General features: G+C 72.3%; 99 protein-coding genes, 7 tRNA genes and 1 pseudogene (2 of these 107 cut by a window edge). 65 read left to right on the top strand and 42 right to left on the bottom strand.

Features of this window, described 5'->3' with window-relative positions:
• From ACFO3J_RS12035 to ACFO3J_RS12010, 6 genes are all read left to right on the top strand, one after another.
• A protein-coding gene (locus ACFO3J_RS12035; RefSeq protein WP_386428948.1) for a hypothetical protein crosses the window boundary here: on the top strand, window positions 1-215 show its 3' portion. It extends 43 nt beyond the left edge of the window; the window shows 215 of its 258 coding nt (coding positions 44-258); the start codon falls outside the window, past its left edge; its stop codon occupies window positions 213-215.
• Window positions 216-280: 65 nt separating this feature from the next.
• Complete coding sequence (locus tag ACFO3J_RS12030; protein WP_386428946.1) at window positions 281-490, top strand: hypothetical protein; 210 nt, start codon at window positions 281-283, stop codon at window positions 488-490.
• A gap of 208 nt (window positions 491-698) precedes the next feature.
• Window positions 699-983: a Sec-independent protein translocase subunit TatA gene (tatA, locus tag ACFO3J_RS12025; RefSeq protein WP_386428944.1), complete on the top strand. Its 285-nt coding sequence runs from the start codon at window positions 699-701 to the stop codon at window positions 981-983.
• 106 nt (window positions 984-1,089) lie between these two features.
• Window positions 1,090-2,022: a twin-arginine translocase subunit TatC gene (gene tatC, locus ACFO3J_RS12020; protein ID WP_386428943.1), complete on the top strand. Its 933-nt coding sequence runs from the start codon at window positions 1,090-1,092 to the stop codon at window positions 2,020-2,022.
• Window positions 2,023-2,133: 111 nt separating this feature from the next.
• Window positions 2,134-3,021, top strand: coding sequence for a diacylglycerol kinase (locus ACFO3J_RS12015; protein WP_386428942.1), 888 nt, complete (start codon window positions 2,134-2,136; stop codon window positions 3,019-3,021).
• A gap of 94 nt (window positions 3,022-3,115) precedes the next feature.
• On the top strand, window positions 3,116-5,938 hold the full coding sequence (locus tag ACFO3J_RS12010) for a DEAD/DEAH box helicase (protein WP_386429215.1): 2,823 nt from the start codon (window positions 3,116-3,118) through the stop codon (window positions 5,936-5,938).
• 53 nt (window positions 5,939-5,991) lie between these two features.
• Here ACFO3J_RS12010 and atzF read toward each other — a convergent pair whose 3' ends face one another.
• The 4 genes from atzF to ACFO3J_RS11990 are packed head-to-tail and all read right to left on the bottom strand — an operon-like array spanning window position 5,992 to window position 12,894.
• Entirely contained in the window at window positions 5,992-7,644 is a 1,653-nt protein-coding gene (atzF, locus tag ACFO3J_RS12005) for an allophanate hydrolase (RefSeq protein WP_386428940.1), read from the bottom strand.
• 38 nt (window positions 7,645-7,682) lie between these two features.
• Entirely contained in the window at window positions 7,683-11,402 is a 3,720-nt protein-coding gene (gene uca, locus ACFO3J_RS12000; protein ID WP_386428939.1) for an urea carboxylase, read from the bottom strand.
• Window positions 11,399-12,037: an urea amidolyase associated protein UAAP2 gene (locus tag ACFO3J_RS11995; protein WP_386428937.1), complete on the bottom strand. Its 639-nt coding sequence runs from the start codon at window positions 12,035-12,037 to the stop codon at window positions 11,399-11,401. Before ACFO3J_RS11995 ends, uca begins: the two co-directional genes overlap by 4 nt.
• Window positions 12,034-12,894, bottom strand: a complete 861-nt coding sequence (locus ACFO3J_RS11990; RefSeq protein ID WP_386428935.1) for an urea amidolyase associated protein UAAP1 — start codon at window positions 12,892-12,894, stop codon at window positions 12,034-12,036. The genes ACFO3J_RS11995 and ACFO3J_RS11990 overlap by 4 nt, the downstream gene beginning before the upstream one ends.
• Window positions 12,895-13,130: 236 nt before the next feature.
• Here ACFO3J_RS11990 and ACFO3J_RS11985 point away from each other — a divergent pair, with 236 nt between their 5' ends.
• The 3 genes and pseudogenes from ACFO3J_RS11985 to ACFO3J_RS11975 form a co-directional block, all read left to right on the top strand.
• On the top strand, window positions 13,131-13,727 hold the full coding sequence (locus ACFO3J_RS11985) for a TetR/AcrR family transcriptional regulator (RefSeq protein WP_386429214.1): 597 nt from the start codon (window positions 13,131-13,133) through the stop codon (window positions 13,725-13,727).
• Window positions 13,728-13,904: 177 nt separating this feature from the next.
• Window positions 13,905-15,083: an alpha/beta fold hydrolase gene (locus ACFO3J_RS11980; protein WP_386428933.1), complete on the top strand. Its 1,179-nt coding sequence runs from the start codon at window positions 13,905-13,907 to the stop codon at window positions 15,081-15,083.
• Window positions 14,977-15,276 (top strand): annotated as a pseudogene (locus ACFO3J_RS11975) (hypothetical protein); the annotation flags it as partial. The gene ACFO3J_RS11980 and the pseudogene ACFO3J_RS11975, both read left to right, overlap by 107 nt.
• A gap of 110 nt (window positions 15,277-15,386) precedes the next feature.
• On the opposite strand, the gene ACFO3J_RS11970 reads toward ACFO3J_RS11975, so the two are convergent.
• The 3 genes from ACFO3J_RS11970 to ACFO3J_RS11960 form a co-directional block, all read right to left on the bottom strand.
• The gene (locus ACFO3J_RS11970) at window positions 15,387-16,931 is read right to left on the bottom strand and encodes an amino acid permease (protein WP_386428931.1); all 1,545 of its coding nucleotides are present in this window, start codon (window positions 16,929-16,931) and stop codon (window positions 15,387-15,389) included.
• 677 nt (window positions 16,932-17,608) lie between these two features.
• Entirely contained in the window at window positions 17,609-18,160 is a 552-nt protein-coding gene (locus ACFO3J_RS11965) for a DUF6907 domain-containing protein (RefSeq protein WP_386428929.1), read from the bottom strand.
• A complete protein-coding gene (locus ACFO3J_RS11960) occupies window positions 18,144-18,476 on the bottom strand; it encodes a hypothetical protein (protein WP_386428927.1) in 333 nt (110 codons plus the stop codon). The genes ACFO3J_RS11965 and ACFO3J_RS11960 overlap by 17 nt, the downstream gene beginning before the upstream one ends.
• 292 nt (window positions 18,477-18,768) lie before the next feature.
• Here ACFO3J_RS11960 and ACFO3J_RS11955 point away from each other — a divergent pair, with 292 nt between their 5' ends.
• Entirely contained in the window at window positions 18,769-19,521 is a 753-nt protein-coding gene (locus ACFO3J_RS11955) for an XRE family transcriptional regulator (RefSeq protein ID WP_386428926.1), read from the top strand.
• Between the two features lie 380 nt (window positions 19,522-19,901).
• Here ACFO3J_RS11955 and ACFO3J_RS11950 read toward each other — a convergent pair whose 3' ends face one another.
• Window positions 19,902-20,738: a siderophore-interacting protein gene (locus tag ACFO3J_RS11950; protein ID WP_386428924.1), complete on the bottom strand. Its 837-nt coding sequence runs from the start codon at window positions 20,736-20,738 to the stop codon at window positions 19,902-19,904.
• A gap of 331 nt (window positions 20,739-21,069) precedes the next feature.
• Between ACFO3J_RS11950 and ACFO3J_RS11945 the strand changes: the two genes are divergently transcribed.
• The 4 genes from ACFO3J_RS11945 to ACFO3J_RS11930 all read left to right on the top strand — a co-directional run bounded on the left by ACFO3J_RS11945 (window position 21,070) and on the right by ACFO3J_RS11930 (window position 30,364).
• Complete coding sequence (locus ACFO3J_RS11945) at window positions 21,070-22,758, top strand: cellulase family glycosylhydrolase (protein ID WP_449343645.1); 1,689 nt, start codon at window positions 21,070-21,072, stop codon at window positions 22,756-22,758.
• A gap of 264 nt (window positions 22,759-23,022) precedes the next feature.
• On the top strand, window positions 23,023-24,732 hold the full coding sequence (locus tag ACFO3J_RS11940; protein WP_386428923.1) for an MFS transporter: 1,710 nt from the start codon (window positions 23,023-23,025) through the stop codon (window positions 24,730-24,732).
• 139 nt (window positions 24,733-24,871) lie between these two features.
• Complete coding sequence (locus ACFO3J_RS11935) at window positions 24,872-25,915, top strand: helix-turn-helix transcriptional regulator (protein ID WP_386428922.1); 1,044 nt, start codon at window positions 24,872-24,874, stop codon at window positions 25,913-25,915.
• Between the two features lie 357 nt (window positions 25,916-26,272).
• Complete coding sequence (locus tag ACFO3J_RS11930; protein ID WP_449343644.1) at window positions 26,273-30,364, top strand: carboxypeptidase regulatory-like domain-containing protein; 4,092 nt, start codon at window positions 26,273-26,275, stop codon at window positions 30,362-30,364.
• Between the two features lie 46 nt (window positions 30,365-30,410).
• Here the strand turns inward: ACFO3J_RS11930 and ACFO3J_RS11925 are convergent, their stop codons facing one another.
• Window positions 30,411-30,908: a winged helix-turn-helix transcriptional regulator gene (locus tag ACFO3J_RS11925; protein ID WP_386428919.1), complete on the bottom strand. Its 498-nt coding sequence runs from the start codon at window positions 30,906-30,908 to the stop codon at window positions 30,411-30,413.
• A gap of 104 nt (window positions 30,909-31,012) precedes the next feature.
• On the opposite strand from ACFO3J_RS11925, the gene ACFO3J_RS11920 reads away from it, so the two are divergent.
• Entirely contained in the window at window positions 31,013-32,494 is a 1,482-nt protein-coding gene (locus tag ACFO3J_RS11920) for an MFS transporter (RefSeq protein ID WP_386428918.1), read from the top strand.
• A gap of 382 nt (window positions 32,495-32,876) precedes the next feature.
• Here ACFO3J_RS11920 and ACFO3J_RS11915 read toward each other — a convergent pair whose 3' ends face one another.
• Window positions 32,877-33,809 (bottom strand): 5'-3' exonuclease, encoded by a 933-nt coding sequence (locus ACFO3J_RS11915; protein WP_386429211.1) that lies wholly within the window; start codon window positions 33,807-33,809, stop codon window positions 32,877-32,879.
• A gap of 75 nt (window positions 33,810-33,884) precedes the next feature.
• Between ACFO3J_RS11915 and ACFO3J_RS11910 the strand changes: the two genes are divergently transcribed.
• Together ACFO3J_RS11910 and ACFO3J_RS11905 are read left to right on the top strand one after the other, a co-directional pair.
• The gene (locus ACFO3J_RS11910; RefSeq protein WP_386428916.1) at window positions 33,885-34,709 is read left to right on the top strand and encodes a helical backbone metal receptor; all 825 of its coding nucleotides are present in this window, start codon (window positions 33,885-33,887) and stop codon (window positions 34,707-34,709) included.
• Between the two features lie 58 nt (window positions 34,710-34,767).
• Window positions 34,768-35,808 carry a DUF2510 domain-containing protein gene (locus tag ACFO3J_RS11905; RefSeq protein ID WP_386428915.1) on the top strand — a complete coding sequence of 347 codons (1,041 nt, stop codon included), beginning with the start codon at window positions 34,768-34,770 and terminating at the stop codon, window positions 35,806-35,808.
• Between the two features lie 107 nt (window positions 35,809-35,915).
• Here the strand turns inward: ACFO3J_RS11905 and ACFO3J_RS11900 are convergent, their stop codons facing one another.
• Window positions 35,916-37,121, bottom strand: a complete 1,206-nt coding sequence (locus ACFO3J_RS11900; protein ID WP_386428914.1) for an amino acid deaminase/aldolase — start codon at window positions 37,119-37,121, stop codon at window positions 35,916-35,918.
• A gap of 132 nt (window positions 37,122-37,253) precedes the next feature.
• On the opposite strand from ACFO3J_RS11900, the gene ACFO3J_RS11895 reads away from it, so the two are divergent.
• The 4 genes from ACFO3J_RS11895 (at window position 37,254) to ACFO3J_RS11880 (ending at window position 41,638) form a co-directional block, all read left to right on the top strand.
• Window positions 37,254-38,480: a hypothetical protein gene (locus ACFO3J_RS11895; RefSeq protein ID WP_386428912.1), complete on the top strand. Its 1,227-nt coding sequence runs from the start codon at window positions 37,254-37,256 to the stop codon at window positions 38,478-38,480.
• Entirely contained in the window at window positions 38,477-39,673 is a 1,197-nt protein-coding gene (mycP, locus tag ACFO3J_RS11890; RefSeq protein ID WP_386428910.1) for a type VII secretion-associated serine protease mycosin, read from the top strand. Before ACFO3J_RS11895 ends, mycP begins: the two co-directional genes overlap by 4 nt.
• Window positions 39,674-39,734: 61 nt before the next feature.
• Window positions 39,735-40,490, top strand: coding sequence for an SseB family protein (locus tag ACFO3J_RS11885; RefSeq protein WP_386428909.1), 756 nt, complete (start codon window positions 39,735-39,737; stop codon window positions 40,488-40,490).
• A gap of 194 nt (window positions 40,491-40,684) precedes the next feature.
• A complete protein-coding gene (locus tag ACFO3J_RS11880) occupies window positions 40,685-41,638 on the top strand; it encodes an MIP/aquaporin family protein (protein WP_386428907.1) in 954 nt (317 codons plus the stop codon).
• 49 nt (window positions 41,639-41,687) lie between these two features.
• On the opposite strand, the gene ACFO3J_RS11875 is transcribed toward ACFO3J_RS11880, so the two are convergent.
• Complete coding sequence (locus ACFO3J_RS11875; RefSeq protein ID WP_386428905.1) at window positions 41,688-42,068, bottom strand: DUF1844 domain-containing protein; 381 nt, start codon at window positions 42,066-42,068, stop codon at window positions 41,688-41,690.
• Window positions 42,069-42,424: 356 nt separating this feature from the next.
• Between ACFO3J_RS11875 and infC the strand changes: the two genes are divergently transcribed.
• The 9 genes from infC to ACFO3J_RS11830 all read left to right on the top strand — a co-directional run bounded on the left by infC (window position 42,425) and on the right by ACFO3J_RS11830 (window position 52,749).
• Window positions 42,425-43,114 (top strand): translation initiation factor IF-3, encoded by a 690-nt coding sequence (gene infC / locus ACFO3J_RS11870; protein WP_386429210.1) that lies wholly within the window; start codon window positions 42,425-42,427, stop codon window positions 43,112-43,114.
• A gap of 103 nt (window positions 43,115-43,217) precedes the next feature.
• Window positions 43,218-43,412: a 50S ribosomal protein L35 gene (rpmI, locus tag ACFO3J_RS11865; RefSeq protein WP_093739446.1), complete on the top strand. Its 195-nt coding sequence runs from the start codon at window positions 43,218-43,220 to the stop codon at window positions 43,410-43,412.
• 98 nt (window positions 43,413-43,510) lie between these two features.
• Window positions 43,511-43,894 carry a 50S ribosomal protein L20 gene (gene rplT / locus ACFO3J_RS11860; RefSeq protein ID WP_093739444.1) on the top strand — a complete coding sequence of 128 codons (384 nt, stop codon included), beginning with the start codon at window positions 43,511-43,513 and terminating at the stop codon, window positions 43,892-43,894.
• Between the two features lie 141 nt (window positions 43,895-44,035).
• Entirely contained in the window at window positions 44,036-44,893 is an 858-nt protein-coding gene (locus tag ACFO3J_RS11855) for a TrmH family RNA methyltransferase (protein WP_386428903.1), read from the top strand.
• Window positions 44,894-44,943: 50 nt separating this feature from the next.
• On the top strand, window positions 44,944-46,167 hold the full coding sequence (locus ACFO3J_RS11850) for a sensor histidine kinase (RefSeq protein WP_386429209.1): 1,224 nt from the start codon (window positions 44,944-44,946) through the stop codon (window positions 46,165-46,167).
• 184 nt (window positions 46,168-46,351) lie between these two features.
• The gene (gene pheS / locus ACFO3J_RS11845) at window positions 46,352-47,491 is read left to right on the top strand and encodes a phenylalanine--tRNA ligase subunit alpha (protein WP_386428901.1); all 1,140 of its coding nucleotides are present in this window, start codon (window positions 46,352-46,354) and stop codon (window positions 47,489-47,491) included.
• The gene (pheT, locus tag ACFO3J_RS11840) at window positions 47,491-50,031 is read left to right on the top strand and encodes a phenylalanine--tRNA ligase subunit beta (RefSeq protein ID WP_386428900.1); all 2,541 of its coding nucleotides are present in this window, start codon (window positions 47,491-47,493) and stop codon (window positions 50,029-50,031) included. The genes pheS and pheT overlap by 1 nt, the downstream gene beginning before the upstream one ends.
• 496 nt (window positions 50,032-50,527) lie before the next feature.
• Window positions 50,528-51,622: a PP2C family protein-serine/threonine phosphatase gene (locus ACFO3J_RS11835; RefSeq protein WP_386428898.1), complete on the top strand. Its 1,095-nt coding sequence runs from the start codon at window positions 50,528-50,530 to the stop codon at window positions 51,620-51,622.
• A gap of 386 nt (window positions 51,623-52,008) precedes the next feature.
• Window positions 52,009-52,749 (top strand): ABC transporter ATP-binding protein, encoded by a 741-nt coding sequence (locus tag ACFO3J_RS11830; protein WP_386429207.1) that lies wholly within the window; start codon window positions 52,009-52,011, stop codon window positions 52,747-52,749.
• 51 nt (window positions 52,750-52,800) lie between these two features.
• Here ACFO3J_RS11830 and ACFO3J_RS11825 read toward each other — a convergent pair whose 3' ends face one another.
• Window positions 52,801-53,658: a 3-hydroxybutyryl-CoA dehydrogenase gene (locus tag ACFO3J_RS11825; protein ID WP_386428896.1), complete on the bottom strand. Its 858-nt coding sequence runs from the start codon at window positions 53,656-53,658 to the stop codon at window positions 52,801-52,803.
• A 253-nt stretch (window positions 53,659-53,911) separates the two neighbouring features.
• Here ACFO3J_RS11825 and ACFO3J_RS11820 point away from each other — a divergent pair, with 253 nt between their 5' ends.
• The 10 genes from ACFO3J_RS11820 to argH all read left to right on the top strand — a co-directional run bounded on the left by ACFO3J_RS11820 (window position 53,912) and on the right by argH (window position 65,421).
• On the top strand, window positions 53,912-55,198 hold the full coding sequence (locus tag ACFO3J_RS11820; RefSeq protein ID WP_386428894.1) for a glycoside hydrolase family 10 protein: 1,287 nt from the start codon (window positions 53,912-53,914) through the stop codon (window positions 55,196-55,198).
• A gap of 70 nt (window positions 55,199-55,268) precedes the next feature.
• Window positions 55,269-56,003, top strand: a complete 735-nt coding sequence (locus ACFO3J_RS11815) for a DUF7873 family protein (protein ID WP_386428892.1) — start codon at window positions 55,269-55,271, stop codon at window positions 56,001-56,003.
• A 474-nt stretch (window positions 56,004-56,477) separates the two neighbouring features.
• Entirely contained in the window at window positions 56,478-57,620 is a 1,143-nt protein-coding gene (locus ACFO3J_RS11810; RefSeq protein ID WP_386428890.1) for a methyltransferase, read from the top strand.
• A gap of 99 nt (window positions 57,621-57,719) precedes the next feature.
• Complete coding sequence (gene argC / locus ACFO3J_RS11805; protein WP_386428888.1) at window positions 57,720-58,748, top strand: N-acetyl-gamma-glutamyl-phosphate reductase; 1,029 nt, start codon at window positions 57,720-57,722, stop codon at window positions 58,746-58,748.
• On the top strand, window positions 58,745-59,899 hold the full coding sequence (gene argJ / locus ACFO3J_RS11800; protein ID WP_386428886.1) for a bifunctional glutamate N-acetyltransferase/amino-acid acetyltransferase ArgJ: 1,155 nt from the start codon (window positions 58,745-58,747) through the stop codon (window positions 59,897-59,899). The genes argC and argJ overlap by 4 nt, the downstream gene beginning before the upstream one ends.
• The gene (argB, locus tag ACFO3J_RS11795; RefSeq protein WP_386428884.1) at window positions 59,896-60,897 is read left to right on the top strand and encodes an acetylglutamate kinase; all 1,002 of its coding nucleotides are present in this window, start codon (window positions 59,896-59,898) and stop codon (window positions 60,895-60,897) included. Before argJ ends, argB begins: the two co-directional genes overlap by 4 nt.
• Window positions 60,894-62,099 carry an acetylornithine transaminase gene (locus tag ACFO3J_RS11790; RefSeq protein WP_386428882.1) on the top strand — a complete coding sequence of 402 codons (1,206 nt, stop codon included), beginning with the start codon at window positions 60,894-60,896 and terminating at the stop codon, window positions 62,097-62,099. Before argB ends, ACFO3J_RS11790 begins: the two co-directional genes overlap by 4 nt.
• A gap of 7 nt (window positions 62,100-62,106) precedes the next feature.
• The gene (locus ACFO3J_RS11785) at window positions 62,107-62,640 is read left to right on the top strand and encodes an arginine repressor (protein WP_386428881.1); all 534 of its coding nucleotides are present in this window, start codon (window positions 62,107-62,109) and stop codon (window positions 62,638-62,640) included.
• Window positions 62,641-62,767: 127 nt separating this feature from the next.
• Window positions 62,768-63,964: an argininosuccinate synthase gene (locus tag ACFO3J_RS11780; RefSeq protein WP_386428879.1), complete on the top strand. Its 1,197-nt coding sequence runs from the start codon at window positions 62,768-62,770 to the stop codon at window positions 63,962-63,964.
• Window positions 63,961-65,421, top strand: coding sequence for an argininosuccinate lyase (gene argH, locus ACFO3J_RS11775; RefSeq protein ID WP_386428877.1), 1,461 nt, complete (start codon window positions 63,961-63,963; stop codon window positions 65,419-65,421). The genes ACFO3J_RS11780 and argH overlap by 4 nt, the downstream gene beginning before the upstream one ends.
• Window positions 65,422-65,571: 150 nt before the next feature.
• On the opposite strand, the gene ACFO3J_RS11770 is transcribed toward argH, so the two are convergent.
• Window positions 65,572-66,240 (bottom strand): lysophospholipid acyltransferase family protein, encoded by a 669-nt coding sequence (locus ACFO3J_RS11770; protein WP_386429205.1) that lies wholly within the window; start codon window positions 66,238-66,240, stop codon window positions 65,572-65,574.
• A 288-nt stretch (window positions 66,241-66,528) separates the two neighbouring features.
• On the opposite strand from ACFO3J_RS11770, the gene ACFO3J_RS11765 reads away from it, so the two are divergent.
• Both ACFO3J_RS11765 and ACFO3J_RS11760 read left to right on the top strand, forming a co-directional pair.
• On the top strand, window positions 66,529-67,131 hold the full coding sequence (locus ACFO3J_RS11765) for a sigma-70 family RNA polymerase sigma factor (protein ID WP_386428875.1): 603 nt from the start codon (window positions 66,529-66,531) through the stop codon (window positions 67,129-67,131).
• A 206-nt stretch (window positions 67,132-67,337) separates the two neighbouring features.
• A complete protein-coding gene (locus ACFO3J_RS11760; protein WP_386428874.1) occupies window positions 67,338-67,853 on the top strand; it encodes a GNAT family N-acetyltransferase in 516 nt (171 codons plus the stop codon).
• Between the two features lie 16 nt (window positions 67,854-67,869).
• On the opposite strand, the gene ACFO3J_RS11755 is transcribed toward ACFO3J_RS11760, so the two are convergent.
• From ACFO3J_RS11755 to ACFO3J_RS11745, 3 genes are read right to left on the bottom strand one after another with little or no spacing between them, the layout of a single operon-like run.
• Window positions 67,870-68,397 (bottom strand): hypothetical protein, encoded by a 528-nt coding sequence (locus tag ACFO3J_RS11755; protein ID WP_386428872.1) that lies wholly within the window; start codon window positions 68,395-68,397, stop codon window positions 67,870-67,872.
• 4 nt (window positions 68,398-68,401) lie between these two features.
• Window positions 68,402-68,770 carry a hypothetical protein gene (locus tag ACFO3J_RS11750; protein ID WP_386428871.1) on the bottom strand — a complete coding sequence of 123 codons (369 nt, stop codon included), beginning with the start codon at window positions 68,768-68,770 and terminating at the stop codon, window positions 68,402-68,404.
• 12 nt (window positions 68,771-68,782) lie between these two features.
• Window positions 68,783-69,637, bottom strand: coding sequence for a class I SAM-dependent methyltransferase (locus ACFO3J_RS11745; RefSeq protein WP_386428870.1), 855 nt, complete (start codon window positions 69,635-69,637; stop codon window positions 68,783-68,785).
• A 199-nt stretch (window positions 69,638-69,836) separates the two neighbouring features.
• Between ACFO3J_RS11745 and ACFO3J_RS11740 the strand changes: the two genes are divergently transcribed.
• The 5 genes from ACFO3J_RS11740 (at window position 69,837) to ACFO3J_RS11720 (ending at window position 78,249) form a co-directional block, all read left to right on the top strand.
• Window positions 69,837-70,499, top strand: coding sequence for a GNAT family N-acetyltransferase (locus ACFO3J_RS11740; RefSeq protein WP_386428868.1), 663 nt, complete (start codon window positions 69,837-69,839; stop codon window positions 70,497-70,499).
• A gap of 231 nt (window positions 70,500-70,730) precedes the next feature.
• The gene (gene cbiE, locus ACFO3J_RS11735) at window positions 70,731-71,954 is read left to right on the top strand and encodes a precorrin-6y C5,15-methyltransferase (decarboxylating) subunit CbiE (protein WP_386429203.1); all 1,224 of its coding nucleotides are present in this window, start codon (window positions 70,731-70,733) and stop codon (window positions 71,952-71,954) included.
• 316 nt (window positions 71,955-72,270) lie between these two features.
• Complete coding sequence (gene cobT, locus ACFO3J_RS11730; protein WP_386428867.1) at window positions 72,271-75,774, top strand: nicotinate-nucleotide--dimethylbenzimidazole phosphoribosyltransferase; 3,504 nt, start codon at window positions 72,271-72,273, stop codon at window positions 75,772-75,774.
• Between the two features lie 437 nt (window positions 75,775-76,211).
• Window positions 76,212-77,444 carry a uroporphyrinogen-III C-methyltransferase gene (gene cobA / locus ACFO3J_RS11725; RefSeq protein ID WP_386428866.1) on the top strand — a complete coding sequence of 411 codons (1,233 nt, stop codon included), beginning with the start codon at window positions 76,212-76,214 and terminating at the stop codon, window positions 77,442-77,444.
• A complete protein-coding gene (locus tag ACFO3J_RS11720) occupies window positions 77,437-78,249 on the top strand; it encodes a TrmH family RNA methyltransferase (protein ID WP_386428864.1) in 813 nt (270 codons plus the stop codon). The genes cobA and ACFO3J_RS11720 overlap by 8 nt, the downstream gene beginning before the upstream one ends.
• Before the next feature lie 16 nt (window positions 78,250-78,265).
• Here the strand turns inward: ACFO3J_RS11720 and ACFO3J_RS11715 are convergent, their stop codons facing one another.
• The 5 genes from ACFO3J_RS11715 to ACFO3J_RS11695 form a co-directional block, all read right to left on the bottom strand.
• Complete coding sequence (locus ACFO3J_RS11715) at window positions 78,266-78,937, bottom strand: hypothetical protein (protein ID WP_386428862.1); 672 nt, start codon at window positions 78,935-78,937, stop codon at window positions 78,266-78,268.
• A 226-nt stretch (window positions 78,938-79,163) separates the two neighbouring features.
• Window positions 79,164-81,485, bottom strand: coding sequence for a beta-xylosidase/alpha-l-arabinosidase (locus tag ACFO3J_RS11710; protein WP_449343643.1), 2,322 nt, complete (start codon window positions 81,483-81,485; stop codon window positions 79,164-79,166).
• A gap of 98 nt (window positions 81,486-81,583) precedes the next feature.
• Window positions 81,584-82,459, bottom strand: a complete 876-nt coding sequence (locus tag ACFO3J_RS11705; protein ID WP_386428860.1) for a carbohydrate ABC transporter permease — start codon at window positions 82,457-82,459, stop codon at window positions 81,584-81,586.
• The gene (locus ACFO3J_RS11700) at window positions 82,459-83,409 is read right to left on the bottom strand and encodes a carbohydrate ABC transporter permease (protein WP_386428858.1); all 951 of its coding nucleotides are present in this window, start codon (window positions 83,407-83,409) and stop codon (window positions 82,459-82,461) included. The genes ACFO3J_RS11705 and ACFO3J_RS11700 overlap by 1 nt, the downstream gene beginning before the upstream one ends.
• A gap of 13 nt (window positions 83,410-83,422) precedes the next feature.
• Complete coding sequence (locus ACFO3J_RS11695; RefSeq protein WP_386428856.1) at window positions 83,423-84,724, bottom strand: ABC transporter substrate-binding protein; 1,302 nt, start codon at window positions 84,722-84,724, stop codon at window positions 83,423-83,425.
• A gap of 181 nt (window positions 84,725-84,905) precedes the next feature.
• Here ACFO3J_RS11695 and ACFO3J_RS11690 point away from each other — a divergent pair, with 181 nt between their 5' ends.
• Window positions 84,906-85,922: a LacI family DNA-binding transcriptional regulator gene (locus tag ACFO3J_RS11690; RefSeq protein WP_386428854.1), complete on the top strand. Its 1,017-nt coding sequence runs from the start codon at window positions 84,906-84,908 to the stop codon at window positions 85,920-85,922.
• Between the two features lie 48 nt (window positions 85,923-85,970).
• Here ACFO3J_RS11690 and ACFO3J_RS11685 read toward each other — a convergent pair whose 3' ends face one another.
• From ACFO3J_RS11685 to ACFO3J_RS11675, 3 genes are all read right to left on the bottom strand, one after another.
• Window positions 85,971-87,089: an acyl-CoA dehydrogenase family protein gene (locus tag ACFO3J_RS11685; protein ID WP_386428852.1), complete on the bottom strand. Its 1,119-nt coding sequence runs from the start codon at window positions 87,087-87,089 to the stop codon at window positions 85,971-85,973.
• Entirely contained in the window at window positions 87,086-88,321 is a 1,236-nt protein-coding gene (locus ACFO3J_RS11680) for an acyl-CoA dehydrogenase family protein (protein ID WP_386428850.1), read from the bottom strand. Before ACFO3J_RS11680 ends, ACFO3J_RS11685 begins: the two co-directional genes overlap by 4 nt.
• Window positions 88,322-88,839: 518 nt before the next feature.
• Window positions 88,840-90,117 (bottom strand): serine/threonine-protein kinase, encoded by a 1,278-nt coding sequence (locus ACFO3J_RS11675; protein ID WP_386428848.1) that lies wholly within the window; start codon window positions 90,115-90,117, stop codon window positions 88,840-88,842.
• A 222-nt stretch (window positions 90,118-90,339) separates the two neighbouring features.
• Here ACFO3J_RS11675 and ACFO3J_RS11670 point away from each other — a divergent pair, with 222 nt between their 5' ends.
• From ACFO3J_RS11670 to ACFO3J_RS11660, 3 genes are all read left to right on the top strand, one after another.
• Window positions 90,340-90,573: a hypothetical protein gene (locus tag ACFO3J_RS11670; protein ID WP_386428846.1), complete on the top strand. Its 234-nt coding sequence runs from the start codon at window positions 90,340-90,342 to the stop codon at window positions 90,571-90,573.
• 877 nt (window positions 90,574-91,450) lie between these two features.
• On the top strand, window positions 91,451-92,347 hold the full coding sequence (locus ACFO3J_RS11665) for a phosphotransferase family protein (protein WP_386429200.1): 897 nt from the start codon (window positions 91,451-91,453) through the stop codon (window positions 92,345-92,347).
• Window positions 92,348-92,380: 33 nt separating this feature from the next.
• Window positions 92,381-92,683 (top strand): TFIIB-type zinc ribbon-containing protein, encoded by a 303-nt coding sequence (locus tag ACFO3J_RS11660; RefSeq protein WP_386428844.1) that lies wholly within the window; start codon window positions 92,381-92,383, stop codon window positions 92,681-92,683.
• A gap of 131 nt (window positions 92,684-92,814) precedes the next feature.
• Here the strand turns inward: ACFO3J_RS11660 and ACFO3J_RS11655 are convergent.
• From ACFO3J_RS11655 to ACFO3J_RS11635, 5 genes are all read right to left on the bottom strand, one after another.
• Window positions 92,815-92,886: transfer RNA gene (locus ACFO3J_RS11655), tRNA-Val, on the bottom strand.
• Between the two features lie 20 nt (window positions 92,887-92,906).
• Window positions 92,907-92,978: transfer RNA gene (locus ACFO3J_RS11650), tRNA-Val, on the bottom strand.
• Window positions 92,979-93,010: 32 nt separating this feature from the next.
• A tRNA-Val gene (locus ACFO3J_RS11645) sits at window positions 93,011-93,082 on the bottom strand.
• 1 nt (window position 93,083) lies between these two features.
• Window positions 93,084-93,157 (bottom strand) — tRNA-Cys (locus ACFO3J_RS11640).
• Between the two features lie 35 nt (window positions 93,158-93,192).
• A tRNA-Gly gene (locus ACFO3J_RS11635) sits at window positions 93,193-93,265 on the bottom strand.
• A gap of 340 nt (window positions 93,266-93,605) precedes the next feature.
• Between ACFO3J_RS11635 and ACFO3J_RS11630 the strand changes: the two genes are divergently transcribed.
• From ACFO3J_RS11630 to ACFO3J_RS11620, 3 genes are all read left to right on the top strand, one after another.
• A complete protein-coding gene (locus ACFO3J_RS11630; protein ID WP_386428842.1) occupies window positions 93,606-94,748 on the top strand; it encodes a chorismate-binding protein in 1,143 nt (380 codons plus the stop codon).
• Window positions 94,745-95,566 carry an aminotransferase class IV gene (locus ACFO3J_RS11625; RefSeq protein WP_386428840.1) on the top strand — a complete coding sequence of 274 codons (822 nt, stop codon included), beginning with the start codon at window positions 94,745-94,747 and terminating at the stop codon, window positions 95,564-95,566. The genes ACFO3J_RS11630 and ACFO3J_RS11625 overlap by 4 nt, the downstream gene beginning before the upstream one ends.
• Window positions 95,567-95,630: 64 nt before the next feature.
• Complete coding sequence (locus ACFO3J_RS11620) at window positions 95,631-96,452, top strand: GNAT family N-acetyltransferase (protein ID WP_386428838.1); 822 nt, start codon at window positions 95,631-95,633, stop codon at window positions 96,450-96,452.
• A gap of 67 nt (window positions 96,453-96,519) precedes the next feature.
• Here the strand turns inward: ACFO3J_RS11620 and ACFO3J_RS11615 are convergent, their stop codons facing one another.
• On the bottom strand, window positions 96,520-97,029 hold the full coding sequence (locus tag ACFO3J_RS11615; RefSeq protein ID WP_386428836.1) for a DsbA family protein: 510 nt from the start codon (window positions 97,027-97,029) through the stop codon (window positions 96,520-96,522).
• Window positions 97,030-97,259: 230 nt separating this feature from the next.
• On the opposite strand from ACFO3J_RS11615, the gene ACFO3J_RS11610 reads away from it, so the two are divergent.
• Together ACFO3J_RS11610 and ACFO3J_RS11605 are read left to right on the top strand one after the other, a co-directional pair.
• Window positions 97,260-97,721: a hypothetical protein gene (locus tag ACFO3J_RS11610; protein WP_386428834.1), complete on the top strand. Its 462-nt coding sequence runs from the start codon at window positions 97,260-97,262 to the stop codon at window positions 97,719-97,721.
• A gap of 304 nt (window positions 97,722-98,025) precedes the next feature.
• Window positions 98,026-98,286 (top strand): hypothetical protein, encoded by a 261-nt coding sequence (locus ACFO3J_RS11605; RefSeq protein WP_386428832.1) that lies wholly within the window; start codon window positions 98,026-98,028, stop codon window positions 98,284-98,286.
• A 2-nt stretch (window positions 98,287-98,288) separates the two neighbouring features.
• On the opposite strand, the gene ACFO3J_RS11600 is transcribed toward ACFO3J_RS11605, so the two are convergent.
• Together ACFO3J_RS11600 and ACFO3J_RS11595 are read right to left on the bottom strand one after the other, a co-directional pair.
• On the bottom strand, window positions 98,289-98,846 hold the full coding sequence (locus ACFO3J_RS11600) for a CGNR zinc finger domain-containing protein (RefSeq protein ID WP_386428830.1): 558 nt from the start codon (window positions 98,844-98,846) through the stop codon (window positions 98,289-98,291).
• Window positions 98,847-99,045: 199 nt separating this feature from the next.
• The gene (locus ACFO3J_RS11595) at window positions 99,046-99,459 is read right to left on the bottom strand and encodes an SsgA family sporulation/cell division regulator (RefSeq protein ID WP_003959770.1); all 414 of its coding nucleotides are present in this window, start codon (window positions 99,457-99,459) and stop codon (window positions 99,046-99,048) included.
• A gap of 365 nt (window positions 99,460-99,824) precedes the next feature.
• Between ACFO3J_RS11595 and ACFO3J_RS11590 the strand changes: the two genes are divergently transcribed.
• Window positions 99,825-99,896: transfer RNA gene (locus tag ACFO3J_RS11590), tRNA-Val, on the top strand.
• A 6-nt stretch (window positions 99,897-99,902) separates the two neighbouring features.
• On the opposite strand, the gene ACFO3J_RS11585 is transcribed toward ACFO3J_RS11590, so the two are convergent.
• Window positions 99,903-100,793 (bottom strand): methyltransferase domain-containing protein, encoded by an 891-nt coding sequence (locus tag ACFO3J_RS11585; RefSeq protein ID WP_386428828.1) that lies wholly within the window; start codon window positions 100,791-100,793, stop codon window positions 99,903-99,905.
• An 82-nt stretch (window positions 100,794-100,875) separates the two neighbouring features.
• On the opposite strand from ACFO3J_RS11585, the gene ACFO3J_RS11580 reads away from it, so the two are divergent.
• On the top strand, window positions 100,876-101,373 hold the full coding sequence (locus ACFO3J_RS11580; protein ID WP_386428826.1) for an SRPBCC family protein: 498 nt from the start codon (window positions 100,876-100,878) through the stop codon (window positions 101,371-101,373).
• A gap of 38 nt (window positions 101,374-101,411) precedes the next feature.
• A tRNA-Val gene (locus ACFO3J_RS11575) sits at window positions 101,412-101,486 on the top strand.
• Between the two features lie 288 nt (window positions 101,487-101,774).
• On the opposite strand, the gene ACFO3J_RS11570 is transcribed toward ACFO3J_RS11575, so the two are convergent.
• Genes ACFO3J_RS11570 through ACFO3J_RS11560 form a run of 3 tightly spaced genes read right to left on the bottom strand, consistent with a single transcriptional unit; the run spans window position 101,775 to window position 103,061 of the window.
• Window positions 101,775-102,197 (bottom strand): hypothetical protein, encoded by a 423-nt coding sequence (locus ACFO3J_RS11570; RefSeq protein WP_386428824.1) that lies wholly within the window; start codon window positions 102,195-102,197, stop codon window positions 101,775-101,777.
• A complete protein-coding gene (locus ACFO3J_RS11565; protein ID WP_386428822.1) occupies window positions 102,194-102,586 on the bottom strand; it encodes an ATP-binding protein in 393 nt (130 codons plus the stop codon). The genes ACFO3J_RS11570 and ACFO3J_RS11565 overlap by 4 nt, the downstream gene beginning before the upstream one ends.
• Before the next feature lie 43 nt (window positions 102,587-102,629).
• Window positions 102,630-103,061: a hypothetical protein gene (locus tag ACFO3J_RS11560; RefSeq protein ID WP_386428820.1), complete on the bottom strand. Its 432-nt coding sequence runs from the start codon at window positions 103,059-103,061 to the stop codon at window positions 102,630-102,632.
• A gap of 160 nt (window positions 103,062-103,221) precedes the next feature.
• Here ACFO3J_RS11560 and ACFO3J_RS11555 point away from each other — a divergent pair, with 160 nt between their 5' ends.
• The gene (locus ACFO3J_RS11555) at window positions 103,222-104,106 is read left to right on the top strand and encodes a helix-turn-helix domain-containing protein (RefSeq protein WP_386428818.1); all 885 of its coding nucleotides are present in this window, start codon (window positions 103,222-103,224) and stop codon (window positions 104,104-104,106) included.
• Window positions 104,103-104,309 (top strand): DUF397 domain-containing protein, encoded by a 207-nt coding sequence (locus ACFO3J_RS11550; RefSeq protein ID WP_386428816.1) that lies wholly within the window; start codon window positions 104,103-104,105, stop codon window positions 104,307-104,309. The genes ACFO3J_RS11555 and ACFO3J_RS11550 overlap by 4 nt, the downstream gene beginning before the upstream one ends.
• A gap of 326 nt (window positions 104,310-104,635) precedes the next feature.
• Here ACFO3J_RS11550 and ACFO3J_RS11545 read toward each other — a convergent pair whose 3' ends face one another.
• Entirely contained in the window at window positions 104,636-105,214 is a 579-nt protein-coding gene (locus ACFO3J_RS11545; protein WP_386428814.1) for a GrpB family protein, read from the bottom strand.
• A 300-nt stretch (window positions 105,215-105,514) separates the two neighbouring features.
• Here ACFO3J_RS11545 and ACFO3J_RS11540 point away from each other — a divergent pair, with 300 nt between their 5' ends.
• Together ACFO3J_RS11540 and ACFO3J_RS11535 are read left to right on the top strand one after the other, a co-directional pair.
• Window positions 105,515-106,078: a hypothetical protein gene (locus tag ACFO3J_RS11540; RefSeq protein ID WP_386428812.1), complete on the top strand. Its 564-nt coding sequence runs from the start codon at window positions 105,515-105,517 to the stop codon at window positions 106,076-106,078.
• Between the two features lie 52 nt (window positions 106,079-106,130).
• Window positions 106,131-106,562: a hypothetical protein gene (locus ACFO3J_RS11535; protein ID WP_386428810.1), complete on the top strand. Its 432-nt coding sequence runs from the start codon at window positions 106,131-106,133 to the stop codon at window positions 106,560-106,562.
• A gap of 263 nt (window positions 106,563-106,825) precedes the next feature.
• Here the strand turns inward: ACFO3J_RS11535 and ACFO3J_RS11530 are convergent, their stop codons facing one another.
• From ACFO3J_RS11530 to ACFO3J_RS11520, 3 genes are all read right to left on the bottom strand, one after another.
• Window positions 106,826-107,257, bottom strand: a complete 432-nt coding sequence (locus ACFO3J_RS11530) for a Scr1 family TA system antitoxin-like transcriptional regulator (RefSeq protein ID WP_386428808.1) — start codon at window positions 107,255-107,257, stop codon at window positions 106,826-106,828.
• A gap of 75 nt (window positions 107,258-107,332) precedes the next feature.
• The gene (locus tag ACFO3J_RS11525; RefSeq protein WP_386428806.1) at window positions 107,333-108,064 is read right to left on the bottom strand and encodes an HAD family hydrolase; all 732 of its coding nucleotides are present in this window, start codon (window positions 108,062-108,064) and stop codon (window positions 107,333-107,335) included.
• 62 nt (window positions 108,065-108,126) lie between these two features.
• A complete protein-coding gene (locus tag ACFO3J_RS11520) occupies window positions 108,127-108,720 on the bottom strand; it encodes a TetR/AcrR family transcriptional regulator (protein WP_386428804.1) in 594 nt (197 codons plus the stop codon).
• Between the two features lie 125 nt (window positions 108,721-108,845).
• On the opposite strand from ACFO3J_RS11520, the gene ACFO3J_RS11515 reads away from it, so the two are divergent.
• Entirely contained in the window at window positions 108,846-109,433 is a 588-nt protein-coding gene (locus ACFO3J_RS11515) for a DinB family protein (RefSeq protein ID WP_386428802.1), read from the top strand.
• Between the two features lie 22 nt (window positions 109,434-109,455).
• Here ACFO3J_RS11515 and ACFO3J_RS11510 read toward each other — a convergent pair whose 3' ends face one another.
• The gene (locus tag ACFO3J_RS11510; protein ID WP_386428800.1) at window positions 109,456-110,211 is read right to left on the bottom strand and encodes a nucleotidyltransferase; all 756 of its coding nucleotides are present in this window, start codon (window positions 110,209-110,211) and stop codon (window positions 109,456-109,458) included.
• A 340-nt stretch (window positions 110,212-110,551) separates the two neighbouring features.
• Here ACFO3J_RS11510 and ACFO3J_RS11505 point away from each other — a divergent pair, with 340 nt between their 5' ends.
• Window positions 110,552-113,847, top strand: partial view of an Ig-like domain-containing protein gene (locus tag ACFO3J_RS11505; protein ID WP_386428798.1) — the 5' portion only. 703 nt of this gene lie beyond the right edge of the window; only the first 3,296 of its 3,999 coding nucleotides appear in the window; it begins with the start codon at window positions 110,552-110,554; its stop codon lies beyond the right edge, outside the window.

The following is a 113,847-nucleotide window of genomic DNA, read 5'->3' as shown; positions in this document are numbered from 1 at the left end:
CCACACTGTTCCGGGCCGGCTGCCCGCACTGCCGGGAGAGCTTCGAACTCGACGCCGGCGCGCTGCGGCTGGCCATCGGCGGCTCGGCCCGCACCACCTTCTACTCCTTCGACTGCCCCGAGTGCGGCGAGGCGGTCCGCAAACCGGCTGGCGAGCGGATCGTCGAACTCCTCACGGCCGGCGGGGTCCGTACGATGCGGCTGCACGCCCACTGACCGGCCCGCCGGCCCGTCCCCGCCCGGTCGGTCGCCCTGCCCGCCGACCGGTAGGCTCGCGGGCCATGTGGCTGCTTTTTCTGTACGTCGGCCTGTCGACCGCGGGGCTCCTGGTGCTGGGGGTGCTGGCGGTGCGGGTCTTCCTCGCCGTCGGGGAACTGGCCCGTCAGGTGGCCATCGGCACCGAGGCGCTGACCCGCGCGGGCGAGCGGCTGAGCCGGGCCGCGGCGCCGATGGCCGAACGAGCTGGTGAGATCTCCCGCCGCCGGGCCTGACACGCGGGCGCGAGGGGAGGGTAGTCTGGCCGGGCGGCCCGACTACGGAGCGCGGCGGGGGCCGCAATCAGGTGGATTCCGGAGCATTGCCCGGTGTTCACCGGTGCACGCTACGATCACAGCCTGCGTGGCCATCGGACACCGGTCCGGTGCCGGGCAGCCGAAGACGCAAGGACCACGCCGCCCCAGGTGAGAAGGTAGACCCTTTATGCTCGGCAATCTCAAGCCCCTGGAGATCGTCCTCATCCTTCTCGTCATCGTCGTTCTCTTCGGTGCGAAGAAGCTCCCGGACATCGCCCGGTCGCTCGGCAAGTCGGCCCGCATCCTCAAGAGCGAGGCCAAGGCGATGAAGCACGACGGCGGCACCCCCGCCCCCGCGGAGCAGCCCGCGCCGGAGCAGGTCGCGGCCCGCACGATCAAGGCCGCGCCCGGCGACACCGCCAGCGCCCGCCCGGTCGCCGAGCCGGCCGACCGCACCTCCACGCAGGCCTGACCCCCTACCGAGAGCCGGAGCGGCCGCCACCCGAGAGGGCCGGCCCCCGGTGAAGGACGAAGCCGGCGCGTTTCGCTGACGGCCGCCGTACGAGACGAGGACGTGGGTGCTCAAGACTGCCCGCAAGCAGGAGAGGGACCCCGAAGGGCGGATGCCCCTCGCGGACCACCTGCGTGAGCTGCGCAACCGGCTGATGAAATCGGTCCTGGCCATCATCGTCGTGACGGTGGTGGCGGCGTTCTTCTACAAGGACATCATCCAGCTGCTCCAGCACCGGATCCCGGGCAATGTCCTGTGTGTCAACGGCGCCGGCCACCAGGCCGGCGACCCCGGCGCGTCCTGCGCGCAGATGACGGTCAGCGGTCTGCTGGGCGGTTTCTCCATCGCGCTCAAGGTGTCGCTGATGGCCGGTGTGGTGGGCTCCTCACCGGTCTGGCTCTACCAGCTGTGGGGCTTCCTCGCCCCCGGTCTGCACCGCAACGAGAAGCGCTACACCATGGGCTTCGTCGGCGCCGGGGTGCCGCTGTTCCTGGCCGGCGCCTGGCTGGCGTACGAGATCCTGCCGCAGACCGCCAGGATCATGATCGGCTTCGTGCCGGACGACACCACCAACCTGCTGCCGCTGGACGACTTCCTGGACCTGGTCGTCCGCATGATCGTCGTCTTCGGTCTCGCCTTCGAGCTGCCCCTGGTGCTGATACTGCTGAACTTCACCGGGATCGTCACCGGCCGCCGCATGCTCGGCTGGTGGCGCGGCATGGTGATCGGCATCACCGTCTTCGCCGCGGTCGCCACGCCCACCGGTGACCCGCTGACGATGTGCCTGCTGGCCGCGCCGATCGTCTTCCTGTACTTCCTGGCGATGGCTGTCTGCTTCTTCAACGACTCCCGCAAGCTGCGCCGCCGCGCCGCCGACCCCGACTTCGGGCTCGACCCCGACGAGGCGTCCCCGTTGAGCCACATCCCCGAGCAGATCTCCACCCAGCCCTTCGACGAGGCCGAGCGCCACGGCGACGACGGGTTCGACGACGCGACCTGAGCGGACCCCGCGCGTGACCGGCCCGGCCCCGGTGTCCTGATCCGAGGGCCCCGGGCGCCCCGATACGCGCGGACCTCACCCGATCGGGCGAATTCGGGGTAGGGTCCGCGCGTGCCCAGCGAGATCACCCTCTTCGTCAACCCCGGCGCCGGTCGCGGCCGGGGCGCTCGCGCCGCCGGACCGGCCGCCGGCGCGCTGCGGGAGGCCGGCTACCAGGTCCGCACGGTGGTCGGCACGGACGCGGCCGACGCGCTGGCCGGGGCCCGCCGGGCGGTCGACGCCGGCACCGGGGCGCTGATAGCGGTCGGCGGTGACGGCCAGGTCTCCCTCGCGCTGCAGGCGGTGGCCGGCACCGGCACCCCGCTCGGGGTGGTCGCGGCGGGCACCGGGAACGACTTCGCCCGGGTCGCCGGCCTGCCGCTGCGCGAGCCCGCCGCGGCCGGCCGCACGGCGGCCCTGGCCCTGCGGGAGGGGCGCGGCCGGGAACTCGACCTCGGCAGGATCGGCGACCGCTGGTTCGGCACCGTGCTGGCCTCCGGATTCGACTCGCGCGTCAACGATCGCGCGAACCGGGTGAAGTGGCCCACCGGCCGCCTGCGCTACGACCTGTCCCTGCTCGCCGAACTGGGCGCGCTGCGCCCGATCCGCTACCGGGTACGGCTCGACGACGCGCCCGAACGGGAGATCGAGGCCACCCTGATAGCGGTGGGCAACGGCTCCTCCTACGGCGGCGGCATGCGGATCTGCGCCGGCGCGGCGATGGACGACGGCCTGTTCGACGTCTGCGTGGTGGGCCCCTGCAGCCGTACGACGCTGCTGCGGGTCTTCCCCCGGGTCTACCGGGGCACCCACCTGGGCCACCCGGTGGTGACCGTGCACCGCGCGGCCCGGGTCCGGCTGGCCGCCGACGGGATCACCGGCTACGCCGACGGCGAGAGCGTCGGACCGCTGCCGCTGGTCGCCCAGACGGTGCCCAGGGCCGTACGGCTGCTGGTCTGAGCCGGACCCGGCCCCGCGCCGCCCCCCGGGCGGAGCTTCCGGGCCGATAAGATCACGCGCTCTGTCGGTGGTGGCAGGTAGGCTCGTGGACGAGATGACCGAAGAGATGTCCCCAGCCGAGCGCTTCGCCGCCAGCCGGCACCGCGCCGCCGAGAACGCGACCGCACTCGCCCAGTTCCGGGAGCTGTACGAGTTCGGTCTCGACCCGTTCCAGATAGACGCGTGCAAGGCCCTGGAGGCCGGCAGCGGCGTCCTGGTCGCCGCGCCCACCGGATCGGGCAAGACCATCGTCGGCGAGTTCGCCGTCCACCTCGCCCTCGCCGAGGGCCGCAAATGCTTCTACACCACGCCCATCAAGGCGCTGTCCAACCAGAAGTACAACGACCTCGCCAAGCGCTACGGCGCCGACAAGGTCGGCCTGCTCACCGGTGACAACAGTGTGAACGGCGACGCCCCGGTGATCGTCATGACCACCGAAGTGCTGCGCAACATGCTGTACGCGAACTCCGCCGTCCTGGACGGCCTCGGCTATGTGGTGATGGACGAGGTGCACTACCTCTCCGACCGCTTCCGGGGCGCGGTCTGGGAAGAGGTGATCATCCACCTGCCGCCCTCGGTCACCCTGGTCTCGCTCTCCGCGACCGTCTCCAACGCGGAGGAGTTCGGCGACTGGCTCGACACGGTGCGCGGCGACACCCGGGTGATCGTCTCCGAGCACCGCCCGGTGCCGCTGTGGCAGCACGTGATGGCCGGCCGCCGGATGCACGACCTGTTCGAGGAGCGGGCCGGCGCCACCGACAGCCGCGGCCGGCGCGAGGTCAACGCCGATCTGCTGCGGCTGGCCCGCGAGGAGAATCAGCGCAGCTTCCACCCGCGGGCCAAGCGCGGCCGGGAGGCCGACCGGGAGCGCGAGCGGCGGGCCCGCAGCCGGATGTGGACCCCCAGCCGGGCCGAGGTCATCGACCGCCTCGACTCCGAGGGGCTGCTGCCCGCGATCACCTTCATCTTCAGCCGGGCCGGCTGCGAGGCCGCCGTCCAGCAGTGCCTGGTTTCCGGCCTGCGGCTGAACAGCGACGAGAACCGGCTCAGGGTCCGCTCGATCGTCGAGGAGCGCACCCGCGCGATCCCCGACGAGGACCTGCACGTCCTCGGCTACTTCGAATGGCTGGAGGGCCTGGAGCGCGGCATCGCCGCCCACCACGCCGGCATGCTGCCGACCTTCAAGGAAGTGGTCGAGGAGCTCTTCGTCCAGGGCCTGGTCAAGGCGGTCTTCGCCACCGAGACGCTGGCGCTGGGCATCAACATGCCGGCCCGTTCCGTGGTGCTGGAAAAGCTCGTCAAGTGGAACGGCGAGACCCACGCCGACATCACTCCCGGCGAGTACACCCAGCTCACCGGCCGGGCCGGGCGGCGCGGCATCGACGTCGAGGGCCACGCGGTGGTGCTCTGGCAGCGCGGCTTCGACCCGGGCGCCGTCGCGGGCCTGGCCGGTACCCGTACGTATCCGCTGCGGTCGTCCTTCAAGCCGTCGTACAACATGGCGGTCAACCTCGTCGGCCAGTTCGGGCGGCACAAGTCCAGGGAACTGCTGGAGACCTCCTTCGCGCAGTTCCAGGCGGACCGCTCGGTCGTCGGCATCTCCAAGCAGGTGCAGCGCAACGAGGAGGGGCTCGACGGCTACAAGGGCTCGATGACCTGCCACCTCGGCGACTTCGACGAGTACATGCGGCTGCGCCGGGAGCTGAAGGAGCGCGAGGCCGCGCTGTCCAGGGAGGGCGCGGTACTGCGCCGGGCGGCGGCCTCGGAGGCGCTGGAGAAGCTCAAGGCGGGCGACATCATCCAGGTGCCCGCCGGAAAGTACGCCGGGCTCGCCCTGGTACTGGAGCCCGGCATCCCCGCCGGCCGCTCGACCGGCAACCGCTACGGCGAGGAGTTCCACGACGGCCCCCGGCCGCTCGTGCTCACCGCCGAACGGCAGGTCAAGCGGCTGGCGCAGATAGACTTCCCGGTGCCCGTCGAGCCGCTGGACCGGATGCGCATCCCCAAGACCTTCAACGCGCGCAGCCCCCAGTCCCGGCGCGATCTGGCCTCCGCGATGCGCAGCAAGGCCGGTACGGCCGGCTGGGCGACGCCCTCCCGGCACCGCAAGCAGCGCTCGGCGGCCGCCGACGACAACGAGATCTCCCGGCTGCGCACCGCGATCCGCGCCCACCCCTGCCACGGCTGCGACGAGCGCGAGGACCACGCCCGCTGGGCCGAGCGCTACCACCGGCTGCACCGCGACACCCAGCAGCTGGAACGCCGTATCGAGGGCCGGACCAACACCATCGCCCGCACCTTCGACCGGGTGTGCTCGGTACTGACCGAACTCGACTACCTGGAGGGCGACAAGGTCACCCCGGAGGGCCGGCGGCTGGCCCGGCTCTACGGCGAACTCGACCTGCTCGCCAGCGAATGCCTGCGCCACGGGGTGTGGGACGGTCTCGGCCCGGCCGAACTGGCCGCCTGCGCCTCGGCGCTGGTCTACGAGGCCCGCAACTCCGACGACGCGGTGGCGCCCAAACTGCCGACCGGCCACGCCAAGGAGGCGCTCGCCGAGATGGTCCGCATCTGGGGCCGGCTCGACGCCCTGGAGGAGGACCACCACATCAGCCAGACCGAGGGCGTCGGCCAGCGCGAACCCGACCTCGGCTTCGCCTGGCCCGCCTATCGGTGGGCGTCCGGCCACAGCCTGGACTCGGTGCTCTCCGACGCCGAGATGCCGGCCGGCGACTTCGTGCGGTGGTGCAAGCAACTGATCGACGTACTCGGCCAGATCGGCAACGCGGCGCCGGAGCAGAGCCCGGTGCGGCGCAACTCCCGCCGGGCGGTGGACGGTCTGCTGCGGGGCGTGGTGGCGTACTCCTCGGTGGGCTGAGGCGGGGCGGCGGCTGTCCCGCTCGCCGCCGCGGCAGCGGTCGGGGCGGCAGGTTACGCGTGGGCTTCGAGGCGGCTGACGGCTTCGAGGTACGCGCGCCAGCCGCCGTACGCGGTGATGTCCTCGGCGCCCTCCAGGGCCTGTGGCTCGCACAGGAAGCCCGTTACATGGGCGCCGTCGGCGAGTTCGACGCTGCCGAGGGCCATCGGCCGGGGGAGGGCGGCGGTGAAGCGCCCCAGCGCGGCGGCGGAGAGCTCCCACACCTCGGCCTCGATCGCGGCGCCGCCGTCCGCGACCCGGACCAGGCCCGGTTTGGCGGGCGCGGTGTCCAGGGCGAAGAGACGGTAGGCGGCAGCCGTCGTGGTGGCCTCGGCCAACCGGGCCCCCAGAGCGCGCAGTTGGTGATTCAGCGGCTGCCCGCTCAGATGCGCGCCCACCACGGCCACCCGCAGCGGTGGTTCGAGCAGGGCGGCGACCTCGGCGACCCGGTCGTCACTGTGCGCCGGGCCGAGCAGCGTCACCCCGAAGGGGCGGCCCGCCACCTCGCCGGACGGTACCGCGACCGCGCAGAGGTCCAGCAGATTGGCGAAGTTGGTGAATCTGCCGAGCCGGGTGTTGGTCCCCACCGGGTCGGCGGCCACCTCGGCGAGGGTGGGATGGCCGGGCGCGGTGGGCAGCAACAGCGCGTCCGCGTCGCCGAGTTCGGCCGCAGCCTCGGTACTCAGCTCGGCCAGCCGCGCTTGGTCGGCGAACAGGCGGTGCGCGGGCAGCTCGCGGGCCGCGGTGATGATACGGGCCACGGTCGGATCGAGATCGGCGGCCCCGGCGTGCTCGTCGATGAAGGCGCCCACGGCGGTGTAGCGCTCGGCGACGAACGCCCCCTCGTAGAGCAGCCGGGCGGCCCGCGTGAAGGGGGTCAGATCGATCGTACGGACCTCGGCCCCGGCCGCGGTGAGCCGGGCGACCGCCCCGTCGTAGGCCTGCGCCCAGCCCGGGTCCAGCTCGCCGAGGTCCGCCGGGCGCGCGACGGCCACCCGCCACGGCCCGGGGCGTCGCGGCGGCGTCACCGGGCCCGCCAGCAGGGCCAGCGCCCGGCGCGCCTCGGGCAGCGTGCGGGCGAAGACGCTGACGCAGTCCAGGCTCGCGCAGGCCGGGACGACGCCCTCGGTCGGGATCAGGCCGCGGGTCGGTTTCAGCCCGACGATGCCGTTGAAGGCGGCCGGGACGCGTCCGGACCCGGCCGTGTCCGTCCCCAGCGCGAGGTCGGCGATCCCCAGTGCCACGGCGACCGCCGAACCCGAGCTGGACCCTCCGCTGATCCGCTCCGGGTCCAGGGCGCCCCGCACCGCGCCGTAGGGGCTTCTGGTGCCGACCAGCCCGGTCGCGAACTGGTCCAGGTTGGTGGTGCCCAGCACGACCGCGCCCGCGGCGCGCAGCGCGGCCACAGCGGGGGCGTCCCGCTCCGGCCGGTAGGCGTAGGAGGGGCACCCGGCGGTGGTCGGCAGTCCGGCGACGTCGATGTTCCCCTTCACCGCCAGCGTCAGGCCGGCCAGCGGCAGCGGCTCACCGCGCCCGGCCCGGGCGTCCACCTCCTCGGCCTCCGCCGCCACCTCTGCCTGCGGGCGCAGGGTGATCCACACCTCGGGCCGGTCCACCCGGGCGATCCGTTCGTACGCTGCCCGGACCCGGGCCACTGCGGTGTCCATGCTGGCGGTTCCCTCGTGTCGACGGTGGTCGGTCGTGATCAGTACACCTGGAGCGGTGCCAGGGTCAGCAGCGCGGTGCCGGGAAGGACCTGGGTGCCGGGGGCGACCAGGATGTCCACCACCCGGCCGGGGGCGGGGGAGAGGACGGGGGACTCCATCTTCATCGCTTCGAGGATGAGGAGTTGCTGCCCGGCGGTGACGATGTCGCCCGGGCGGACGGCGAGTTGCCAGACGCTGGCGGCGAGGTCGGATTCGACCGCCCGGCCGCCCGCCGGGACGGCCACGGCGGTGGCGGAGGGCGGGGGAGGGACCGGAGCGTCCGGGCGGTCGAACTCGCCGGCCGCCTGCCAGGCGTCGCGTTCGGCGCCGAAGGCGGCGGCCTGGCGGGCGTGGAAGGCGCCGATGGAGTCGGCGTTGGCGGCGAGGAAGCGCCGGTGGTCGGCGAGGGCGAACTGCCCGTCCTCGATCCGCAGGTCCAGGCGCCCGGCGGCCATGTCGGCGCGCAGGTCGAGGAGTTCGTCGGCCTCCACGGGATACCACTTGATGCGGTCGAAGAAGCGCAGCAGCCAGGGCCGCGGCGAGCGATGGGTGGACCAGACCTGGACGGTGCGGCCGACGAACTGATACCCGCCGGGTCCTTCCATGCCGTACACGCACAGATAAGCGCCGCCGATGCCGACGGAGTTCTCGGCGGTCCAGGTGCGGGCCGGGTTGTACTTGGTGGTCACCAGCCGGTGGCGCGGGTCGAGCGGGGTGGCGACCGGTGCGCCCAAGTAGACGTCACCCAGGCCGAGGACGAGGTATTCGGCGTCGAAGACCGTGCGGTAGACGTCGTCGACGGAGTCCAGACCGTTGACCCGGCGGATGAACTCGATGTTCCAGGGGCACCAGGGGGCGTCGTCGCGCACCCCGGCCATGTAGCGGGCGATGGCCTCACGGGTGGCCGGGTCGTCCCAGGACAGCGGGAGATGCACGGTCCGGCTGGGCACCACCAGCTCGTCGGTGGGCGGGAGTTGCTCCTCCGCCTCGCGCACCAGGTCGAGCAGCTTCCCGGTGGGGAGCGCCGCCGGATCGACGTGGATCTGCAACGACCGTATGCCGGGCGTGAGATCGACCACGCCGGGCAGCCGCCTGGCGGCCAGGTGCTCCGCGAGCGCGTGCACCCGCATCCGCAGCGCGAGATCGAGCCGCATCGGTCCGTACTCGACCAGCAGATTGTCGTCGCCGCTGCGGCGGTAGGTCACCGCCGGGCGTGTCGGGGTCTCCTCGGCGCGCCCGAGGACACCGCCGTCGGCGATGACCGGGCGGGAGGCGACGGGCGCGGTGGCGGGCGAGCCGCGCAGCGCGGTCGCCGCGTCCTCGCTGACCGGCACGAAGCGTACGGTGTCGCCCGGCCGGAGCTGTCCCAGCTTCCAGCGCTGGCCGGTGACGACCGTGGCCGGGCAGACGAAACCGCCGAGCGAGGGGCCGTCCGGACCGAGCAGCACCGGCATGTCGCCGGTGTAGTCCACCGCGCCGACCGCGTACGGCGTGTCGTGGATGTTGGAGGGGTGCAGGCCCGCCTCGCCGCCGTCGCTCCGGGCCCAGCGCGGTCGCGGGCCGACCAGCCGGACACCGGTGCGGGCCGAGTTGAAGTGGACGCTCCAGGCGGCGGCGTAGAACTCCCTGATGTCGTCCTCGGTGAAGAACTCCGGTGCGGCGTGCGGTCCTTCGACGGCGCCGATCAGCCATTCGGTGCCGAAGGAGGGGCGTCGCCGGGGCGGGACGGGGCTCCCTCCGGCGGTCGTGCCGCCGGTCGCCGTGCCGCCGGTCGCCGTGCCGCTGATCGCCGCGCCGTTGATCGCCGTGCCGCCGTGCAGGACGTCGCCGGCCCGGAGCGTACGGCCGCCGTGCCCGCCGAACCGGCCCAGCGTGAAGGTGGCGGCGCTGCCCAGGAATCGGGGTACGTCGAGCCCGCCGGCGATCAGGACATACGTCCGCAGCCCGGCCGCCTCCGGTGCGGCGACATCGAGTTCGGCGCCGGCCGGCAGCGTCACCGGCTCCCACTGCGGCACCGCGCGGCCGTCCACGGTGACCATCGCCGGGGCGCCGGTGACGCACACCGTGGTCGGGTGGCTGAAGCGCAGCACCGGGCCCTGCAAGGTGCATTCGAGGCCGGGAGCGCCCTCGTCGTTGCCCAGCGCCTCGTTGCCGAGCCGGAAGGACAGGTCGTCCATCGGACCGCACGGCGGTACGCCGACGTGCCACAGGCCGGTGCGGCCGGGCCAGTCCTGGACGGTGGTGAGGGTGCCGGCCCGGAGCACCTCGATACGGCGGGAGGCGTCGCGGACGCCGTCGAGGGTCCCGGTGTGATGGGTGGCGGCGCGCAGCGCGGGATCGGCGACGGCCGCCCGCAGCAGGCCGAGGTTGGTCTCGATGCCGTCGATCCTGGTCGCGGCCAGGGCGTCGGCGAGCCCGGCCAGCGCCTCGGCGCGGTCGGCGCCGTGCGCGATCACCTTGGCGAGCATCGGGTCGTAGGACGTGGTGACCTCCGTACCGGTCTCCACCCAGGTGTCGACCCGCACACCGGCCGGGAAGGCGACCCGGGTGAGCCGTCCGGCGCTCGGCCGGTGGCCGCGGGCGGGATCTTCGGCGTAGATCCGGGCTTCCACGGCGTGTCCGACCCGCCTTGTCGACAAGGAGACCGGCGTGTCCCAGCTGTCGAGGTGGCTCCGGTCGCCCTGCGCCAGCCGCAGCATCCACTCCACCAGATCGACCCCGTGGGTCTCCTCGGTGACCGGATGCTCCACCTGGAGCCGGGTGTTGACCTCCAGGAAGTACGCTTCCCCGCGCGCCGCGTCGTACACGAACTCCACCGTGCCGGCCGAGCGGTAGTCGACCGAGGCGCACAACGCCGCCGCGCTGGCGGCGAGTCGCTCCCGTACCGCGTCGGGCAGACCGGGTGCCGGAGCCTCTTCGAGCACTTTCTGATGGCGGCGCTGGAGCGAGCAGTCGCGGTCCCCGAGGGTGAGCACCCGGCCGAGGCCGTCGCCGAAGACCTGGACCTCGATGTGGCGGGCGCGTTCCACCAGCCGTTCCAGGAACACTCCGGCCGAGGAGAAACTCGCCGCCGCCACCCGCTGCACCGACCCCCAGGCGTCGGCGAGTTCGGCGGGGGAACGGCAGGCGCGCATACCGATGCCGCCGCCACCACCGGTGGCCTTGAGCATCACCGGATAGCCCAGTCCGGCTGCCGCGGCCAGGGCCGCGTCGAGGTCCGGCAGCAGGCCGGTGCCGGGCAGCAGCGGCACCCCGGCCGCCTCGGCGGCGGCGCGGGCGGTGTGCTTGGCCCCGAACAGGTCCAGGTGCCGGGGGGCGGGGCCGACGAAGGCCAGACCGTCGGCCTCGCAGCGGCGGGCGAAGTCGGCGTTCTCGGACAGGAATCCGTAGCCCGGATGCACCGCGCCGGCGCCGGTTTCCCGGGCGGCGGCGAGCACTGCGTCCACATCGAGGTAGCTGGACCTGGCCGGCGCGGGCCCGAGCCGTATCGCGGTGTCGGCCAGGCGGACGTGCGGGGCGGCCCGGTCCGGGTCGGAGAAGACGGCGACGGTCCGCAGCCCGAGGCGGCGGGCGGTACGGATGATCCGGACCGCGATCTCGCCGCGGTTGGCGATCAGCAGCGTGTCGAAGGGGCGGGCTTCGCCGGGCGGGGTGGGGGGCTCGGTGTTCCGGGCAGGGCCGCCGGTGGGCGGCGGTGGCTGCGGAGTCGCCCCGCTCATGCCCGCGCCGCCGCTGCCAGGGCGGCTGCCGCCTCGTCCGGCGGCGTCACCGTCATGCCGACCGGCGTCGGGTCGAAACCGTTGCAGGGGTTGTTGATCTGGGGGCAGTTGGAGACCAGCACCAGCACATCGGTGTCCGCGCGCAGCACCACTTCCCGGCCCGGCGCCGAGATGCCGTCCACGATGCCCAGGGTGCCGTCGTCCTCGACCGGCACATTCATGTACCAGTTGACGTTGCTCACCAGATCGCGCTTGCCGAGACCGTAACGAGCCCCTTCGGCAAGGAAGTTGTCCACACAGGCGTGCTGGGACCAGGTGTGGTGGCCGTAGCGCAGCGTGTTGGACTCCTTGGAGCAGGCGCCGCCGATCGTGTCGTGCCGGCCGACACCGTCGGCGACCACCGTCATCAACGGCGTGTACTCGTTGGAGAGCAGCACCGAGCCGGCGGTGAGGAAGATGTTGCCCTGGGCCTGGATGGTGTCGGGCGCGCTGTAGCGGACCGCGGTGTCATGGGCGTCGTAGCAGAGGAAGTCCACCGCCTGGTTGCCGCGCAGGTCGGTGATGGTGAGCAGGCCGCCGGCCGGGATCACCGCGGACCACGGGGCGCGCGCCTCGACGGTCGTCGTACTGCTCACGCGATCCCCCTGGCGGTCAGGTGCTCGGCGGTGTTGAGGAAGGCGCGGCGGCCTTCCGGGGTGGTGTCCCACAGCGGATCACCGGGGCCGGTCGCGGCGCCGGCCCGGGCCCGCACCTCCAACGGGCCGCAGGTGTAGGCCGGTCGGGGGTCGAGCGGATGCGGCACGTTCGCCAGCAGTACGGTCAGCGGCTGCTCGGCGCGCAGCGTCACCGCGGTGCCGGGGCCGGCCGAGCCGATGAACTCCACGGCGCCGTCGGGTTCGACGCTCACCCCCTGGAAGAGCGACAGTGACGGCGGCAGGTCACGGGGCGCCAACCCGTGCTTGGCGGCGGCCAGTTTGAACAGCTCGCGGCCCGCCGGGGAGCTGCCCTGCGGCGAACCGTCGCCGTAGCGGGCCCGGTTGCGTACCGCCGTGGACGTCCCGCACAGCAGGTCGTGCCGGCCGCTGGTGTCCGCGATGAGGGAGGCCAGCACCCGGCCCTGGTCGGACAGCAGGAGATGGCCGGCGCCGAGGTAGGCGTTCCACTGGACCTTCGCGGTGTCGGCGGTGTTCAGCCGCTCCCAGGGGCGGCCGTCCACGAAGAGCAGCAGATGGGCGCAGGCGTTGCCGGTCGGGTCGGTCAGGCGCAGTTCGGTGCCGCGGGCCAGCGCCTTGTGGGTGTAGCCGCCGCCGGCGACCGTCTCGGCCCACAGCATGCCGTCCGGGGCGGGCACGATCGGCATGGCGTCGGCGCGGGCGCCTTCCTGGGCGCGGGCGTGGTCCCGGGCGCCGAACGCGGTCCCGGTCGTCCCGGGCGCTTTCGCCGCTCGTCCGGCCCGCGTTGTGCGCGCTGTCCCGCTGGTCCTGGTCGCCACGGTGCGGCACCTCCCTTTCCGTCTCCGCGGATGAGTTTCTGTCGCTCGACAGAAATTAGGCGGCGGGCGCTTCCGGGCGATTGCCCGAGCGTTGCGACGGAGTTACCGGGTGCTCACGGGGCGGCTGGGACGGAGCTCCGCCGGGCGTGTGCGACGATCGGCCGGTGAGCGTGAGCGGGAATGTGAACGGTAAGAGGGTCGGCCGGCCACGGGCCCAGCAGCGCCCGGACAGCGGGATGAGCGCGCGCGAGGAACTGCTGGCGGCGGCGGCCGAACTCTTCACCACCCGCGGCTACACGGCCACCACTACCCGGGGACTCGCCGAACGGGCCGGCATGCGGCAGGCGTCGATGTACCACTACGTCGGCGGCAAGGAGGACCTGCTGGCGGAACTCCTGGAAAGCACCGTCACGCCCTCGCTGGCCCTGGCCCGGACCCTGCTCGCCGACGACACCCGCCCCGCCGAGGCCCGGCTGTGGGCCCTGTGCCGCTCCGACGCCGAACTCCTGTGCGCCGGCCCCCACAACCTCGGCGCCCTCTACCTCCTCCCCGAGGTCGCCTCCCCCCGCTTCACCGGCTTCCACCAGGCCCGCACCGCGCTCAAGTCCGCCTACGCCGACCTCCTCGCGGCCACCGCCCCCTGTGCCGCACTCCCCCCGGCCGACCTCGCGCTGCGCACCGACCTCCTCTTTGCCCTGATCGAGGGCCTCATCCTCGTCCACCGCTCCACCCCGACCCGCCCCGTCCCCGCGATGGCCGCCGCCGCGGCGGACGCGGCCCTCCGCATCGCGGGCGTCCCCTCCGACCGGCTGCCGGCCCTGCGTCAGCCCTGACCGGCGGTCCCCTCCGCCCCGCTGGAACCCCCTTCCCCCGACCCGGCCGGCGTCACCGAACGCGCCCGGCGCGGGAACGAGAACCGTGACTGGGCGTACTGACCGGACAGGTTGCTAAACCGCGGCCGGCTGACGATCGCTTGACCTGTACCGAGGTCCAGGGGCGAGGCTTGAGGCATGAGTGTGGCAGATGAGCTGTTCGGTATCGCGGACGTCTCGGCGTGGATCGGTCTGGCGCCCGACACCTTGCGGTACTTCGAACGTCAGGGGGTCGTACCGTCTCCACGGCGCGACAGTGCGGGGCGCCGCCAATACACCACGGCCGACGTCGAGCTGATCCGCATGCTGGTTCATCTCCGTGGGACGGGGATGCCACTGGCCGATATCGCGCAGTTCACAGGCGCCGACGACAACGTCACTGATCCGGCCAGGCTCCGAGTGGAGTTGCTGACGGCTCATCGCCGTCGCGTCCACGATAGACGCGAGGAACTGGACCGTGCGCTCGATGTGATCACTCGGAAGATCGCGGACTTCACTGATCGGATGACGAGTTCGGTGGACCTGCTCGACCGGCCGGACTGCACGATCGCCTTCGATGTCCAGGGTGAGGGGCCACTGCTGTTCCTCGTCGGCGCACCGGCTGGGCGCGCCGGTTTCGCAGCGCTGGCACATGAGCTTGCAGGCCGGTTTACCGTCGTCACACACGATCCGCGTGGCATCGGTGCCAGCCGCGCGGTCCCAGGGATGGCTGCGCCCACGCCCGAGGTCCTTGCTGAGGACCTTGCTGCACTTGTTGACAGGTTCACCGGAGAGCCCGCCCTGTTCGTCGGTACCAGTGGTGGTGCCGTGACACTGCTGGAGCTGGGCAAGCAGCATCCTGACGTGGTCGGCCGGGCCGTCTTGCACGAGCCGCCCCTCGTGTCTCTCCTGGATGACGCAGCCCTGGCGAGCCGAGCCGCAGCAGCGTTCAAAGCCGCAGAGGCTGATCCTCAGCGGGCAGTGCAGGAGTTCTTCGACCTCAGCGGCGCTGCCCACCACACAGGACCAGATCAGACGCCTCCCGCCCATATGGCGCTACCCGAGCTGGCGGGCGAGGAACTCGACAAGAATCGCTACTTCCTGGGACGGATGGCCGGCCCCACGGTCTTCTACGTCCCCGACATCGAGGCCATCCGTCGCGTTTCGGTGACGTTGTGCGCCGGCTCGCTGAGCCATCACCAGATGGCGCGCCGGGCGACCCAAGCACTCGCTGAACTTCTGGAGCTACCTCTGGTCGACATGCCCGGCAACCACCTCGGCGCAAGCGCCGAGCCGGCAGAGTTCGCCCACGTCCTCCGGCCCCTGCTCGAACCCTGAACACAACCCGCTGGCCCCTCTTGGCCGAACGGCCCAGGAGGGGCCTTGCCATGTCGCACCCCAACTCCGCACGGCAGGTGACGAGTACGACGAAACATGGTGCGTGCTTGACGTCGATGAGTTCACGGACACCGGCCAGGCAGTGGCGGACGCTTCCCGGCAGCAGATCAGGATCTTCCTGTCGAACCCCCGCTTCGAGCTGTGGTCGGCGAGAAGCGGTCCGCCGGGCGAGACGGCCGGCGACCCGTACCCGCGGCCGGGCGGCGGTGGACCGCCCGGACGGCGGCGGAACGGCGGCGGCTGTCAGGGTGCCGGTTCGGGGACCGGGGTCGGTTCAGGGAGGGTGGACGGGCGGGCGCGGGCCGCTCGCCAGGCCGCGCCCAGGGCTACGGCGCCGGCCAGGAAGAGGAGGGTGAACCACTGGAAGTACCAGTGGCCGCCCGAGGGGTCGTAGACGGCGGCGCGGGGCCAGGCGAGGTTGATGGTCATGGTGAGGCCGTAGAGGAGGGCGAGGATGTTGATCGGGATGCCCCAACGGCCGAGGGAGAAAGCCGGGTTGCCCAACTCGTCGGTCGCTGGGGCGAGTCCGCCGCGCAGACGGCGGAGGAGCTGCGGGCCGGTGACCATCGCGTAGGCGAGGTAGAGCATGACGATGCAGGTCGTGCCGATCGCCAGCCATGCCTCGGGGGAGGAGAAGCTGAGCAGGAGCAGGGCGGCGGAGAGGACACCCACCGCCAGCGCGGGGGCGGGCGGTTGGCCGGTGCGGGGGGAGACCCGGGCGAGGGTGCGGGAGAAGGGCAGTGCCTCGTCGCGGGCCATGGAGAAGAGCATGCGGGTCGCCGAGGTCTGGATGGCGAGGGTGGCGACGGCGACCGCCACGGCCACGTCGCAGAGCAGCACCTTCCCGAGACCGTCGCCGAGCCGGCTGGTGAGTACGTACGACAGGCCCTCGGTGCCGAGGCGGCCGTCGGTGAGGCTGGGGGCGGCCAGCAGAGCGGCGAGGACGAGCAGGGAGGCGAGGACGCCGGCCGCGGTGAGGGCGGACAGGATCGTGCGTGGGGCGACCCGGCGCGGGTGGCGGGTCTCCTCGCTCATCTCGCCCGCGCTGTCGAAGCCGATCATCACGTAGGCCGCGGCGAAGGAGCCGACGAAGAACGCCGAAGCGCCACCGCCGCCGTGCACGGTGACCGAGGGGGTCCGGTCGGCGTGGGTGAAGAGCAGCACGATGATCAGCACGGCGCCGATGATCTCCGCGGTGACGCCGACCCGGTTGACCAGGGACATCACCCGGTTGTCGAGCAAATTGACCGCGGTGGTGACGACGAGCAGGGCGATCCCCAGCACCGCCGCGTTGGCCGCGCCGTCCGACGAGACCGGCGAGGTATCCGTACCGATCAGCTGGAAACCGGACCACACCGCGGGCAGCACCACCTGGAGCGCGAGCGCCGCGGCGGCCACCACCACGATCTGGCCGAGGACCATGATCCAGCCCGCGTACCAGCCGAAGACCTTGTTGCTGAGCCGGCTCGACCACTGGTAGACGGCGCCGGAGATCGGGTAGCGGGCGGCGAGTTCGGCGAAGCAGGCGGCGACCAGGAGCTGGCCGATGAGCACCGCCGGCCAGGTCCAGAAGAAGCGCGCGCCGCCGAAGGAGTAGCCGAACGCGAAGAACTGGAAGACGGTGGTGAGGACCGAGATGAAGGAGAAGCCGGCCGCGAAGGACGCGTAGCGGCCGAGGCTGCGGTGGAGTTCCTGGCGGTAGCCGAAGTCCGCGAGGCCGGCGGTGTCCTCGCTGTCCGGGCCGCTGGGCGGGTCGGGGCGGATGTCGGAAGGTGCGGTGGCGGCCATGGCCATGTCCCCCTGTCACGAATTCCTGTCGGGCGACAGAAATTAGGGACCCGGTGTTTCACCACGATGACACGTCCGTGTCCGCCGCGGGCCGAACTCCTCACGGGGCCCTCCGGGGGTTTCGGTGGGTGGGGGCGGGGGTGCGAACGGGGGTGTGGGGGCGCGCGCCCCCTGGTGGTGCGGTTGCCCCGGCGGCGGCCCGCCGGGTCCGCTTGCCGCGGTCGCGCGGGGTTATCGGGTCCGCACGCCGTGCCCCCTGCGGTCGTCTCCGGACCGGCGAGGCGGACGACGCCGATTGGTACCGCACCCAGTACGGCCGTCTCCGGGCAGGAGATCAAGGAGCTTCGCGCACTGCCGGACCGCCCGGCGGGCATGCGGATGATGCCCACCGGCCGGACCATCGCCGACGAGTGGACCAGGGCCCAGGACGGCGCCGCCCGCCGCGAGCTGTTGCACGGCTACCAGGTCCGGGTCACGCTGTGGCCCACCGAGTTGCCGGGAAGCGTACGGCCCCCTGGCCATGTCCGGCCCCCACCCGGGCGGGCCACCGGCCCAACACCCTCCGGCCGGCCGCGTGACCACCCCCGCACCACCCACGCGGCGAAAAAGAGAGGGCCCCGGCCGCGGTGAGGGGGATCAGCGGCCGGGGCGGTGGTGGGGGAGGGCTGTCGGGCATGTCAGGTGGGATGGTGTGCGGTCCAGTCCTCCCGGTAGGCGATGAGCCGGGGCCGGATCTCGTGGTCCAGCCGGTCGGCTTGGGCGCGTAGCGCGGCGGCGAACCGGGCGAGGTCGGCGGGGGCGAGGCCGTTGATCCAGTAGTCCTCGATGAGATGGACGTTGACGACCGGTTCGGGTGGTTCGGCGCTGCCGGTGTCAGGGTTGCAGTCGATACTGCCCGCGAGGATCGCCTTTTCCTCCCCCGGGCCGTATCCGCCCGGCGCCACCCGGATGAGCTGACCGTCGAACGGGGCCCGGTGGCTGATGTCGGCGAGCACGACGGGCAGAGTGTCCGGCCGCACACCTGTCTGGCTCGGGTTCTCCTCCGCCCAGCCCGGCAGATAGCCGGTAGCCGTGTATCCATTGGAGGTCGTGATCGTCCAGGTCCGCCCGGCGGCACGGACACGGCACCGAGGACGACGGGCTCCGGAGCGCGACCGCCTTGATCCTCCGCCCGCACACGTGGCGCGGTCCGCTCCGCCTTCTCCACGGCCGTCACCGGACGATCTCACGGTCGATCACGGCCACCGCCGCACGCGCGTTTCCGCTGTCACCGGTCACCGGCAACCGCTCGCCCCGGCTCTCGGCAACCCGGATCGCGTCCCGCAGCGCCTCACTCAGGCGGGCGACCATGTTCCGCAGCTCCACCTCGGACGGCTCCTGCTGGGCCAGCAACTTCACGGTGTAGCGGAGGAGTTCGCGGCCCTTCCCGAGCTGCACGGCCTCAAGGTTGTCCGCCAGCCGGGACAGGAACGAGTCCCTGGAGTCCGTGTCCAGGTAACACGGCGTGCCGTTCTCACTGGACCAGGGAAGCAACCGCCTGTTCACGCGGCCCCCCGACCTGGGAGGAGCCGTGTGCGGTCGCTCCCATCGCTCGTTCGGTGACGGGGTCGGAGCACAACCACGTCCGTTTCAGCGCCGAGATTCCCGGCGGCACGGGCTCCAGCCCGCCACCGGTTGAGCCGTTGATGCTCTGTACAAAGCTTCATAAGCCGAGCGTGACCCACCGAAAGGGCCTTTTCACTGACAGTTCCGGGACACCCGGGCCGTCGCGGCGCTACCTTCTGAGAACGCCCAAACGTCCCGTGGAGCCACCTTGAATTCTGCCTTACGCAGTGCTATGTCCGACGCTGGCCTTTCATCACGCCAGCTTGCCATGCGCGTCGGTGTATCGGGCAAGACGGTGGAGCGGTGGATCTCTGATGAAGACTTGATCCCGCACGCAAGGAACCGAGAAGACGCTTCACAAGCGCTGGGAGTTGATGCGGCGATGCTGTGGCCGAAGGCTGTCCGGAACTCGATCAAGCTCGGCGCGGACCGGGAGATCATCCGCTCGTACCCCTACCGGTCGGCCTGCCCGTCCTCGGTGTGGGGCGACCTGATCGGGGATGCCCGGTCGGAGCTGTACCTGAGCGGGTACACCAACTACTTCCTGTGGCTTGAACAGCCTCAACTCGTCGAGACGCTGCGACGTAAAATCGAGACAGGTGTACGCGTCCGCGTCCTGCTCGGTGACCCGGACGGCGAGGTGACCAGGCAGCGTGAGGCAATCGAGAGCGTGGCACTGACCGTGTCCATCCGCATCCGGATCACCCTTGAGCACTTGGCCAAGCTGGGCGCTCTCGAAGGGCTTGAGGCCCGGTTCAGTGCCCCGCAAGACGCGATGAACCACGTCTCGCTGTCGGTGTTCCGCTTTGATGACGACGCACTTGTCACGCCCCACCTGGCACGATTGGCGGGCCATGACTCCCCGTTGCTGCACCTTCGACGCACCGGGCCCGGCGGGATGTTCTCGCGATTCTCCGAGCACGCCGAAGAACTCTGGGAGCGCGGTGCCAAGATCTCACCTGCCTCGACATCCATCTCATCATGACGAGCAACACCTCACAGCGACGTCCCAAGAGGTTTTCGCGAGTAGCTTGCTCCGAGACTGTGCATAGAGGAAGTGCCCGGGGCACGGGGAACTGCGCGGCCAGCCGTCGCGGCGCGGCAGCGGGTCCGAATGCTCCGCCCGTTGCGGTCGGTTTCGGGCCGCTCGCTGTGCTGGGTGATCGTTGGCGGGCGGCGCGGCGTGTTGCCGCCGATGGGGGCATCCGCTCCGCGGCGCCGCAGCCGGCCGCTCCGCGCGCGGCGGACGCCGGGCTTCCGCGTCTCGGCCCCAAGCTCCGGGGCCTCCCGCCGCCCCGGGGCGCGGGGCCCGCGGCCCCTCCGCGTGTGCCGCGTGCCCCCGGTCCCGGCCCCCAAAAAAACAACTCACCCCTCCTGTTCCCGCTCCACCTCCGCGTTCCACTCCCGCTTCGACGCCTGCCAGCCGTCCTCGTCGGCGCCGCGGCGCCAGTAACCGGAGATGGACAGGCGGTCGCGCGGGATCTTGCGGTCCAGGCGGAGGTGGCGGCGCAGTTCCTTCACGAAGCCGGCCTCGCCGTGGACGAAGACCTGCACGTCACCCGGCGGGAAGTCGAGGGCGGTCACCGCCTCGACCAGGGACGCGCCGACCGGGCCGCCGCCGCGGTGGAGCCAGGCGATGTCCGCCTCGCCCGCGGTGGACAGCTTCTGCTCGTCCTCGGGGCCGGACACCTCGACGAAGACCTTCGCGAGGGCGCCCGGCGGCAGCTGCTCCACCGCGGCGGCGATCGCCGGCAACGCGCTCTCGTCGCCCGCCAGCAGGTGCCAGTCGGCGGCCGGATCGGGAGCGTACGCACCGCCCGGGCCCGAGAAGTGGATGCCGTCGCCCGGACGGGCCTTCGCCGCCCAGGGGCCGGCCAGCCCTTCGTCGCCGTGGTGGACGAAGTCCACGGTCAGCTCCTGGGAGTCCTCGTCCCAGGCCCGCACCGTGTATGTACGGGTCCGGGGCCACTGCTCGCGCGGCAGGTCGCGGCGGATCGCCTCGATGTCCAGCGGCTCCGGGTAGGCCACGCCCTCGGGCGGGAACAGCAGCTTGACGTAGTGGTCGGTGAAGGCGCCGATCTCCGGCGGGGTCGCCGGGTCGACACTCAGCACCACCCTGATCATGTGCGGGGTGAGCCGCTCGGTACGCACGACGGTGGCGTGCTTGGGCGTGGGGGTCCTGCGCTGCGGTCGGTCGGCCATGGGTTCCCCGCTTCTCTCGCTGATCCAACTTAGGTAAGCCTAACTGATGGCGGAAATCAACCACCGCCGCAAGAGCGGAAAGGGCAACGGGGTCCGCGCCAGGGCCCCTTCACTTCATGGCGGCAGTCGTACCTCTTGACGTACGCCGCATCCCGCCGCTTTCTTGTAGGGGTCTTTGGGAGCGCTCCCACGCCGCTCGCCCGCCCGCACGGCCCCACCCCGCACCGAAGCGTTCCGTCCCCCCACCGAGAGGAATCGCCACGTGTTCTCCTACCCGGGCTCACCGAGCCCCCCGCGCAGTGAACCGAAGCGACCGCGCGGTCCGATCGCGCTGCTGGCCGCCGCTGTCGCGGCGGCGCTCCTCGCGCTGTTCACCCTGACCGGCCAGTCGTCGGCCACGGCGGCCGCGACCCCGGTCGCCGTCCCGGCCGCAGCCCAAGCCGCCGCCGCGACCGGCAGCGGCTACTGGCACACCAGCGGGCGGCAGATCCTTGACGCGAACAACCAGCCGGTGCGCATCGCGGGCATCAACTGGTTCGGCTTCGAGACCAACAACTACGTTCCCCACGGCCTCTGGTCGCGCGACTACAAGAGCATGATCGACCAGATGAAGTCGCTCGGTTACAACACCATCCGGCTGCCGTACAGCGACGACATCTTCAAGGGCACCCAGCCGTCCAGCATCAACTACTCGAGCGGCATGAACGCCGACCTGACCGGCCTGAACTCGCTCGGCGTGATGGACAAGATCGTCGGCTACGCGGGTTCGATCGGGATGCGGGTGATCCTGGACCGCCACCGCCCGGACTCCGCCGGTCAGTCGGCGCTCTGGTACACCGCGTCGGTGCCCGAGTCGACCTGGATCACCAACCTCAAGGCCCTCGCCACCCGTTACCAGGGCAACACCGCGGTGATCGGCATCGACCTGCACAACGAGCCCCACGATCCCGCCTGCTGGGGCTGCGGGGACACCAGCGTGGACTGGCGGCTGGCCGCCGAGCGGGCGGGCGACGCGGTGCTGGGCGTCAACCCGGACCTGCTGATCTTCGTCGAGGGCGTCCAGTCCTTCAACGGCGGCTCCACCTGGTGGGGCGGCAATCTGCAGGGCGCCGGACAGTACCCGGTGGAGCTCAACGTGGCCCACCGGCTGGTCTATTCGGCCCATGAGTACGCGACCAGCGTGTCCCAGCAGCCGTGGTTCAGCGACCCGACCTTCCCGGCGAACATGTCGGCGATCTGGGACAAGAACTGGGGTTATCTGTTCAACCAGAACATCGCCCCGGTGTGGGTCGGTGAGTTCGGCACCACCCTGCAATCCACCATCGACCAGACCTGGTTGAAGACGCTGGTGCAGTACTTGCGGCCGACCGCCACCTACGGCGCCGACAGCTACCAGTGGGCGTTCTGGTCCTGGAACCCCAACTCCGGTGACACCGGGGGCATTCTCAACGACGACTGGACGACGGTGAACACCACCAAGGACGCCTATCTGGCCGGCATCAAGGCGCCGGCCTTCGCCGCAGGGGGCGCGAGCGGGGGCGCCAGCGGCGGTACGTCGTCCGGTACGTCGTCCGGTACGTCCTCGGGCACCTCCTCCGGCACCTCCTCCGGTACGTCGAGCGGCACCTCGGCCGGCACCAGCAGCGGTACGTCTTCCGGTACGTCCGCCGGCACCACCACCGGTACGTCCGCCGGCACCACCGGCGGCTCCGGCACCAAGAGCTGCACGGCCAGCCTGCACATCGACAACCAGTGGAACGCCGGCTTCACCGCGACCGTCACGGTGACCGACCCGGGCCCCTCGGCCGTCGCCGGCTGGACCGTCGGGTGGACCTGGCCGGGCGGGCAGCAGGTGACCAGTGGCTGGAGCGCGGACATCAAGCAGACGGGCGCCTCGGTGACCGCCAAGAACCTCTCCTACAACGGCGCCTTGTCGCCGAACGGCTCCACCAGCTTCGGTCTGCAGGCCAACGCGACCGGCGCGTTCACCGTACCTGCCCTGAACTGCACTCCTTCCTGACGCTCGGCGAAACGCACCCGGTACGGTCCCCGGCCGGCGGGCCCCACCTTCGTGGGGTCCGCCGGCCTCCGCCGTCCCGGGCGGGACGGGCGGGCCGTACCCCCCACGACCTCGCCGATCCGGAGAAACCACCTCGTGCGCGCCCTCTAGGCATACCGACTGGTCGGTACTAACCTCTGCCCAAATCGGACCCGGGCCCGGTCATCGCCGTCCCGGCCGCTCCGAGGTCATCGATCGGTTTCCCGTAACTCCAGGAGGGGCCGCATGTCAGCCACCCCGACGTCCTTCCACGCAGACAGACCCGGGCCGGGGGCGCCGGCCGGCGCCGGTGCCCGCACCGCGCTCTCCCGGCTCTACCGCCGCGACCTGGCCGCATACCCCGCCACCGGGCGCCGGATGGCCTATCTCGCGATCGTGGTGCTCACCACGGTCGTGCTGTACTACATGCTCTACATCCAGTACGCGGTGGCCACTTCGATCATCACGCACTTCGGCATGACCTACCGCTACTTCGTGTGGGTCTCGGTGATCGGCAACGCGGTCGGCGCCTTCGCCTCGCTCGCCGCCGGCCTGGCCGACCGCTGGGGCCGGGCGAACATGGTGGTCTACGGGCTGCTGATCGCCGCGCTGCTGGTCTTCTTCGGTCTGCCGAACGCCGGCGGCAAGGCCGCATACCTGGTGCTCTTCGCGCTGGTCAGCATCATCGAGGGCGTCGTACTGGTGGCGACTCCCGCCCTGATCAGGGACTTCTCACCGCAGCTCGGCCGGGCCACCGCGATGGGCGCCTGGACGATGGGTCCGGTCATCGGCAGCCTGGTGGTCACCAGTGTCACCAGCGGCACCCTGGACAGCTCCAGCTGGCAGGACGAACTGCGCTACTCGGCGATCTCCGGGTTCATCGTCTTCGTGGTGGCGATCTTCGCGCTGCGTGAGCTGTCGCCCCGGCTGCGCGACCAGATCATGGTGAGCCTGCGGGACCGGGCGCTGGTCGAGGCCCGTGCCAAGGGCATCGAGCCGGTCGCCGCCGGGCGCGGCGAGTGGCGGCAGATGATGCGGCTGGACGTGACCGGCTCGGCGCTGGCGATCGCGCTCTTCCTGCTGCTCTACTTCGCGGCCGTCGGCAACTTCGTGGTCTACTTCGCCACCACCTACGGCTACAGCGAGCAGCGGGCCAACGCGGTGGCGAACTGGTACTGGGCCGCCAACGCCATCGCCCTGGTGGTGGTCGGCCTGCTGTCGGACCGGATCAAGGTGCGCAAGCCGTTCATGATCGTCGGCGCGCTCGGCTCGATCGTGATGACGGCGGTCTTCGCCACCCGGGCCACCCATCCGACCACCGACTACTACACCTTCGCCTGGCTGTTCGTCGGTATCGGTGTCTTCAGCGGGGTGGCCTACGGGCCGTGGATGGCGAGCTTCACCGAGACCGTGGAGAAGCACAATCCGGCCGCGACCGCCACCGGCCTGGCGGTGTGGGGCTGGACCATCCGGATCGCGGTCGCCGTCTCGACCGCCTTCATCCCGGTGCTGGTCACCTCGGTGACCCCGCTGGTCGACCACGGGCCGCAGGTGACGGCCGCGCAGCAGCAGGCGGCGCCCGCGCTGGCCATCGTCAACGCCCATCCGCGACTCTTCGCGGAACTCGCCAAGTTCCCGCCGGGCAAGCCGCCCGCCGCCCTCGGCGCGCAGGCGATGCAGGAGGTCGGGCCGGCGGATCTCGCGGTGGTGCAGAAGGCGCAGCCGCAACTCGCGGTGCTCACCAAGTACGGGACGAAGGTGGCGAAGGCCGCGCACGACGGTCCCGGGCAGTGGCGGGACTGGTGGTGGATCTGCGTCGGCGGTCAGGTGCTGTTCCTGCCGTTCGTGTTCCTGATGGCCGGACGCTGGAGCCCGAAGAAGGCCCGCGAGGACGCCGAGCTGCACCAGCGGGCGGTCGACCAGGAGTTGGCGGCACTGGCCGCCGAGCGGGCCTGAGGCCTCGCACGCCCGCATTCGACGTCCTACTGACGGGATGTCACGAGGGCGGCCGCGGCGCCGATTCGGCGCCGCGGCCGGCGGTGACAACTGGCGAATACCGGGTCTTGACAGGGGGCGGCGGCTAGAGTCCCCGATCATGACCGAACGTCCGTTTGAGGCACTGGGGTTGAGCGCCGACGCGGACCGGGCCTATCCACTGCTGATCGCCACCCGCGGGGTGGCGGGACGGGATCTGGCCCGGAAGCTGGGGGTGTCACCGGAGCGGGCCGAGGCCGCCTGTCAGGAGCTGGCGTCCCGTGACCTGGTCCGGCTCGGCCCGGACGGCCGCTGGTATCCGCTGCCGCCGCAGTCCGGCCTGCTGCCGCTGGTCGCCCGTGCCCAGGAGCAACTCCGGTACGGCCGCGAGCTTCTGGACCGGCTCGGCGTCGAATACCAGCGGGTGCACGAGGGCCATCGCGCCGAGGAGATCGTCCAGGTGGTGGAAGGCGCGGCAGCCGTGCGGCGGCGCGTCGGCGAGGCACAGGCCCAGGCCCGGGCCGAACTGGCCATCCTGGCAAGGCCGTCGACCCGGCCGGGCGGGGACGATGTGCTGGCCTGCCCGGCCGGAGCGGGGACGGCTCCCGGGCCCGGGACGTTCACGACGGCCGGTGCCGGTCCGACCGCGGACGCGACGCCGCCTCGGTTACTCCGCCGTGTGCTCGTCGAGCGCGCCGGACTCGAGGCCCTGGGCGATCTGGCTTCGGCGGTGGCCGACACCACGCACATCCGGGTGGCCGAACGCGTACCCGTCCGGATGTGCATCGCCGACCGCGCGCTGGCCCTGCTCCCGCTCGCCACCGACGCCCCGCTGCCCGACCCGGTGCTGCTGGTGATCCGGCCCAGCGGCCTGCTCGACGCGCTGACCACCCTCTTCGACACCCTCTGGGCGGCCGGTGTCCCGCTGGTCCGCCCCGACCCCGAACGCCCGCGCGACGCGCTGCGGCTGCGCATCCTCGCGATGCTGGTCAGCGGGAGCACCGACGCCGCCATGGCCCGCTCGCTCGGCGTCGCCGTCCGCACCGTGCAGCGGCACATCGCCGCGATGCAGCGCGCCGCGGGCGTCGACAACCGCGTCCAGCTGGTCTGGCACGCCGCCCGCCACAACTGGCTGGACGACAGCCGCTCCGAGGACGACCGGTAGGCCGGCCGGAAAGCAGGGGCGGGACACCCGGCCGGGACGCTGGCCCGGGAACCGGCCCGCCCGCGTCCGGATGACGGGAAGCCGCCTCCGGGAATCGGGACCCGCAGTGTCAGGAACCCGACAAGCCCTGGGGGATTCCGGTGGGGCGAGTGAGGCACAGGTATACGCCAGCGGTCCGAGCGGACCGCGACCGGGTGGGACGCCGATGTCGAGCAGGCCCGGTGCCTTCCGTCCAGTCACAGGTCCCCAGGGAGACTCGCCTTGCGCATACCCCTTCCCAGACCGAGCCGGGCCCGGCGCGCCGCCACCGCGGTCGCCGCGCTCTCCTCGGCCGCCCTCGCCGTACTCGGGATCCAACTGCCCGCCGCCGCGACCGCGTCGGCCGCCGCCCCCGCGCGGCCCGACGTCGTACGGCAGTGCGGCGACGCCAAGCCCGGCCAGTTCGCCTGCCTCGCGCTGCGCCGCACCGACCTGCCCGCGCGGTCCGGCCTGCAGCCGCTCGCCACCACCCCGGACGGCTTCGGGCCCGCCGACCTGCAGAGCGCCTACGCACTGCCCGCCGACGGCGGCGCCGGCCAGACCGTGGCCATCGTGGACGCCTACGACGACCCCACCGCCGAGGCCGATCTGGCGGTCTATCGCGAGCAGTTCGGCCTGCCGGCCTGCACCGCCGCCAGTGGCTGCTTCACCAAGGTCAGCCAGCGCGGCGGCACCGACTACCCCGCGCCGGACCCGGACTGGGCCGGCGAGATCTCCCTCGACGTCGACATGGTCTCCGCCGCCGCGCCCAACGCGCACATCCTGCTCGTCGAGGCGGACACCCCGAACTTCGAGGATCTCGGCGCCGCGGTGGACGAGGCGGTCGCGCTCGGCGCGAAGTACGTCTCCAACTCCTATGGCACCAACTACGACAGCACCGCGGGCAGCGGCGAGGATCCCTCCGAACTCACCGCGATGGACCCGTACTACGACCACCCGGGCGTCGCGGTCGTCGCCTCCACCGGTGACGACGGCTTCGGCGTCAGCTACCCGGCCGCCTCGCAGTATGTGACCTCGGTCGGCGGCACCGCCCTCACCCGGGACTCCGGCAGCGCCCGCGGCTGGAGCGAGTCGGTGTGGAACAACACCTTCGGCGGCCCGGGTTCGGGCTGCTCGGTGTACGAGCCCAAGCCGGTCTTCCAGACCGACACCCTCTGCGCCAAGCGCTCCGTCGCCGATGTCTCCGCCGTCGCCGACCCGTTGACCGGCGTCTCCGTCTACCAGACCTACGGTGACAGCGGCTGGACGGTGTACGGCGGCACCAGCGCCTCCTCCCCGCTCATCGCGGGCGTCTACGCCTCGGCCGGCACCCCGGCGGCGGGCACCTACCCCAACTCCTATCCCTACGCGGCGAAGTCGGCGCTCAACGACGTGACCACGGGCGACAACGGCGACTGCGCCCCGGCCGGGCTGTGCACCGCGGGACCCGGCTACGACGGCCCCACCGGTCTCGGCACCCCGAACGGCCTCGCGGCCTTCCGCAGCGGCCCGCACGGCGTGATCAGCGGCACCGTCACCGACCACGCCACCGGCGCCCCGCTGGCCGGCGCCACCGTCAAGGCCGGTGACTACAGCGCCACTTCGGACGCCACCGGGGCCTACCGGCTGGACCTCCAGCCGGGCACCTACGACGTGACCGCCTCCGCCTACGGCTACTCCGCCGCGACCACCTCAGCGGTCGTCCTCACCGACGGGGCCACCGTCGCCGCGTCCTTCGCCCTCGACGCGGTCCCGACCCGGACGATCTCCGGCAAGGTCGCGGACGGCTCCGGCCACGGCTGGCCGCTCTACGCCGAGATCACCGCGGCCGGCGTGCCCGGCGGACCGGTCTTCACCGACCCCGCGACCGGCGCCTACACGCTGACCCTGCCGCAGAACAGCGGCTACACCCTGCACATCGTGGCCGACTATCCCGGCTACCAGTCCGTCGACAAGACCGTGCAGCTCGGCGCGGCCGACCTGCACCTCAATGTCTCCGTCCCGGTGGACCCGGTGGCCGCCCAGGCCCCCGGCTACGCGGTCCACCTCAGCGGCGCCACCGAGCCGTTCACCTCCACCGGCGGGCCGCCGGCCGGCTGGTCCGTCAGCAACGCCGCGGGCACGGACGGCGGTTGGACCTTCGACGACGAGGGCGACCGCGGCAACAGGACCGGCGGCTCCGGCGGCTTCGCCATCATCGACAGCGACGACATCGGGCAGGGCCTGGACCAGGACAGCTCCCTGCTGTCCCCGTCCTACGACCTGACCGGCCTGAGCAACCCGGTGGTCGGCTTCGACACCGACTACAAGGAATTTTCCAACTCCACCGCCGACGTGGACGTCTCGGCCGACGGCGGCGCCACCTGGACCACGCTGTGGGAGCGGACCACCGACTCGGTCACCGGGCCCGCGCACGTCGATCTGCCGCTCACCGACTACACCGGCAAGCCCGATGTCCGGCTGCGCTTCCACTACACCGGCAACTGGGCCTACTGGTGGCAGCTGGACAACGTCTTCGTCGGGCAGCGCAGTTACGATCCGGTGCCCGGCGGCCTGATCGTCGGCAACGTCACCGACGCCAACACCCGGACCGGTGTCAACGGCGCCACCGTCACCAGCACCGACGCACCCGGCGACCACACCACCAGCACGGCCACGCCCGACGACCCGGCACGCGGTGACGGCTTCTACTGGATGTTCTCGCACCTCACCGGCAAGCACCCGGTGAGCGCGGCGGCCTCGCACTACACCTCGGTCTCCGCGACCGCGAACGTCCCGCCGGACGGCGCCGTCGAGCGCGATCTCGCCCTCAAAGCAGGGCGGTTGACGGTCACCCCGGCGTCCGTCGCCAAGACCGTGGCCTGGGGCAAGAGCGCCACCCAGAAGGTGACGGTCAAGAACACCGGCGCCGCCCCGGCCACGATCGAGCTCGGCGAGGCCCCCGGCGGGGCGGTCATCCAGCAGGCCGGCGCGCCGCTGAACCTCGTCAAGGGCCACTACTCCCCGCTGTCGCTCACGGCACACAGCGCCAAGTCCGGTGCCAAGTCCGGTGCCGTACACGGCGGGTCGGCGACCAACGACGCCTCGGCCGCCGCCCAGGGCACCGCCGGCACCGCCTGGCAGCCGGTCCCCGATCTGCCGGTGGCCACCGGCGACAACGCGGTGGCCTCCTACCAGGGCACCGTCTACTCCGCGTTCGGCTTCACCGGCGCCGCCGACACCAGCGACCTGTACGCGTACAGCGCGGACAGCGGCGCCTGGACCAAGCTCGCCTCCGCCGCCGACACCCGCGAAGCACCGGTCCACGGGATCATCAACGGAAAGTTCTACGCGGCGGGCGGCTGGGGCGCCTCCGGCGCGCCGGACGCCAAGCTGGAGATCTACGACATCGGCGCCGGCACCTGGAGCACCGGCGCCGCCGCACCCAAGCCGTATGCGGGCGCGGGCAGCGCGGTCCTGGACGGCAAGCTGTACTCGGTCGGCGGCTGCACCGACTCCGTGTGCGGCAGCACCGACGTCACCGTCTACGACCCGAGCACCAACTCCTGGGCGAGCCTGGCCGCTTACCCCGAACCCGTGGCCTGGGAGGCCTGCGGCGGCATCGCCGGCAAGCTCTACTGCTCCGGCGGCACCGTCGACGCCGGCAGCCTGACCCACGCCTACGTCTACGACCCCGCCGCCGACTCCTGGTCGCCGATCGCCGACCAGCCGACCGACGCCTGGGGCGCGGCCTACACCGCCGCCAACGGCCAGTTGCTCATCAAGGGCGGCGCGGTCGACGACGCCGCCGAGCTGACCAACCAGGCCTGGGCCTACCAGCCCACCGACAACACCTGGACAGCGCTGCCGAACGCCAACGCCTCCCTCTACCGGGGTGGCGGCGCCAGCGGCTTCTACGCGATCGGCGGTCTGGCCGGCCAGACCCCGGCCAAGACCTCGGAAGTCCTGCCCGGTTACGACCAGACCGAGGCGGCCGACGTCAGCTGGCTCAGCGAGAGCGCCGGCACGCTGACCGTGCAGCCGGGCGCCACCGCGACCATCACCCTCACCCTCGACTCGGCCGCGCCGGAGATCAGCCAACCCGGCACGTACACCGCGTCGTTGCTCCTGGCCACCGACACCCCGTACCAACTCGCCCCGATCGGCGTCTCGATGACGGTGAAGCCGCCCGCGACCTGGGGCAAGATCACCGGCACCGTGAAGGCGTCCGGCGGCGCCCCGCTCGCCGGGGCGACCGTGCAGATCAACACCTGGGCGACGCACTACACGCTCAAGACCGGGACCGACGGCGGCTACGCGCTGTGGCTCGACACCCGCAACAACCCGCTCCAGCTGATCGTGGCCAAGGACGGCTACCAGCCGACCACGACCACCGTGAAGATCACCAAGGGGGCCACCACGACCAGTGACTTCACCCTGCTGAAGGACTGACCGCACCGGTGCGGGGCCGTCCGCGCGGCGGCCCCGCATCCGGCTGTCACGGGCGGGTCGGTGTCAGGGACTCCCTGGTCATCGGCTCGCCGCAGTGCTCGCACCGCAGGTCGGCGGCCAGTTGCTCGCCGCAGCTGTGGCGGAAGACGACCGCGGGGGTGTCCACGGCCCACTTGTCGCCCCATTGCAGCAGCCCCAGCATCACCGGGCGCAGCTCCCGGCCGGCCTCGGTGAGGTGGTACTCATAGCGCGGCGGGTGCTCGCTGTACAGCCGCCGCTCGATGACGCCGGCCTGCTCCAGCTTGCGCAGCCGGTCGGTGAGGATGTCGCGGGACGCGCCGGTGTAGCCCGCGATCCTGGAGAACCGGTGCACGCCGTAGGCCATCTCCCGCAGCGCGAGCAGCGACCAGCGCTCGCCCACGATCTCCAGCGCGGCGGCCAGCGAGCACGGGCGCACCGCGAGCGGCGCCTGGGCCATCACATGCGGTGTGTACCCGGCGGCGGGCGCGGCCGGTGCGGCGCCCACCCCTTCCTTCGTGTCCATGGCTCCAGCGTAGACCTGAGTCAGTTGTTTTTTCCTACTCACGACTGCTAGCGTCGCATCGGTCGGTTGGAAAACACAACACACAGAGTTCGGCGAGGGGAACCATGACCATCGGGAACGCGGGACAGCCGCGGCTGGCGGACGGCACACCACCCGAGCCGGCCGCCGGGCAGGACGCGGAACCGCCGCAGGACGCCGCCGCCCGCCGGCGCGCCCTGACCATCCTGGCGCTGAGCAGCCTCGGCGTCTTCGTGGTCTTCCTCGACACCACGATCGTCAATGTCGCCTTCGAGACGATCAGCCGCAGCTTCCACACCACCACCGGCCGACTCGCCTGGGTGCTCAACGCCTACAGCCTGGTCTTCGCCGCCGTCCTCATCCCGGCCGGCCGCCTCGCCGACCGCTACGGCCGCAAGCGGATCTTCCTCATCGGTCTGACCGGCTTCGCACTGATGAGCGCGCTGTGCGGCATCGCGCCCGACTCCGGCGTGCTGATCGGCGGCCGGGCCCTCCAGGCGCTGTTCGCCGCGCTGGTCACCCCGACCTCGCTCGCCCTGGTGCTGCCGGAGTTCCCGGCCTCCAAGCGGCACGTCGCCATCGGCACCTGGGGCGCGATGGGCGCCGCCGCCGCGGCGCTGGGACCCACGATCGGCGCGCTGCTCACCGAATACGCCTCCTGGCGCTGGATCTTCCTGGTCAACGTGCCGATCTGCGCGGCGGTCGTCTTCTTCGGCCTGCGGCTGCTGCGGGAGACCCGCGACCCGCAGGCATCGGGCCTGCCCGACCCGCTCGGCGTGCTGCTGGTCGCCGCCATGCCCGCCGCGCTCAGCCTGGCCATCATCGAGGGCCCGAACCGGGGCTGGTCCGACCCCCTGGTGATCGGCGGGTTCGTCCTCGCCGCCGCGCTGCTGCCGGTCTTCCTGCTGCGCACCCGGGTGGCCAGCCGGCCGGTGATGGACCTCGCGCTGTTCAAGGTCCGGCAGTTCCGGCTGGTCAACGCCGCCACCTTGCTGTTCGCCTCGGCGTTCTACGGCATGCTGCTCGGCAACATCATCTTCCTGCAGACGGTGTGGCACTACTCCGTCCTGCACGCGGCGCTCGCCACCGCCCCCAGTCCGCTGGTCGTCACCGTGCTGGCGCGTACGTCCAGCCGGCTCTCCCACCGGTACGGCCCCCGGCCGGTCCTCACGGCCGGCGCGCTGCTGTGGACGGCCGGCATGGCGGTGAACGCCAGCGTCGTCGGCGGCAGTCCGCACTGGACCACCCACTGGCTGCCCGGCGCGCTGCTGGCAGGCCTCGGCATCGGGATGACGCTGCCGGTCCAGTCCGGCGCCGCCGCCCAGTCGCTGCCACCGGCCCGCTTCGCGGTGGGCTCGGCGATCAACGCCAGCTTCCGGCAACTCGGCGCGGTCCTCGGCATCAGCGTCTTCGTCGCCGTCCTCGGCACTCCGGGCGCCTCCACGGCGGTCGCCTCCTTCCACCGGGTGTGGTGGGTGCTGGCCGCGGTGGGCCTGGCGGCCGGGCTGGTGCTGTGGGTGCCCCGGCTGCGGCGCGGACCGGTCTCCGCCGCGGCGGAGACCGCCTGACCCGCCGGTCTTCCCCCTTCTCGAACGGGTCTCGACGTCTCACGCGCGGTTCCCCGCGGCCCTTTTGGGGCCAGGCCGGCCGGGTTCGGTCGGGGGTCGGGTGCGGGCGCGTTGTGGCTTGTCGCGCCGTTCCCCGCGCCCCTTCGGGGCCCGATTGTGCCGTCGGCGGCATCCAACAGGGGCGCGGGGAACTGCGCGGCCAGCCATGGGCGGCGTGCGGTCGGGAGGCGGCCGGGAGTGTCGCGGCGGGTTCCGGCCCGCCCCGGGCGGTGCCCCGTCGGGGGCGCGGGGAACGGCGCGATCAGCCACGCACGGGCCCGCACCCGACCACTTGCTGGACCACCCCCGGCCAAAGGGGGGGCGGGGGAGGGGAAGGCCGGGCTCAGGCTGTCTTGGCCAGTGCCTCCAGCAGGCGGGTCAGCGAACCGCCGAGTCCCCAGCGGGTGGCCAGCGCCGTCAGGGCCTCCGGGTCGGCGGGCTCCGTCGGTACGGCCGGGTCGAAGGCCGGCAGCGGGACGTCACCGGCCACCCGGACCACCTTGGGCGCGACATCCAGATAGGCGCCGGCCTCGGTGATGTTGCGCCGCCGGGCCGGGGTGAGCCGGGAGAAGGGATCCGCCGCGGCGGCCCGCACACCGGCCAGGTCCTCGTAGCGGGTGATCAGCTCGGCCGCGCTCTTGTCGCCGATGCCCTTCACCCCGGGCAGCCCGTCGCTCGGGTCGCCGCGCAGCGCCGCGAAGTCGGCGTACTGGTCGGCGCGCACGCCGTAGCGGGTGGTGATGGCCTCCTCGTCGATGACGTCGCAGTCGCCGACGCCCTTGCGCGGATACAGCACCCGCACCCCGCGCGCGTCGTCCACCAGCTGGAAGAGGTCGCGGTCGCCGGTGACGATCGCGACCGGGACGGTGGCGGCGCCGGCCAGGGTGCCGATCACGTCGTCCGCCTCGTAACCGGCGACACCGATACGGGTGACGCCGATCGCGTCCAGCACCGCCTCGATCACCGGCACCTGCGGCGACAGCGTGTCCGGCACCTGCTCGACGGAGCCCTCCCCGCCGGCCCCGCCGTCGGCGCCGGCCGGCTCGTCCGCGACCCGGTGGGATTTGTACGACGGGATCAGCTCGACCCGCCACTGCGGCCGCCAGTCCGCGTCCATGCACGCCACCAGCCCGGTGGGGGAGTGGTCGGCCACCAGCCGGGCGATGAAGTCCAGCAGCCCGCGCACCGCGTTGACCGGCGTGCCGTCCGGTGCTTTCACCGATTCCGGCACCCCGAAATAGGCACGGAAATACAGGCTCGCGGTGTCCAGGAGCAGCAGCTTGCCGGGCTTGTCGTCAGTCACGGCGCCAGCATGGCACGGGCCACCGACAGACCGCCGTACCGTGGGGCGGTGACCCCGCGCCCGGCCGCCGAGCCCTTTCCCGCCCGGAGCGGGCCCGGCGGCGGCCCGGTGCGCCGGGTCGTCTCGCTGGTGCCGTCCCTCACCGAGGCCGTTGCCGTCAGCGCGCCGGGACTCCTCGTCGGCGCCACCGACTGGTGCAGCCACCCGGCGGGGCTGGACGTCGTACGCGTCGGCGGCACCAAGAACCCGGACGTGCCCGCGATCACCGCGCTCGCGCCCGACCTGGTGATCGCCAACGAGGAGGAGAACCGGGCCCCGGACCTGGCCGCCCTGCGCGCGGCGGGCCTGCCGGTCATGGTCACCGAAGTACGCTCGCTGCCCCAGTCGTTCACCGAGCTGGCCCGCGTACTGGTCGAGGGATGCGGGCTGCCCCGGCCGGGCTGGCTCGACGCGGCGCGGGCCGCCTGGCTCGACGTCACCCCGTACGCCCCCAGGCTGCGGGCGGTCGTCCCGATCTGGCGGCGGCCCTGGATGACCCTTGGCCGGGACACCTTCGCCGGCGACCTGCTGGCCGCCCTCGGCGTGGACCATGTGCACGCCGGCGACGCCGAGCGCTACCCGAGGGCCGACCTCGCCCGGCTGCCCGCCGCCGACCTGGTAATCCTGCCCGACGAGCCCTACCGCTTCACCGCCGAGGACGGCCCCGAGGCGTTCCCCGGGCTGCCCGCCGCCCTGGTCAGCGGCCGCCATCTCACCTGGTACGGGCCCTCGCTCGTGGAGGCGCCCGAGGTCATCGGGCGGGCGCTGCGGGCGGCCGTCCACCGGCCGGGCCCGGCCCGGCGGGCCCGCGGCGGCCCGGATCCCCGGGTGTGAAGAAGGCGTCAACCGGTTGCTTACGGGATTCTCATGCTGGGGCCATAAGGTGACCGGCGTGACGACGACGACCCCGCCCGGCTGGTATCCAGAACCCGGGCTCACAGGCAACGGCCCGGCCATGGAACGCTGGTGGGACGGGAACGCGTGGACCGAATACACCAGGAACGCGCCCACGGACACCCCACCGCCGGGATACCCGGTCTATCCGGGATACCCGAGCGGGTATCCGGGCGGCTATCCCGGTGGTTTCCCCGGCGGTGAGCCGTACCCCGCCGCCCCCAAGCGGCGCCGTACCGGCGTCATCGTCATCGCCGTCGTGGCCGCGCTGGTGGTGATAGGCGGCGTCATCGCCGGCGTGGTGGCTCTCGGCGGTGGCGACGACAACGGCAACGACGCCAAGGGCGCCCCGACGCCGTCCGCGAGCAGCGGTGGCCCGGGCGGTTTCGGCCAGGCCCCCGGTCCCGGCCAGACGCCGCTCGACCCCGGTGGCCCGCTCGATCCCGGCGGACCGGACGACCCGAGCGACCCCGGCGGCCCGGGAGCCGCCCCGACCGGCCCGCCGGTCGACGCCTACGACGGCATCAAGCTGCCCGTGCTCAGCGGCTGGCAGGGCAGCCCCGGCGAGCAGGGAGTGGGCGCCAGCGTCGTCACCGGCCAGTACGCGTGCCCCGGTGACGCCACCCAGACCTGTGTACGCGGCGGGGTCTTCGCCCAGCCCGCGGCGCTGCTCAAGCTCAGCTCCAGCACCCCCGAGGCCGCGGCCAAGGAGGACATCCCCCTCAACGCCTCGGACTCGTACGGCACCGCCATCTACGGCAAGACCACCTCGCACCAGGAGGTCGCGTCCAAGTCCGTCACGGTCGCCGGGCAGAAGGGCTACCTGGTCCGCTGGAAGGTGGTCACCGCCTCCGGCACCGACGGATACGTCGAGTCGCTGGTCTTCCCGTCCCCCGCGGACAGCGGCAAGCTCGTGGTCGTCCGCTTCGGCTTCGATGTCGGCGGCAAGGCGCCGGGCGTCGACCTGATGGACCAGATCGCCCAGGGCATCACCGCCGACAGCAGCGGCGGCACCGGCGGCTCCGGCACGGGCGTCTGAGCGCCGGCCTCCCGCTCCCGGCGGCCCCCCGCGGCTTTCGCGGGGGGCCGCCGTCGTGCACGGCGCCGGTCCGGCTGCGTCTCCCGCCCGCCCACCGGTCGGGCGGCCTAGAGGAACGTTTTGCCCTCGCCCCGGTAGGTCGGCACCACCGCCGTCACCCGGTCGCCCTCCACCAGCCGCAACTCGCTGAAGCGCTCGCACAGTTCGCCGGCCTTGGCGTGCCGGAACCACACCTTGTCGCCGATCCGCAGACTGTCCGCGGCGGCGCCCAGCAGCGGCGTCTGCACCTCGCCGGGCCCCTCCTGCGGGTCGTAGGACAGCCCCTCCGGCAGATACGGCACCGGCAGCCGGTCCGGTCCCGCCGCGCCGGACGCGGGATAGCCGCCGCCGAGCACCGTGACGACACCCGCACCCGGGCGCCGGACCACCGGCTGGGCGAAGAGCGCGGCCGGCCGGCCCCGGAAGGACGTGTAGTTGTCGAACAGCCGCGGCACATAGAGCCCGGAGCCCGCCGCGATCTCGGTCACCGCGTCCTCGGCCGCGGTGGTCTGCACGCTGCCCGTCCCGCCGCCGTTGACGAACTCCAGGTCGGGGGCCACCACCCGCACCGCGCGCACCGCCTCCGCGCGCCTGGCCGCCAGTTCCTTGCGGGCGGTGGACTGCATCAGCCGTATGGCCAGCGAGCGGGCCGGCCGGCCCGGGACCAGGTCGCCCACCCCCGCCACATGGCCCTCGTACGCCATGATCCCCACCAGCCGGAAGCCCGGCCGGCCCGCGATCGTCCGGGCCAGCGAGGCCATCCGCTCCGGGGTGTGCAGCGGCGAACGCAGCGCTCCCACCCGCACCCGGTCGCCCAGCTTCCGCAAAGACGTGTCGAGTTCGAGGCAGACCCGGATGGTGTGGGTGCCCTCCGCTCCCCGGGCCGCGTCGATCAGGTCGAGCTGGGCCACGTCGTCGACCATCACCGACACGCTCCGCGCGAGTCCGGAATCGGCGGCCAGCTCGGCGAAGCCCTCGCGGTCGGCCGAGGGATAGGCCAGCAGCACATCGCCGAAACCGCTACGGGCCAGCCACAGCGACTCCGCGAGCGTGAAGGACATGATCCCCGCGAAACCGTCCCGCGCCAGCACCCTTTCCAGCAGCGCCCGGCAGCGTACGGACTTGGAGGCCACCCGGATCGGCTTGCCGCCCGCCCGGCGCACGAGATCGTCCGCGTTGGCGTCGAAGGCGTCCAGATCCACGATGGCCACGGGGGCGTCGAGATGGGCGGTGGCCCGGTCGTACCGGGCCCGGTCGGCAGCGCGATCGGACATGGAGCGCAGCCTGCCAGACGGGCACTGCCCGAAGGTAGCCCCGCGCACCTCGCCCTGCCGCAACCGCACCACCGCGCAACCCCGTAGAGTGACGCCCGAGTCGCGCACGCAGAGGTCACGAGGGGGCGCCGGGTGAGTACCGGAGTGGACAACGGACAGACTCCGCCGTCTCCGTTCCCCACCCTCCGCCCGCACGCACCGCGTGCCGCCGCCGACCGGCGCGCCTCCGAGCAGCAGCCGCCGGTGCCGTCGGCGCCGCCGGCCGTACCGGAGACCGGCGCACCGCCGCGGCCCTCCGGCCCGCCGCCGCCCCCCGAGGCGGTGCCCGCGCCCGGCCGCGAGCCGGACGTCCCCCCGATACCGCCCGCCGTCCCGGTCACCGGGCGGCCTCCGGCGGCCCCCCCGCCCCCCGCGACGCCACCACCGCCGCCGGCCGCGCCGGTCCCACGACCCGCGCCGCCCGCGCCGGGACCGCCGACCGGCCCCGCGCCGTACGCGACCGCGCCCGGCGCCGTCCCCTACGCCGCCGCGCAGATACCGCCCGCGCCGCCGCTCGAACCCCCTCCTCCCGCCAGGACGGGACGACGGCGGGTCGGCCCCGCGGTGTGCCTGGTCCTCGGACTCGGGCTCATCGCCGGTGCCACGGCCGGCACGGTGATCAACCACGGGCCCCGGCAGCCCCGACCGGTCGCCGACGGCAGCGTCGAGGCGTTCGCCACCGCCCGCAACGTCTGGCGGAACACCCCGGTCGACCAGCTCTTCCCGCCCACCTACACCGAGAAGGGCGGCGGCCCCGGCGGCGCCGACCGGTCCTGGACCCGGATCGGCGTGGCGCCCCCGGCCGGCTGCGCGGGCGCCTTCGACGCACCCCTGCAAAGGACGCTGGCACCGGTCGGCTGCGTCCGCCTGCTGCGCGCCACGTATCTGGACAGCACCTCCACCACCGTCACGACCGTGGGCCTGCTCGTCACCGCGGGGGAGGCGCCCGCGATGACCGCGCTGAATCTGCGCTGGGACCGGGACGAGCTGGGCCTGCGCACCGACCTGATACCCAAGGCCGTCGCCTTCCCCCGCACCGCCGCCGCGGGCTTCGGCGACCACCAGCGCGGCAGTTGGGCGGTCCAGGTCTCCGCCGACCTGCCGTTCGTCGTGTACGCGGTGAGCGGCTTCGCCGACGGGCGCGCCGTGACGGCCCCGCAGCCCGCCCAGAAGGCGGACGTCCAGGGCGCCACCACCGCCACCGCCCAGGCCGGCCTGGGCTTCGACGTCACCGGCCTCGCCTCCGCCGTGGACGACCGGCTGCACGCCGCCGTCACCGCCGAACTCCACCCCGCCACCGCCCGGGAGACCCACGGATGAGGGTCCCCGCGCGCCGCGCCGGACGCCTGTCCACCGCGCTGGCCGGCGCCGCCGCTGCCCTGGTGCTGATCGCCCAGCCGGCCGCCGCCGACGCCGTCCGCGACGCCGACTGGGCGCTGGCCGCGCTGCACGCCCAGCAGGCGTGGCGCATCTCGAAGGGGGCCGGCGTCACCGTCGCCGTCCTCGACACCGGAGTGGACGGCACCCACCCCGATCTGACCGGCCAGGTGCTGCCGGGCAAGGACGAGATCGGCTTCGGCGCCAAGCCGGGCGACTCCACCTGGGCCCGGCACGGCACCGGGATGGCCGCGATCATCGCCGGCCACGGACACGGCAGCGACAAGGACTCCGGGGTGCTCGGCATCGCCCCGCGCGCCCGCATCCTGCCGGTGCGGGTGATCCTGGAGGACAAGGACCCGCAGCGGCAGAAGGCCCGGCAGACCCGGGGCGACGCGCTGCCCGACGGCATCCGCTGGGCGGTCGACCACGGCGCCGACGTCATCAACCTCTCGCTCGGCGACGACAGCGCCACCGCCGCGCCGGTCGCGGACGAGGACGACGCGATCCAGTACGCGCTGAGCAAGGACGTGGTGGTGGTCGCCTCGGCCGGCAACGGCGGCCAGGACGCCGACCGTTCCTCCTACCCGGCCGCCTACCCCGGGGTCATCGCCGTCGCCGCCGTCGACCAGGACGGGAAGCACGCCGCCTTCTCCACCCGCCGCTGGTACGCCTCGGTCGCCGCGCCGGGCGTGGACGTGGTGATCGCCGACCCGGACCGCACCTATTACAACGGCTGGGGGACCAGCGCGGCCTCCGCCTATGTCTCCGGCACGGCCGCGCTGATCCGCTCGGCGAATCCCCGGCTCAACCCGGCGCAGATCAAGCAGGTGCTGCAGGCCACCACCCGGCACAAGCCGGCCGGCGGCCGCAGCGACTCGCTCGGCACCGGCATGATCGACCCGGCGGCGGCGCTGGCCCTGGCGAAGCGGATGAAACCCGCGCCGGTGGCGCAGGCGCCGGCCTCCTACCCGCAGCGCTACTTCGCGCCGGGCCCGACGCCCGCCCCGGCGCCGGCCGACCCGGACCAGGTGCTGGGCGACGGCGTGGCCGCCGGGTGCGCGGCGGCCGGCGGCGGGCTCATCGTGCTGGCCGCCCTCCTGTGGTTCCGGTCGCGGCGCTCCCGCGTCCTGTGAAGGCCGCGGCGCCGCGCACCCGGTGACAGGCGCCCGGCGCCGCGGCGGTTAGGGTTCCCGGGTGGCGCTCAAGGACATCCCCGACCCCGGTTTCTCCGACGACGACGGCTCGGCGGCCCCCGCGCTGTCCGCCGCGCTAGCGGACTACGCCCGGGACCGCGCCACAGCGCGGGCCGCCGACGCCGAGCGGGCCGTGGTCGAGGCGCTGCACACGGCCCGGCTGCTGATCCCGGTGGTGGCGCTGCTCGGCGAGGCGGAGACCGGGCCGGACGGGCTGCGCCGGGACAAGACCAGCGACATGGCGGTGCCGACCATCCAGGCGCCGGACGGGCGGCGGGCCCTGCCGGCCTTCACCTCCACGGCGAGCCTGGCCCGCTGGCGGCCCGACGCGCGCCCGGTGGCCGTGCCCTTGGCGCGGGCGCTCCAGGCGCTGGCGCACGAGCGGGCCGACACGCTGCTGATCGATCTCGCCGGACCGGTGACGTACGAACTGACCGGCCCGGCACTGCGGGCCGCGGCGCTCGGCCCCGGCCGCCACGACCCGCTGGGCGATCCCGCCGTACGCGAGGCGCTGCGGGCGGCGGTGGCGGCCGAGCCGGGAATCGCCCGCGCGCACTTGAGCCCGGGGCAGCCGGGCAGCGACGGCACGCTCGGCCTGGTGCTGGCGCGCGACGCCGACGCGGCGGTCACCGGCCGGGCACTGGCGGCGGCGCTGGCCGCCGACGAGGTGCTGCGCGGCGCCCTGGTCCAGGGCCTGGACCTGGCCCTGCTGCCCGCCGACACGGCCGTGCCCGGCGAGCCGCTCTTCCGGCGCTGACGGCCGCTGACCGGCGCTGACGGGCGCTGACCAGCGCTGACGGGCGCCGACAGGACCGGGACCGCTCACCGGCCCCCATCGCGCCGTCCATGGCCGTCCACGGCCATCCATCCCTTTCCTCCCGAGATGTGGCGATCAGCGCCGACCCCCACAATGCGAAGTGCGGGCTTACTGATCATCTCTGAGGAGGTCCGATGGAGATCCGAGAAGGTCCGATGGGCCGGGAACTGGACGCGCTGCGTACCATCGACCCCCGGCCGCTGATCTGCGAATTCCTCGGCACGCTGCTGCTGGTCTTCTTCGCGGTCGGTGCCGCCGTACTGTCCGGCCAGTTCATCGGCGCCCTGGGCATCGCCCTGGCCTTCGGCTTCGTGCTGCTGGCGCTGGTCTACACGTTCGGGCCGATCTCCGGCTGCCACATCAACCCCGCGGTGACGCTCGGCATGCTGCTCGCCCGGCGGATCGACGTCCGTACCGCGGTGCTGTACGTGGTCGCCCAGCTGGTCGGCGCGATCGTCGGCGGCGCGCTGCTGCTCCTGGTCGCCGACCAGGTGCCGGGATTCCAGCGGCACGGAGCCTTCGGCACCAACGGCTACAACAGCAGGTCGGCGGTCGGCATCAACATCGGCGGTGCCTTCGTGGCCGAGCTGATCCTGACCTTCCTGCTGGTCTTCGTCTACCTCGCGGTCACCCAGCGGGTCGCCGTGGTCGGCTTCGGCGGCCTGCCCATCGGCATCGCGCTCGTGGTCGTCAACCTGATCGGCATCCCGCTCACCGGCGCCTCGGCGAACCCGGCCCGCAGCTTCGGCCCGGCCGTCTACGCGGGGAGCCCGGCGCTGAACCAGGTATGGCTGTTCCTGGTCGCGCCACTGGTCGGCGGCGCGCTCGCGGCGGTGGTCCACGAGTCCACGCATCCCGCGCTCGTCGCGGCCAGGACGGCCAGGGCGGAGGCCATCGAGGCGGAGGGGGACGCCCGCACGCGGGAATCGGAAGGACGGCAGGGCCCGGTGGGCCCGGGGGGACGCTGGGGGCGGCCGGCCGGAGACGACGGGGGACCCGGCGGCCCGGGCGGACCCGAAGGACCCGGCGGCTCAGGTCCAGGAGGCCAGGGCGGACCCGGCGGCCCGGGCGGCCCCGGTCCGGAGTAGGCCCGCGGCGGCGGCACCCCGGACCCGCGCGGCCCGGGCGCGCGGCCTCTCAGCCGTAGACCGGCCCGGTGTACTTCTCGCCGGGCCCCTGGCCCGGCTCGTCCGGGACGAGCGAGGCCTCGCGGAAGGCCAGCTGCAGCGACTTCAGGCCGTCCCGCAGCGGCGCCGCGTGGAAGGAGCTGATCTCGGTCGCGCTCGCGCTGATCAGCCCGGCCAGCGCCTGGATGAGTTTGCGGGCCTCGTCGAGGTCCCGGTGCTGCTCGCCCTCCTCGGCCAGCCCGAGATTGACCGCCGCGGCGCTCATCAGGTGGACGGCCACGGTCGTGATCACCTCGACGGCCGGCACGTCGGCGATGTCGCGGGTCAGGTCGTCGAATCCGGGGGCGCCCCCGGCGGCGGGGCCGGCCGGGGCGGAGGGTGCGTCGCTCATGCGGGACACGATATGCCCCGTCCGGCCGATTACGGCCTGCGGGCCGTGGCGGGTATAGTGGGAGAACGACCGGTCGGACACCCATGTGTCCGGCCAGCAAGTGGAGGCTCCGATCTCCCACCTGGTCGGCCCCCGGGCCGACGGGTTCCGGTCAGACGGTCACCCGAACGGCTTCCCGCCGGTCGGGCCCCGTCCGATGCGCCCCGCGGAATAGCGCGGCGGTGCTCCCGGTTGTGAGGAGCCCCGCCTGTCTACCGTATGGGGCGTTTTTTCACGCCTGGGGTACGGGGTCGGACGAGACAGACTCAAGCGCGGCCGTCGGCCAGTCGGTCGCGTCGTACAACCGAGGAGGCCCCATCAGCGCCGAGCCCCGCATCAACGACCGGATTCGCGTTCCCGAGGTGCGACTTGTCGGTCCCAGTGGCGAGCAGGTGGGCATTGTGCCGCTTGCCAAGGCCCTGGAGCTCGCGCAGGAGTACGACCTCGACCTGGTCGAGGTAGCGGCGAACGCCCGTCCTCCCGTGTGCAAGCTCATGGACTACGGGAAGTTCAAGTACGAATCGGCCATGAAGGCCCGTGAAGCGCGCAAGAACCAGGCGCACACGGTCATCAAGGAGATGAAGCTCCGGCCGAAGATCGACCCGCACGACTACGACACCAAAAAGGGTCACGTCGTCCGGTTCCTCAAGCAGGGCGACAAGGTCAAGATCACGATCATGTTCCGCGGTCGTGAGCAGTCCCGGCCGGAACTCGGCTACCGACTGCTGCAGCGGCTGGCGGAGGACGTCCAGGACCTCGGCTTCATCGAGTCGAATCCGAAGCAGGACGGCCGGAACATGATCATGGTTCTCGGCCCGCACAAGAAGAAGACCGAGGCCATGGCCGAGGCCCGCGAGGCCCAGGCCGCCCGCAAGGCCGGCCGCCAGGGTGACGGCGGCGACATCGCGGACGACGACCTGGACGACCACGAGGACCACGACGACCACGTGCAGGCATCGGACGCCGAGGACGCGCAGGAAGAGGTACCGGCGCACGACGCCGGCTGAGAACATCCCGGAGCCCCCGGCTCACGGGTCGTAATGCAGCACTGACGCTCTCCGTGCGCCTCGCGGCGTACGGGAGGGCCAGCGACGAGGAGACCACGGCGCCATGCCGAAGAACAAGACCCACAGCGGTGCCAGCAAGCGCTTCAAGATCACCGGCTCCGGCAAGGTGCTGCGCGAGCGCGCCGGCAAGCGCCACCTGCTGGAGCACAAGCCGTCCAGCAAGACCCGCGCCCTGACCGGCACGGTCGAGGTGGCCAAGTCGGACGTCAAGAAGATCAAGAAGCTTCTCGGCAAGTGACCCCCGCGCCCCCGACCGGGGCGCTCGGTCCCCTCCGGGACCCCATTCGCTTTCGGGCCGTGTGAGTACCCCCGCGGTCCCCTAGAAGGAGTCATCAAGTGGCACGCGTCAAGCGGGCAGTCAACGCCCAGAAGAAGCGCCGGGCGATCCTCGAGCAGGCCAGCGGTTACCGCGGTCAGCGTTCGCGCCTGTACCGCAAGGCCAAGGAGCAGGTCACCCACTCCCTGGTCTACAACTACAACGACCGCAAGAAGCGCAAGGGCGACTTCCGTCAGCTGTGGATCCAGCGCATCAACGCCGCTGCCCGCGCCAACGGCATCACCTACAACCGCTTCATCCAGGGCCTCAAGGCCGCCAACGTCGAGGTCGACCGCAAGATCCTGGCGGAGCTGGCCGTGAACGACGCGAACGCGTTCGCGACGCTGGTCGAGGTGGCGCAGAAGGCGCTGCCGTCCGACGTCAACGCGCCCAAGGCGGCATGACACCGCCCGCACGATGCGGTTTCCGGGCCCGCGGGTGAATGTCCCCCGCGGGCCCGTTCGCTGTCCGCGCGGCCCGGCCCGGCCGGTTCGCCGCCTCCACGGCACCCTCCAACGCCCCCACCACCGGGAAACGAGCCCCGCATGTCCACCCCCGAGCTGACCTCGCTGCGCTCCGCCCGGGTCACCGCCGCGCACCGCCTGGGCAAGCGCAGTTTCCGGGGCAAGGAGCGGCGCTTCCTCGCCGAGGGCCCGCAGGCCGTACGGGAGGCCGTCGCGCACCCCGGCGGTCCGGCCGGCCGGACCCTGATCGAGCTGTACGCCACCCCCGAGGCGGCCGAGCGGCACGCCGACCTCGTGGCCGCCGCCCGCGCCTCCGGCGCGCCCGTGCTGACCGCCACGCCCGAGGTCGTCGCGGAGATCTCCGACACCGTGACCCCGCAGGGCCTGGTCGGCGTCTGCCGCTTCCTGGACATCCCGTTCGCCGAGGTGCTGGCCGCCCGCCCCCGGCTGGTCGCCGTGCTCGCCCACGTCCGCGACCCCGGCAACGCCGGCACGGTGCTGCGCTGCGCCGACGCGGCCGGCGCGGACGCGGTGGTGCTCACCGACGCCTCGGTGGACCTCTACAACCCCAAGGCGGTGCGCGCCTCGGCCGGCAGCCTCTTCCATCTGCCGGTCGCGACGGGTGTGCCGGTGGCCGAGGCGGTGGCCGCGCTGCGCGCCGCGGGCGTACGGGTGCTGGCCGCGGACGGCGCCGGCGGCCGCGACCTGGACGCCGAACTCGACGCGGACGCCATGGGCGGGCCCACCGCCTGGGTGTTCGGCAACGAGGCGTGGGGTCTGCCGGAGGAGACCAGGGCGCTGGCCGACGCGGTGGTGCGCGTCCCCATCCACGGGCGCGCGGAAAGCCTCAACCTCGCCACGGCGGCCGCTGTGTGCCTCTACGCCTCCGCGCGCGCCCAGCGCGCTCCCGGAGGGTGCCGCAGCCTCGCGTCAACCTAGTAGGGTGGCGGCCCGGGGGCCCTGAGAGGGGGGTGGCGGGGATGGACGTAATGCCGCAGAACGGCGTCCGCAGCACGCTGAAGGAACAGCCCGGAGACCGGCAGCCCACCGAGCCCCGCCCGGCCGGACCGCCCGCCGCGCGCCCCGCCGGACCACCCGACGAGCGGCGTCCCCCGTATCCCGCCCCGGCCGACGCCGGCGAGGCCTTCGACGACCTGGGCATCGACCCGGACGACCTGCCCGACGGCCTGGTCGTCGCCGACGAGCACCACCGGGTGATCTGCTTCAACGCCGCCGCCGCCCGGATCACCGCGCTGAGCCCCGCCGACGTCATCGGCCGGCCCGTCGAGCTGGCGCTGCCGCTGGAAGACCTCGAAGGCCGCCGCTGGTGGCAGCTCACCGACCCCTATGCCGGCCTCGCCATCCGGGTGGGGCAGCCCGAGCGCAATCTGCTGCTGCCCGGCGGGCGCGAGGTGCTGGTCGTGGCCCGCTTCGTCCGCACCCGGCCCGGCGGGCCGGTCCGCCGGCTGGTGGTCACCCTGCGTGGCACCGAGGCGCGGCGCCGTACCGAACGCAGCCACGCCGAGCTGATCGCCACCGTGGCCCACGAGTTGCGCTCCCCGCTCACCTCGGTGAAAGGCTTCACCGCCACCCTGCTCGCCAAGTGGGAGCGCTTCACCGAGGACCAGAAGAAGGTCATGCTGGAGACGGTCGACGCCGACGCCAATCGCGTCACCCGGCTGATCGCCGAACTGCTCGACATCTCCCGGATCGACTCCGGGCGCCTCGAAGTGCGCCGCCAGCCGGTGGACATCGCCGCCGCCGTGCAGCGGCACGTGGACGCGCATGTCGCCGCCGGGCAGCCCGCCGACCGCTTCCACCTGCGGGTCGGCGGACCGCTGCCCGCGCTGTGGGCAGACCCGGACAAGGTGGACCAGATCCTCGGCAACCTGCTGGAAAACGCGGTGCGCCACGGCGAGGGCACTGTCACCATCGAGGTGGCACCCGCCCCGGAGACCGGGGGCGACCGTACGACGGAAGGCACGGCGGTCACCGTGAGCGACGAAGGCCCCGGCATCCCCGAGGAGTCGATGAGCCGCGTCTTCACCCGCTTCTGGCGCGGCAGCAAGCGCGGCGGCACCGGTCTGGGCCTGTACATCGTCAAGGGCATCGTCGAGGCGCACGGCGGCGTCATCGCCGTCGGCCGGGCCCCCGGCGGGGGTGCCGAGTTCCGATTCGTCCTGCCCGTCGGGACCCCCGCGTTCATGGCCTGACGGCCACCGAGCCGCCCCGACGGGCCTTGCCCCCGCCCCCCACCGCCCCCGGGGCGTCCCCGAGCGTGCCGCGCCAGCCCACTAGACTGAGGCTTTGGCATGTGTCCGGCCGGGCAGCGCCTCCCGCCGGAGGTCTGGCCCTGGGAGGCGCCCCCAACAGCACCCACTCTCGGAACGGGAAGAGATGTCGGCACCGAACAAGTCGTACGACCCTGTGGAGGTCGAGGCGTTGCAGCCGGAACAGATCGAGCGGATGCGTGACGAGGCGCTCGCCGCCATCGCGGGCGCCGCCGACCTGGACGCCCTGGCGCACGTCAAGACCGCGCACACCGGCGGCGCCTCGCCGCTGGCCCTGGCCAACCGGGAGATCGGCGCGCTGCCGCCGCAGGCCAAGGCCGAGGCCGGCAAGCGGGTCGGCCAGGCCCGCGGCGCGGTCAACCAGGCGCTCACCGCCCGCCAGGGCGAACTGGAGGCCGAGCGCGACACCCGCGTGCTGGTCGAGGAGGCCGTCGACGTCACTCTGCCGTACGACCGCGTCCAGGCCGGCGCCCGGCACCCGCTGACCACGCTGTCCGACCGGATCGAGGACATCTTCGTGGCCATGGGCTACGAGGTCGCCGAAGGCCCCGAGGTCGAGGCCGAGTGGTTCAACTTCGACGCGCTGAACTTCCCGCCCGACCACCCGGCCCGCGAGACCCAGGACACCTTCTTCGTCCAGGCCGCCGAAGGGGCCGGGGGCGCGGGCGGCGGCGAGCCGTCCGGCGTCGTGCTGCGCACCCACACCTCACCGGTGCAGATCCGCGCGCTGCTGGAGCGCGAACTGCCGGTCTACGTCATCGCGCCCGGCCGGGTCTACCGCTCCGACGAGCTCGACGCCACCCACACCCCGGTGTTCATGCAGGTCGAGCTGCTGGCGGTGGACGAGGGCCTGACCATGGCCGACCTCAAGGGCACCTTGGACCACATGGTCGTCTCGCTGTTCGGGGACGGCATGACGACCCGGCTGCGCCCGAACCACTTCCCGTTCACCGAGCCGTCCGCCGAGATGGACATGCTCTGCTACGTCTGCCGCGGCGAGTCCGTCGGCAACCCGGACCGCCCCTGCCGCACCTGCTCCTCCGAGGGCTGGATCGAGCTGGGCGGCTGCGGGATGGTCAACCCGCAGGTGCTGATCGCCTGCGGTGTGGACCCCAAGAAGTACAGCGGCTTCGCGTTCGGCTTCGGCATCGAGCGGATGATGATGTTCCGCCACAACGTCGAGGACATGCGAGACATCGTCGAGGGTGACGTGCGCTTCACCCTCCCGTTCGGGATGGAGATCTGATGCGGGTCCCGCTTTCTTGGCTGCGGGAGTACGTCGACCTGCCCGCCGGTGCGACCGGCCGCGACGTCCAGGCCAAGCTCATTTCCGCCGGCCTGGAGGTCGAGACCGTCGAGCAGCTCGGCGCCGGCGTCAAGGGCCCGCTGGTGGTCGGCGAGGTGCTCACCATCGAGGAGCTGGAGGGCTTCAAGAAGCCGATCCGCTTCTGCACGGTGGACGTCGGTGACGCCAACGGCACCGGTGAGCCGCAGGAGATCGTCTGCGGCGCCCGCAACTTCGCGGTCGGCGACAAGGTCGTGGTGATCCTGCCCGGCGGTGTGCTGCCCGGCGACTTCCAGATCTCGGCCCGCAAGACGTACGGCCGCACCTCGCACGGCATGATCTGCTCCGCCGCCGAGCTGGGCATGGGCGACGACCACAACGGCATCATCGTGCTGCCGCCGGAGCACGAGACCGGCACCGACGCGATCGGCCTGCTGGAACTCGTGGACGAGGTCCTCGACATCGCCGTCACCCCGGACCGCGGATACGCGCTGTCCCTGCGGGGTGTGGCCCGCGAGGCCGCGATCGCCTACGGGGTGCCGCTGAGCGACCCCGCGCTGATCGACGTGCCCGCGGCCAACGCCTTCGGCTACCCCGTCAAGGTCGCCGACCCGGTCGGCTGCGACCGCTTCACCGCCCGTACGGTGACCGGTGTCAACGCCGGCGCGCGCTCCCCGATCTGGCTCCAGCGGCGGCTGCAGAAGGTCGGCATGCGCCCGATCTCGCTCGCCGTGGACATCACCAACTACGTGATGATGGAGCTCGGCCAGCCGCTGCACGCCTACGACCGGACCCGGCTGGACGGACCGATCGGGGTCCGCCGCGCCGAGCCGGGCGAGAAGATCACCACCCTCGACGGGGTCGAGCGGGTGCTGGACGCCGAGGACCTGGTCATCACCGACGACCGGGGGACGATCGGCCTGGCCGGGGTGATGGGGGGCGCCCACACCGAGATCGCCGACTTCGGCTCCGACGCCGGCACCACCGAGATCGTCATCGAGGCCGCGCACTTCGCCCCGGTGCCCATCGCGCGCACCGCCCGGCGCCACAAGCTGGCCTCCGAGGCGTCCCGCCGCTACGAGCGCGGCACCGACCCGGAGATCACCTCCGCCGCCGCCCAGCGGGCCGTCGACCTGCTGGTACTGCTCGCGGGCGCCGGCGCGGAGCCCGGCGTCACCGAGGTCGTCACGCCGTCGGCCGCGCGGACGATCGCCATGCCCGCGGACCACCCCGACCGGGTGGCCGGCACCGAGTACGGCCGCCGGACAGTGGTACGCCGGCTGCGGCAGATCGGCTGCGAGGTCGACGACACCGTCCGCGCCGGGAGCGCGGCCGCGGGCACCGACGAGCTGATCGTCACCGTGCCGAGCTGGCGGCCCGACCTGTCCTTCCCCAACGACCTCGCCGAAGAGGTCATCCGGCTCGAAGGCTACGAGAGTCTGCCGTCCACCCTGCCCCGGCTGCCGTCCGGGCGCGGCCTGACCGAGTCCCAGCTGCTCCGCCGCCGGATCGGCCGGGCACTGGCCGGCGCCGGCTACACCGAGGCGCCCAGCTACCCCTTCCTCGGCGCGGAGGTCTTCGACCAGCTCGGCCTGGACGCCGGCGACGCGCGGCGCCGCACCGTACGGCTGGCCAACCCGCTGTACGACAACGAGCCGTCGCTGCGGACGACGCTGCTGCCCGGGCTGCTGGCCACGCTCCGGCGCAATGCCGGGCGCGGGACGCACGACCTGGCGCTGTTCGAGACCGGTCTGGTCTTCCGGCCCAAGGAGAAGGCCGAGGCGCCGCCGCGCCTGCCGGTCGACCGGCGGCCCACACCCGAGGAGATCGCCGCGCTGGAAGCCGCGCTGCCCGATCAGCCGCGGCGGATCGCCGTCGTGCTGGCCGGCGCGCGGGAGCAGGCCGGCTGGTGGGGCGACGGCCACCCGGCGACCTGGGCCGACGCGGTCGAGGCGGCCCGGGTGGTGGCCCGGCAGGCCCGCACCCGGCTCACCGTCCGCCAGGACCAGTACGCGCCCTTCCACCCCGGACGGTGCGCGAGTCTGCTGGCCGTCCGGGAGGACGGCACGGAGGTGCCGGTCGGCCACGCCGGAGAGCTGCACCCCCGGGTCACCAAGGCGCTCGGGCTGCCCGAGCGGACCTGCGCGATGGAGCTGGACCTGGACATCCTGGAGCGGGTGGGCGGCGCCCCGGCCACCGGACCCAGGGTCTCCACCTTCCCGGTCGCCACCCAGGACGTGGCCCTGGTGGTGGACGCCGCGGTCCCGGCCGCCGACGTCGAACAGGCTCTCCGGGACGGCGCGGGCAGCCTGCTCGAATCCCTGCGGCTCTTCGATATCTTCACCGGCCCGCAGATCGGCGAGGGCCGCAAATCCCTCGCCTACGCCCTCCGCTTCCGCGCCCCCGACCGCACCCTCACCGCCGAGGAGGCCTCCGCGGCCCGCGACGCCGCGATCACCTCCGCCACCACCCGAACCGGCGCCACCCTGCGCGGCGCCTGAGCCCTTACCGCCCCTGCGGCGACGAGCCCGCCTCCCGGCAGCCGCCGGGGGGCGGGCTTTTGCGCGACCCCGGCCCGCCGCGGTGATCCGGGCCGCGGGCCCGATGCCCGCCGCTGGCCGATGGCCGGGAGGCGTACCCGGGTGCCTTCCGAGGGGGCACCGGCGCGGCGCCCGGAGGCCGCGCTGGGCCGCGCCTGGGCATGGGGCACTCCGGCTCGCGCCGCTGGCCCTCGTTTCCGGCCCCGGGTGCCGCTCGGCGGGCTCGTGCCGCCGGGCCTCGCTCGGCGCCTCAGCGGGCGCTTCCGGGCCAGCTCACGGGGGTCCCGTGAGCCACTTGGGGGTTTCGTCGCTCTTTCGGGTGATTAACGTGGGCGTGGACGGGCGGGCGGCGGGGGAGTCGGCAGAATCGGGGGGTGCGGGCCGCGCGGGCCGCCAGGGGAGCCGGCGGATGATGGTGGGAAGAGTGGTCGGCGGGGTGCGCCGGATTCCTTGGGTGATGGCTCCTGTCGGGTGGATCGCCGTGCTGGGCGGGCTGGCGTGGTGGCTGCCGGACGGCGGTGACGTGGTGGCCGGGCTGGCCGTCGCGCCGGCGGTGACGTGCGCGGTGGGCGCGCGGCGGCGCTGGGTGCTGGGGAGCGGGCTGCTCGCGCTCGGCATGCTGGGCGGTGAGCTGGCGGACGGTTCGCCGATCGACAACGGGCCGCTGCTGGGCGCCGCGGGCACCATGCTCGCGGTGATGACGGCCGGCATGTGCACCGCGGGCCGCCGCAGCCGGATGGCCGCCGAACTGGACCGTACCCGCGAGATCGCGCTCGCCGCCCAGCAGGTGCTGCTGCGTCCGCTGCCCGACCGTATCGGCGGCTGGACGGTGGCGAGCACCTACCTCTCGGCGAGCCGCGGCGCCCATGTCGGCGGCGACTTCTACGAGGTGCTGGCCACTCCCTTCGGCGTCCGCGCCCTGATCGGCGACGCCCGCGGCCACGGCCTGCCCGCCATCGGGATGGTGGCCGCCCTGCTCGGCAGTTTCCGCGAGGCGGCCCATCAGGAGCCCGACCTGATCGGGGTCCTGCACCGCCTGGACGGCGCCCTCCACCGCCATCTGCGGGACCGCGCCGACGACCCGGCGACCGAGGAGTTCGCCACCGTGCAGCTTCTCCAGCTCGGCGAGGACGGCGAGTTCCAGGCGGTCAACTGCGGCCACCCGCAGCCGTATCTGCTCGGCCTGTGCTCCTACCCGCTGCCGCTGGGCGACCCGCTGCCCCCGCTCGGCCTGCTGGAGGACAGCGGCGCCGCCGTACCGGCCGGCGGCCGGATCGCCACGGGGGAGGGGCTGCTGCTCTACACCGACGGGATACAGGACGCCCGCGACCGTACCGGCCGCTTCTTCCCGCTGCCCGACATCGTGATCCGGGCCACCGCGCCCTCCCCGCTGTCCGGGCCGGCCGTCGCCGCCGGGCTGCGGACCGCCGTCCAGCGCCACACCGGCGGCCGGCTCGCCGACGACATGGCGGTGCTCGTCCTGGTCCGCGAGGCCGCGCTGGAAGCGGCCCCCCGGGCCGCCGAGCTGTGCTCCGGCGCGTCGGGCCGCTGACACCCGCCTTCCCCTCGCCCCATCCCACCGTACGGGTGGCCGCTCGCGCCGATCTGAGCGACTGTTGGCCGCAGCAGGCGGGTACGGAACGCGTTCTCCGGTCGTCCGAGGAGGGTACGGACGTGGCTGACGGAACAGCTGAGCAGGCAGCGGGGGAGGGCCCCTTCGCCAAGCGGGTCGCAGGCCCGGCCGCCGAGCGGGCCGCCCCGGAGGCCGCGGAGGCGGTGGCGGAACCGGTCGCCCCCCCAGTCGCACCGCCGGTCACACCGCCGGCCACCGCACCGCCCACCGCGCCGAGCCCGGAGCAGGCCGGCGAGCAGGTCGCCGAACAGGTCGAGGAAGCGGTCGGGGAACCAGCCGGCCCGCAGGCCCGGCGGCCGACCGTCGTGGTGGACGATCTGCACATCGTCTACCGGATCTACGGCGCCGGCACCGGCCGCGGCAACGCCACCGCCGCGCTGGCCCGGCTACTGCTGCGCAAGGGCTCACCCAACGTGCACACCGTCCACGCGGTCCGGGGCGTCACCTTTACGGCCTACCGCGGCGAGGCGATCGGCATCATCGGCTCCAACGGCTCCGGCAAGTCCACCCTGCTCAAGGCGATCGCCGGGCTGCTCCCCGCCGACCGCGGCAAGGTCTACACCGAGGGCCAGCCCTCCCTGCTGGGGGTGAACGCCGCCCTGATGAACGACCTGACCGGTGCCACCAATGTGCTGCTCGGCGGACTCGCCATGGGCATGTCGCAGCAGGAGGTCAGGGAGCGCTACCAGGGCATCGTGGACTTCTCCGGGATCAACGAGCACGGCGACTTCGTCTCGCTGCCGATGCGGACCTACTCCTCCGGCATGGCGGCCCGGCTGCGCTTCTCCATCGCGGCGGCCAAGAACCACGACGTGCTGATGATCGACGAAGCACTGGCCACCGGCGACCGCGCCTTCCAGAAGCGCTCGGAGGAACGCATCCGCGAGCTGCGCCGGGAAGCCGGCACCGTCTTCCTGGTCAGCCACAACAACACCTCGATCCGCGACACCTGCGACCGCGTGCTGTGGATCGAACAGGGCGAGCTCCTGATGGACGGCCCCACCGAGGAGGTCGTCCGCGCCTACGAGGACGCCGGCGGGAAGTGAACCTCCCTGCCCGGCCGACCGCCCAGGACCCGCCCGGCACGTACAGGCCCCTCAGTAGGTGTAGAACCCCGCGCCCGACTTACGGCCGAGCCGCCCCGCGTCCACCATCCGCTGCAGGACCGGCGGCGCCGCGTACAGCGTCTCCTTGTACTCCGCGTACATCGACTCCGCGATCGCCGCGACCGTGTCCAGGCCGATCAGGTCGGCGAGCTTCAGCGGGCCCATCGGGTGGGCGCAGCCCATCTCCATCCCGTTGTCGATGTCGTCGCGGGTCGCCATGCCCGACTCGTACATCCGGATCGCGGAGAGCAGATACGGCACCAGCAGCGCGTTCACCACGAAGCCGGACCGGTCCTGGGCGCGGATGGCGTGCTTGCCCAGCACTTCGGTGACCAGGTGTTCGACCCGTTTGACGGTGTCCGTGCCGGTGGTGAGCGCCGGGATCAGCTCCACCAGGCGCTGCACGGGCGCCGGATTGAAGAAGTGGACGCCCATCACCTGCTCCGGACGGGAGGTGGCGACCGCGAGCCGTACCAGCGGGATGGAGGAGGTGTTGGACGCCAGGATCGCGTCCGGGCGGGTCACCACCTGGTCCAGCACCACGAAGATGTCGGTCTTGACCCGCTCGTTCTCCACCACGGCCTCGATCACCAGGTCGCGGTCGGCGAACTCGCCGAGATCGGTGGTGAAGCTCAGCCGCTCCAGTGCCGCGTCCCGCTCCTCGGTGGTGATCTTGCCCCGCTCGGCGGCCTTGGCCAGCGAGCCGGTCAGCCGGCCGCGTCCCAGCTCCAGGGCCTCACCGGTGGTGTCGGCGACCCGGACGTCGAGACCGGCCTTCGCGCACACCTCGGCGATACCCGAACCCATCTGGCCCGCGCCCACCACGCCGACGCGCTGGATGTCACTCACTGGTCAGTCCCTCGCCTCTGCCGCATTCCCGCGTGTACCGGACAGACGTTACCGCTGCCCGGTGCGGGCGGGGGCTTCCGGGGCCGCTGATCCGGACACGGCCGCCCACTTCGCCGACACGGCGCGAAGAGGCGTTCATCGCGGGGCCGCAGGGGAGCATGGTGGGGCCGGGATTCGAGCGGCACCCGATGTGACGCTACGTCAGAGGTCTCACAGCTGGCGGCCGGTCGGCGGCCGGACCGGAGGAGGACGGATGGCAGGGCTCTCGCGCAGGACCTTCACCGTGGCGGCGGCCGCCGCGCTGGCCGGGACCGGGGCGTCCGGCCGGGCCGTCGCCGAGGCGCCGGGGACCCGGGCGCCGGGAGCCCCGGCGCCGGACCCCGCACCCGAGCCGGCCGGCCCGCACCGCACCCGTCGCCGCGAGCTGCGCGGTATGTGGATCGCCTCCGTGGCCAACACCGACTGGCCCTCCGCGCCCGGCCTTCCGCCCGCCGAGCAGCGCCGGGAACTGCTGGATCTGCTCGACCTCGCCCTCGAACGCCGCCTGAACGCCGTGATGTTCCAGGTTCGGCCGACCGCGGACGCCTGCTGGCCGTCGCCGTACGAGCCCTGGTCGCGGTATCTGACCGGAATTCAGGGCCGCGACCCGGGCTGGGACCCGCTGGGCACCGCGGTCCGCGAGGTGCACCGGCGCGGCCTGGAACTGCACGCCTGGTTCAACCCTTACCGGGTGGCGCTGACCGACGACCCCGGCACCCTCGCCCCGACCCACCCGGCCCGGCTGCACCCGGACTGGGCCGTCCCGTTCGGCGGTAAGCTCTACTACAACCCGGGCCTGCCCGAGGTCCGCCGCTTCGTCGAGGACGCGATGCTGGACGCGGTCCGCCGCTATCCGATCGACGCCGTGCACTGGGACGACTACTTCTACCCGTATCCGGTGGCCGGGCAGACCTTCCCGGACGACGACGCCTTCGCCCGCCACGGCGCCGGCTTCGCCGACCGCGACGCGTGGCGGCGCCACAACACCGATCTGCTGGTCCGCGAGACGGCGGCCCGTATCCGGCGGATCAGGCCGGCCACCCGCTTCGGCATCAGCCCGTTCGGCGTCTGGCGCAACGCCGCCACCGACCCGCTGGGTTCGGCCACCGCGGCCGGAGTGCAGACCTACGACGATCTGCACGCGGACACCCGCGGCTGGGTGCGGAAGGAGTGGATCGACTACATCGCGCCGCAGGTCTACTGGAACCTCGGCTTCGCCGCCGCCGACTACGCCACCCTGGTCCCCTGGTGGTCCGAGGTGGTGCGCGGCACCCGGGTCCACCTCTACATCGGCGAGGCGCTCTACAAGGCGGGCGCGGCCGGGCAGCCCGCCCCCTGGCAGGACCCGGCCGAACTCTCCCGCCATCTCGCCTTCGACGCCGGCCATCCCCAGGTCCGCGGCAATGTCTTCTACTCCGCCACCCAGGTGGCCGCCGACCCGCTGGGCGCGATGAGCAGGGTCGTCACCGACCATTACCCGACCCGGGTGCGCACCCCGTGAGCCGGACAGGCGGCTGAGCCACCGGCTAATTCCCTCGAACGGGCGCGCGGTCGGCTGTTACGGTCGGCCCGTGGCGAAACTGAACCAGATCATCGCGGTCGAGAAGGGCGTCAAGGCGAAGGCGCAGCAGGAGCTGACGGCGGCTCATCACGACCTGCAGAAGCCGGCGTTGCTCTCCGGAATATCGCGGACCTATCAGCCCAAGGACGAGGAGGGCGAGCAACTCCCGCCCGAGTCCACCCGGGTGCAGATCCAGGCCGAGAGCGTACTGCGGTCCACCGCGACGGCGCTGACCCGGCTGTTCGATGTGACCGCCACCAAGGACTGGGCCAACCGCGAGGCCCGCGCCGACGTCACGGTCGACGGCAGCGCGCTGCTGCGTGACGTGCCGGTGTCGTATCTGCTGTTCCTGGAGAAGCAGCTCACCGACCTCAACACCTTCGTCCGCAAGCTGCCGGTCCTGGACGCCGCCGAGTCCTGGAACCTGGACGCGTCCAGTGACGCGTGGAAGACCGAGGTGGTGCGGACCATCCGTACCAAGAAGGTGCCGCGCAACCATGTGAAGGCAGAGGCGACCGAGAAGCACCCCGCGCAGGTCGAGGTGTACTACGAGGACGTGCCGGTCGGTTACTGGACCACGGTGAAGTTCTCCGGCGCGCTCCCGGCCCGCCGAGTCAACGAACTCCTGGAGCGGGTGGAGAAGTTGCAGCAGGCGGTGAAGTTCGCCCGCGAGGAGGCGAACGGCGTCGAGGTGACCGACCAGCGGGTCGGCGACTCCGTGTTCGGGTACCTGTTCGCACCGTGATCGCGCGGTGATCGAGCGGTGCCCCCCAAGATGCCCTCCGCGGGAGCGCGGAGGGTGCGCGAGAAGCGCAAAGCTGAAACTGAGGCTTGTCGTGATGAAGGCGGTTCCAGTGAGGGTTCGAATCCCTCCCCCGGCACGAGCGCGCCGGGGTGGCCCAATCGGCAGAGGCAGACCGCGATCAATCTCAGACTCTCGCTCCAGACTCAGCAGTCGCCGCTTATCGCCGGATCGACCGGCCGCGGGCTAGGTCGTCAGGTGCCGGTTCGAATCCGGTCCGGTGCTCTTCGCGCACCGGTAGTTCAATGGCAGAACGCGACGACATCAGACTGACCTGCGGCCTCAAGTGTGCCGGCGTGTGCACGGAAGCGGCATTACCAGGGGCTCGGAGGCTGGACACGCCTCCGGGCCCCGCTGCCTGCCCCCGGCGGGCAGCAGTGCCGTCCGGCAGCGCGCAGGCTTTACGCTGGGGGGACGATGCACCGATTCACCACGCCCTGGGGCGACCTCGAACTGACCCGATTCCCGGCCGAACCGCGTGAGCAGCTGCGGGCCTGGGACGCCGCGGACGACTATCTGCTGCGGCACCTCGCCGAGCAGGGCGAGCCCGCCGGGGAGATCGTGGTGGCCGGTGACCGGTGGGGCGCCCTGACGACCGCGCTGGCCCGGTGGCGGCCCACCCAGATCTCGGACTCCTTCCTGGGTCAGCAGGCGACCCGGGCGAATCTGCGGCGCAACGCTCCCGAGGCCCAGGCGCGGCTGCTGTCCACCCAGGACACCCCGCCGGAGCGGATCGACGTCCTCCTGGTCCGGGTGCCGAAGAGCCTCGCCCTGCTGGAGGACCAGCTGCACCGGCTGGCGCCGGCCGTCCATCCGGGCACGGTGGTGATCGGTACGGGCATGGTCAGTGAGATCCACACCTCCACCCTGCGGCTGTTCGAACGGATCATCGGCCCGACCCGTACGTCCCTGGCCGTCCGCAAGGCCCGGCTGATCCTCTGCACCCCCGCGCCCGAGGCGCTTCCCGCGGGCCCGAACCCCTGGCCGCTGCGGTACACCCTGCCCGACGGCATCGGCCCGGTCTCCGGGCGCACCGTCACCAACCACGCGGGCGTCTTCTGCGCGGACCGGCTGGACATCGGCACCCGCTTCCTGCTCCAGCACCTGCCGGCCAGGACCGGCCCGGACCGGGTGATCGACCTGGGCTGCGGCAACGGTGTGGTCGGTACGGCGGCGGCGCTGGCCAATCCCGCCTCCGAGGTGCTCTTCGTGGACGAGTCCCACCAGGCCGTGGCCTCCGCCGAGGCCACCTTCCGGGCCAACGCCGACCCGGCGACCAAGGCCGAGTTCCTGGTCGCCGACGCCCTCACCACGATCCCGCCGGGCAGCGCCGACCTCGTCCTGAACAACCCGCCCTTCCACTCCCACCGCGCCACCACCGACAGCGGCGCCCGCCATATGTTCGCCTCGGCCCGCGCCGCCCTGCGTCCCGGTGGCGAGCTGTGGGTGATCGGCAACCGCCATCTCGGCTATCACCTGCGGCTGCGCAATCTCTTCGGCAACTGCGAAGTCGTCGCCTCCGACCCGAAGTTCGTCGTCCTGCGCGCGGTCAAAGGCTGACAGCACTCCTCCGCCGGGCTCCTTCGCGCCGCATGAGACCTTTGCATAAAAGTGCGGGTCGCCGTATAGTCATGCTGTCGAGCGTGGAGGAGCGGACCGATGGCAGTGCGGGTGGCGGTGGCCGGGGCCAGTGGGTATGCCGGAGGGGAAGCGCTCAGGCTGCTTCTCGGGCATCCCGGCGTGGAGATCGGGGCGGTGACCGGCAACGCGAGCGCCGGCCAGCCGCTCGGGGTACTGCAGCCGCACCTGGTGCCGCTGGCCGACCGGATACTGGAGGCGACCACCGCCGAGGTGCTCGGCGGGCACGACGTGGTCTTCCTCGCGCTGCCGCACGGGCAGTCGGCGGCCGTCGCCGAGCAACTCGGCGACGATGTCCTGGTCGTGGACATGGGCGCCGACTTCCGGCTGCGGAATCCGGCCGACTGGGAGCGCTTCTACGGCTCCCCGCACGCCGGCACCTGGCCCTACGGACTGCCCGAACTGCCGGGGGGCCGCGCGGCGCTGGAGGGGTCCAAGCGCATCGCGGTCCCCGGCTGCTACCCGACCGCCGTCTCGCTCGCGCTGGCCCCGGCGTACGCCGCCGACCTGGTGGAGCCGGAAGCGGTGATCGTCGCCGCGTCGGGCACCTCGGGCGCCGGCAAGTCAGCCAAGCCGCATCTGCTCGGCTCCGAGGTGATGGGCTCGATGAGTCCCTACGGCGTGGGCGGCGGCCACCGGCACACCCCCGAGATGATCCAGAACCTCAGCGCGGCGGCCGGCCGGCCGGTGAACGTCTCCTTCACCCCGACGCTGGCCCCCATGTCCCGCGGCATCCTCGCCACCTGCACCGCCAAGGCCAGGCCGGGGATCACCGCCGGGGACCTGCGGGCGGCGTACGAGAAGGCCTACGCCGACGAGCCGTTCGTCCACCTCCTGCCCGAGGGCCGGTGGCCGGCCACCGCCGCCGTCCACGGCTCGAACGCGACCCAGCTCCAGGTCGCGTACGACGAGTTCGCCGGCCGGGTGATCGTGATCAGCGCGATCGACAACCTGACCAAGGGCACCGCGGGCGGCGCGGTGCAGAGCATGAACATCGCCCTCGGGCTGCCGGAGGCGACGGGACTTTCCACGATCGGAGTCGCGCCATGACGGTGACCGCAGCGAAGGGATTCTCGGCGGCGGGCATCGCCGCCGGGATCAAGGAGAGCGGCGGCCCGGACGTCGCCCTCGTGGTCAACACCGGCCCGCGCCGCGCCGCGGCCGGCGTCTTCACCTCCAACCGGGTGAAGGCCGCGCCCGTCCTGTGGTCCCAACAGGTTCTCAAGGGCGGCGAGGTGACCGCCGTGGTCCTCAACTCCGGTGGCGCCAACGCCTGCACCGGCCCCCAGGGCTTCCAGGACACCCACGCCACCGCCGAGAAGGCCGCCGAGGTCCTCGGGTGCGGCGCCGGCGAGATCGCGGTCGCCTCCACCGGGCTGATCGGCATCCTGCTGCCGATGGACAAGCTGCTGCCCGGAGTCGGGCGGGCCGCCGCCGAACTGTCCGAGCACGGCGGCGAGAAGGCCGCCATCGCCATCAAGACCACCGACACCGTGCACAAGACGGCGGTGGTGACCAGCCCGGCCGGATGGGTGGTCGGCGGTATGGCCAAGGGCGCCGGCATGCTCGCACCGGGCCTGGCCACCATGCTCGTGGTGCTGACCACCGACGCCGACCTGGACGCCGGCACCCTCGACAAGGCGCTGCGCGACGCCACCCGGCAGACCTTCGACCGGATCGACTCCGACGGCTGCATGTCCACCAATGACACCGTGCTGCTGCTCGCCTCCGGCGCCAGCGAAGTCGCCCCGGAATACGGTGAGTTCGCCGACGCGGTGCGTGAGGTCTGCGGCGAGCTGGCCCGGCAGCTGATCGGCGACGCCGAAGGCGCCAGCAAGGACATCAGGATCGAGGTCGTCAACGCCGCCAGCGAGGACGACGCGGTGGAGGTCGGCCGCAGCATCGCCCGCAACAACCTGCTCAAGTGCGCCATCCACGGCGAGGACCCCAACTGGGGCCGGGTGCTGTCCGCGATCGGCACCACCAACGCGGCCTACGAGCCCGACCGGCTCGCCGTCGCCATCAACGGCGTCTGGGTCTGCCGGGACGGCTCGGTCGGCGACGACCGCGACCTGGTCGACATGCGCTTCCGGGAGGTCGTCATCACCGCCGACCTCGCCGCGGGCGCCGAGCGGGCGGTCATCTGGACCAACGACCTGACCGCCGACTACGTCCACGAGAACAGCGCGTACAGCTCATGAGCGCCGCCGACTCCCGGCCGGGGACGCCCCCGCGCAAGCACACCGCGCTGCCCAAGGCCCGCATCCTCGTGGAGGCGCTGCCCTGGCTGACCCGCCACCACGGCCGGACCGTCGTCATCAAGTTCGGCGGGAACGCCATGGTGGACGAGGAGTTGAAGGCCGCCTTCGCCCAGGACGTGGTGTTCCTGCGGCACGCCGGGCTCAGGCCGGTCGTGGTGCACGGCGGCGGCCCGCAGATCAGCGCCCAGCTCGACCGGCACGGCCTGGTCAGCGAGTTCAAGGCCGGACTGCGGGTCACCACCCCCGAGGCGATGGACGTCGTACGGATGGTGCTGGCCGGGCAGGTGCAGCGCGAGCTCGTCAACCTGCTCAACCAGCACGGCCCCCTCGCCGTCGGCATGACGGGGGAGGACGCGCACACCATCTCCGCCGTCAAGCACTATCCGCGGATCGACGGCGAGCGGGTGGACATCGGCCGGGTCGGCGAGATCACCGCGATCGACACCGGGGCGATCGAGGCCCTGCTGGGCGACGGCCGTATCCCGGTCGTCTCCTCCATCGCCCGCGCGGCCGACGACGGCCATGTCTACAACGTCAACGCCGACACCGCCGCCGCCGCCCTCGCGGCCGCCCTCGGCGCCGAGACGCTGATGGTGCTCACCGACGTGGAGGGACTGTACGAGGACTGGCCGAACAGCGACGAGGTGATCAGCCGGCTCACCGCCACCGAGCTGGAGAAGCTGCTGCCCGAGCTGTCCAGCGGCATGGTCCCCAAGATGGAGGGCTGCCTGTACGCGGTCCGCAACGGCGTGCACACCGCCCGCGTCATCGACGGCCGGGTGCCGCACGCCATCCTGCTGGAGATCTTCACCGACGAGGGCATCGGCACCATGGTCCTGCCGGACGCCCCGGACGCCCCGAATGAACCGGCAGGAGAACCCGCGGGAGAGCCCGCGGACGAACCCACGGACGAACTCGCAGAAGGAGGAGACCGGTGACCGGCAACGAGGAGCTGGCACTGCGCTGGCAGGGCTCGCTGATGGACAACTACGGCCGGCCCCGGCTGCCACTGGTCCGCGGTGAGGGCACCCGGTTCTGGGACGCCGACGGCAAGGTCTACTACGACTTCCTCGGCGGCATCGCCGTCAACGCGCTCGGCACCGCCCATCCGGCCGTCGTCGAGGCGGTGTCCCGGCAGGTCGCCTCGCTCGGCCATGTCTCCAACCTCTTCATCGCCGAACCCCCGGTGGCGCTGGCCGAAAGGCTGCTCCAGCTCTTCGGGCGGCCCGGCCGGGTGTTCTTCGCCAATTCCGGCGCCGAGGCCAATGAGGCGGCCTTCAAGATCGGCCGGCTGACCGGCCGCCGCCACATGGTCGCCACCGACGGCGCCTTCCACGGCCGCACCATGGGCGCGCTCGCCCTGACCGGTCAGCCGAAGAAGCGGGACGCCTTCCAGCCGCTGCCCGGTGACATCACCCATGTGCCGTTCGGCGACACCGAGGCGCTGCGGGCGGCGGTGAGCACCGATACGGCACTGGTCATCATCGAGCCGATCCAGGGCGAGAACGGCGTGGTCGTCCCGCCCGTCGGCTATCTGCGGGCCGCCCGCGAGATCACCGCCGCCACCGGCACACTGCTGGTCCTGGACGAGGTGCAGACCGGCGTCGGCCGTACCGGGCACTGGTTCGAGTGCCAGGCCCAGGGGGTGGAGGCGGACGTCGTCACGCTCGCCAAGGGGCTCGGCGGCGGGCTGCCGCTCGGCGCCACCGTGGCCTTCGGACCCGCCGCCGACCTGCTCACCCCGGGCGCGCACGGCACCACCTTCGGCGGCAATCCGGTCTCCTGCGCGGCCGGGCTCGCCGTGCTGGACACCATCGCCGCCGACGGCATCCTGGACAACGTCAAGCGGCAGGGCGAGAAGCTGCGGCAGGGTGTGGAGGCGCTGCGACACCCACTGGTCGATCATGTGCGCGGTTCCGGCCTGCTGATCGGTATCGTGCTCACGGAGCCGCTGTCCGCACAGGTCCAGCAGGCGGCTCAGGACGCCGGACTGCTGGTGAACGCGGCCGTCCCCGACACGGTACGGCTCGCGCCGCCGCTGATCGTCGGCGACACCGAGACGGACGCGTTCCTCCGGGCCCTGCCGGACGTCCTCGACCAGGTGCTCCGGGCCAGCCGGGAGACAAGTAACGGAGAATGACACGACGATGAGCGAGGCCCAAGCGCACGGCAACGGCCATGCCGTACCGCAGACCCGCACCGCACGGCACCGCAGGATCGTGGACATCCTCGGCCGGCAGCCGGTGCGGTCGCAGAGCCAGCTGGCCAAGCTCCTCGCCGACGACGGGCTGAGCGTCACCCAGGCGACGCTCAGCCGGGACCTCGACGAGCTCGGCGCGGTGAAGATCCGTACCAACGACGGCGAGCTGATCTACGCGGTCCCCTCCGAGGGCGGCTTCCGCACCCCGCAGGCGCCGCTCGGCGAGTCCGTCAAGGAGGAGCGGATGCGGCGGCTGGCCGCCGAGCTGCTGATCTCCGCCGAGGCCTCCGCCAATCTGGTGGTCGTCCGCACCCCGCCCGGCGCCGCCCAGTTCCTGGCCTCCTCGATCGACCAGGCCGAGGTGTACGACATCCTGGGCACCATCGCCGGCGACGACACCGTCGTGCTGATCAGCCGCGACCCAGCCGGCGGCCAGAAACTCGCCGACCACCTGCTGCGGCTCGCCCAGGGGGAGGCGTAGCGCCCGCGTCACGCCGGCGCCAGCCGTCAGTCATCCCCGCCACACCGCGCTGACCTGCCGCGTTGACGTTCCATGCGGCGGAGCGCATACTTATGCCAATCAGCGTATGCATCGTAAGGAGAGACTCGTGACCGAGCGCGTCGTACTCGCCTATTCCGGCGGCCTGGACACCTCCGTCGCCATCGGCTGGATCGCCGAGGAGACCGGCGCCGAAGTCATCGCGGTCGCGGTCGACGTCGGCCAGGGCGGCGAGGACCTGGACGTCATCCGCAAACGCGCGCTCGCCTGCGGTGCCGTCGAGGCGGAAGTCGCCGACGCCAGGTCCGAGTTCGCCGACGAGTACTGTCTGCCGGCGCTCAAGGCCAACGCCCTGTACATGGACCGCTACCCGCTGGTCTCCGCGCTGTCCCGGCCGGTCATCGTCAAGCACCTGGTGGCCGCCGCGCGCAAGCACGGCGCCGACACCGTCGCCCACGGCTGCACCGGCAAGGGCAACGACCAGGTGCGCTTCGAAGCGGGCATCTCCTCGCTGGCCCCCGATCTCACCTGCGTCGCCCCGGTCCGCGACTACGCCATGACCCGGGACAAGGCCATCGCGTTCTGCGAGGAGAAGAACCTCCCGATCGTCACCAGCAAGAAGTCCCCGTACTCCATCGACCAGAACGTCTTCGGCCGGGCCGTCGAGACCGGCTTCCTGGAGGACATCTGGAACGCGCCGATCGAGGACGTCTACGAGTACACCCAGAACCCGGCCACCCCCCGCGAGGCCGACGAGGTGGTCATCACCTTCCAGCAGGGCGTCCCGGTCGCCATCGACGGCCAGCCGGTCACCGTGCTCGAAGCCATCCAGCAGCTCAACAAGCGGGCCGGCGCGCAGGGCATCGGCCGGATCGACATGGTCGAGGACCGGCTGGTCGGCATCAAGTCCCGGGAGATCTACGAGGCCCCGGGCGCGATCGCGCTGATCACCGCCCACCAGGAGCTGGAGAACGTCACTGTCGAGCGCGAACTGGCCCGCTACAAGCGGCAGGTCGAGCAGCGCTGGGGCGAACTCGTCTACGACGGCATGTGGTTCTCCCCGCTCAAGCGGGCGTTGGACGGCTTCATCAACGAGGCCAACGAGTACGTCACCGGCGAGGTCCGGATGGTGCTGCACGGCGGCCGGGCGGTCGTCAACGGCCGGAAGTCCGCCACCTCGCTCTACGACTTCAACCTGGCGACGTACGACACCGGTGACACCTTCGACCAGTCGCTGTCCAAGGGCTTCATCGAGATCTTCGGCATGTCCTCGAAGATCGCCGCCAAGCGGGACCTGGCGCAGTGACCGCCGCGCACCCCGGCGGCCAGGACGCCGGACCGGACGCCGGTCAGGGCAAGCTCTGGGGCGGACGGTTCGCCGACGGGCCGTCCGCCGCACTGGAGAAGCTGTCCGCCTCGGTGCACTTCGACTTCCGGCTCGCTCCCTACGACATCGCCGGCTCCCGGGCCCACGCCCGGGTGCTGCACCGGGCCGGACTGCTCACCGCCGACGAGCTGGAGCGGATGACCGCCGGGCTCGACGCGCTCGAAACAGCCGTGGCCGACGGCGAGTTCACCGGCACCATCGCCGACGAGGACGTGCACACCGCGCTGGAGCGCGGCCTGGTGGAACGCCTCGGCGCCGAACTCGGCGGCAAGCTGCGGGCCGGCCGGTCCCGCAACGACCAGGTGGCCACCCTCTTCCGGATGTATCTGCGCGACCACGCCCGGATCATCGGCGGTCTGATCGCCGACCTCCAGGACGCGCTGGTCGGCCTCGCCGAGGCCCACCCGGAGCTGGCGATGCCGGGCCGCACCCACCTCCAGCACGCCCAGCCGGTGCTCTTCGCGCACCACATGCTGGCGCACGTCCAGGCGCTGTCCCGGGACGGCGAACGGCTGCGGCAGTGGGACGAGCGCACCGCCGTGTCGCCCTACGGATCGGGCGCGCTGGCCGGCTCCTCGCTCGGCCTGGACCCGGAGTCCGTCGCCCGCGACCTCGGCTTCGAGCACGGCAGCGTCGGCAACTCCATCGACGGCACCGCCTCGCGCGACTTCGTGGCCGAATTCGCCTTCATCACCGCGATGATCGGCGTCAATCTGTCGCGGATCGCCGAAGAGGTCATCATCTGGAACACGAAGGAGTTCTCCTTCGTCACCCTGCACGACGCCTTCTCCACCGGCTCCTCGATCATGCCGCAGAAGAAGAACCCGGACATCGCCGAACTGGCCCGCGGCAAGTCCGGGCGGCTGATCGGCAATCTCACCGGGCTGATGGCGACCCTCAAGGCGCTGCCGCTGGCCTACAACCGAGACCTCCAGGAGGACAAGGAGCCGGTCTTCGACTCCTGCGACCAACTGGAAGTGCTGCTCCCGGCGTTCAGCGGGATGATGGCCACCCTCACCGTGCACCGCGAGCGGCTGGAGCAGTTGGCGCCGGCCGGGTTCTCGCTGGCCACCGACATCGCCGAGTGGCTGGTCCGGCAGGGTGTGCCGTTCCGGGTCGCGCACGAGGTGGCGGGGGAGTGCGTCAAGGTCTGCGAGGCCGAGGGCATCGGACTCGACGAGCTGACGGACGATCAGTTCGCGAAGATCTCACCGCACTTGACGCCCGAGGTACGCACCGTGCTCGACGTGCCGGGCTCGCTGGCCTCGCGCAGCGCCCGCGGTGGCACCGCGCCGAGCGCGGTCGCCCGGCAACTCGCGGAGGTCAAGGCGGACTTGGCCGCCCAGCATCAGTGGGCGCACGCCAAGGACAAGTAGCCGGGCCGCTGGGCCGGGCAGCGACAAGGCAGCGGGGGCGCCGTGCGGACGGCGCCCCCGTATCCCGTGCTCCCGGTATCCCGCGCCCCCGCACCGCCCGGGCCGCGCCCCCGCACCGCCCGGGCCGGGCCCCGGCGCGGCCCCCCGCTGTCAGGCGGCTTTCGCCTTGGTCGCGTAGATGTCCACGTACTCCTGGCCGGACAGGTGCATCACCCGGCTCATCACCTCGTCGGTGACGGCCCGCAGTACATAGCGGTCGCGGTCCATGCCCTCGTAGCGGGCGAAGTCCAGCGGCTCGCCGAAGCGGACGGTGACCGGGGCGATCCGGGGCATCCCGGTGCCGCCCGGCTGCACCTTGTCGGTCCCGATCATCGCGAACGGGACCACCGGCGCGCCGGTCATCAGCGCGAGGCGGGCGATGCCGGTGCGGCCGCGGTAGAGCCGGCCGTCGGGGGAGCGGGTGCCCTCCGGGTAGATGCCGAAGATCCTGCCCCGGTCCAGCACCCGCCGGCCCGTCATCAGCGCGGCCACGCCGCCGTGCCCGCCGTCCCGGTCCACCGGGATCATGCCGCAGGTGGTGAAGAACCACGCCATCAGCCGGCCCTTGAAGCCCTTGCCGGTGACGTACTCGTCCTTGCCGATGAAGTACACCTGCCGCCGCACCACCAGCGACAGGAACAGCGAGTCGATGAACGTGACGTGGTTTCCGGCCAGGATCACCGGCCCCTCGCCGGGGATCCGCTCCACGCCCTCGACCACGGGGCGGTACAGGACGCGCATCAGCACCAGCAGGATCGCCTTGAGCACACTGCGGGACAGGCGGGAGAACAACGGACCCTCCGGGAGGTCACAGTCACAGTCACGGCCGACAGGAGCAGGGCCGACGCCGCGAGCGGCCACCGGCCCGTCCCCGAGGACGATACTTCCGCGAGGGGCGCCCGCGCACGTCGGGTTCACCTGATGGCTACGCACTGTTGACCTGCGCCCCGGACGTCACCTGCCGGCGGCCGGCCACACCTTGAGGTGAAACCGGCCACGCCGGGCCACCGGCCGGGCCGCGCCCCGGGGCGCGGCCGGATATGCAGGTCCCCATGGAAGCAGACCCCCATGGGAGCTGAGGCGCCCGCCGACCCGTATCTCCGGCCGGACGCCGTCCCGCCCGCCGAGCCGGCCGTCCACCCGCTGGGACGGTACGCGGGCATCGGCCCGCTGCTCACCGCCGAGGCCGCCGCGGAGGCCACCCCCGGGGCCGGCATCGAGGCCGCCGACCTGGAACAGGCGGTCTGGCTCCGGCTGCTGGAACTGGACGGCCCACCCGCCGAGCCCGGCCACTGGGTGCGGGGCGCGGTCCGGGACGAGGCCCGCGAGGCGGCCCGGCGCATCCGCCGCGAGCGGCCCTGCGGCGCCCCCGACACCGGCCCGGCCGACCCCGGCGACGGCAGCGGGCGGGCCGGGGACGTCGAGGGCCAGGTGCTGGCCGCCGAGCGGCACCGCGCGGTGCTGGCCGCGGTACGCCTGCTGCCCGGCCGCTGCCCAGGGGTCGTCGCGGCGCTGATGTCCCGGGCCGACCCCACGTACCAGGAGATTTCCCGCGAGTTGGGAATCTCACAGGGCAGTCTCGGCCCGCTGCGCTCGCGGTGTCTCGGCTGTCTTCGGTCGATCCTTAATTCGAGGGTTGGATCCCCGGTGAGACGGGGTAATGCACGGTAAACACTCAGCGGCAGTGGGCGCCCTTGGCCCGCGCGGACGAGACTGAGACGAGTAGCACATCTGCGCTGCCCGCCCGGAGAGTTTGTGCGATCATCGGCGCCACGGAGGCGGGGCGCATACCCGCACCAACTCCGCTCAGACACACGTCACGGGCACACATCACACCAGCGGCCGCCCGGACGGATTCGAAGGGGAGGCCTGCGCGCATGGGCATGAGCGTGACCATCTCTACGGCGGAGCACAGCGACGCCGAGAAGATCCTGAAACTCCAATACCTCTGCTACCAGGGCGAAGCGGAACTCTACGGCGACTACGCCATCGAGCCCCTCACCCAGACCCTCGACGAGCTGCGGGCCGAACTCGCCGAGGGCGTCGTCCTGGTGGCGCGGCTCGGTCAGGAGGTCGTCGGCTCGGTGCGCGGCGCGGTGGACGACGACGGCACCGCTCGTATCGGCAAGCTGATCGTCCACCCGCGACTGCAGCGGCACGGTCTCGGCGGGCGGCTGCTGGCCGCCCTCGAAGGACGCCTCGCCGCGGAAGCGGAGGCCAAGCGGTACCGGCTGTTCACCGGCCACCGCAGCCAGGTCAATCTGCGGATGTACCGCAAGCTCGGTTACGAGCAGGTGGGCGCCGCCGAGCCGGTCAGCCGCCGGCTGAGCCTGGTGCACATGGAGAAGTCCGCGCAGAGCGCCCCGCCGGCGACCTACGCGGCCACCGCCTGAACCGGACCGGGTCCCGTCAGTGACCGGTCTGCCGCGGTTGTGCCCCCGCCTCACGGGCGGCCCGGCGCAGCCACAGCAGACCGGCCACCGGGAGCGCCAGCGGCAGGAAGACGTAGCCGATCCCGAAGTCGGACCAGACGGTGGCGTCCGGGAAGGCCGAGGAGTCCACTATCGTCGCGATGCCGACGGTGAGCACCCCGATCAGCTCCGCCGAGCAGCACACCAGCGCCACCTTGCGGGCCGACTCGCCGCCCCGCCACAGGGCGAGGGTGATCACCGCGTAGACCACGCCGGCCAGCCCGGACAGCGCGTACGCCAGCGGTGCCTCGTGGTATTTGGTGCTGAGCTGGACGATCGAGCGGGACAGCGCTGCCACGGTGAAGACCGCGTAGAGCGAGAGCAGCAGCCGCCCCGGCCCGGTGCCGATGCGGTTGGGCCGCTTCTCCGGCCGCGGCGAGGAAGTCTCCGCCGCTGCCGTGCCGGCCTCGGCGGGTCGGGCCGGCGCCGCACCCACGGCCGGCCCGGTCCCGGTCTGTTGTGTCATGTCCTCAGCCACGTCCGTTACCCCAGATCTCATGCAGCCGCAGTTCCAGCACGGCCAGGACGATCCCACCGGCCGCGACGATCGCCGAGCCCCAACGGGTGCGCTCGGCCAGGGACATGAAGGCCGCGGCCGGAATCGTGCAGGCCGCGCCGATCTGGTAGGCGAGGAAGACCGCCAGGCCCTGCGCCGGCCGCTCGCCGCGGGCGAGCTGTACCACCGAGATCACCAGCTGGACCAGGGCGACCAGCGACACCACGGCCATCCCGGCGAAGTGCCAGTCCTTCGTCGGTGAGTCACGGTACGCCGCGAAGCCGCACCACGCCGCCAGCAGCAGCGCCGTGACGGTGACCGTGATGACGACCGCGTCGAGCATGGGACGACTTTATTACGGGCCTGCCGACCCGCGGCCCCCGCCCCCGGCCCCCGTCCATGGCCGTCCCCCACCAGGGCCTCTGCGGTAGCGCAGCCAGTACACATCCGTGGTGTAGGGCATCTCGATCGCCCCGGTGCCCCGCGTCGCCTCGTACGCGCCCAGCACCGACTCCACCTCGGACCGCACCCGCGCCTGCGCCGCCGCGTCCAGGACCGCGATGTGGCTCGACGACATCATCCGCTCCACCACGTCGGCGACCGTGGTCGAGTAGGGATTGGGCCAGTGCCGTTCCTCGATGGCGCCCCAGCCCGCGCGGGCCGCGAACGCCTCCCGCCAGTCGCCGGGGTCGCCCAGGCCGGCGGCCAGTGGCGGACTGGGCAGATCACGGGGAGCCAGCCGGAAGTAGATGTCCTGGAAGTCCCGCATCCAGGGCACCGAGGTGTCGTAGGTGTTCCACACCAGGGCCAGCGCGCCGCCCGGCCGCAGCAGCCGCTCCACCTCGGCCAGCGCCTCGCCCTCCTGGAACCAGTGCCAGGACTGCGCCGCCACCACCGCGTCCGCGCAGCCGTCCGGCAGACCGGTCGCCTCGGCGGTGCCGGCCGTGACCGCCACCCCCGGCAGCAGCTCCGCGATCTGCTCGCGCATCTCCCGGACCGGCTCCACCGCCAGCACCTCGGCGCCGGTCAGCGCCAGCAGCCGGGTGAACTTGCCGGTCCCGGCACCAAGATCGACCACGGTACGGCCCGACTCCAGGGGCAGGGCGTCGGCCAGTGCCGCGAGCGCCGCCAGCGGATAGGAGGGCCGGGAGCGCTCGTAGACCCCCGCGGCCCGCTGATAGCCGACTCCTGCTGCGTGGTGCACTCTCACGCGGGCTGACGGTAGCAGGATCGGATGACGTCCACGGATACCCGTCCTGACCGGCATCCGGCCTACTCTGAAAGGGCGTTCGCCGCCGCGACCCCCGTACCGCCGCCCGACCCTGCCCGGGGCGCGCCGTCCCCGATGCTGCATGCTGTTCAGTTCACAGCTGTGCAATCCACCCATGCCCCTGGTTACGGAGCAGCGAATGACCTCAGCACCGGCCTTCCCTGACATCTCCATCTCCACGGAGCGGCTGGTGCTGCGCGCGTACGAGGAAGCCGACGTGGCCTCCCTGGTGGAGATGATGGACGACGAGCTGATCACCGCGTGGACCGGCGTACCGCACCCCTACACCGAGAGCGACGCCCGCGACTTCGTGGCCCGGGCCGCGCCCGCCGAGCGTACCGAGGGCCGCGGCCTGGTCCTGGCGGTCACCGAGTTCCTCACCCAGCGGCTGGTGGGCACCGTCACCCTGCAGCGGACCGACTGGCGGATCCGCGCCACCGAGATCGGCTATCTGACCGCCGTCTGGGCCCGTGGCGAGGGATACGCCTGCGAGGCGGTGCTCGGCGTGTGCCGCTGGCTGTTCGAGCAGCAGGGCTTCGCCCGGGTCGAACTGCGCACCGCCGCCGACAACACCGCCTCGCAGCAGGTCGCGCAGAAGATCGGCTGCGTCAGCGAGGGAGTGCTGCGCGGCGCCGGACTGGTGCGCAGCCAGGCGGACGGCGGCCACTGGGCCGAGACCCGCACCGATCTGCTGGTGTGGAGCCTGCTGCCCGAGGATCTCGACGAGCAGTCCGGGCGGCGGTCCGGCGGCGACGCCTACGACACGTACACCGCGTACACCGCCTACGCGGACTGGCACTGACCGCGCCGCCCCGACCTGCCGCGCCCCGGGTTAGGGTTCTCACCCCGGGACCGTGTCCCACACATCTCCGCACTTCTCCGCACGCCGATCCGACGTGTCGCACGTGATGCCGGGCCGTGCCCGGCGGACCGGCCCACCGGGTCCCCTGTGATCCGCGACCGATCCGCAACCGATCCGCAGCTTCCGCAACCTCCTCAACTGATCCGCACCGCCATGAAGGGGCAGACGACGATGGCCGACCGGGTCACCGTGATCGGGTGGGACGGCTCACCGCCGTCCGAAGCCGCCAGCGCCGCGCTCGCCGCGGCCACCCTGGTGGCGGGCACCCGCCACCACCTCGCGCTGCCGTACGTTCCGAAGGGCGCCGAGCACATCGTGCTCGGCAGCATCGAGATCGCCGCCCGGCGGATCGCCGGCCACCGCGGCACCGCGGTCGTCCTCGCCGACGGCGACCCCGGCTTCTTCGGCGTGGTCCGCGCCCTGCGCGACCCCGAGCACGGTCTTGAGGTCGAGGTCGTCCCCGGCGTCTCCGTGGTCGCCCGGGCCTTCGCCCGCGCCGGGATGCCCTGGGACGACGCGCGGGTGGTCGCCGCCACCAGCCGTACGCTGCGCCGCGCGGTCAACGTCTGCCGCGCCCACCCCAAGGTGGCCGTGCTCACCGCGCCCGGCGCCGGGCCCGCCGAACTCGCCCTGCTGCTCACCGGAGTGCACCGCACCTTCGTCATCTGCGAGGCCCTGGGCACCGAGCAGGAACAGGTCACCGTCCTGACCTCCGACAAGGTCGCCGACCACATCTGGCGCGAGCCCAATGTCGTGCTCGTCATCGGCGGTGTCGCCTCCGCCCGCGGCATCGCGGTGCTCGGCGTCCCCCCGGCGCAGTCCGGTGGCGGCTGGATCGCCGGCCGCGACCCCGGTTTCCCCGGCCCGGTACGCGGCTGGGCGCTGGCCGCCTCCGAGTACGGCGGCCACGTGCCCGCGCAGGTCCGCGCCTTCCAACTGGCCCGGCTCGGACCGCGTACCGGCGACCTGGTGTGGGACATCGGCGCCGCCGACGGCGCGATCGCCATCGAGGCGGCCCGCTTCGGCGCCGCCGTCATCGCCGTCGACCGCGACGAGGACGCCTGCGACTGGATCACCGTGACCGCCCGGCGCGGCGGCGTGCAACTGCACGTCGTGCACGGCACCGCGCCGCAGATCCTCGAAGACCTGCCCGAGCCCGACGTGATACGGATCGGCCACGCCGACGCCGAGGTCGTCGCCGCCTGCGCCGCCCGCCGGCCCGAGCGGATCGTGACCACGGCGGCCACCCGCGACCTGGCCGAGGCGGTCACCAGGGCGCTGGAGGAGGGCGGTTACGACGTCGAGCGGGTCCTGCTGCAATCCGTCGAACTGGACAGCGACTGGGCCGAGCGGGACCGCTCGGTGACCTTCGCGCTGAGCGCCACCCGGCGCTGACCGGCCCGCTGGTCGTCCGGCCTCCCACGGCCCTTCCACAGGGGCATCCTTGACCGCGTTTGCGCTGGTCGCAGCGGTACGGGAGGGGTCCGTGTGAGATACGTCCCGAGGTGCGGACTCCTGGGCGGACGGCCGTCCGGCGGGGGGTAGGCTGACGGATCGTTGTGCCGTCGTCGTGCGTTGACGGGGTGTCGAGCTTCGCGGCACCGGGCGCCGACGTGCCGCATCCCCGGCACGCTCGTTGTTGTTCGTGGGGGGCTGGGTTGTGGACGGCACGGCGGCTGGAAGGAGCGAAACCGATGGGCGAGGGGCACGCATGACGGACACCGGTCAGATCCCCGGCGAGGGGCTACCGGGGAACGCGGTCGGGGACGCGGCTCACCAGCCGCACACCGACCTTCCCGGCAACGGCGTACCGCAGCAGCCCGGATGGGGAGCGGAGCCGCAGATCCCGCAGCCCTCGCCGGTCCCACCGGGCGGGCCGGCCCAGCAGGCCGACGAACTCGGCACACCCGCCTACGGCTTCCTCGACCACCCCGCCGCGCCCGGCTCCGGCCTGGAGGACGAGGACGACGTCCTGCTCATGCCGGGCCCGCAGGGCAGTTGGAGCGACCCGCAGCCGGTGCCGCCCCAGCGCTATGACACACCGTCGGTCCTCGACCCCGGGGTCCCGCTCCCGCTGATGGAGACGGTGGACGCCATGGGGCAGGCCGCCGCCGAGCCGATCGCCGCGCCCGCCGCCCCGCGTCGCCCGCTGCACCTGGGCCCGCCCATTCCGGACCAGCCCACCGGCGGTGTCTCGGTGCGCTCGCTGGCCGACCGCGGCCCCGCCGTCCGCCTGCCCGGGGCGCCCGGCTCCGGCCCCGAATACTTCGACGCGTCCTCGGACCCGGCGGCTGGGATTCCCGCCCAGCAGACCGGCGAGCCGTCCAGTCCGGCCGGTCCGGTGCAGGGCAGCGCGTGGCCGGCGGCTGCGACCGGCCCGGTGGCCTCTCAGCAGTCGCTCATCCCGCACGCCGACAGCACCGTTCCGTCCCAGATCCCGGCGCAGCTTCCGCCGCAGCACTTCGCCCCGGCCGCCCCGGCCGCGCCGCAGGCCCCGGCCGCCGCGCCTACCCCGCCCGCCGCTCCGGCAACCGAGGAGCCGCGATTCGCGCCCCAGGGTCCGCAGGGCCAGCAGGGTCCTGCCGCCGGCGGCGCCCTGCCCGAGCAGGTGTCCGGCGACACCGTCGGGCACTCCGCGGCCGAGCAGGTGCCGGGCGCCGCCGCGCCGCTGCCGGTGGCCGCGCCCGCCCCCGCTTCGGTGCCGCTGCCGATGCCCGACCCGGAGCCTACGGCGCAGGCCGCGACAGTGCTCCCGCCCGCGGTGCCCGAGCAGCCGGCGGTCGCGGCCGAGCCTCCCGAGGCTCAGCAGTCCTTGCCCGAGCAGGCGTTGGCCGGTGCGGTGCAGTCCCCGCCTGCGGCCTCGCTGCCCGAGCGGGCGGAGGACGCTACGCCCGAGGTCACCGCCGCGGCGCTTCCGCCGGCTCCGGTCGAGGCGCAGGCGGCCCCGGAGCCCCCGGTCGTCGAGGTCGTCGAGGTGTCCGCCGTCCCGGGCGCACCGGACGACGCGGCCACTCCGGCGGCGGGCGTGCCCCTGCCGGCCGAGGCCGTTGCGCCCCCGGCGCCCGATGTCGCGCCCGTCCCAGCGGTGTTCGCCGCCCCGCAGCCAACGGAGCCCGGCAGCGAGGCGGTCGGCGAGACCGCGTCCGCCCCGGCCCCCGCCGCCGCTCCGGCGCCCGACGTAGCCGTCGTGCCCGCGGCCGTCGTTGACAGCCCGCCCACCCCTGCCGCGCCGCAGGAGGCCGCTGTCCCCGGTGACGCCGTCGTACCGGACCCGGCAGACGCCTCCGCGAGCACCGCGCCCGTCGCCGAGGCCATAACGCCCGACGCCCCCGACCAGCAGCCTTCCCCCGAGGCCGGCCCGGTGAGCGAGGCCGGCAAGGGCCGCCGCCGTCGCGCCGCCCCGGCCGAGGAGTCCGTGGCCGCCGATCCGGACGCAGCGCCGCCCGCGCCGGACGAGGCGCCGTTGGAAGCGGAGACGGGCCCGGCGGCAGAGGCGTACGAACCGGCCGTCCGCGACGCCGTCCACCGGGTGATCCGGGAGCGCCGCGACATCCGCAACGGCTTCCGCTCCGACCCGATCCCGCACGACGTGCTGCTGCGCGTGCTGGAGGCGGCGCACACCGCGCCGAGCGTCGGACACTCCCAGCCGTGGGACTTCGTCGTCATCCGCTCGGAGAAGACGCGCGAGAAGATGCACGAGCTCGCCATGGTCCAGCGCGAGGCGTACGCCAAGTCGCTGCCCAAGGCCCGGGCCCGGCAGTTCCGCGAGCTGAAGATCGAGGCGATCCTCGACACCCCGGTCAATATCGTCGTCACCGCCGACCCCACCCGCGGCGGCCGGCACACCCTCGGCCGCCACACGCAGCCGCAGATGGCCCCCTACTCCTCGGCGCTGGCCGTGGAGAACCTGTGGCTGGCGGCCCGCGCCGAGGGGCTCGGGGTCGGCTGGGTCAGCTTCTTCGACGAGCGCCAGATGGTCGCCGAACTCGGCCTGCCCGAGCACCTGGAGGTCGTGGCGTACCTCTGCGTCGGCTATGTCGACGAGTTCCCCGACGAGCCGGAGCTGACGCAGGCCGGCTGGTCCGAGCGCCGCCCGCTGTCCTGGGTCGTGCACGACGAGGAGTACGGCAACCGGGCGCTGCCCGGCGAGGAGCCGCACGACCTGCTGGAGGAGACGCTGCGCGGCATCCGCCCGCTGGACGCCAAGGCGCTCGGCGAGGCGTGGGAGCGGCAGAAGCGGATGACGAAGCCGGCCGGGGCGCTGGGCATGCTGGAGATCATCTCCGCGCAGCTCAGCGGGCTTTCCCGGCAGTGCCCGCCGCCGATCCCGGAGCCCGCGGCGGTGGCGATCTTCGCCGGCGACCACGGGGTGCACGCCCAGGGCGTGACCTCCTGGCCGCAGGAGGTCACCGCGCAGATGGTGGCCAACTTCCTCGGCGGCGGCGCGGTCTGCAACGCCTTCGCCAACCAGGTGGGCGCGGAGATCTGCGTCATCGACGTGGGTGTCGCCTCCGAACTGCCCACCACCCCGGGTCTGCTGCCGCGCAAGGTACGGCCCGGCACCGCCGACTTCACGGCCGGTCCCGCGATGAGCCGCGAGGAGGCGCTGCGGGCCATCGAGATCGGTATCGAGACCGCCCGCGACCTGGTGTCGGCGGGCAACAAGGCGCTGCTCACCGGTGAGATGGGCATCGCCAACACCACGGCATCGGCCGCGCTGATCGCCGTCTACACCGGGGTGGACCCGGCGGAGGTCACCGGGCGCGGCACCGGTATCAACGACGAGATGCACGCCCGCAAGATCGAGGTCGTCCGCCGCGGTCTCGAACTCCACCGGCCCGACCCGGCCGACCCGATCAATGTCCTCGCGGCCTTCGGCGGGCTCGAACACGCCGCCCTGGTCGGCCTGCTGCTGGGGGCGGCGGCGCTGCGCACCCCGGTGATCCTCGACGGTGTGAGCGCCGGCGCGGCGGCCCTGGTCGCCCGTGCCATCGCTCCCGAAGTCCTGGCCGCCTGCATCGCCGGCCACCGCAGCGCCGAACCCGGCCACGTCGCCGCCCTCACCACCCTCGGCCTGCGCCCCCTGGTCGACCTCGACCTCCGCCTCGGCGAGGGCACCGGCGCCCTCCTCGCCCTCCCCCTGGTCCAGAGCGCGGCCCGCGTCATGCACGAGGTCGCCACCTTCGACGCGGCGGGCGTCACCGAGAAGGGCTGACGCTGCCGCTGGGCCCCCGGCGGCACCTCCGCCCGGGCACACCCGGGTGTGCCCGGGCGCCGCTGCCCGGCGCCCCCGGGCTCGGCGCCCTCGCGCCGGCGAGACGATCGGCTGTGCGAGCCGCGCCCCGCTGCTCCGGTCCGCGACGCTCCAGCTCCTCGGCGGACCGGCCCCACGGCCTGGTGGCCCCGGCGGACGCCGGTCATGCCGCGGGCACGGGCGGTCCAGCCTGGTGCGGTCACCCCGCCTCGGCTGCGGCGGGGTGCCGGGCCTGCCGGGGCGATCTTCGGCCGGCCCCACGCGGGAGCCGCCGAGCCGGGGCATCGCGCGGCCCCCGGGGGCACGTAATCTTGGGGCGCGGGTCGGGGGATTCGCCCGGTGAGGGATGGGGCGGCGATGGGCCGTCGGGAGAAGAAGACGATCGCAAGGAGTGGCGGATGCAGGCCCAGGACGCGCCCGCGTATCCCGTAGGGCTGCGGCTGGCCGGGCGGCGGGTTGTGGTGGTCGGGGGTGGGCAGGTCGCGCAGCGGCGGTTGCCTGCGCTGGTGTCGGCGGGAGCCGACATCCTGCTGGTGTCGCCGTCGGTGACGCCCTCGGTCGAGGCGATGGCGGCGGCCGGGGAGGTGCGGTGGGAGCGGCGGGCGTACCGGGACGGGGACCTGGACGGCGCCTGGTACGCGCTGATCGCCAGCACCGACGCCGCCGCGAACGCCGCCGCCTCCGCCGAGGCCGAGTCGCGCCGCGTGTGGTGCGTCCGCAGTGACGACGCCGAGGCCGCGACCGCCTGGACGCCCGCGACGGGGCGCACCGACGGCGTGACCGTGGCCGTACTGACCGGCCGGGACCCGCGCCGCTCGGCGGCCGTACGGGACGCGGTGGTCGCCGGGCTGCGCGACGGCACCCTGGTGGCGCCGCAGCACCGGACCCGTACCGCCGGCGTCGCGCTGGTCGGGGGCGGGCCCGGCGACCCCGACCTGATCACCGTGCGCGGCCGGCGGCTGCTCGCCGAGGCCGACGTGGTGATCGCCGACCGGCTCGGTCCGCGCGACCTGCTGGACGAACTGCCGCCGCATGTCGAGGTGATCGACGCGGCGAAGATCCCGTACGGCCGGGCCATGGCCCAGGAGGCCATCAACGCCGCGCTGATCGAGCACGCCAAGGCGGGCAAGGCCGTCGTACGGCTCAAGGGCGGCGACCCCTACGTCTTCGGCCGGGGCATGGAGGAGGCCGAGGCCCTCACCGAAGCGGGCATCCCGGTCACCGTGGTCCCCGGCATCTCCAGCGCCATCAGCGTGCCCGGCGCGGCCGGCATCCCGGTCACCCACCGGGGGGTCGCCCATGAGTTCACCGTGGTCAGCGGCCATGTCGCCCCCGACGACCCCCGCTCGCTGGTCGACTGGTCGGCGCTGGCCCGGCTGCGCGGCACCCTCGTCCTGCTGATGGCCGTGGAACGGATCGGCGCCATCGCCGACACCCTGATCGCGGGCGGCCGGGACTCCGGGACGCTGGTCGCCGTGATCCAGGAAGGCACCACCGCCGCGCAGCGCCGGGTGGACGCCACGCTCGCCACCGTCGCGGCGACGATAGCGGCCGAAGGGGTACGTCCGCCCGCCGTCGTCGTCATCGGCGACGTCGTGGGGGTCGGCCGGGCGGTGACGGCCCGTGGCTGAACCGGTCCTCCTGGACGACCCCGGGGACCCCCGACTGGCCGACTACACCTCGCTCACCGATGTGGAGCTCCGGCGGCGCCGCGAACCCGCCGAGGGCCTGTTCATCGCCGAGGGCGAGAAGGTCATCCGCCGGGCCGCCGCCGCGGGCTACGGCATGCGCTCGATGCTGCTGTCCGCGAAATGGCTCGGTGTGATGGGGGACGTCATCGAGGCGGCGACCGCCCCGGTCTATCTCGTCGATCCCGCGCTCGCCGAACAGGTCACCGGCTATCACGTCCATCGCGGGGCGCTGGCCTCCATGGCGCGCCGGCCGCTGCCCGCCCCGGCCGGACTCCTCGGCGGCGCCCGCCGGATCGCCGTCTTCGAGGACACCGTCGACCACGCCAACCTCGGCGCCGCCTTCCGCAACGCGGCCGCCCTGGACGTCGACGCCGTGCTGCTCACCCCGCGCTGCGCGGACCCGCTCTACCGGCGGGCGGTGAAGGTCTCGATGGGCAGCGTCTTCCAGGTGCCGTGGACCCGGCTGGACTCCTGGCCGGCCGGCATGGAACTCCTGCGTCGGCACGGCTTCGTGACGGCGGCCCTGTGCCTGGCGGAGGAGTCGATCACGCTCGACCAACTCGCCGCCCGCCGCGACGACAAGCTCGCCCTGCTGCTCGGCACCGAGGGCGACGGGCTGTCCCCGGCCGCGCTCCGCGAGGCGGACCTGCGGGTCGCCATCCCGATGGCCCGGGGCGTGGACTCCCTGAATGTCGCCGCCGCTTCGGCGCTGGCCTTCTACATGACGCGAGTGGCGCGGCCGTGAACGGTCCGGTCCGCTGTCAGCCGCCCTGCTCCGCCAAGAGGTGGGCCGAGGGCGAGTCCGGGCCGTAATAGGCCGGCTTCGCCGACATCAGCTCCTGGAGCGAACCGCCGGCCGTCAGCCAGCCGAGTACGCAGGAGGGCCATAACCACTGCCCCCGGGGCGTCGTGACCGGCAGCACCGTCACCTGCTGCTGGGTGGTGTCGAGCACCGCCCAGCCGCCCTTGACCAGGGGCACCGCGGCCATCCGGCACGCCGCGCGCCCCGCGCTGATGGCGCGCAGCCAGCCGGTCGCCTCGCCGACCGCCCGCGCCCGGCTGCCGAAGAGCACATCGGCGCAGTCCAGCCACCGCTGTTCGTGGTGGGCGTCGGCGTTGACGACGAAGTGCTCGTCCAGGACCTGCCGGCCCTCCGGCTGGGCGGCGCCCGCGGTGGCCCGCAGCACGACCTCACCCGACGGGGTGCGCACCGCGAGCGACAGCGCGGGCGCCCCCTCGTCGAACCCGGGCGAGGGGGGCGCCGGCGCCCGCTCCGGCCCGGTGGACGACAACGGCTGCTGCTTGGGCAGCTCATAGCGCTCGACGCTGACGAAACCGCGCAGCGCCGGCTGCCGCTCCTCACCCTCGGGAACCCCTGAGCCCTCGGGAACCGCTAAGCCCCCGGGCACTGCTGACGCATCGTCGGACTCCATGGCGGACGGCCTCCTGCTTGCGGCGGACCGCCGTCCCAACGGCTCGACACGGACGGCCGGGGCCGTTGGATCATCCGGTCGTACGGAGCGGGTGCGCGCACCCAACGACCCGCCGTCGAGGGCGGTTTCCTACCGTTACAGCACATCAAGCACGTGTTTCGGCCGCGTTACGGCAAGCGAACAAAACGTGACGCCCGCCACACCCGGTGTTGTCCGTGAGGTGGACTCAACTCGCCCCGGGCGCCTCCGCGGTGATCGTCGCGTGCAGCCGCCGGGTGTGGTCCAGCCCGCGGACCGGTCCGGTGAGCGTGCAGATCACCGTCAGCCGCGGATCGGTGGAGGACGGCCCGAGCCGCAGCTCCAACTCACCGGGCTCCACGATCCGTTCGCCGTCCCGCCCGGTGAATCCGGCCAGATCGGCCGGCACCCGTACCCGTACCCGTACCGCTTCGCCGGCTGCCAGGTCCAGCCGCTGGTAGCCGATCAGCCGCTGGACCGGCTGGACGACGGAGGCGACCGGGTCGTGCAGATACAGCTGCGCCACCTCGGTGCCCGCGCGCCCGCCGGTGTTGCGCACGGTGAAGGCGAGCCGGATCTCGCCGTCCGTCTCCGCCTGCAAGTGCTCGACGTCCAGCTCCGACCAGCGGAAGGAGGTGTACGTGAGGCCGTGCCCGAAGCCGAAGGCGGGGGTGGGGTCGATGCTGGACACCTCGCTGGCCTGGCCGAGCCGGGCCGCGAGATACGTGGACGGCTGCGCGCCCGGGTGGCGCGGCACGCTCACCGGCAGCCGGCCCGAGGGGTTGACCCGGCCGCTGAGCACTCCGGCGATGGCGCCGGTGCCCTCCTCGCCGGGAAAGAACGACTGCACGATCGCGGCGGCCTCGGTCGCCGCCCGGCCCAGTGCGTAGGGCCGCCCGGCGAGCAGCGTCAGCACCACGGGGACTCCGGTGTCCAGCAGCGCGTCCAGCAGGTCCTGTTGGACACCGGGCAGCGCCAGCGACTCCGCGTCGCAGCCCTCCCCGCTGGTGCCGCGTCCGAAGAGCCCGGCCCGGTCGCCGAGCGCGAGGACCACCACATCCGCGCCGCGGGCCAGCTCGGTCGCCGCCGCGAAGCCGTCGGTGTCGGAGCTGTCGATGCCGGCTCCGGCCGCGGTGACGATGTCACTGCCGGGGAACTCCGCGGCCAGTGCGTCGCGCAGCGTCGGCAGTCCGATGCCCGCGGGGACGTCCGGATGCTGCCCGCCCACGTGCACGGGGAAGGCGTAGCAGCCCAGCACCGCCGTCGGTGACTGGGAGTTGGGGCCGATCACGGCGATCCGGGCGGGGCGGTCCAGTGGCAGGGTGCCGTTGTTGGCGAGCAGCACGATGCTCTGCTCGGCGACCTGCCGCGCGAGTCCGCGGTTCTCCGCGCTGTCCAAGTCGATGGTGCCCCGCAGGGATTGGGGCTCGGTCAGGTCGGCGCCGGCCAGTGCGGCCGGCACCGGGTCCCAGTCGGCGTCGAGCAGTCCCAGCTCCGCCTTCTGGGTGAGCACCCGCCGCAGCGCCCGGTCGATCAGCGCCTCGTCCACCTCGCCGTCCGCGATCGCCTTCAGCAGGGGTTCGCCGAAGGTCTTCACGGTGGGCAGTTCGACGTCGACACCCGCGCCGAGCGCCGCGCCGGCCGCCTCCCCGAGGGTCGCCGCCACCCCGTGCAGGGTCTTGAGGAAGGCGATGCCGAAGTAATCGGCGACGACCGTGCCGGTGAAGCCCCAGGTGTCCCGGAGCAGGCCGGTCAGCAGCCGTTCGTCCGCCGCGGCCGGCACCCCGTCGGTGTCGGTGTAGGCGTGCATCACCGACCGCGCGCCGCCCTCGCGTACCGCCATCTCGAACGGCGGCAGCATGACGTCGGAACGCTCCCTGACCCCCATGCCCACCGGCGCGAGATTGCGCCCGGCGCGGGAGGCCGAGTAGCCGGCGAAGTGCTTCAAGGTGGCCACGATCCCGGCGGATTCGAGGCCCTGGACATAGGCGGTGCCGACCGTGCCGACCAGATACGGGTCCTCGCCCATGGTCTCCTCGACCCGGCCCCACCGGGCGTCGCGGACCACGTCCAGCACCGGGGCGAGCCCCTGGTGCACGCCCACCGAGCGCATGTCGCGCCCGATGCGCTCCGCCATCTCGCGGACCAGCGCGGGGTTGAAGGTGGCGCCCCAGGACAGCGGCACCGGATAGGCGGTGGCGCCCCAGGCGGCGAATCCGGCCAGGCACTCCTCGTGGGCCAGCGCCGGGATGCCGAACCGGCCGGCGGCGGCGATCCGGCGCTGGGTACGCAGCAGCGACAGCGCGCCCAGCGCCGCGTCGACCGGCGCGGTGCCGAACGGTCTGGTGAGCTGGCCGAGTCCCTGCGGCAGCAGCGACTCCAGCGTGACGGGTTCCTCCATCTCATGCTGGTAGGGGGCGACTTCGCCGCCCTCGTCGGAAGCCCCCACCCATACGCCGAACAACTGCGCGACCTTCTCCGGCAGGGTCATCGCGGCGACCAGCGCGTCGGCCCTGGCGGCCGGCGCCAGCGCCGGGTCACGCCAGGGGGGAGCGGCGACGCCGGAACGGGCTGAAGCGCCCGAACCGGCGGAAGCGGCGGGATCTGTCTCTTCGACCACGGTGTCGGTCACTTTCCTCCGACGCCCATCAGCCCTTGGACCAGGGCGCGGCGGGCGAACAGGTAGACGATGAGAATGGGCAGCATCGACAGCACCACCGCGGCCAGCAGGCCGGGGATGTCGACGCCGTGCTCGGTCTGGAAGTTGTAGAGCCCCAGCGTGATCACCTTCGCCGAGTCGGACTGGGTGAGCACCAGCGGGAAGAGGAAGCCGTTCCATGCCTGGAGCGCGGAGAAGACCACGATGGTGGAGAGCCCGCCCTTGGACAGCGGCACCACCAGCTGGAAGAAGACCCGCCGCGGTGAGGCGCCGTCCATCGCCATCGCCTCGTACAGGTCGGGGGTGATGTCCCGCATCACCCCGGTGAGGATCAGCGCGCACACCGGCAGCGAGAAGGCCGCCGTCGGCAGGATCACCCCGATCAGGTTGTCGTAGAGACCCGCCTTGCTGATCACGTAGAACATCGGCACGATCACCGCCTGCGCCGGGATGGCGAGCCCGAGCAGGAACAGCCGGAAGACCCCGGTGGTGAGCCGGCCCCGGCTGCGGACGATCGCGTACGACAGCGGCGGCACCAGCAGCAGCACGATCGCCACCACCGCCGCGGTGACCAGCACGGTGTTGAGGAAGTAGCGGCCGAAGCCGTTGGAGAAGTCGGCCGAGTAGTTGTCGAAGGTGAAGTGCTTGGGGAAGGCCAGCGGGCCGTTGGCCGAGTAGTCGGCGCGGCTCTGCAGGGTCGCCGCCAGCATGACGTACAGCGGCAGCCCCACCAGGAAGAGCCAGACCAACGAGCCCAGTCCGGCGAGGTAGTTGGGGTGGTTCCTACGGCGACGGCGGACCACGGGGGCGCCTTCCCGCGTGGTCCCCGCGGTCTGCGCGCTCATCACAGTCCCTCCGACGTGCTGCGCATGTCGTCGTAGCGGGAGACGCGTACGACGATCAGCGAGATGATCGTGGCGACGACCACCAGCACCAGCGCGATGGCCGAGCCGCCGCCGAAGTCGAAGCTCTTGAAGGCCTTTTGGTACATGTAGTAGGCGCTGATGGTGGTGTCCGTACCGGGTCCGCCCTGGGTGAGGATCAGCACCGTGTCGAAGGTGGTCAGACCCCCGACGACCATCAGGATCATCGAGGTGATCATGGTGTTGCGCAGCTGCGGCAGCGTGATGTGGAAGAACTGCCGTACGGTGCCGGCGCCGTCGATCTGCGCCGCCTGGTAGAGGACCTGCGGGATCGCGCGGGCCGCGCCCTGGTAGATCAGGGTGTGGAACGGCGTGTACTGCCAGGCGCCGACGAAGACCAGCACCCCGATGGCTCCGCTGCGCATTCCGAGCAGATTGCCGTCGCCGAACAGCCAGCGGGCCTGCGCGGGCACCCCGAAGTTGGGGTCGAGCAGGGCCCGCCACAGCACCGACACCGCGGTCGCGGACAGCAGCAGCGGTACGAAGTAGACCGCCGACAGCACCGCCCGGTTGCGCTGCTTGCCGGCCGCCCACACCCCGAGCAGCAGGCTCAGCGGCGTCTGCACCACGACACCCAGCACCGTGATGAGCAGGCTCAGCCACAGGCTCTGGATCATCACCGGGTCGTGCGCCAGGGCGGTCCAGTTGTCGAACCCGGCGAACCGGGGTGAACTCAGCCCGTCCCAGCTGGTGAAGGAGAGCACCGCGACCAGCACCAGCGGGACGACCGCGAACAGCACGAAGAAGAGGGTGGCCGGCACCGCCCAGGCGAAGCCCGGGCGGGCCACCGCGGCGCCGGTCCGGCGGGTGGGCCGGCGCCGCGGTACGGGAGGGGCGGAAACGGCGTCCGCCGGGGACTTGGTGAGGGTCATCGTGGTCCCCGGCTCATGAGGACGGCAGGGCCTGCATGGCCTTGATGAAGCCGTCGGCGTCGAGCTTCCCGTCGAAGAACTCCTGTACGGCCTGGTGGATGGGGGTGGTGGCGGCCGGCGGGTAGGCCTGGTCCCACGACAGCTGGAACGACGGCGCCTGCTTGACCAGGTCGAACTGGTACTTCGAGTACTCCGGGCTGGCCGCGGTGCCGAGGAAGTTCTCGGTGTTGGTGGTGGTCGGCAGATTGCCGATCGCCAACTGCGCCTTCACGAACTCGTCGGAGGACTGGAGCTTGAGGAACTGGGCTATCGCGTCGGGGTACTTGGCCTTCTTCAGCACCGAGTAGAAGTTGTTGGTGTTGCCGACGATGTCGTTCGGGTCGCCCTTGCCGCCCGTGACGGTCGGGAAGGAGCCGTAGCCCAGGTCGGACTTGACGAAGTCGGGGCTGGCGTCCTGCTGGGTGGAGTACTCCCACGAACCCATCAGTTCGAAGCCGGCCTTGCCGGCCGCCAGCAGCGCGGGCGAGCCGCCGTCGGTGAACTTCACCGAGTCGTAGGCGCTGCCGAACGCGCCCGCGTCGACGAGCTGCTTGAGCATCGTCAGCGCCTTGCGGCTGTCCGGGCTGTCCCAGGCGCTCTTGTCACCGGAGAGCGCCTTGTCGAACAGGCCGGGGCCGGCCACCCGGTCGAAGACGTACTCGTACCACATCAGCGTCGGCCACTGGTCGCCGCCGCCGAGCGCGATCGGGGTGACGCCCTTGGCCTTGAGCGCCTTGACCGCCGCCAGCAGGTCGTCCCAGGTCTTGGGCGCGGACACGCCGGCGTCGGCGAGCACCTTCTTGTTGCTGAACAGCAGGACCGGCTGGGTGCCGCGCATCGGGACGCCGTAGGACTTCCCGTCGATCACCGCGGTGTTGAACACCGAGGGCAGGAAGTCGGACTTCAGCGCCGGGTCCTTGGCGATGAATCCGTCCAGCGGCATCAGCAGGCCGGCCTTCACGAAGGGCTGGATGCTGCCGCCGCCCCAGTTGAAGAAGACGTCGGGGGCCTGCTTGGTGTTGATGATCGTCTGGAGCTTCTGCTGGTAGTCGGCGCCCGGGATGGTGTCCAGGACCGCCTTCACCTTCGAGGTCTTGTTGAAGGTGGCGACGATCTGCTTCTCCACCTTGTTGGTCGCGTCCCCGTAGACCAGGACGTGGAAGCTGCCGGAGCCGCTGCCGCCGGAGCTGCCGCCACCGCAGGCGGCCAGTGCGGCCCCCAGCGCGAGCGTCACGCCACCGGCCACGACTCTGGAGGGCCATGCGCGCTTCTTCATCCGTCCGCCTTTCGAAATATTTCGACACCATTGCCGAAATGTTCTGCGCGCTGTGACGCTAGAGTTCGACTCCGGAGGGGTCAACCCTCGGGTCCGGAGTTATCAAAGCGTTACGGCGGACGATCCCCTCCGGCCAAGCGCGCCCAAGTGCTCCCACCTCGCCTGCCGTACGCTGTGCCCCATGGAAGAAGACGAAGCGGCGAGCCGGGTGACCCTGGCCCAGGTCGCCGAAAACGCGGGCGTTTCGGTCTCGACAGTTTCGAAGGTCCTCAATGGACGCCAGGACGTCTCACGGCCGACCCGGCAGAAGGTCGAGCAGCTGCTGGAAGCCCACGGCTACCGGCGGACGGCGCGCACCGCGCCCGAGGCCCCGCTGATCGAGATCGTCTTCCACGAACTCGACGCGATCTGGGCCATGGAGCTGATCCTCGGCGTCGAGAAGGTCGCCAAGGACAGCGGCGCCAGCGTGGTGCTCACCCAGAGCGGTACCCGCCACTCACCTGGGCCCGAATGGATCGAAGGGGTGCTGCGGCGCCGCCCGCTCGGCGTGATCCTGGTGTTCTCTTCCCTGCCGCGCGAGTACAAGCAGCAGCTGGAATCGCGCTCCATCCCGTTCGTGATCATCGACCCGGCCGGCGACCCCGAGACCGACGTTCCCTCGGTCGGCTCCGCCAACTGGTCCGGCGGACTGGCCGCCACCCGGCACCTGATCGAACTCGGGCACCGGCGGATCGGCATCATCACCGGGCCGGAGGACATGATGTGCTCGCTGGCCCGGCTCGACGGCTTCCGGTCCGCGATGACGAGCGCCGGGCTGGAGATCAACCCCGGGCTCATCGCCCACGGGGACTTCCATGTCGAGGGCGGCTACGAGCGCGCGCTGGAGATGCTGCGCCGTGCCGACCGGCCCACCGCGATCTTCGCCGGCAGCGACCTGCAGGCCATCGGCGTGCTGGAGGCGGCGGGCGCGAGCGGCCTGCGCACCCCCGAAGACCTCTCGGTGGTCGGCTACGACGACGTGGCCGTGGCGAAATGGTCCCGGCCGGCCCTGACCACCGTGCACCAGCCGCTGCGCCGGATGGCCGAGGCGGCGGCCGAGATGCTGCTGCGGCTGCACGCGGGGGAGCGGACGAACACCCGGATGGAGCTGGCCACCAGCCTGGTGGTCAGGAAGAGCACGGCGCCGCCGGCCGGCTGAGGAGGGGCCGCCGCGGCCGGGCGGCCCCCGAGGCCCGCCGCCCTGGCCTCACCCCCGGGCGGCGGGCGGCAGGTCCACCAGCGCGCCCAGCGCCGCCCGGTGGCGGCCCGCCGTGCCCAGCGCGATCGCGTCGGCCTTCGCCCGCTTCAGATACAGGTGCAGCGGATGCTCCCAGGTCATGCCGATACCGCCGTGCAACTGGACCGCCTCCTCCGCCGCGTGCACCGCGACCCCGCTGACGTACGCCTGCGCCACCCGGACGGTGATCGCCGCGTCCGGTGCCCCGCCGGCCACCGCGTCCGCCGCCGCGCGCGCCGCCGCCCTGGCGTTGACCACCTCCAGCCACAGGTCCGCCAGCCGGTGCTTCAGTGCCTGGAAGGAGCCCACGACCCGCCCGAACTGACGCCGTTCCCCGAGATAGCGGACCGTCTCGTCCAGGCACCACTGGGCCACCCCCAACTGCTCGGAGGCCAGCAGGGCGGCGCCGGTCAGCAGCGCCGACTCCAGCGCGGCCGCCGGGTCCGCCCCGGCGAGCCGGCGGCCGGACGCCGCCTCGAACCGCAGATCCACCGGCGGCCGGGTCAGGTCCAGCACGCTGAACCGCCCCACCTCCGCCTCGGCCGCGGCCATTTCGTACAGACCCGGCCCCTGGGGGCCGACCGCCGGTACGACCAGCACGTCCGCCGTCAGAGCGTCGGCGACGCTGGTGACCGTACCCGTCAACCGCCCCTCGCCGTCGGCCCGTACGCCGGTCGGGAAGGGATCCCCCGGCGCGGTGGACAGCGGCACCGCGAGCGCCGCCGTCGCCGTCCCCGCGGCGAGCCGCCCGAGCAGCGCCGCGACCCCCGCGTCCCCGAGATCGCAGCCGAGCAGCGCCGAGGTCGCCAGCACCGAACTGCCCAGGAAGGCCGCCGGGGCCACCGCCGCGCCCAACTCCTCCATGACGACGGCCGCTTCCCGCGCGGACGCCCCCTGCCCGCCCAGCTTCTCCGGTACGAGCAGCCCGGCCAGCCCCAGCTCGACGGCGAGCACCCGCCACAGCGCCGGGTCGTACGGCTCCCCGCCCTCGATCCGGCCGAGCACCGCGGCCGGCGGGCAGCGGTCGGCCAGCACGGCGCGGACGGCCGACCGCAGGTCGTCCTCCACATCGGTGTAGAGCAGATTCATCGGGGGAGTTCCTTCCAGGCGGCGTCCTTGTCGGTACGGGGCTCGGCGGGCAGGGCCAGCACCCGCTCGGCGATGATGTTGCGCAGGATCTCCGAGGTGCCGCCCTCGATGGAGTTCCCCTTGGCGCGCAGATAGCGATAGCCGGCGTCCCGGCCGTAGAAGTCCACGCTGCGCGGGCGGACCATCGTCCAGTCGCCGTACCGCAGCCCCTCCTCGCCGAGCAGCTCCACTTCAAGGCCGCTGATCCGCTGGTTGAGCCCGGCGAACGCCAGCTTCAGCCCCGAGCCCTCGGGTCCGGGCGCCCCGACGGCGAGCTGCTGACGGACCCGTTCCGCGCTCAGCCGGGCGACTTCCGACTCGACCCACAAGGTGAGCAGCCGGTCGTGCAGCTCCGGGGTCCGCAGCTCGGGCCGCGCCCGCCACACCTCGGCGGCCGGTCCGATCATGCCGCCCTCGCGGGGCAGCGCCGTGCCGCCGATCGCCACCCGCTCGTTCATCAGCGTGGCCTGCGCCACCCGCCAGCCCTCGCCGACCGCGCCCAGCCGGTGCGCGTCGGGAATCCGCACCCCGGTCAGGAAGACCTCGTTGAACTCCGCCTCGCCGGTGATCTGCCGCAGCGGCCTGACCTCGACACCCGGGTCGGTCATGTCGCAGACGAAGTAGGTGATGCCCTGGTGCTTGGGCAGGTCCGGGTCGGTGCGGGCGATCAGGATGGCCCAGCGGGCGTTGTGGGCGCCGGACGTCCAGACCTTCTGGCCGTCCACGATCCAGTCCCCGGCGCCGTCCGTGCCGTCCGTGCCGTCCGCGCCTTCGCGTATCGCCCGGGTCCGCAGCCCCGCCAGGTCCGAGCCGGCGCCGGGTTCGCTGAAGAGCTGGCACCACACCTCCTCGCCGGTCCACAGCGGGCGCAGAAACCGCAGCTTCTGCTCCTCGGTGCCGTAGCGCAGGATGGTCGGCGCGGCCATCCCGAGCCCGATCCCGATCCGCCCCGGATCGTTGTCCGGCGCCCCCACCGCCGCCAGCTCCGCGTCCACCACCGCTTGCAGCGCCCGCGGCGCCCCCAACCCGCCGAGCCTCACCGGAAAGTGCACCCACGCCAGCCCGGCGTCGAACCGTGCCCGCAAGAACTCCAGCGGCTCCCCTTCCGCCGGATCCCGAGCGGCCAGCAGCCCCCGGACCTTCCCCCGCACCTCTTCCTCCCCGACCCGCATGCCGTCCTTCTCCCGCGCCATACCCACACCCTCTCCGCACGCGACCGCATACTAAGCAAGCGCTTGGAAACCTAACCGACATCGCCCACCAAAGTAAGGCCTCCGGCGGTGGGGGAGGGCCGACCCGGCGTGGTGGGCCGGCGAGGAGCGCGGCAGCGGGCGACACCGGCCTCACCCGCGCGGCGGGAACGTGCCCGAGGGACTGGTGCGTGGGGGCGCCGGGCGTCCGGCAAACGGCCGCCTGCGCCGCACGCCTGGCCCGTGCGGGTGGGAGCGGTCCGCCTCGCTCGCGGGGAACTCGCCGTCGCGGCGGGGGACCGGGCGTCTGCGGAACGGCCGCTGACGCCGCACGCCCCGGCGTGGAGTGTTCCCGGCAAGGTGGCCGCTCGGCGCTGTGCGAAGCCGTTCCGGCGGTAGCCGTGCCGGTTCGGCGGGGAGCCCGCGGTGGTCGCCCCGGGACGCCGGGCGTTCGCGGGCCCGACCGGCCCGCAGCCGCCGAGCCGTGGGCGGTGCCGGCCAGGCCCGGGCCGACGCGCGCCCTATGCCCGGCGCGGGAGGGGGCCGCTTGTCGTCGGAGGTGCCGAGGGGATCGGGTGGGCGTGGGGGGCCGGGGCGTCGAGGCCTCCGGTGAGGCGGTGGCAGCCCTGGAGGGCGGCGATGCAGATCGCTGCCAGCAGAGTGACGATCACGAAGACCACCAGCCGCTGGCGCATCAGGCGTTGCGAGGCGCCCTGCGCGCGGCGGGCGGCCGGGGTGCGGGACGACGGGTGCTGGGGGTGGGACGTACCCGACCGTACGCCGGAGGCGCCGGGGGCGCCGGACGGCCGGGACGCGGGGGCGGGGGAAGGGGTGCGGCCGGTGGTGCGGCCGGTGCCCGCGCCGGCCCGCGGCGCGGTCTGCTGCTGGGCGTACTCCTCCGCCCGGCGGCCCACCGGGCGCTCCGGGCGAGGGCCGGCCGCCTTGGGGACGCCCTCGCGGCGGGGCGCGCCGATCCCGCGGGCCTCGCGTGTCGCGATCTCGCCGAGCCGCTCCGACAACTGCACCGTGCTCGGCCGGTCCTCCGGGTCCTTCGCCAGGCACGCGTAGACCAGCGGCGCCAACGCGTCGGGCACGGCGCCCAGATCGGGCTCCTCGTGCACCACGCGATACAGCATCACCTCGGAACTGCCCTGCCCGAAGGGCGAGTCCGCGGTCGCCGCGTACGCCAGCGTCGCCCCGAAGGCGAAGACGTCGGTGGCCGGTGTCACCGCCGCCCCCCGTACCTGCTCCGGCGCGAGGAACCCGGGCGAACCGACCGCCGTACCCACATGGGTGAGCGTGCTCGCCCCGGTCGCCCAGGCGATCCCGAAGTCGATGATCCGCGGCCCCTTGGGCGACAGCAGGATGTTCGACGGCTTGAGGTCCCGGTGGACCACGCCGGCCTCGTGCACCGCCACCAGCCCCTCGGCCAGAGCCGCGCCGATCGAGGCGACCTCGGCGGCGGGCAGCACACCGTGCTCGGCGACTTTGTCGTGCAGGGAGGGACCGGGTACGTACTGGGTGGCGAACCACGGCCGCTCGGCCTCCAGATCGGCCGCGACCAGCCGGGCCGTACAGCCGCCGCGGATGCGCCGCGCCGCGGACACCTCACGCGCGAACCGGGACCTGAACTCCTGGTCCTCGGCCAGCTCCGGCCTGATCACCTTCAGCGCCACCCGCTGACCGCGCTTGTCCGCGCCGAGGTAGACCACGCCCATGCCGCCCGCGCCCAGCCGCCGGTGCAGCCGGAACGCGCCGACGACCCGCGGATCCTCGCGCCGGAGCCGCATCATCGCCATGTCTGTCCGTCCCCCTACCTCCGGTGGTGGGGGAAGGGCCCCACTCCGCTGTCCGGCCGGTCGGCCGTCCACAGCTTACGGACTCGCGTCCCCGTCCGCGCCGAAGCCCCGCAGGCGACGAGCCGTGAATTGTCGGTGCCCGGTGGGACCCTGGAGTGTGGGAGCGAGTCCTTCGAGCTCCCCGTTTCGCCAACGGACCGTCTGCCAAGGGGGATTGACGCCGTGAAAGGTGATCGAGTGGAGATAGTGGTCGACGCGGGGGACACCACCCGCACCTACGAAGTGATCGCGACCCGGGCCGGCCGCCGGGTCGAGACCGCCGTGCGCCGCGGCGTGGTGGAGGTCAGCGAGGTGACCCGCAGCGGCACGGTGGTGCGGACCGCCCGCTTCATGGCCACCCGGGTGCTCGCCCTGGTCGAGCAGCCGATCCCCCGGGACGACGCCCAGGCCGGGTGACGCGGCCGGACCGGCCGCCCCGGCCGCTCCGGCCGGCAAGACCGCCCCGGCCACCGAACCGCCCGACCCTCCCCTCGAATGCGCTACCGAAGGCCGCCCGCCGTCCCTCAGGGATCACCCTGGGGTCCGGGGGCGGTTCCTCCACCCGGAGGAGTAGCCGGGAGCCCCGCCGTCATCCTCCGGGAGGCCCGAGAAGGGGTACGAGGGCATGACGACCGGGGTGGCCGGCCGCCCCTAATGTTGCGGTCAAGCGGCGGGCGAAAGCACTCGTCCCCCGAGGTCAAGCGCCCGCCGCCCCCTCCTTCCACCGAGACAGAAACACCATGAGATCCGACCACGGCGCCCCGGGGGGGCGGGAGTGGTGGTCGCCCCAAGCGTCGTCCGCGGCCGGCCTGACGGAGTACCGAGAGGTACTCCAAGGCCCGGAAGAGCGGTCCGGGCCGGGACACACCGGTACCAACCCCGTGGGGACGGGGGCATCGCGGACGACTGCGGTTGCCCGGGTATCAGTCGATACCCGGGCATTACGCTGTCCGGATCCCGTGGAACACGCGGGGCACCGCGGACGACCGACAGCGGGGGAGAGCGGCACGTGATTCCGGCTGACGCGACACCGGCGGTACGTCCCCCCGTGCCGTCACCGGCCTCCGCCCCGCTGGTGGCCGCGCTCACCGCCTACGCGGCCGAGGCAGCCGCCCGGACCGACCCCGCCGCTCCCGCCGACCGGCCGGCCGAACCTCCACCGCCCACCGGGCCGACCGCTCCCGCCACGCCCGAACCCGAGCCCGTGTTTTCCGCCGCCGCCGATCCGGGCGCTGCCGCCCGCCGCCCCGGCGCCGTCGAACGCGCCGCGCCGACCCCGGAGCCGTCCCCCGCCATCCCCGCCGTCCCTGCCGTCCCATCCCCGCCGACCACCCCCGACCCCCGGGCCGTCGTCCTGGCCGACCGTCTCGACGTCACCGTCGTCCGGGTCGGCGGCGCCGTCGCCAAGGCGCACGCCGCCGACACCGACCCGGGCGCCCTCGCGCTGCGGCTCGCCGTCGCCGCCCACCCGCTGACGCGCGGGATTCTGCTGCCGCCGTACGAACCCGCCGGCGGAGCGCGCTTCGCGCGGGGCCGGGCGGTGAGCGTATGGCCGTACGGCCGGCCGGTGGACACCGGTGACCCGAGGGCCGCGCCCTGGGAAGAGGCGGCGGTGCTGCTGGCGCGGCTGCACGCCGTACCGCCCGGCGAGTTGTCGGGGCCGGTGCCGCCGATGCGCGGGCCGGCCAAGGCGGCCCGGGCGATGGCCCGGCTGCGCGGCGCTCCCGACAGCGCCGCGGCCCGGACCGTACGGCTGGCGTGGCGCCGGCTGCCAGCCTGGGCCAGGGACGAGGCGCCGTACGAGGGCCGTGTCGCGCTGTGCCACGGGGACTGGCACCTCGGCCAGCTGGTCCGGCACCCCGCGCCGGACGGCGACTGGCTGCTGATCGACGTCGACGACCTCGGGACCGGCGAGCCGGCCTGGGATCTGGCGCGGCCCGCGATGTGGTTCGCCGCCGGGCTGCTGGCGCCCGAGGCGTGGGCCCGCTTCCTCGGCGCCTATCAGGACGCGGGCGGCACCGCGGTGCCGGGCAGCGGCGATCCCTGGGCCCATCTCGACGTGCCGGCGCGGACGTTGGCGGTGCAGAGCGCCGCGACCGCCGTCGCCAAGGCGGCCCGCGAGGAACGCGTATTGGACGACGCCGAGTCCGAACTCCTCGCCACCTGCGCCCGTATCGCCCAACTAAAATGAACGCACCTGTTATTGCGAGGAGTTGAACAGCCCATGGTCTGCCCCAAGTGTCACGGTGTGATGCAGACGTACAACCGCAACGGCGTCCAGATCGAGCAGTGCGGCAATTGCCGCGGCATCTTCCTCGACTTCGGGGAACTGGAGGCGCTGACCCAGCTCGAAGGCCGGTGGACCCAGCCGGCTCCGCCCCCGCCGGCGTACCCGGCCCCGCCCGTCTACCAGCAGCCCGCCGCCCCGGTCTGGGCGGCGCCCTATGAGGGCGGTCACCACGGCCACGGGCAGCACGGCGGCCACCACGGCCACGGCGGCTTCGCCCACATGCTCTTCTCGTCCTGACCGGCGGCGGCCCGCGCCGCAGTCGCGTCCGTCCACGCCGGGGTCCGTCCACGCCGGGGCGGGCGCGGCACCCGGAAACGCCCGAGGGCCGGAAGCCTGATCGCTTCCGGCCCTCGGCCTGCTACCGCGTGTGGACGATACTGGGATTGAACCAGTGACCTCTTCCGTGTCAGGGAAGCGCTCTCCCGCTGAGCTAATCGTCCTCGGTGGTGCGGGTGTCGCGTGCGCGATACTGGGATTGAACCAGTGACCTCTTCCGTGTCAGGGAAGCGCTCTCCCGCTGAGCTAATCGCGCGAGGTACAGCAAAGGACCCGGTCGGGATCCAGTGGACGATACTGGGATTGAACCAGTGACCTCTTCCGTGTCAGGGAAGCGCTCTCCCGCTGAGCTAATCGTCCTTGGAGGTGGAGACGGGATTTGAACCCGTGTAGACGGCTTTGCAGGCCGTTGCCTCGCCTCTCGGCCACTCCACCAACACAGCGGGAGCTCGGGAAGATCCCCCACATCGAGCGGACGACGAGATTCGAACTCGCGACCCTCACCTTGGCAAGGTGATGCTCTACCAACTGAGCCACGTCCGCAGGTACTGCCGCTGCCCGGAAGAGGACCCGGGCTTCGACTCCGTCAGGATGTTCGCACGCCCCGACGACGAGTGGAACTCTAGCGGATTCCCGGGCCAGCTCAAAAACCGGTTTCCGCAGCGTGCCGGGGCAATGACGAGCAGTTGACGTCCGGGCGGCCCGGCGGGCGCCCGCCTAGACTCGGGACCTGCCCCGTCCAGCACCCGTCCAGCACCCGTCCAGCACCCGCCCAGCACCCTTCCGACCCCCCGCCGGCAGCCCTGCCGTCGCCGGCCGGCGGACGCGTCGGGCGACAGCTCGCCGACCGCTCAGCAGCCCTCCAGCCCACTGGGAACACACCGTGCACGACCTCGCCCCCATAGCGCGCTTCAGCCGCCGCCTCGCCTCCGACCTGCGGGATGTCACCACCGACCTCGGCGCGCTCGACTCCGCGGGCTTCTGGGCGGTCGCGGTGGACTTCGAGGGCCGTACGGTCTGCGCCCGCTTCGGTGACGTCCGCCGGCTCCCCGCCCCGGCCGCCGCCCCCGGCCGGTGGCGCGGCCCCGCCCCGCGGGCGTGGACCTCCTCGATGGACCGGGACACGTACCAGAAGGGCGTGCGCGCGGTTCGGGACCGTATCGCGACCGGTGAGGTCTACCAGGTCAACCTGTGCCGGGTGCTCAGCGCGCCGCTGGGCCCCGAGGACGGCGCCCCGCACGACATCGCCGCCCTGGGCGCGGCCCTGGAGCGGGGGAACCCGGCCCCGTACGGAGGAACGATCCGGCTGCCCGCGCACGGCGTGGAGATCGCCACCGCCTCACCCGAACTCTTCCTGCGCCGGGCCGGCGCCACCGTCGAGTCCGGCCCGATCAAGGGCACCGCCCGCACCACCGCCGACTTCCTGCCCAAGGACCGCGCGGAGAACGTGATGATCGTCGACCTGGTGCGCAACGACCTCGGCCGGGTGTGCGCCCCCGGCACCGTCACCGTGCCGGCGCTGTGCGCGGTCGAGCCCCACCCGGGCCTGGTCCACCTGGTCTCCACCGTGCGCGGCGAGCTGCGGCCGGACGCCGGCTGGCCGGAGCTCTTCGCGGCCGCCTTCGCGCCCGGCTCGGTGACCGGCGCGCCCAAATCCAGCGCCCTGCGGATCATCGGCGAGCTGGAGACCGCGCCGCGCGGACCGTACTGCGGCGCGATCGGCTGGGTGGACGCCGACCGGCGGACGGCCGAACTCGCCGTCGGCATCCGCACGTTCTGGATCGACCGGACCGACCCGGGCGGCCCGGTGCTGCGCTTCGGCACCGGGGCCGGCATCACCTGGGGATCCGACCCGGCCGGGGAGTGGGCGGAGACAGAACTCAAGGCCGGGCGGCTGCTGGCGGTAGCGTCGGGGGAGCACGCGGGAGAGCGCTCGCCGGACGGAGCGGGCCCTGACGCGGGCGGAGACGGACCCGGCGGCCGGACGGCGGCCGGGCATCGGGCGATCGGAAGGATGCTGTCGTGAGGATCTGGGTGGACGGCGGGCTGCGGGACGCCGCGGACGCCACCGTTTCGGTGCTGGACCACGGTCTGACCGTCGGGGACGGCGTCTTCGAGACCCTCAAGGCGGTGCGGGGCCGTGCCTTCGCCACCACCCGGCATCTGAAGCGCATGGCCCGGTCCGCCAGCGGCCTCGGCCTGCCCGAGCCGGACCTCGACGAGGTGGCGCGCGCCTGCGAGGCGGTGCTGGCCGCCAACCCCATGCCCCTGGGGCGGCTGCGGGTCACCTTCACCGGTGGCCTGTCCCCGCTCGGCTCCGACCGGGGCGACGCCGGACCGACCCTCGTGGTCGCCATCGGCGAGGCCTCGGCCCGCCCCGACACCACCGCGGTCGTCACGGTGCCCTGGGCCCGAAACGAGAAGGGCGCGCTGAGCGGACTGAAGACCACCTCCTACGGCGAGAACGTCGTCGCGCTGGCCCGCGCCCACCAGCACGGCGCCTCGGAGGCACTCTTCGCCAACACGCGCGGGCGGCTGTGCGAAGGCACCGGCTCCAATGTGTTCGTCGTCCTCGGCGGCCGGCTGCTCACCCCGCCGCTCGCCTCCGGCTGCCTGGCCGGCATCACCCGCGAGCTGGTCGTCGAGTGGACCGGCGCGCAGGAGGCCGATCTGCCGCTGGAGGCGCTGGCCGAGGCCGAGGAGGTCTTCCTGACCTCGTCGCTGCGCGATGTGCAGGCCGTGCGCCGGGTGGACGACCGCGAAGTGCCGGACGCCCCCGGCCCGGTGACCGCCAAGGCCATGCGGGTCTTCGCCGAACGGGCCGCCGCCGACCTCAACCCGTGACCGCCGGCCCGTCCCGACCCGCTCGGCTGGACCAGGACGACCGCCACCCCCCTGGAGAGTGACCGTGACGACGACCCTGAGGCCTTCGGGCCCCGAACGCCGCGAGGCCGACGGCAGTTGGGCGCGTTCCTACGCCGTGTGCGTCAACAGCCGTACGGTCGGCGGCATCGAGCTGGGCAGTGACCCCCGGTACGGCCTGGCGGTCGGCCGGATAACCGCGCTCGCCATCGACGAGGGCGACCGGCGGCGCGGCCGGGGCACCGTCGCGGCGCTCGCCGCCGAGGAGGTGCTGCGCTACCGGGGGTGCACCCGGGTGGAGATCGCGGTGCCGCCCGCCGCCGAGCACGCGCCGCTGATCGCCGCCGCGCTGGGGTACACCGAGATCAGCCGGAACATGGCCAAGGACCTCGGCGCGACCCGCCACCCGCTGCCGGCCGGTGGTACGACCCGGCCGCTGTCCGCCGCCGAGTACGAGACCTGGATCGAGCGTCAACACGACCATTTCGCGGGGGAGTTGATCGACCGCGGGGTGCCCCGCGACCAGGCGGCGGCCCGGGCGGCGGCCGGCTTCGCCGCGGCGCTGCCCGACGGCCAGGACAGCGAGGGCACCGCCCTGCTCTTCCTCGACCAGGCCGGCGACACCGTGGGACACCTGCTGCTGCGTGTCACCGAGCCTGCGTTCGTGTTCTCCGTCGCGGTGGAGGCGGCCCACCGGGGCCGGGGCCACGGTCGCACACTGATGCTCGTCGCCGAGAACGCGGCCCGGGAGGCCGGCGCGGCCACCATCCAGCTGCATGTCTTCGCGAGCAACACCCCGGCGCTGGGGCTCTATACGTCCCTGGGCTATCGCACGACGCTCTCGTATTTCGCCAAGTCGCTGAGCTGAGCTGAGCTGAGCTGAGTTGCGCTGAGCCGGGCCGCCGCTGTGTGCCGCGTCCGCCGGGTCCGCCGCCTCAACCCCGCGCGGCCAGCAGCCGGTCGGCGATCTCGCTGATCCGTTCGAGCAGCCCCCGCTGGTCCTTGGAACCGTCCAGCAGCTCCCCGCCGATGACATACGTCGGGGTGCCGGTGACGCCGATCGCCCGGCCCTCGGCCTCGTCGGAGTCCACCATCAGCATATGGCGGCCGTCGATCAGCGCGGTGTCCATCTCCTCGGCGTCCAGGCCGAGTTCGCCCGCCACCTCGACCAGCAGCCGTTCGCCGCGCCGGTCCAGTTCCTCGACCCTGGCCAGTACCGCCGCCGCGTAGGGCAGGCCCCGCCCCTGCGCGTAGGCCTCCTCGTACGCCTGCGCCGCCGTGAGCGCGTACCGGTGCTTCTCCAGCGGGAAATGGCGCAGTTGTACATCGAGGGCGTCGCCGTAGCGGGCGCGCAGCGCGTCCACGTCGGCCAGCGCGGTCCCGCAGTCCGGGCACTGCAACTCGCACCAGAATTCGAGGACGACGGGGGGAGCGGGGACGGTCATGCGGTCAGTCTCCCACTCCCGGAGGAGGGGACCGGTCCTCCCGCGGTCTCCCGGGGCCTTCCGGAACGCCCTCGGGACCTTCCCTGGGAGGAGGCCGTCCCCCAGATCACCCTGAACCCGGCCGTCGGCCATGGCTCCCGGGACCGCGGCGAGGCAGGATGGGGCGAGGAGTTTCCGCGGGGCCCTTGGCCGGACCTCACGGGCCGGACGGAGTGCCCAGGAGCCGCACGATGCTGACCACGACCCTTTGCGCCGCGCTGTCCGCGGCGGGCCTGGCGCTGGCGGTGCTCACCGGCTACCGCCGCCGCTATCTGCGGGCCACCCGGATCGCCGCGCTCGCCCTGCTGCCGGTGGGCCTGGCCATGGCCGGGCTGGTCACCCTCGGCCGGAGGATCGCCACCGCGGTCGGCGACTGGGCGGTGGACCTGGTCTTCAAGCCGACCGTGTGGGCCGGTTTCGTGGTGATCGGCTGCTCGGTGGCGCTCTACGGCGTCACCCGGCTGTTCTCCCGCCGCAAGCGCGGCGGTGAGGCGGCCGAGGGCGTCGGCCGGGCGTCGGCCGTCTCCCCCGGGGCGGCGGCACCGGCGCTGCCGGCCGCGCGCGGGGCCTCCGGCAAGCGGCGGGGGAGTTCGGACAGCGGTCTGTCGGACTTCGCCGACGTCGAGGAGATCCTCCGGCGGCGCGGGATCTGAGCGTGCGCCCGCGCACTTCGCCGTTGCCCGGAACCGCCGGTTCCGGTGTCCCGCGCCGACGATAATCGACGCACACTATCTGAGACGAGCCGTCTCGACTGTCGGATTCCGGCATCCGAGACGCAGGTAAACAGGCTTGTAAACTCTGCGTGTTGGAGCCCCTACGGCCCTGCCCTGCCGCGATCATCGGGCTGTGCTGACCTACCCCGGGGATCATCTGGCCCCGCCGCGGCCGGACGGTGCCGAACCGTCCGTTCGAACCCCTCCCGCCCCCCGCGTCCCCGCCGCCGCACCCTGCCCGGCGGTGGAATCCGTGCCGGCTCCGCTGATGGAGTCCGCGCCGGCCGCGGTGGTCGACCGCGTATCCGCTCCGGTGGTGGAATCCGTACCGGCGGTGCGGCCGGCCCGGCCGGTGAGGGCGAAGAGGAAGCCGAAGCCCGAGCGGGTGTTCGTCGAGCCGAAGGGGTGCCTCTACGCGCTGTCGCAGCCTCCGCTGATGCTGTTCCTGTGCGTGATCGGCGGGCTGATCGGCGGCGGCGCGGCCTGGGACCTGCTCTTCACATGACCTCAGGCGTTGGCTTCGCGCCTGCGGGCCCGGTAGGCGGCGACGTGCAGCCGGTTCCCGCAGGTGCGGCTGTCGCAGTAGCGGCGGGAGCGGTTGCGGGACAGGTCGACGAAGGCCCGGCGGCAGTCGGGCGCCTCGCAGCGCCGCAGCCGGTCCCGCTCGCCCGCGACGATCAGGAAGGCGAGCGCCATACCGCAGTCGGCCGACAGGTGGTCGGCCAGCGAGGCGCCGGGCGCGAAGTAGTGCACATGCCAGTCGTAGGCGTCGTGGTCGGTGAGCCGGGGGGTGGTGCCGGCCTCGGCGATCATCGCGTTGAGCATGCGGGCCGCGCCGGCGTCGTCCTCGGCGGCGAAGACCTCGGTGAAGCGGGTGCGGACCGCGTGCACGGCGTTGACGTCCAGCTGGTCGAGCCGGCCCACCTCGCTGACCCGGTTGCGCTCCACGAACCCCCGCAGCGCGGCGACGTCCGGGAGGCCTTCGCGTCCCTCGATCTGCGGCTGGGTGTTGACCAGGTCGACCACGCTGTCGAGCGCGCACCTGGTGTCATGGTTGATCAGCACGGAATCGCTCCCTGCCGGCGGGGTCCGCGGCTGCGGTTCCGGTGACTCTAGCGCGCGAGAGCCGTCACCGTGGGGTGTGGTCCCCACGCCGACGGCTCTCGCGCATGCGGTGGCCGGCTGCCGGACCGGTCGGGTGCGGCTTCCGGCGATCCGGGCTGTCCCCCCGAGTAGGACGGCCGCGGACGACGGGATACGGGTGTCAGCTCTCCGCGAGGATGTGCGAGAGCTCCGTATCGAGATCGAAGTGACGGTGCTCGGTGCCCGGCGGTACCGCGGCGTCCGTCCGCTTCAGGAAGGACTCCAGGGCCCGCGCCGGGGCTTCGAGCAGGGCTTCGCCCTCCGGGGAGCTGAGGGCGATGCACACGACGCCCTGACCGTGGCTGCGGGACGGCCAGACTCTGACGTCGCCGGTGCCGGTGGGGCGGTGCAGCCCCTCGGCGAGCAGGTCGCGGGCGAACACCCATTCGACCGTCTCTTCGGCACCGGTGTGGAAGGTGGCGTGCACGGCATACGGATCGGCCGTGTCGTACCGCAAGCCCGCTGGTACAGGCAGTGAGGATTCGCTCGACACAACGAGGCGCAGGTGCAGCTCGCAGCTGACCGTGGTGTTCATAAGCGCCAGGGCCTTTCGCTCAGTGTGCGCTCGGGGATTCGCACGTCGGCGAAATCGACATGCCACCTGAGAGGGCGTTGTAAACCCCTCTGAGCGGTTTGTGAAGCTTCTGGTACCTCGTCCGGCCCAGCGTTTCGGCCTGCGGAGCGGCCATTCGAGTGACGGTCATATGTCCGGTATGTTTAGAAATGCGACTACGGAGGGTAATGGGCCTGGCGAAGCCATGGCCCATGCTCCCGACCCGACTCCCGCACCCCGCTGACCATCGCGCGCCGCCGACCCTTCTCGACGCGCGGGAGGTTGCCCGGCGGGCGGTCCGGTGGTCCTGGGCCCTGATCGGGTGCGGTATCGTTGTCGGCACGCCGGGGCGATTAGCTCAGCGGGAGAGCACTTCGTTCACACCGAAGGGGTCACTGGTTCGATCCCAGTATCGCCCACCCTGGTCACTCCGCTCGTATTCCGGCCCGCGAGGGCCGGTGTCGAGCGGGAAGCTTTTTCCGGCAGCGCCGTCCGTCCTCCGACGGGCGGCGCTTTTGCGTGGCTTGCCAGCGCCCGGCGGGTCGGGGAGGGGTCAGCGGGGACCGGGGGCCGGTTCCCGGCACCACATGAACTGGCGAGGCCGGGGTCGGTGCCCCGGGCCGACATGAACGCACCCAGCCGGTCGCGGACCGGCCGTCCTCGGCGACCGTGAGGGCGACGTGCCCCAACCGCCCCCAGGGCGTGACGATCCGGCCGCCCGGCCGGGTCTGCGCCACCCATGCCCAGGGGACCCGCTCGACGGCGTACGTGGCCAACACCCGGTCGTACGGCGCTCCCTCGGGCCATCCCTCCGCGCCGTCCCCGACCTGAACATCCACCGCGATGTCCGCCGCGCGCAGCCGCTCCCGTGCCCGCGCGGCCAACTGCCGGTCCACCTCAACGCTGGTCACCCGCCCCGGGCCCGCCCGCATGCTCAGCAGGGCCGCGTTCCGTCCGGTGCCGGCGCCCAACTCCAGAACACGATGGCCGGGCTCCACCAGGAGCGAGTCCAACATGTCGACGACGACGGCCTCGCCGGACAGGCTGGAGGACGGCAGGCCCTCGGTGACCTGGGTAACGGACCCCTCGTCGGGGCCGGCGTACACCTCGTCCGCCCACCGCCGGGGGTCCGTGCTCCGATCCACCGGTACGTAGGCGCGTCCGTCCCAGTGCCACAGCCGGTCCGGCGCGAACCGGTCGCGCGGCAGCGCGTCGACGGCTTCCCGAATCCACGGGGAGCGCGACGGCCAGTCACCGCGCCGCTCCATCGCCTCCGCCAAGCGGCGGCGCCGCTCACTGAGTTGGGCTTCTTCCACGGTCCCTACTTCTTGTGCTTGCCGTCCGACGGAGCGTTGCGAAGGCACCCCCAATTCTGCCGTCCACGCGCACACTTGGGGTATGGACCGCTGGAGTCACTACCGATTCCGCACCGCCTGGCACCTCGACGCGGCGCCCGACACCGTCTACCGCGTGCTGGAGCGGCCCGACTTGTACCCCGAGTGGTGGCCCCAGGTCCGCGAGGTGCGGCAGACCGGTGACACCAGCGGTGATCTCCGCTTCCGGTCGATCCTCCCGTACGAGCTGCGGGTCACCGCGCGTTCCACCCGGCAGGACCCGCAGCGGCGCATCCTCGAAGTCGCGATGACCGGGGACCTGGAAGGCTGGGTGCGCTGGACCGTCCTCGACGGCATACCGGCCGCCGGGCCGGAACAGCCCAACGGCGGCACGCGGTTGCTCTTCGAGCAGGAAGTCGTCGTCCGCAAGCGGCTGATGCGGCTGCTCGCCATCCCCTGCCGCCCCCTCTTCCGCGCCAACCACGCCCTGATGATGCGCGGCGGCCGCACCGGCCTGCTCGCCCGCCTGGCCAGCCCCGTCCCGCCCGCGCATCTCGTTTGAAGCGGACCCCCGCCGACCGGTATGGTTCGTGACGTCCCGGGCGATTAGCTCAGCGGGAGAGCACTTCGTTCACACCGAAGGGGTCACTGGTTCGATCCCAGTATCGCCCACCATAAGCAGTTCATTGGAACCCGGTATCTTCCAGGGGCCGCCCGCCAGGGCGGCCCCTGTTGGTTGCTGGCAGCGCCCGTCCCGGCCGGGGTGGGCGCTGTGTGCATTTGGGGGCGGCTACGGTGACTCGGGGCCCGACCGGGGCGGTAGGCCCGGCAGCGGGGCCGCGGTGGGCCGCCCGGACAGCGTGCAGGCTGGCGGAGGGCTCTTTGAGCTGGTGGGTCCACGCTTTGTGCGTGCCCAGGTGACCGACGCTGGTTCGTGGTACAGGGTGCGCGGTCGTTTCCGCGTCACGTGTCCGTCGTCTCCGGCTCCGAAGTGGTGAGAGTTCGCGCAACGAGCCCTCGCAGCTCGTCCGACCGCCGACCTTCCTGTGTTTGCCAGACCAGTCGGTCATACCCGAAGCGCGTCAGGACGCTGTCTCCGCGCTTGGGGTCAACCAGGCCGGAGATGGAGCGCCGGTACCGCGCTGCCTCCGGGCCGCTGTAGTCCAGGCGCGCGGTGCCCTGCAAGACGTCGTCCGTGATGGCGAGGACTACCTGTAAGAAGTGGTCGTAGTTGGCGGCGGTGGCCTCGATACCCATCCCGATGTACAGCCACTCAGCCAGCAGGGTTTCGAGGTAGACGGTCGTGTCGTCGATGTCCGGGTCGGTGTGACCGGACACGAAGCGCTTGAAGTTCGCCTTCACTTCGGCGATCAGGTCGGTGGTCACGCGTGCTCCTTGCTCGGGATCTCCAGTTCGGCCCAGGTGACTTTGCCGCCTGTTGTGAGGAAGGCGTCCCACCGGACACTGAGCACGTCGACCAGCAACAGGCCACGGCCGTTCTCGGCGTCGTCATCGACGGCCTTGAGCACGGGCTGCTCCGAGCTGCCGTCCTGCACGGCGATGCGCAACACACCCTCGTTCAGGTGGAGTTCGACGCTCACCGGAGCGAGGACGGACAGCCTGTCCGGGTCCCGGGCGCTACTCCTGGTGGCCTTGACCGCGTTGGTGACCAGCTCGCTCACGATGACCTCAGCCGCCTCGATGAGGCGTCCCAAGTCCCACGCCCGCACCGTGTCCCTGACGAACGACCGAACTGCTCTGGGAGTGGTCGTCACCGCGGCGAATGTCGTGCGGGCGACGAGGGGGAGTGTGGTCTGTTCAGGAAACATCGGGGACCGTCGTCTCTGTGGTCGCTGCTCCGCCGGCCTCGTGCATGAGCCAGACGGTGCCGCGGATCTTCTCGGCCAGTTCTTCCCGCATGAACGCGGCCACGGCCGGGGCGTGGTGGAAGTGGTCGGAGTCCGGCACCAGGACGTTGACCACACCCTCCGAGCGGCACTCGGTGATGAGTTCCATCCAAGTGTCCAGCCGCTGACTGCGGCCTTCCTCGAAGTGCACACCCGCCAGACCGAAGCCTTGTTCGACGGAGAACGCGACTAAGGCCGTGATGAGCTTCCGGACAGCTTCCTCGTCCAGGTTGGGGAGACGACGGAGGTAGGCGACGGCAGCGATGGGATCGGGCTTCGGCTGGTGCATGGACAGTCCTTTGGAGGCCAGGCCGGACGGGGAGCCGGGTGGCTGATCGACCATCGTCACCACCTCGGCGTACTACGAGCCAAGCATCGGGCTCTTTCAATATGCAATGCCTCACAGTGAGATGACCCCCTGTGAGGTGGCATCATTGCGGGTCAAGCAGGCAGGTGCTTGCATAGCGAGGGAGCACGCACCCTCAAAATGAAGGAGGCACGAAGTGGCCGACGGAGCGAGCGGTTCGACCGTTCCCAGGCGTCAGCTCGGGCGCTACTTACGCGAGTTGCGCAACAAGGCCCGGCTGACAGTGAAGGCAGCGGCGGAAGCACTGGAGTGGTCGGAGGCGAAAATCTGGCGGATCGAGACGGGACAGACATCACTCCGAAGCCATGACGTCGAGACCATGTGCCGTGTCTACGGTGCTGGTAGTGATCTGGCCGGCGCCCTGATGGCGCTCGCGAAGGAGACAAAGGCCAAGGGGTGGTGGCACAGCTATGGCGACGTCATCCCGAACTGGCTCGACGTCTACATCAGCTTGGAAGAGGCAGCGACAGCCCTGTCCATCTACCAGTCGGAGTTGGTGCCGGGGCTGCTGCAAACCGAGGACTACGCCAGGACCTTGATCGGGACGGACAACCCTGGCGTGAACGATCAGGAGATCGAGCGGCGCGTGCAGCTACGGATCGAACGGCAAGCGTTGCTGACCCGCGTGACCGATCCTCCCGGTATCGGCGTAGTGCTGAACGAGGCAGTCATCCGCCGTCCGATTGGCAACGAGCAGATCATGGCCGACCAGCTCGCTCACCTCCTGGACGTTGGCGAGCTACCCAACCTCGCCGTCCGTGTCATGCCGTTCGTCCGCGGTATGCACTACGGCGTCATGTCCGGACCGTTCGTCATGCTGGAGTTTCCGATCAACGGCACGGGGATGCCGACCGAGCCGACCACGATCTACATCGAAGGCTTCGCCGGAGCCCTCTACCTCGACAAACCGCACGAGGTAGATCGGTACGAGCACGCGTTCAACAACATCAAGGGTGCATCGCTGAACGAGGCGGCAAGCAGGAAGTTCATCGCCGATGCTGTAAAGGAGTGGCGTAGGTGAGTAACGGCGATCTGGCCAATGCGACGTGGTTCAAATCGAGCTACAGCAACGGCCAAGGAGAATGTGTCGAGGTCGCCATAACTGGTGACCACGTGGCCATGCGGGACAGCAAGGACCCCGATGGGCCAGCGTTGGTCTTCACGGCCGCGGCATGGAGTACGTTTGTCGGAGGTGCGGCCAACGGCGAGCTTGTGCGGATGTAGACTTGTCGGCCGGACACACGAAGAAGCGCCCTTGCTCAGGTCTTGGAGCGGGGGCGCTTTGTCATAGGTGGGTGCGTCGTTGATGGTCTGACCGGTCAGCCCACGAACATCCTTTATCTGCGCACGCAGTTCTGGGGTGATGCGAGGTGTGAACACCACGGGGTCTCGGTTTGCCCCGACTGGCGGAACCGTATTCCATGACCGCCTTACTCCGATCCTGGACCGCAGGGGCCTGGAGTCCGCCGATCCGGGTCGTTCCCACTCGTGGGGGCGGCGGTCTCGCGTTCCGGGGTGCCGCGCTCCGGCCGTAAGCGCGGGCAGCCTGCTCACGCTGCTCGCGCAGGGCTCCAGCCGGTCTCAGCGGCCCATCGTTCGGCCGCCCCCATCAGCACCTCCGTGGCGGGGGCCTTGATCTGTCCGTAGTCCAACAGGTCCGGCACGCTCAAGGCCAGCCGCTGCTTGAACGCCCCCCACGCCCGGAGGGCGGCCTCGTCCGCCCGCAGGTAATCCCTGAACAGCAGTGCGAAGCGGGCATTGGGTCCGTCCCCCTCCCGAAGGTGGACGTTGCACGAGCGTGCGCCGATCGGTGGAGCGAAGACGAGCTTGCGGCACTCCCGGCCACCGGAGACCTCGATGCGGTTCCACGGCTCGGGGCGGCATCGGAAGCCGATCGCGGCGAGCAGCGGTGCGTCCCGCGCCTCCGCGACCGACCTCATCCGCACCTGCACATCGATGCAGTCCTTGGCCGGCAGGCCCGGCACCGACGTGGATCCCACATGGTCGACCGCCAACGCGAGATCACCCAGCGCATCTCGCAACTGCCGCGCAAGCAGATCGAACTCGGCCGGCCACTGAGGCCGGTACTCAACTACGGCAACCTGACTGCGCTCATCGGGAAACGGCATGCCGCCACACGCTACATCCCGGATGAGCGACGCTCCGATGACCGAAGCGATACGCACAAGATCGTGATCCACGGCTGGAGTACCAGAGGCCGATGTCCAGAGCAGCTCTTAAGAAAAGAAGGTAAAGCATATTTGGAACATGTTATTCCATTTATTCAATGCAATAACAGTACTCTGATTGGAAAAATGCAAACTGCTAAAACGCGTGGCGTCCATCACGCTGCAAGATAATTTCCCTCACAGGGCGGGAGTTGATACGATCTGATCGTTCTAGCCGAGGGAAACAAAGAAGGAAGAAGCATGATAAAGAAGCGATTTACCTTCGCTGCCACAGTTGCCGCGATCGGGTCCTTGCTGTTTCCCGCCTCCGCCCTCGCGGAGGGCGGGGCGGGTGGCAACGGCCGCAGTCCGCTTCAGGCTTATGGCTACACAATGGTGGAGACAACCCACAGCAAGTTAATAAAGAAGGATGGGAGCATCGCCGACTCCGCCGCCTCTGTTCCAGCGACGGTCTACTTCGTTCCGGGGTCACCGGCCTACGCAGGTGATACTCAGTACAGTCACTTCACTGGCCAGGTCAATTTTGGGGCCTCGGCGATCACCTTTGCTTGGAGCGATAAACTTCACTCCAACGTCTACGCCACGGCGATAGGGCCGATGTCAGAGTCAGCGTCCGCGACGAAGAACGGGAAGGGATTTGGATACGTCGACACTCACCCGAGCGTGCCCGCCAGTTACCTGTTGCATTCTTCGTTCACGACCCCGGTGGCTTCGTACTTGCTGACGATCAATGAGTCCTTCCCGACGGCCGCCGGAACGCAGATCATCAGCACCCAGTTCGCGTTCTACATCGGACTCATCTGAAGTTCCCCATCGGCAGGACCTGATTCCTTCGGTATGCCCTATACTTTGTCAGATGTGTGAGAAGCCTAGAGCCATGCCGAGGAACGATCGCAAGGAAGAAGATGTCTTTCTCCGCCTGAGAGAAACAGCCGAGCTGGTGATGCATGACCTTCAAGGGGACGCCGTCACCACCCATCCGACTCTCGATTTCTCGGGCCCCGATGCGTCAGGGTTGGTAATTGTACTGCTGACCGAGTCGTCCGGCGCAGCCCGTGGATTCGGCGTACAGGTAAGTGGGACGAGCCAAGAGGTCTTGTACACGATGGCGGATCGCATCCCGGAGGTATACGTCGATCTGTACGCGGTCGGTCTCCCTCTGGTTCCTGGCACCCAGCGACCTGCCGTTCCCAGGGTGGCCGGAGAACAAGTGGTGTGGCTTGATCCGAAAGGTGAGAGCGCCTGGTCCTGTCCCATCGGCAGATACGGACAGAACGATGCTGACTGATCACACGCGGTCAAGGACGGCCTGATTCGCCGCGGGTGGGGCCGGAGCGGATTATCGTCTCCACTGCGGCCCCACCTGGCTGTTCGCCCCGCCCACAGCCGACATGACCGATGACCGCTGCCGCCGTGGTTTGCGCGATGGTTCATTGCGTTCGGGCATCCCGGTCGTGCCCAGGAAAACATCCGGGTGGCTCTGCAGGACCTCGTTGTGGCGACCAGGGCCCTCGTTGTAGCGGACATGTCGGGAACGGCATGGCCGCACCCTCACGTGGGCGTCTTTTCCGGCTTGCGCCCCTGCGGCCTCTCTGCTGCGGTAGGCGGCACATTCCGACTCATTCCCAGGGCACCGTGCAAGGGGCCCAGCCGGTCGGCAGGTGGGCGGCCAAGCATTAGCGATACAGGGGCTGAGACCACAAGATCGTGTGACGAGCTCTTGGCGACTTGCTGGATGAGTGCCAGCGAGTCGGCCGGGTTGAGCGCGGAAGCGCGGAGGTGGTCGAACGACGCGGCGTAGCCCGCCAGTTCGCCCGGGTGCTCCAGGTACAGCGTTCCGGTGAGGTTCTCCAGGCAGACGGTGTCCGGGTCTCGCTCTCCGGCGAAGCCGAAGATGACGAACGGGCCGTTCAGCCCGGCATGGGATCCGGCGCTGTGCGGCAGCACCTGGATCGTGATGTGCTGCGAGTTGGTCACCTGCATGTCCGCGGCAAGATGGTCATCGACCTCTGATGTCCTCGGCGGATCATGATCGGAGCCGTCAGCGGATCGCCGCGGCTACCAGCCCAGTGCTTCGCCGCAGCGCTCGGCGAACTCACTGAGGTTTGTCAGCACGATGTCCGCTCCGGCTTCACTCAGCTCGCCGGGAGTGCTCCTGCCGCTGGCGACTCCTACGGCGAGAGCGCCCGCATCGAGGGCCCCGCGGATGTCATGAGGCGTGTCCCCGACCACGACCGTGCGTCTGCCGGCGAAGGTGTCGCCGTACTTCTCCGAGGCTCGCCTCCGTGCCTGGCGGACCAGATCGGTGCGGTCGCTGCCGTCGTCGCCGTAGCCACCCACGCTGAAGTCGAGGCCGTCGCCGAGGCCGAGCGCGTTGAGCTTGGTCATGGCGATGGGACGTATGTTGCCGGTGACCATTGATTGCACGGAGCGCTGAGTGGCGCACGACGCGATGGCTTCGCGTGCTCCGGGCAGGACGGTACCGACTTCGCACATGCGGTCGGCGAGCTGTTCGGCGCCCGTCGCCAGGGCGGCGTAGAAGTCGCCGAACAAGGCCTCCGGCCCGTCAATACCGTTCAGGCACAGCGTCTCCGCGATGATGGCCCGGTCCGTCCGTCCGGACATGTCGGCCAGATCGCCCAGCGGTTTGCCGGTCACCCGCAGGAAAGCCCGCTCATAGATCGCGCGGCTGACGCCGCCGCCTATCCGGACCAGGGTGTGGTCGATGTCCCAGAGGATGAGATGTCGGAGTGAAGCGGCCTCGCTGGGGGCGGCGTCGGTCGTAGGCATGGGCGACAGGGTAGAGCGCCGGCTCGTCAGCGCCCAGATCGTTGCCGGGCCCGTGGCGGCCCCTACCGCGTGGTCGGCCCCACGGGCGGGGCGGCGAGCTGGGTGATGAGGAAGTCGAGGCGTTCGTCCTGGCCGGCCCGGGGGATGCGGTCGGTGGCCGCGAGGACGGCCATGCCGTGCAGTGCGCTCCAGGTGACTTCGGCGAACAGTTCGCGTCGCTGGTTGTCCGGGGGGAAGCAGTTGACGAACTCGTCGAAAGCGGCCCGCAGCGGGGGCGGGGTCTCGGCGCTCGCGAACTTCAGGTCGGTGGGGAGGATAAACATGGCCTGGTACAGGGCGGGCCGCTCGGTCGCGAAGTCCAGGTAGGCGCGGCAGACGGCGCGCAGGGGCTGTCCGGGATCGGGGGCGGTCTGCCGGGCGCGGCGCAGCTGGGCGGTGAGTTCGGTGAAGCCGTCCAGGGCGACGGCGCTCACGATGGCGTCCTTGCCGTTGAAGTGGCTGTACAGCACCGGCTGGCTGTACTCGACGCGTTCGGCCAGCCGCCGTGTCGTCACCGCCTCCCAGCCCTCGGTCTCCGCGAGTTCGCGCGCGGCCGTGATGATCAACTGATGGCGGTGGGCGCGTTCGCGTTGGCGGCGCTCGCTGATGGCGGACATGGCTCCACGATAGCAACGCTAGAGATCCTGTCGAGGATCGAGCAACGTCGTCGCCGTTCATCGGCACCGCCCGCCGGGCGGAAAAAGCCGGTGCGCACGGATCGGCCGATCAGCAGACTGGTCGCATGATCGGATCAGATCCCAAGGCGGATCTTCGGGTGTACTTGCAGGACGCCCGCGACGTACTGCTCTGGAAACTCGACGGGTTGTCGGAGTACGACATCCGCCGCCCCATGACCCCGACCGGCACCAACCTGCTGGGACTGGTCAAGCACGCGGCCGGCGCCGAAGCGATGTACTTCGGCGAGACCTTCGGGCGGCCGTTCGACGCGCCGCGGCCCTGGATCACCGGCGAGGGGGAGCCGAACACGGACCTGTGGGCGACCGCCGACGAGACGCGGGAGCAGATCGTCGGGCTGTACCGGCGGGTGTGGGCGCACTCGGACGTGACGATCGAATCGCTGGACCTGGCCGCGGTCGGTCGGGTGGCCTGGGGGTCGCGCAGCGAGGTGACGCTGCACCGGGCCCTCGTCCATATGATCGCCGAGACCGACCGGCACGCCGGGCACGCCGACATCGTGCGGGAACTCATCGACGGAGTCGTGGGCCAACGGACCGGGAGCGGCAATGTCGCGCCCGGCGACACGGCGTGGTGGGGGCGGCACCGGAGCCGGGTGGAGCGTGCCGCCGGGGAAGCCGGGCGGGGCGCGTAGAAGCGGCCGCGGGTGCCCTTCGTCAGGCGCGGTGGGCGGTGAGCGTCCGCTCGATCGCCGGGCCGAGAAAGGCAAGAGCCAGCTCTGCCCGGCGGGTGATCCACTGGTCCGTGGCGGGGCCGGGGTCGCCGTAGCGGCGTCGCCGGATGTCGGCCACCACCTCGGCGGGGGCGCCCAGTTCGGTGAGGACGTCGAGCGCCTCGCCCTTGGTGATCAGCCGGCCGCTGCGCAGCGTGGTCGCCGCTCTGGCCAGCGTCAGCAGACCGGAGTCGACCCAGATGTCGCGGGTGAAGCGCTCCGGGTGGTCCAGGGCCGGTCGCCAGAAGCCGGCCAGGTCCCTGACGACGAAATCGGCGAGCTGCTCGTCGGTCACCGGCGGCAGCAGACGAGTTGGTGGCGGCCCGTACAGCACGCGGCCGAACAGGTGCAGCTCGCGGCGCGTCACCGCGGTGACCGGGCGGCTCATCAGTTCCTCGAACGCCCAGGTGAGATGGGAGCGCTCGGGATCGTCCAGCTCCGCCGCCGCGAGGTAACCGCAGTGCAGCCTCGCCGCCAGCGGGACGGCGCGGCCGAGACTCTCGTGCGCCTCGCCGAGCTGTCGTTCTTCCGCCGCCGTGCAGGGCCGTTCGAGGACGGCGATCAGATCGAGGTCGCTGCGACCCTGCTGGTAGTCGCCGCCGCCGAGCGACCCATGGGCCCACACCGAGACCAGCGGTACGACCGGCCGGACGGTAGTGAGGAAGCGGTCGAGGAGCTGCTCGGTGACCTGATCTGCCATAAGGCCAGTCTGGGCCACCGCGTCAGGACGCCGCAGGCACTCATCCTTCCCCGCGGGAAGCAGGTAGGGCCCCTCCCGCGGCATGGCGGAGCGGCACCCGGCGTATCAGCGGTCCCTGGGGCAGCAGGTGTCGCGGGGCCGGGCAGGGAATGTGTCCTTCGTGTGTCCGGGGTCTTTACGGCACCGCTGCGGATGGATTAGAACGACAGTGGTCCGATGTTAGTTGGCCCCCACAGCCATCCCCGCAGGAAGTCGACCTGGCATGCCCATGTACAGGGCGTATTCATCGGATCACTGCTCATCACCCGCGGTCGAGTGTCGTACAGCCCTGGAGGGCATCGTGCAGATCAACCCCGTGTACCGGAGAGGCCGGCTCCGGCGCGCTCTCTCGCTCTGGTCGGCGCTGCTCGCCGCACTCGCGGGCTTCGTCCTGGTCGACTCCGGCAGCGCCCTGGCGGCGACGGGCGCGACCACCGCGTGGCACAAGGGTGCCTTCGACCTCGACCCGGCAGGGGTCGTCAGCCGGTCCGACATCGTGCTCGGATCGCCGAACGTGAACCCCACCGGGTCCATCCCGCTGGGCAACGGCTCGCTGGGCGTGGCCGCTTGGGCGGCGGGCGGCTTCACCGCGCAGCTGAACCGCTCGGACACCATGCCCGACCGCAAGTCGCCCGGCCAGCTCAACATCCCCGGCCTGTCGGTGATTTCACACGCGGCCGACTTCACCGGGCGGCTGGACCTCACCGACGGCGTGCTGCGTGAGTCCGGCGGCGGCATGTCGATGAAGGCATGGGTGGCGGCCGGCAAGGACGAGCTGATCGTCGACGTCTCCGGCGCCGATCCCGCCATCGCGCAGACCGCCACCATCAACCTGTGGTCCGGGCGCAAGCCCGCCGCCCAGGTGTCCGGCACCGTCGGCACCCTGGCCGAGACCTGGGTGGACGGCGGCCCGCCGATCGGCAGCGGCAAGACCTTCGGCTCGCTCGCGGCCATCACCGCCGGCGGCCGCAAGGTGCAGACCACGGTGGCGAGCCCGACCCAGGTGAAGGTCAGTTTCACCCCGCACGCCGACGGGACCTTCCGCGTCGTGGTCGGATCTCCCGCCTGGAACGGCGGTGACGCCAAGAAGACCGCAGCCAGGACCGCGACCAAGCTGATCGGCGCCGACGCGACCGCGCGCGAGTCCGCGCTGATCTCCGCCCAGGACAAGTGGTGGAAGCACTACTGGACCAACTCCGGCCTGATCGAGATGAATTCGGCGGACGGCAGCGCCGCCTACATCGAGAACCTCCGCACGCTCTACCTCTACGAGGAAGCCGCGTCGATGAAGGCGGGCATCTACCCCGGCAGCCAGGCCGGTGAGGCCGACATGTTCGCCTGGGACAAGGACACCCAGACCTGGACCCCGTCGGCGTACTGGCTGTGGAATCTGCGCACCCAGATATCGGCCAACATGAGCTCCGGCAACTACCAGCTCAACACGCCGATCTTCGACATGTACGCCAACGACACGGCCGCCATCGAGGCGTGGACCAAGCTCGCGATGGGCGGCCTGCCCGGCTCCTGCGTGCCCGAGACCATGCGCTTCAACGGCAACGGCCTCGACATCCCCACCGGCAACTGCAGCCAGGCCAGTTCGCCGAACTGGAACGCGCTGGACATCTCCAGCGGGCCCGAGGTCGCGCTCTACATGTGGGAGCAGTACCAGGCCACCGGCGACCTCAAGACGCTGAAGAAGTACTTCCCCTTCATCAAGTCGACCGCCGAGTTCCAGCTCGCCTACCAGACCGTCGGCCCCGACGGGCTGCTGCACGCCAACGCCAACGCGCACGAGACCCAGTGGGCCGTCCAGGACCCGACCACCGACATCGCGGTGGACCGTACGCTCTTCCCGATCATCGAGCAGGCCGCGAAGAAGCTCGGCACCGCCCGCACCACCGACGCCGCGCTGGTCAAGCAGGTCACCAAGGCCGAGACCGAGATCCCGCCGTACCCGCGGACCGACCAGGCCACCCGCACCCAGCTGCTCAACCCGGACTACACCCAGGCCGAGACGGCAGCGGCCGACGCCACCGGCACCGACATGATCGCGATCTCCTACCAGCCCGCCGCGGCGCGCCAGAACGGGGAGAACATCGAGCTGGAGCCGCTGTGGCCCTGGAACACGGTGAGCGACCAGGACAGCAACCTCTTCTCGCTGGAGCAGCGCAGCTACGTCCACCGGCCCAACAAGGGCGGCAACGACTGGTCGATGGACGCGATCGACGCGGCCCGGCTGCAGAACCCCGCCGAGGTGCGCAGTGACCTGATCTCCATCACCGAGGGACACCAGGTCTACCCGAACGGCTTCGCCGACCTCGGCAACAGCGTCGGCTACCAGCCCTACATCGAGCAGGAGGCCGGCGCCGCGACCGCGGTGAACGAGGCCCTCGCCCAGGACTACGACGGCATCATCCGCTTCGCACCGGCCTGGCCGAGCGACTGGGAAGGCAGCGGCAGCGTCTACGTCCAGGACAAGACCAAGGTAGATGTCCAGGTGCAGGGCGGCACGCTCGTCACCGCCGCGATCGAGGCCGGCACCACCGGCAACCAGCAGGTCAAGAACCCCTGGCCCGGACAGCGGGTCGAGGTCGTCAACGGCAAGAACGGCAAGGTCGTCCTCAAGCCCACCACCGCCGACATCCTGAACGTGCCCGTCAAGGCGGGCTCGTCGTACCTCGTGCAGCAGGTCGCGGCGCCCACCACCGCCCTGTCGTACGCGAAGGTGACCGGCACCGCGCCGACCGCGGCCCGCCACCTCGGCGGCGTCCAGATCGGGCTCGACAAGACCGCCCCGACCGGCACCGCCACCATCGGCACCGTCCTCGGCGCCACCAACTCCGCCTACGGCCTGAACCAGGTCGACTACACCGGCTCGACCGGCGCCACCACCACCGCCTCCGTCGTGAACGGCCTGACCGCGCGCACCACCGGCACGGGCGCCAAGAAGACCGGCAGCGACATGTACTTCGACATCGGCAACGACACCGCCGCCACCAGCGCGTACGACGCCCAGCTGACGGTGTCCTACTTCGACGCCGGGACCGGATCCGTCTCCGTGCAGTACGACGCCGGGCCCAGGGACAGCGACCACGTCGCCGGCACCATCGCGCTCACCGGCAGCCAGACCTGGAAGACGGCCCGGTTCAGTGTCGGCGGAGCGTACTTCGGCGGCCTGGAGAACGCCGGCGCCGACTTCCGGCTGCACTCCGCCACCCCCATCACCGTGCACAGCGTCGGCGTGACCGTCACCGGGCCCTGGGTGCCGAGTCAGCACGCCTTCCCGCCGGCCCCGGCGATCACCACCCCGCGCAGCGGGGCGACGGTCAAACTCGCCTCCCCGATCGCGGGTACGACGATCCCCGACGGCGTCGTCACCGTCCACGAGGGCTCCGCGTCCCTGTGCGCCGCGACCGCCGACGCCACCGGTGCCTGGAGCTGCGCCCCCAGCGGCGGCCTCACCCCCGGCCGGCAGACCGTCACCGCCACGGTGACCGACCCGACCGGCCTGGTCAGCGACGCCTCGGCCGGGCTCAACTTCGACGCCTCCGACCTGCCGCCCGGCACAGCGGTCGTCGGCTCGGTGGTCGGCGCGAC

The organism is Streptomyces polygonati (assembly GCF_042650325.1).
Lineage (GTDB): Bacteria > Actinomycetota > Actinomycetes > Streptomycetales > Streptomycetaceae > Actinacidiphila > Actinacidiphila polygonati.
This window is presented reverse-complemented; position numbering and strand designations above follow the sequence as displayed.

What these genes read in the sequence shown, in the direction of transcription:
- ACFO3J_RS11700 (WP_386428858.1), bottom strand. Translation starts at nt 83,409, where the DNA reads ATGACCCTCACCAAGTCCCCGGCGGACGCCGTTTCCGCCCCTCCCGTA.
- ACFO3J_RS11740 (WP_386428868.1), top strand. Translation starts at nt 69,837, where the DNA reads ATGACCTCAGCACCGGCCTTCCCTGACATCTCCATCTCCACGGAGCGG.
- ACFO3J_RS11580 (WP_386428826.1), top strand. Translation starts at nt 100,876, where the DNA reads ATGGACCGCTGGAGTCACTACCGATTCCGCACCGCCTGGCACCTCGAC.
- ACFO3J_RS11535 (WP_386428810.1), top strand. Translation starts at nt 106,131, where the DNA reads ATGTGTGAGAAGCCTAGAGCCATGCCGAGGAACGATCGCAAGGAAGAA.
- ACFO3J_RS11855 (WP_386428903.1), top strand. Translation starts at nt 44,036, where the DNA reads ATGTCCACCCCCGAGCTGACCTCGCTGCGCTCCGCCCGGGTCACCGCC.
- argB (WP_386428884.1), top strand. Translation starts at nt 59,896, where the DNA reads ATGAGCGCCGCCGACTCCCGGCCGGGGACGCCCCCGCGCAAGCACACC.
- ACFO3J_RS11900 (WP_386428914.1), bottom strand. Translation starts at nt 37,121, where the DNA reads ATGTCCGATCGCGCTGCCGACCGGGCCCGGTACGACCGGGCCACCGCC.
- ACFO3J_RS11530 (WP_386428808.1), bottom strand. Translation starts at nt 107,257, where the DNA reads ATGCAGGTGACCAACTCGCAGCACATCACGATCCAGGTGCTGCCGCAC.
- ACFO3J_RS11850 (WP_386429209.1), top strand. Translation starts at nt 44,944, where the DNA reads ATGCCGCAGAACGGCGTCCGCAGCACGCTGAAGGAACAGCCCGGAGAC.
- ACFO3J_RS11875 (WP_386428905.1), bottom strand. Translation starts at nt 42,068, where the DNA reads ATGAGCGACGCACCCTCCGCCCCGGCCGGCCCCGCCGCCGGGGGCGCC.
- cobT (WP_386428867.1), top strand. Translation starts at nt 72,271, where the DNA reads ATGACGGACACCGGTCAGATCCCCGGCGAGGGGCTACCGGGGAACGCG.
- ACFO3J_RS11980 (WP_386428933.1), top strand. Translation starts at nt 13,905, where the DNA reads ATGAGTGTGGCAGATGAGCTGTTCGGTATCGCGGACGTCTCGGCGTGG.
- cobA (WP_386428866.1), top strand. Translation starts at nt 76,212, where the DNA reads ATGCAGGCCCAGGACGCGCCCGCGTATCCCGTAGGGCTGCGGCTGGCC.
- ACFO3J_RS11705 (WP_386428860.1), bottom strand. Translation starts at nt 82,459, where the DNA reads ATGAGCGCGCAGACCGCGGGGACCACGCGGGAAGGCGCCCCCGTGGTC.
- ACFO3J_RS11520 (WP_386428804.1), bottom strand. Translation starts at nt 108,720, where the DNA reads ATGTCCGCCATCAGCGAGCGCCGCCAACGCGAACGCGCCCACCGCCAT.
- ACFO3J_RS12030 (WP_386428946.1), top strand. Translation starts at nt 281, where the DNA reads ATGTGGCTGCTTTTTCTGTACGTCGGCCTGTCGACCGCGGGGCTCCTG.
- atzF (WP_386428940.1), bottom strand. Translation starts at nt 7,644, where the DNA reads ATGGACACCGCAGTGGCCCGGGTCCGGGCAGCGTACGAACGGATCGCC.
- ACFO3J_RS11685 (WP_386428852.1), bottom strand. Translation starts at nt 87,089, where the DNA reads ATGAATCTGCTCTACACCGATGTGGAGGACGACCTGCGGTCGGCCGTC.
- ACFO3J_RS11820 (WP_386428894.1), top strand. Translation starts at nt 53,912, where the DNA reads ATGGCAGGGCTCTCGCGCAGGACCTTCACCGTGGCGGCGGCCGCCGCG.
- ACFO3J_RS11785 (WP_386428881.1), top strand. Translation starts at nt 62,107, where the DNA reads ATGAGCGAGGCCCAAGCGCACGGCAACGGCCATGCCGTACCGCAGACC.
- ACFO3J_RS11970 (WP_386428931.1), bottom strand. Translation starts at nt 16,931, where the DNA reads ATGGCCGCCACCGCACCTTCCGACATCCGCCCCGACCCGCCCAGCGGC.
- ACFO3J_RS11835 (WP_386428898.1), top strand. Translation starts at nt 50,528, where the DNA reads ATGGCTCCTGTCGGGTGGATCGCCGTGCTGGGCGGGCTGGCGTGGTGG.
- cbiE (WP_386429203.1), top strand. Translation starts at nt 70,731, where the DNA reads ATGGCCGACCGGGTCACCGTGATCGGGTGGGACGGCTCACCGCCGTCC.
- uca (WP_386428939.1), bottom strand. Translation starts at nt 11,402, where the DNA reads ATGAGCGGGGCGACTCCGCAGCCACCGCCGCCCACCGGCGGCCCTGCC.
- ACFO3J_RS11545 (WP_386428814.1), bottom strand. Translation starts at nt 105,214, where the DNA reads ATGCCGTTTCCCGATGAGCGCAGTCAGGTTGCCGTAGTTGAGTACCGG.
- ACFO3J_RS11515 (WP_386428802.1), top strand. Translation starts at nt 108,846, where the DNA reads ATGATCGGATCAGATCCCAAGGCGGATCTTCGGGTGTACTTGCAGGAC.
- ACFO3J_RS11510 (WP_386428800.1), bottom strand. Translation starts at nt 110,211, where the DNA reads ATGGCAGATCAGGTCACCGAGCAGCTCCTCGACCGCTTCCTCACTACC.
- pheT (WP_386428900.1), top strand. Translation starts at nt 47,491, where the DNA reads ATGCGGGTCCCGCTTTCTTGGCTGCGGGAGTACGTCGACCTGCCCGCC.
- argC (WP_386428888.1), top strand. Translation starts at nt 57,720, where the DNA reads ATGGCAGTGCGGGTGGCGGTGGCCGGGGCCAGTGGGTATGCCGGAGGG.
- rpmI (WP_093739446.1), top strand. Translation starts at nt 43,218, where the DNA reads ATGCCGAAGAACAAGACCCACAGCGGTGCCAGCAAGCGCTTCAAGATC.
- ACFO3J_RS11925 (WP_386428919.1), bottom strand. Translation starts at nt 30,908, where the DNA reads ATGGACACGAAGGAAGGGGTGGGCGCCGCACCGGCCGCGCCCGCCGCC.
- ACFO3J_RS11985 (WP_386429214.1), top strand. Translation starts at nt 13,131, where the DNA reads ATGAGCGCGCGCGAGGAACTGCTGGCGGCGGCGGCCGAACTCTTCACC.
- ACFO3J_RS11940 (WP_386428923.1), top strand. Translation starts at nt 23,023, where the DNA reads ATGTCAGCCACCCCGACGTCCTTCCACGCAGACAGACCCGGGCCGGGG.
- tatA (WP_386428944.1), top strand. Translation starts at nt 699, where the DNA reads ATGCTCGGCAATCTCAAGCCCCTGGAGATCGTCCTCATCCTTCTCGTC.
- argJ (WP_386428886.1), top strand. Translation starts at nt 58,745, where the DNA reads ATGACGGTGACCGCAGCGAAGGGATTCTCGGCGGCGGGCATCGCCGCC.
- ACFO3J_RS11595 (WP_003959770.1), bottom strand. Translation starts at nt 99,459, where the DNA reads ATGAACACCACGGTCAGCTGCGAGCTGCACCTGCGCCTCGTTGTGTCG.
- ACFO3J_RS11610 (WP_386428834.1), top strand. Translation starts at nt 97,260, where the DNA reads ATGCTGACCACGACCCTTTGCGCCGCGCTGTCCGCGGCGGGCCTGGCG.
- ACFO3J_RS11695 (WP_386428856.1), bottom strand. Translation starts at nt 84,724, where the DNA reads ATGAAGAAGCGCGCATGGCCCTCCAGAGTCGTGGCCGGTGGCGTGACG.
- ACFO3J_RS11760 (WP_386428874.1), top strand. Translation starts at nt 67,338, where the DNA reads ATGGGCATGAGCGTGACCATCTCTACGGCGGAGCACAGCGACGCCGAG.
- ACFO3J_RS11765 (WP_386428875.1), top strand. Translation starts at nt 66,529, where the DNA reads ATGGGAGCTGAGGCGCCCGCCGACCCGTATCTCCGGCCGGACGCCGTC.
- ACFO3J_RS11660 (WP_386428844.1), top strand. Translation starts at nt 92,381, where the DNA reads ATGGTCTGCCCCAAGTGTCACGGTGTGATGCAGACGTACAACCGCAAC.
- ACFO3J_RS11615 (WP_386428836.1), bottom strand. Translation starts at nt 97,029, where the DNA reads ATGACCGTCCCCGCTCCCCCCGTCGTCCTCGAATTCTGGTGCGAGTTG.
- ACFO3J_RS11750 (WP_386428871.1), bottom strand. Translation starts at nt 68,770, where the DNA reads ATGCTCGACGCGGTCGTCATCACGGTCACCGTCACGGCGCTGCTGCTG.
- ACFO3J_RS11955 (WP_386428926.1), top strand. Translation starts at nt 18,769, where the DNA reads ATGTCCGACGCTGGCCTTTCATCACGCCAGCTTGCCATGCGCGTCGGT.
- ACFO3J_RS11950 (WP_386428924.1), bottom strand. Translation starts at nt 20,738, where the DNA reads ATGGCCGACCGACCGCAGCGCAGGACCCCCACGCCCAAGCACGCCACC.
- ACFO3J_RS11560 (WP_386428820.1), bottom strand. Translation starts at nt 103,061, where the DNA reads ATGGTCGATCAGCCACCCGGCTCCCCGTCCGGCCTGGCCTCCAAAGGA.
- ACFO3J_RS11680 (WP_386428850.1), bottom strand. Translation starts at nt 88,321, where the DNA reads ATGGCGCGGGAGAAGGACGGCATGCGGGTCGGGGAGGAAGAGGTGCGG.
- ACFO3J_RS11810 (WP_386428890.1), top strand. Translation starts at nt 56,478, where the DNA reads ATGCACCGATTCACCACGCCCTGGGGCGACCTCGAACTGACCCGATTC.
- ACFO3J_RS11525 (WP_386428806.1), bottom strand. Translation starts at nt 108,064, where the DNA reads ATGCCTACGACCGACGCCGCCCCCAGCGAGGCCGCTTCACTCCGACAT.
- ACFO3J_RS11540 (WP_386428812.1), top strand. Translation starts at nt 105,515, where the DNA reads ATGATAAAGAAGCGATTTACCTTCGCTGCCACAGTTGCCGCGATCGGG.
- ACFO3J_RS11715 (WP_386428862.1), bottom strand. Translation starts at nt 78,937, where the DNA reads ATGGAGTCCGACGATGCGTCAGCAGTGCCCGGGGGCTTAGCGGTTCCC.
- ACFO3J_RS11920 (WP_386428918.1), top strand. Translation starts at nt 31,013, where the DNA reads ATGACCATCGGGAACGCGGGACAGCCGCGGCTGGCGGACGGCACACCA.
- ACFO3J_RS11675 (WP_386428848.1), bottom strand. Translation starts at nt 90,117, where the DNA reads ATGGCGATGATGCGGCTCCGGCGCGAGGATCCGCGGGTCGTCGGCGCG.
- ACFO3J_RS11690 (WP_386428854.1), top strand. Translation starts at nt 84,906, where the DNA reads ATGGAAGAAGACGAAGCGGCGAGCCGGGTGACCCTGGCCCAGGTCGCC.
- pheS (WP_386428901.1), top strand. Translation starts at nt 46,352, where the DNA reads ATGTCGGCACCGAACAAGTCGTACGACCCTGTGGAGGTCGAGGCGTTG.
- mycP (WP_386428910.1), top strand. Translation starts at nt 38,477, where the DNA reads ATGAGGGTCCCCGCGCGCCGCGCCGGACGCCTGTCCACCGCGCTGGCC.
- ACFO3J_RS12010 (WP_386429215.1), top strand. Translation starts at nt 3,116, where the DNA reads ATGACCGAAGAGATGTCCCCAGCCGAGCGCTTCGCCGCCAGCCGGCAC.
- ACFO3J_RS11755 (WP_386428872.1), bottom strand. Translation starts at nt 68,397, where the DNA reads ATGACACAACAGACCGGGACCGGGCCGGCCGTGGGTGCGGCGCCGGCC.
- ACFO3J_RS11880 (WP_386428907.1), top strand. Translation starts at nt 40,685, where the DNA reads ATGGAGATCCGAGAAGGTCCGATGGGCCGGGAACTGGACGCGCTGCGT.
- ACFO3J_RS11935 (WP_386428922.1), top strand. Translation starts at nt 24,872, where the DNA reads ATGACCGAACGTCCGTTTGAGGCACTGGGGTTGAGCGCCGACGCGGAC.